The sequence below is a fragment of the Salinicola salarius genome, assembly GCF_002179555.1.
In the GTDB taxonomy this organism is placed as follows: domain Bacteria; phylum Pseudomonadota; class Gammaproteobacteria; order Pseudomonadales; family Halomonadaceae; genus Salinicola; species Salinicola salarius_A.
Map to the genome: position 1 here is coordinate 1 of NZ_NHOU01000013.1, position 98,867 is coordinate 98,867.

Below are 98,867 nucleotides of genomic sequence, written 5' to 3' on the forward strand. Positions count from 1 at the left end.
AGGGTGTGCAGAAACCAGGGGGTCATTACAGGCTGAACCAGCGTGCGTTCGTCCGGCCACAGGTGGGTCTTGCGGTAGCGTAGTGCGATACCGTCTTCGGGCGTGATCAGTACGGTAGTGTTGAACACGGTCTCGCCCTCTCGCTCCAGCAGGCCGATGGCGATCGCCAGATCGCGATCGCGACTGGCCTCGATCAATGCCTCGAGTTCCGGCCCGTCGAGCGTCAGGGCACGATCGAACACATGCTCAGGTTCGGCAAAGCCACTCAGATGCGTTTCGGGAAAGACGATCAGCGCGGTATCGTCGTCGACGGCATGAACGACCTCGAGCGCTCGGGTGAGGTTGTGCTCGATTTCGCCTTCACGGCTGGCGAGTTGTGCCAGGACAAGCTGCATGGAACACTCCGGGAAGTTGTGATTGGAACGGGAGCTGATGGCCTTCAGTATCCCCAATCCCGCGCCACTGCCTATCCCGCAAGCGGGGTAACCCGATTGGGGGATTCGGCTTGGCTTGAAAGAGAAAAAACGATGACCCAACGAGCTCGGCCGGAGACAGGCTCAGCTGAGATGACCTCGCTGGAAAGCCTGGAGTGGCATCGCGCCTTCGGCCAACTGGCGGAGAACGTGGATCGTGCCGGCTTCTGGCTGGCTCTCGTCCGGCGGCTGGCGAGTGAAGTGCACTTCGATACCTGGGTGGCGCTGGTCTTCGACCGCCAGCAGCCGCCCCGTATCCTCGCCGAAAGCGACGAGGACGACGGTGCCGACGACGCGCTGTTTCAGGACTATCAGCGTGGCCTGTATCTGCTCGATCCGTTCTACATCGATGCCTGCGAGCGCGTCCGTTGCGGCCTGTTCACGCTAGCCGAAGTGGCGCCGCAGCACTTCACTCGCACCGAGTACTATCAGCGCTATTTCCAGCGCAACATCGTCGCCGACGAGATCCATTTCAATCAGACGCTGGATGACCGCCGGACATTGTGCCTGTCGCTGGGCTCGACTCGCCCATTTTCCCGGGAGGCGCTGGGCAGTCTCGCCCTGATGCAGCCGTGGCTACTGGCGCTGATGCGGCTTCGCATGCATTTCGAGCCGGAAGAAGATGGTGCTTCCGGGCCACATCCGTGGCATCCGCAACCGGACAAGGAGCTTGACTTCGATTCACGCTACGCCTTGACCGAGCGTGAGCGCGAAGTCAGCCAATTGATGCTGGGTGGCAGCTCGACCAAGGAGATTGCCCGCCGTCTGGCAATCTCGATCGAGACGGTGCGCGCCCACAAGAAGCATCTCTACGACAAGCTGGGTGTCAGCTCGCAATCGGAGTTGTTTTCGCTGTTCTGGCAGGCGCGGCGCTGATTCAGAGCGTGCGGTCGTCGACGCCGAAGCTCGGCGGCACGAACCAGCGTACGTCACGCGGATCCTGTTCGATCAGGTCCTCCACCTGCAGCAGGTGGGCGAAGATCGCCATTCGCATGGGAATGCCGTTGTCGGTCTGGCGGAAGATCGCCAGGCGCGGGTCGCCGTTCAGGTCGGTGCTGAGATCGTTGGCGCCGGGGCGGCTGTCACGCGGCAGCGGGTGCATGACGATGGTGGTCGGCGAGCAGCGGCGGTCGAGGAAACCGCGATCGACGACGAAATCCGAGGTCAGCTCGGCGAAGCTCTCCGACATCTCCGCAGTGAAACGCTCGCGCTGGATCCGAGTAGCGTAGATCACGTCGACATCATCGAAGCTCTCCGCCAGATTGGGGCGCGTTTCGATGCGATGCCCGCGCGAGGCGACCAGATCGATCAGGTGCTGCGGCATTTCCAGCCCCGGCGGCGAGACCAGCGTGATCCGCAGCGGTTCGTAGAGCGACAGCAGCTTGATCAGCGAGTGCACGGTGCGGCCGTATTTCAGATCGCCGGTCAGCAGCAGGTGGGCACCGGCCAGCGGCTTGCCCAATCGCGCGAACTCCTTGGTGATGGTGTAGACGTCCAGCAGCGCCTGGCTCGGGTGCTCGCCGGGGCCGTCGCCGCCGTTGATCACCGGCACCTGGGTCGCTTCGGCGAATTCCGCCACCGAGCCCTGCTCGGGGTGGCGCATGACAATGGCGTCGACGTAACCGCCCATGACGCGGCTGGTGTCGTAGAGCGATTCCCCCTTGGCCATCGAGGAGAAGGTGAAGCCGGTGGTGTCGCAGACGCTGCCGCCGAGCCGGCAGAAGGCGGCGTTGAAGCTGATCCGGGTTCGGGTGCTGGCCTCGAAGAAGAGGTTGCCGAGCACGGCGCCTTCGAGCACGCGGGTCACCTTGCGCCGCTGGGCGATCGGCTCCATGCGCTCGGCAATGCGGATCAGGTGGTCGACGGCGTCACGGGAGAGCGAGTCGACGGAAAGCAGGTGCGAAGGCATCGGGAAACCTCGTTGGCGACAGGTGGCGAAATCGGGCTGGCCGAGCGTAGCGGCCTCGGTCGGGCGCTCGGTCGGGCGCTTGGTCGGGCGATAGTGTAGCGCCGTGCGTCATCGGCTTCACGCGTGGCGGCGATATCGTCCCGGCTGTCGAATATTCCCGTTCGCCGGGCTGGTCAACTGTCCACGGGCGGCTGTCTCCTGCGGCGTCTTCGATACCGTTAATCTGGCTTAAGATCCGGTAGCGGGATTTGAATGAATCCGCCCAGGCTTCCTATGCTTTGGGAGCGCCGTGACAATCCATTGGAGGATACGCCGCGGCGAGAAGAGACGGCGCCATTCAGCCGCCATCGTTCATTCGATTCGATTCAGGAGGGAGCCAGAATGTCAGAATCGCATTTTCCCCCGCAGCATCAGGCGCAGCAGCCGGGCGACGAGCATGACATGCAGCCCGAGCCGGAGTTCATTCGCGACGACTATCGCGGCACCGACAAGCTCAAGGGCAAGGTGGCACTGATTACCGGCGGCGACAGCGGTATCGGCCGCGCCGTGGCGGTGCACTATGCCCGTGAAGGGGCCGATTGCGCCGTGGTCTATCTCGATGAGGATCGCGATGCGGAAGACACCAAGGCGCTGGTCGAAGCCGAAGGTCAGCGCTGCCTGCTGCTCAAGGGCGACGTGGCCGACTCCGCGTTCTGTCGTGAAGCGGTCGAGCGCACGTGTCAGGAGCTGGGCGGTCTCAATATCCTCGTCAATAATGCCGCCGAGCAGCACGACTGGGACGATGTCACCGAGATCACCGACGAACAGCTGCAGCGCACCTTCGCCACCAATATCTTCAGCCACTTCTATTTCGTGCGCGAAGCCCTGCCGCACATGAGCGCCGGTGACACGATCATCGCGACGTCATCGGTCAACGCCTTCAAGGGTAACGCGACGCTGATCGACTATTCTTCCACCAAAGGGGCGATCCAGGGGCTGGTACGTTCGCTGGCGCAGTCGCTGGTGGATCGCGAGATCCGCGTCAATGCGGTGGCGCCGGGTCCGGTCTGGACGCCGTTGATTCCGGCCAGCTTCGATGACGAGAAGGTCGAAAGCTTTGGCGGGCAGGTGCCGATGCAGCGCGCCGGCCAACCCAGCGAGATGGGCCCGGCCTACGTCTACCTGGCCAGCCAGGAATCTTCCTACATGACTGGCCAGACGATTCATCTGAATGGCGGGGTGATCCTGAATACCTGAGGAAACACTGCATAAGTGTCTGTGCAGGCGAATCGGCTTCGTTGCGCGGTGCTGGAGCGCCAGCCCGGTCGAATCCTCACATATATCCCAATATGCTCCGGTTGCTGCGCTCCGTGCGCCTTGCGACGGAATGCCGCCCACTTCATCCTGCTCGACGACTTATTCAGCGTTTCCAGAGGCAAAGTGCCTGCGCTCGACGACTTTTCGGACCAAGCACCTATGCCGGCGGTTCGGTCGGCGTCTTGCCGCCGATCTTGGCGGTGATCTCGCGGGCGGTCTCGGCGACCAGGGCGGCAAGCTCGGGCAGGCGGGAGTCGTCGATCCGGGCCACCGGGCCGGAGACGGAGATCGCGGCCAGCGGCAGGCCGCTTTCGTCGTGGAGCGTGGCGGCAACGCAGTTGAGACCGATGGCATGCTCCTCGCGATCGACGGCGTAGCCTTGGCGGCGAATCTCGACCAGCTGCTCGCGCAGCCTGTCGACATCGGTCAGCGTGTTGGGCGTTTCCCCTTCCAGCGTGCGTCCGGCCACGATCTGCTCGAACTCCTGCGGCGGCATCCACGCCAATAGCGCCTTGCCGACGCCGGAAGCGTGAAGTGGCGCCCGCGAGCCGAGCCGGGTGATCATCCGCATCATCTGTTTGGATTCGCTCTGAGCGAGATAGACCACCATGCCGTCGTCGCGGATGCCGAGATTGGCGGTTTCCCCCGTGGTGGCGGTCAGACGGCGCAGAAACGGGCGCGCGGTGGCGACGAAATCCCGCGCTTCGAGAAAGCTGTTGCCGATGCGGAAGGTCTTGACGTCGATCTTCCACAGGCCGCTTTCGACATCCTGGGTGATGAAGCCCTGCTGGAACAGCGCCTGCAACAGGCGGTGCGTGGTCGAGGGCGCCAGATCGACGTCTTCGGCGATATCGGAAAGTGCCAGCCCGTCCGGGGCTGCGGCCAGCCCTTCCAGAATGGTCAGACCCCGTACCAGCGACTGGCTGTGTCCGCCGCTGCTCTTGGCGCTGCCGGCCGGCCGGCCGACGGAACGGCGTTTGGGCTCCGCCGCGCCGTGTCGTGGCTGATCGGTCGCTGTCGCCCGAATCCGCTCCTGGTCTGTCGCCCGAACCCGCTCCTGGTCTGTCGCCCGAATCCGCTCCTGGTCTGTCACCCGATTCCGCTCCTGGTCAGTCGCCCGATTCCGCTCTTTGTCCGTCACCCGTCGCCGCTCTCGTGTTCGTCCGTGGTCAGGCGCTCAGGATAACCGCTCGCTCTCCCAGTGTCTGTGCGCCAGCGGCTACGACTTTCGGTCGGCTCGCTGCTCCAGGCGCAGCAGCGCGATCCGGTGGATCTGCTCGATGGCGGTGCGACGCTCCTCTTCCGGGGAGTGATTCAGGCGCGTCTCGAACGCATCGAGGATGGCGTGGCGGTCGAGCCCGCGAACGGCGATCACGAACGGGAATTCGAAGCGCTCGCGGTAGGCCTGGTTGAGCTTCTCGAAGCGGGCGAACTCTGCCGGCGTGCACTGGTCCAGGCCGGCGCCGGCCTGCTCCGAGCGGGAGTCGTCGGTCAGCTCGCCGGCGACCGCCGCCTTGCCGGCCAGATCGGGATGGGCGCGGATCAGCGCGAGCTGGGCTTCCGGCGATGCCGCGTCTACCTGCTGGCGCAGCCGCTCGGCCAGCCCGGCTGGGGTGTCCTGCGCCTCGCCGAGACCGGTATCCCAGCTCTGCGCCGCGATCCACGGCGAGTGTTCGTAGATCTCGCCATAACTGACGATGAAGGCGTCGCGATCGAGCTGGCTGGGGCGCGGGGAGAGAAGCATTGTGGTCATGAGGACTCCGGTTGACCTTTGTATACAAACGCACTTGAATGAGGCTAACGCTTTCCGCGCCCGGCAATCCACTGTTTTCGCGCCCGCCGCGCATGCCACCCTATCGAGGTCTTCATGAGCGAAACTCCCCACGGCTATCTGACCACTCACGTGCTGGACACGGCGCTGGGCCGCCCCGCCAGCGAGCTGCGCATCGAACTCTATCGGCTGGAGGGCGGCACGCGCCTGCGTCTGGCCGACGTGAAGACCAATGCGGACGGCCGTTGTGATGCGCCGCTGCTCGAAGGCAACGACTTCACCGCAGGCGTCTACGAACTGCTGTTTCACGCCGGTGACTATTTACGGGCCGGCCACACATCCGGCTTACGTGCCAGCCAAGCCGCCGAGGGGCATTTTCTCGATCGGATTCCACTGCAGTTCACGGTCGATGCACCGAACGAGCATTATCACGTGCCGCTGTTGCTGTCGCCGTATAGTTACTCGACCTACCGGGGCAGCTGATGACAACGACACTGATCCATAACGCCGAACTGATCGCGACGTTCGACGATGCCGAGCGCGAACTGCGCCATGCCAGTATCCGGCTGGAGGACGATCGCATCGCTGCCATCGGTCCGGCGGAAGAACTGACAGAAGAGCGAGCCGGACCGGCCGACGTCGTCATCGATGCTCGCGGCCATGTGATCCTGCCGGGGCTGGTGAATACCCACCATCACTTCTACCAGACCCTGACGCGCAACCTGCCCGCCGGGCAGAACGCCGAGCTGTTCGACTGGCTGGTGACGCACTATCCGATCTGGGCGAGGCTCGATCCGGAGTCGATCCACGCCAGTAGCCAGATCGCGGCCGCCGAGCTGCTGCTCTCCGGCTGCACCACGGCGGCGGATCACACTTACCTCTGGCCCAACGGCGCGAGCATCGACGACCAGATCGCGGCGGTCTCCGAGCTGGGGCTGCGCTTTCACGCCTCGCGCGGTTCGATGTCGGTGGGCGAGTCCCAGGGCGGGCTGCCGCCGGACAGCGTGGTGGAGTCGGAACAGGCGATCCTCGACGATACCCAGCGTGCCATCGAGCGCTATCACGATGCGTCCGAGCGAGCGATGACCCGCATCGTGGTCGCGCCCTGTTCCCCGTTCTCAGTTTCCCGCGAGCTGATGGTCGAGAGCGCCGCGCTGGCCCGCCATTACGGCGTGCATCTGCATACGCACCTGGCCGAGACCCGCGACGAGGAAGCTTTCTGCCGCGAACGCTTCGGCTGCACGCCGGTGGAATACGCCGAGCAGGTCGGCTGGGTCGGCAGCGACGTCTGGTTTGCGCACATGGTGCATCCGCATGCCGACGAGATCACACGGCTCGGTGGCCACTGCTGTGGCGCCGCGCACTGCCCCAGTTCCAACATGCGGCTCGGATCGGGGATCGCCCCGGTGATGGCGATGCATCGGGCCGGCATGCGCGTCGGCCTGGGGGTCGATGGCAGCGCGTCCAACGACGGCTCGCACCTGCTGGCGGAGGCGCGCCAGGCGATGCTGCTGGGACGGCTGCAGGGCGACATGAGCGAGATCACCGCCCGCCGGATGCTGTGGTTCGCCACCCGTGGCGGGGCATCGGTACTGGGGCGGGACGATATCGGCCAGCTCGCGGTGGGCAAGGCCGCCGATCTCATCGGCTTCCGGCTCGATTCGCTGGCGCTGGCCGGCGGCGCGCTCCACGATCCGCTGGCTTCGCTGGTGTTCTGCCAGCCGCCGAACGTCGACCTGTCGATCGTCAACGGCGTGCGGCGCGTCGAAGGGGGCCGGCTGCTCGGTCACGATCTCGACGCCATGGTGGCGAGGCACAACGCCTGCGCCCGGCGGCTGGTCGAGGGTTGAGGAAGGCGGAGGCTGTCATCTCCAAGGGCGGCGTATACAATCGAGCCATGGATCGATGGACGTGGAAAAGTACGCTGGGTGGAGCGAACAACGATGGCAACAACCGCGAACGCAGCGGCAGGGCGGAATGAAGGGCAAGCCGGCAAGCCGGCCAGGCGCAGCCGGGGCGCCGGCAAGGCGGGCAACGGCGCCGAGCGTCACGAAGCGATCTATCAGCAGATTCGCGAGGCGATCGTCGAGCATCGTCTTCGGCCCGGGGCGCGTCTGCGCGAGGACGCGCTGGCGGAGGTGTTCGGTGTCAGCCGCACCGGCATTCGCAAGATTCTCCAGCGACTGGCGCTCGAGTATCTGGTAACGCTGACGCCACGCCGGGGCGCCAGCGTCAGCCGACCCACGATCGAGGAGGCGCGAGACGTCTTCGCCGCTCGCCAGCTGGTCGAATGCCAGCTGATGCCGTGGGTTTCCCGCCGGCTCAAGCCGGCCGACGCCAAGGCGTTGCGCGAGCTGGCGAAGAGCGAACGCCAGGCCTTGCGGGCCGGCGAGCAGAGCCGGGCCATCCAGCTTTCCGCCCAGTTCCACCAGCGCCTGGCCGAACTCTCCGGCAATACGCCGCTGGCCGAGTTCATCGAGCGCCTGTGTTCGCGCTCCTCGCTGATCCTGGCGGTCTATGGATCCTCCGGCCATCTGGGCTGCGAATCCCACGATCACGACGAACTGGTCACGATGCTGGAAGCTGGCAAGGAAGCGCGCGCGGTCGCCTTCATGCAGCGCCACCTCAAGGCGATCGAGGCGTCGCTGTCGATCGAGGAGAGTGGCGACGAGGCGCCGGATCTGGCGCAGATATTCGGCTAGCCGAAGTATATTCGCTCGGTTGCTACTGACTTAGTGGTGTGATCGCTAGAAATCATCATCTTTTTCAATGATTTAAGAAGCGCAAACTATCGTCTTTTGCAAGCGCCTCGCTGCGTTAAGCAATTTCGCGGGCTTGCCTAATTCTTCCTGTAACTGCTTCTTTCTGTGGCTGCTCTCTGCGTTTCTCATTCCTGGCCCATATTTGGCGGATGCTGCTTTCTGCGCCTCTATCCGGCTCAAACCTGTTGAGTGCATGATAGCGCCTCTATACATTGGCTTATCAATTTAGGTCAGGGCACTGCTCCGCCCGTGAGATCCTGCCGCCTCAGACGGGGCGGCAACACCATCGCCCATAGGAAGCGAAAACATGGCCGAGATGGAAGACCGCTGGTTATCCGTAGATGAAATAGGCAAGCACCTGGGTGTTAGCAATGACACGGTATACCGCTGGATAGACAAACACTCCATGCCAGCCCACCGGGTGGGCCGTTTTTGGAAGTTCAAGAAAGATGAGATTGATGAGTGGGTACGCAACGGCGGAGCAAGTGACACCAGTGGCGACAATGGCAAAAAATCATAAGTCGCTAGCCCGGTTCGGGTTTCGTTTCGAGCGGGGAGGAGCACACAGCTCCCGAACCGTGATGCTTGACGAACTGGCAACGCTCCTTGGCTATGTCGACCGCGAAGAAGTCTCGAAAGGCGACTACCTGCGTGCTGTCGAAGAGGACAACTGCCTCGCCAAACGCTCGGGAAAAACCCGGAGGTTGACCTACCGTCACCTGGCGGAACTCTATTCTTTGGATACCGCCCACATCCTGTTTCGCGCCCTCCGGCATTTTTGGAAGCGAGATGAAGCAGGGCGCCCACTGCTGGCCATGCTGTGTGCCTATGCCCGCGACTCCATCTTTCGCTCCACGGCGCCCTTTATCCTGAAATGTCCGGAAGGGACAGTGATCAACAGGGAGTCCCTGGAAGAATTTATCGACAGCCAGGAACCTGGCCGTTTTAGCAAGGCAACCCTGAAATCGACAGCTCAGAACATCAATTCAAGCTGGACCAAGTCAGGCCACTTGACCGGTAGGGTGAAAAAAATTCGCACCCATCCCACACCCACTCCGGGGAGTGTTTCATACGCACTTTTGCTCGGATACTTGACCGGAGCCCGAGGGCAGGGGCTCTTTCGCACCGAATATATAAAGTTGCTCGATTGCCCACGCGACAAAGCCATCGAGCTTGCGGAGGAGGCCTCACGTAAGGGCTGGATAACCTTCAAGCGGGTGGGGGATGTGATCGAGGTGCTTTTCCCGAGCCTTATCAACCAGCAAGAACAGGAGTGGCTGCGTGAGCAGGGTTAGACGGTTAGTACAATCGTACAGCAGGCATATATCCATCCCCTGGCGGGACGATGCGGCTGCCGCACAGCGCGTCATTTTCTGTGTGTATAACGAGAACGAGGAGCGCTGGCTCCGTGCCCGGGTCGATGAGTTTGAAATTGTCACCAAACAGGCCGGTCACGACTGGGCGCTGTTTGATTTGACCAACACCTTTGCAGCTTGGCTCAGTAGCCAGCGCTATGCCAAGAGCTACTTTCAGAAGCCACATTTACTCGCCACTGTGTTGCCCAAGTATCTCGATTACATCGTGAATGAGTTCGAGCGCTTTCTGGACAGCCGCAATATTGGTGAGAACGCCGTGGTGGCAATCCAGGGCGTTGGATCACTTTTCGGCTTCCTGAAGGTGAAGGATGTGGTCGACAAGCTCGCTCCCCAGGTACCCGGGCGGCTGCTGGTGTTCTTTCCTGGAAGCTATGAAAACAACAACTACCGACTGCTGGACGGTTACGACGGGTGGAACTATCTCGCCATGCCCATCACGGCGGATAAGGATTACTGAATAAGAGGTTGTTAATGAAGAATCGTGACATTTATCAGAAGGATCCAACCACCCGGAAGCTGGTCAACGAGGGGGTGGCAAGCGTCAACGACGAGACCACCGGCCATGCCCTGGCGGTTCTTCGCTACGAGCTGGAAACGTTCGTTTGTGATGGTCAGTACGAAAAAGGGATGTCACACATCCTCGAAACCTACCTCAAGAATATCGACCAGGCCCAGCAGCCGGCCGTTTGGGTGAGCGGGTTCTATGGCTCCGGCAAATCCCATCTGGTCAAAATGCTGCGGGCGCTGTGGGTGGATACCGTCTTTGAAGACGGAGCCACGGCCCGGGGAATTGCCCAATTGCCCCAAGGCATCAGCGATCACCTGAGAGAACTTAGCACTCAGGCCAAACGTCATGGTGGCTTGCATGCTGCGTCCGGGACCTTGGGCTCCGGTGCCAGCGGCAGTGTGCGCCTCGCCCTTCTCCGAATTCTGTTTAAATCTGTGGACTTGCCTGAGCAGTACCCGGTTGCCCGCTTCGTCATGTGGCTCAGGCACGAGGGCATCTATGACCAGGTGCGCAATCAGGTGGAAGCCAACGGCTTCGACTGGAATGAAGAGCTGGATAATTTCTACGTAGCTGAGGGTCTGCACGATGCCCTGGTACAGGCCAAGCCAGCCCTGTTTACCTCACCGGCGTCTTGCGTCGAAACCCTGAACAACCTGTATCCGTACGTTCAGGACATCTCCAGTGACGATATGCTCAAGGCCATTCGCCAGGCTTTGACACAAGAGGGCAAATTCCCGCTGACGTTGGTCGTTCTGGACGAAGTTCAACAGTTCATTGGCGAAGACAGTCAACGCTCCATTGCTGTACAGGAGGTTGTTGAGGCCTGCTGCAAGAACTTTGCTGGCAAGCTTCTGTTCATTGGTACCGGTCAGACCGCCGTTACCGGCACCAGTAACCTGAAAAAGCTCGAGGGCCGTTTCACCATCCGCGTTGAGCTCTCGGACGCCGATGTGGATGCCGTGATCCGCCAAGTCATCCTGGCCAAGAAGCCGGAAGCCAAGTCCCCCATTGAGCAGATCATGCAAACCAACCTGGGGGAAATTTCCCGGCACCTGGCGGGCACAACCATTGGCCACCGTCAGGATGACTTGCCCTACTTCCCACAGGATTATCCCATCCTGCCGGTTCGCAGACGTTTCTGGGAAAACACCCTTCGCGTGCTGGATCAAACGGGCACCGACAGCCAGTTGCGCAACCAGCTCAGCATGGTGCACAAGGTCATCCAGACCAACCTGGAGGCCCCTCTGGGCTATGTGGTGCCAGCCGATTACCTGTACTTCGATTCCGCCGACAAACTACTCCAGTCGCGCATTCTGCCCCGCAAGGTTCATGAAAAAACCATGAGCTGGATCAAGGGCTCGGACGACGAACGCCTGATGGCTCGTGCCTGTGGCCTGGTGTTCCTGATCAACAAGCTGGGCGGTCAGAACAACGAAGTCGGCATTCGTGCCACGGTGGATTCCCTGGCGGACTTGCTTGTCGAGGACCTGTCCAGTGGGAGTAGCAGCCTGCGCAGCAAACTTCCGGGATTGCTGGATCGCTGCGAGCTGCTGATGAAAGTCGGCGATGAGTACCGCATCCAGACCGAAGAGAGCGCCGCTTGGACAGACGAATTCCTCAGCCAACGCGCGGCCCTATCCAGCGAGGCGCACCGCATTCATGCCGAACGGGATGACCGTATCCGCCGCACTTTTGGCGAAGCGGCCCGTAAGCTGTCGCTGGTTCAGGGCGATGCAAAAGTCACTCGCGATATCTACCCGGTGTTCGACGCACAGCTGCCAGACGATGCCGGCCAGCGCATTTGCGTCTGGGTTCGTGATGGTTGGAGCGGCGATGAAAACTCCGTGCGTGCCGACGCCCGGCAAGCCGGTAACCAATCGCCCACCGTATTCGTGTTCATCCCCAAGCGCTCTGCCGATGACCTACGTCACCATTTGATCGACTACAAGGCAGCCAGCGCCACCCTGGATAAGCGGGGCGTGCCCAACACCCCGGAGGGCACAGAGGCCCGGGCTGCCATGGAAACCACCAAGCAGACTGCTGAGGGCAAGATCCGGGAATTACTGAACGAAGCCTTCTCCGGAGCCCGTGTTTTCCAGGGGGGCGGTAACGAGATTCTGGGCAACGATCTCCAGGAAATGATCCTGGAAGCCGCCAATAACGCCCTGCAACGGCTTTACCCTCACTTCCATACCGCTGACCATGCCGGCTGGTCCAAGGTTTACGAAAAGGCCCAGAAAGGCGCGCCAGACGCCCTCAAGGCTGTGGGTGATGATGGCGAACCGGCCAAGAACCCGGTGTGCAAAGCCATTCTGGCAGCCATTGCCGGCGGCAAAAAAGGCGCGGATATTCGTACCCACTTTGAGTCTTCCCCCTATGGCTGGTCCCGCGATGCCGTGGACGGAGGCCTCCAGGCCCTGCTGGTGGCTGGCCTTATCCGCGCCCAGGACGAGCGCGGCCAACCTCTTGAACCCTCCAGCCTGGAGCGCAAGAGCATTGGCAAAACCCTGTTCAAGGTAGAGTCCGCCACGGTCACTACCCCCCAGCGTATCCAGATCCGTAAGCTGCTGCAGAAGGTGGGCTTGTCCGCCAAGCAGGGTGAGGAGCTGGCGTATGTGCCTCAGTTCCTGCAGAAGCTTTCCGACCTGGCTGACGAGGCCGGCGGGGAGGCGCCCAAGCCGGAGCGCCCGGACACCAGCTTTCTTGACGATATTCGCCTCACCGCCGGCAACGAGCAATTGGTGGCGCTCTATAACCGACGCGAAGAGCTGGCCTCCAACATCGAGACCTGGGAACACCTCTCGGAGCGCATTCACCAGCGCTGGCCCAACTGGGCGGTATTGAAGCGACTGATGTCCCATGCAGGCGGGCTCGACGATGCCGATGTCTTCCGGGCTCAGGTGGAAACCATTGAACAGCAGCGACAGTTGCTGACCGACCCCGACCCGGTGGCCCCGCTGATTACCAGCCTGACACAGGCGCTCCGGGATGCACTGAATCGACTGGACCAGGATTACCAGAAACGCCACGAGCAAGGCATGGCTCGCCTGGCCGATGACAGCAACTGGCAGCAACTGGAGCCCGAACAGCGAAACCAGCTGTTGGCAGACCAGCGCCTGACCCTGGCCGATCAGCCCAAGGTCGCGGTTCAATCCACCCAAGAGGTGTTGAATACGTTGGATCTGTGCGCTCTGGCCATGTTTGCCGATCGCGTCGCCGCACTTCCCAGCCGCTTTGACAATGTGGCCGTGGCGGCAGCCGAGCTGTGCGAGCCGGAGATCCAGTTTATTCACGTACCCCGCCGCACGCTGAAGTCTGACGCAGACATCGATGCCTGGGCCGAGGAAGTGAAGCAACAACTCAAGGCAGCGCTGCCAGACGGGCCAATTTCCGTCAAATAAAGAGCCAGTTAAATAACGGGAAAAACTGTGATCAAGGCACCTCGACAAATCGTAGCGAGCCGCCCGAGTGCAAGGAGCCGCGCAATGAGCGACGAGACATATCAGCCGGATAGGCGAGGAGCGAATGAGCACGCGACGCCGCAATCGGGTGGCGCAGTAGATTTGACGAGGTGCCGATGAGGACTGCCGCCAACATAGAGTCCCTGCTCCCGGAACTGGAGCACTGCATCGCCGATGATCTGGAAGACCAGGACCTCGACTTCAAGCAGTGGGACACGCAAAGCCGCGACAAAGCGGTGAGAACCGTGGTCCAGATGGCCGTATGCATGGCCAATGGCGGCGGCGGTACCGTGGTGTTTGGGGTAGCCGACCGGTCCCGGGGGCGTGAAAGTGCCATTCTCGGCGTTCCGCCGGAAGTCGACATCAACCTGCTGAAAAAGGCGGTTTATGACCAGACAGACCCGAAAATAACCCCGGTATTCGAAGAGCTGGCCGTACCGGAAGGCACCGGTCGCCTGCTGCTTATGCAGATCTACCCCGGCATGCCGCCCTACACTGACAGCGCTGGCCGGGGCACCATCCGGGTAGGCAAGGATTGCCAACCGCTCACCGGCACCTTGCGCCGCAAAATCGGCGTGGAAACGGGCGAGACCGATTACACCGGCGAAGCCGTCTCCCTTGTGGCCCCCTCTTTTGTGGAAAGCGAGTTGCTATCCGCCACCGCCCTCGAGTCCCTACGCAATCAGGCCCGCAAGGAGCGGGCGCCGGAGGATCTGCTGCGCCTGACCGATGTCGAGCTGCTGTCCACCTTGGGCCTGATCAAACACGGCAAACTGACTCGCGCGGCGCTGTTGCTGGCCGGTACCGAAACCGCCATCCGGGAACACCTCCCCGGCCACAACTGGACCTTCCTGCAAATGATCTCGGATACCGAGTACGGCATCCGGGAGGACCGGGTCAGCGCCTTGCCATTGTCCGTTCAGCGCATTGAAGAACTGCTGGTCCCCTTCAACCCCATCACCACCTATCAGCAGGGCCTGTTCCACTACGAATACCGCACCTGGCCGGAAATCGCCGTGCGCGAGGCGTTGATGAACGCCTTCTGCCATGCGGATCTGCGCATCGCCGGGCCGGTTATGGTCAAGCTTTACCCGAACCGGCTGGAAATCAGCAACAACGGGGGCTTTATTGCCGGCATTACTCCCAACAATATCCTCCATCACCAGCCCGCCGCCCGAAATCCACTGCTGGTGGAGGCGCTGACTCGCTTACGCCTGGTCAACCGCAGCAACCTGGGAATAAACCGCATGTTTTCCGCCTTGCTCATTGAGGGCAAGGAACCGCCGCAGATCCGCGAAATCGGTGAATCCGTGCTGGTGAGCTTCCCCAAGCGGGACCTGAATGCCGCCTTCCGTCTGTTCGTGGCCGAGGAGAGCGAGCATGGCCGCAACCTGGGCGTGGATGAACTGATGCTGCTGCAATACCTGCTCCAGCATCCGGAAATAGACACCAACACCGCAGCCACCCTGTGCCAGCGTGGCGAAGCGGAAATGCGGGAAAAGTTATCCACAATGGAATCGGCTGGTTACATTGAACACGGGGGTACCGGGCGGGGCGCATACTGGTGCATCCAGCCCGAGCTCTACAATCGGTTGGCAGAGGATGGCCAGGGCGAAGCCCGCCGCCGCATTGACTGGGAAGCCGCCAAAACCCGCGTACTCAGTATTCTGATGGAGCGTGCCCGTCGCAATGAGCCGGGCCTGAGCAACAAGGACATCCGGCAAATTACCCGCTTTGACCGCAACCAGGCCCGGCGTCTGATGCAGGAGCTGATGCAGGAGAACGCCAGCCTCCAGAAGGTAGGGGAGCGGCGTTGGGCACGCTATGAATACAGCAATGCGCGTGAGCATTGAAATTCGCATAGAAAAACTTCTATGCGCATACTATGCGTTTAATGGATAAAGTGCGCATATCGGTGCGTACCGATGTGCCAGGAAAAGTGCTTTAACGGCACCAAAGCCGTAGCCGTGGCATCACTTTAAGGATTGGGGAAGTAAAAGAACATGCAGCCACTCGACAAGACACTCAGAAACCAACTGGAACGCGCCGTTAAAAACGCCCGCGACACCGCCGAAACCGGTGCCCGCGCCGCGTTGGACCAGCTGGGTGTGGCAGACCCCACACCGGCCGCGCATCTGAGCGAGACCGACCGCGAGCTGCGCCGCAAGCTACGCGCCCATGGCCGCCAACTGGGCGACGCCCTCAACGGTGGCGGCAACGGAGCCAAAGCCCAGACCATGGACCGCCTGGTGGAGGAGGTCGCCTACGAGCACTGGCACCGCATGCTCTTTGCCCGTTTCCTGGCCGAAAACGACCTGCTGATGTACCCGGACCCGGACGAACCGGTGGCCATCACCCTGGAAGAGTGTGAAGACCTGGCTGCCGATGAAGGCGCCGCCAACGGCTGGGAACTGGCCGCCCGCTATGCGGCCCGTATGCTGCCGCAGATTTTCCGGCTGGACTCCCCGGTCTTCCAGCTCACCCTGCCACCGGAACACCAACAGGCTCTGGAACGCCAGGTCGCGGGCCTGCCGCTGGAGGTGTTTACCGCCTCCGATAGCCTGGGCTGGGTTTACCAGTTCTGGCAGGCCAAGAAGAAGGAACAGGTCAACCAGTCCGAGGTCAAGATCGGTGCCCGGGAGCTCCCCGCCGTCACCCAGCTCTTCACCGAGCCCTACATGGTGAGCTTCCTGCTCGACAACGCCCTCGGTGCCTGGTGGGCGGCCCGGCAGCTCAGTGAAAGCGACCTGAAGCACGCCGAAAGCGAAGACGAACTACGCCACAAGGCAGCCATCCCTGGTGTGCCGCTGGAGTACCTGCGGTTTGTGAAACAGGATGATGGGGCTGATAACACAAGATGGACACCGGCTGCCGGCACTTTCGATGCCTGGCCGGAACAACTGGCCGACCTGAAAACCCTGGACCCCTGCTGCGGCTCCGGCCACTTCCTGGTGGCCGCCTTCCTGATGCTCGTGCCCATGCGAATGGAGCGAGACGCTCTGTCCGCTCGGGACGCCGTGGATGCGGTGTTGCGAGAGAACATTCATGGCCTGGAGCTGGATAAGCGCTGTGTGGAACTGGCCGCTTTCGCGTTGGCCTTGGCCGCCTGGAAATACCCCGGCGCAGAGGGCTACCGGCCATTGCCGGAGCTGAATATAGCCTGCTCTGGATTGTCGATCAGCGCGAAGCAGACAGATTGGTTGGAGCTCGCCGGGGACAACGCTGATCTTCGGATAGCGCTCGAAGAACTTTACAAACAGTTCAAAGATGCACCGGTGCTCGGCAGCTTGATCAATCCCGAAAAGAGCCTGGGGAGAGGGTCGCTGTTTGAATTGAAGTGGGAAGAAGTTGGGCCTTTGCTCAATGAAGCGTTGGCGGGTGAGAAGAATGATGAGCGATTTGAGATGGGAGTGGTGGCAAAAGGAGTCGTAAAAACCGCGACCCTTCTTACTCAATCCTATGATTATATTGTTACAAACGTCCCCTATCTTTCCCAAGGGAAACAATCAAAAACGCTATCGAGTCATTGTGAAAAGGTGCACTACGATGCCCGTCATGACTTGGCCAATGTATTTCTTGAGCGCATACTAGACTTCTCTGGAAAAAAGGGCGTTGCGCAAATAATAATGCCTCAGAATTGGCTTTATCTAAAAAGATATAAAAATCACAGAATAAAGTTACTGCGAAACTACAAATGGAATTTGGTGGCTCGTATTGGTGAAGGTGGTTTCGATAGCGTATCGGCTGCCGGGGCATTTGTTGCTCTTTACACACTTACAAATGCCGAGCCATCCGAATCATCGACTGTTGCATTCATAGACTGTTCAGAACTTGCAGGCCCTGAGCTGAAAGCAACTTCTTTGAAAAACCTTGAGCTTTCCAGGATTTATCAGCTTGGTCAACTAAAAAACCCTGATTCAACAGTTACTTTTGAAGAGCATAGCAAGTTGCCGCTTTTGGCAGAATATTGCACTGCTCTTTCGGGTATTTCTACAGGAGAGTTGAATAGATTTACTCGGAGATTCTGGGAAGTCTCAGGATTTGGTGGCGCTTGGGAACTTTCTCAAACCAGCTCAACTGAAGTTCTGCATTCAACTGGGCTTTCAAACGCAGTTTTATGGGAGAATGGTCTAGGCGAATTACACGAATTGGCTCAAAGCGTTAAACATTTAAATCACGCAGCACAAAATTGGCAAAGAGGTCGCCCTAACTGGGGGAAACCAGGTGTCAGCATAAGCAAGATGCGTGAATTGAAAGCTAGTATATACTCCGGTCGGATTTACGACGAAAACTGTTGCGCCATAATACCTAATGACCCTGGGCTACTGCCAATCTTGTGGGCGTTTTGTAGCAGTCCTCAATACAACATTGAAGTTCGTAAAATCAATCAAAGTATACTTGTTCAAACCAAGTATATGATTAATGTGCCTTTCGATTACGAACATTGGACCAAATTAGCTGAGAAAAATTATCCTAATGGTCTGCCCAAGCCCTACACCGACGACCCCACCCAATGGATCTTCCACGGCCATCCCTGTGGCTCCGTCGTGTGGGATGAAGAACAAAAGTGGACGATGAAAGGCCCGCTCCGTACCGACGACCGCGTCCTACAAGTCGCGGTTGCCCGCCTGCTCGGCTACCGCTGGCCCGCCGAGCTGGATGCCGACATGGAGCTGGCCGAGGAGCAGTGTAAATGGGTTAAGCGCTGCGAGGCATTGCTGCCATTCGCCGATGACGACGGCATCGTCTGTATTCCCCCGGTGCGCGGTGAGGCCTCGGCAGCCGACCGCCTGCTGAACCTGTTGGCCGCTGCATACGGCGAGGCCTGGTCCAACGATGTTCTGGCAGAGCTTCTCAAGAGTGCCGACCACGCCGGTAAGACTCTGGAAACCTGGCTGCGAGACAAGTTCTTCGCGCAACACTGCAAACTCTTCCAGCACCGCCCCTTTATCTGGCACATCTGGGACGGCCTGCCCGACGGCTTCGCCGCCCTGATCAACTACCACAAACTGGACCGCAAGAACCTGGAAACCCTGAACTACACCTACTTGGGCGACTGGATCAGTCGCCAGAAGCAGGACCTGGCCAGCGGCGTCGACGGCGCCGAAGAACGCCTTTCCGCCGCTGAATCCCTGAAAAAGAAATTGGAACAGATCCTCGAAGGCGAAGCCCCCTACGACATCTTCGTCCGCTGGAAGCCCATCGAACAACAGCCCATAGGCTGGGACCCGGACCTCAACGACGGCGTCCGCCTCAACATCCGCCCCTTCATAACCGTAGGCGACGTCAAGAAGAAAGGCGCCGGCATCCTGCGCGACAAACCCAACATCAAATGGACGAAAGACCGTGGCAAGGATGTGGAGTCAGCGCCTTGGTACCACACTTTCAAAGGTGAGCGGATTAATGAACACCATCTGACGTTGGCCGAGAAGAAGTCTGCGAAGGAGGTATCAGAATGAGCGCACAATACAAAGGAATGCGCTGGCTGAAGTGTGATCTCCAGATGCAGACGCCAGCAGATGCTCGTCATTGGCAAGGAGATCGCCTCGAAGCCGGTCAGGAAGCTTCTGCAGCAACGGCATTTGCTGAGGCTTGCTATCACACCGGGCTGGACATCGTTGGGATAACTGACCACAACTTTCTAAGTAAGGAATTTATTCCCCACTTGCAGTCCGCCTTCGAGGAGCTTGAGCGCGAGCATAATCACAGCGTCTCCCTGTTTCCAGGATTTGAATTTGAAGCCGCCGGGGTTGGGCGCGGCGTTCACATACTCTGCTTGTTTGAGCCCGGAGCTGATTTAGTCCAGCTCGATGCCATCCTCACAGAGTGTGGTGTTGCGTACCCGAGAGTTGGAGCAGACGGCCAACTGGCAAAGTCCGACAAGAATCTCAAAGACATATTGCGCATCGTTCAAGAAAAGCATGGTGGCATCGTGATCATGCCTCACGCGATGAGTAATGACGGGATTTTCGATAACGAATCTATTTCAGACTGGCTGCAACAAGACCAATTCACCAATCCTGAACTGCTGGCGATTGAAGCTCCAAAACCTGTTCACCTGATGTCAGTGGGATATCAACGATTGCTGAAGTCAGGGGGGGATTGTCAACCAGGGTGGAGACGTGTACGCCCGATAGCAACTTTGATGTCCTCGGACAATAAGAAGCTAATTGACTGTGACCATGAAGAGGCACCAACACCCAACAGTATTGGTTACCGATATTCCTGGATAAAAATGTCGGCCCCTTCCATAGAATCGCTTCGACAAGCTTTTCTTGATCACCAGTCTCGCATTGTTTTGCCGGAAAATGTGGTGACAGATGTACATCCTGCCGATCGTGTTCGCCAAGCGGTAATTCAGTCTCTCTCAATTAAGAACGTAGCTTTCTTGGGCGATCAAGAGATTCACTTCTCACCAAACATGAACTGTGTGATTGGTGGTCGCGGAAGCGGCAAATCCACCTTGCTTGAATACCTGCGTATTATTTTTGGCAAAGATAAGTCAGAGGACATTGATGCGGACACGAAAAGCCGAATCAAACGGGTTCGGGACACCCTGAACCAACCAGGAGCAGAGCTTGAAGTGTCCTGGGTCAGCGCTGATGGAGTGGAAGACCGTATCGTATGGAAAAATGGGCAACCTGCTGTCCAACGTGACGATATGCATGATCCTGAGACGTTCTTCCAGAACTTGCCTATCCGCTTCTTCAGCCAACAGCAGCTCAACCGCCTCACCGAATCGAAAACAGGGGATGACGGGCAGATACCTCAGGCACAGCGCCTACTGGAACTGGTCGACGGGTTCGCCGCAAACGAGCTTGCTGATCTGGATGATCAGGAAAGAAAGCTGAAGCTTAAAATACAGGCATCGCTTTCCAATCTTCGGCAAGCCAAAGCGTTAGAGAAAGATCTCAAAAAATCCCAGCAGGAATATCAGGAGCTTGATCGCCAGTGGAAAGCACGAAGTGAGATTCAGGCCGATGCAATCAGGCACCAAAAACTAAAGGCGGAAAACCGTTATCTCGACTCGCTTTATGGAGATCAAGGGAGGCAGTTCGCAGATGTTGCCGAGCTCGCGGACGTTGTAGCGAACTCCCATGCTTCGTTTCAGATTGAAGATGCGCCCCATGGTCCTTGGCTTGAGCAGCTTGACGAGAAGGTCAAACAGGCCAAAGAGAGCCTTGCAAAGCATATTCGCCAAGCTGTAGAGCAGTACCAGAAAAATGTTGAATCGTTCAAGGCCGATAACCCTACTTGGAGCGCGATCCAGCAGGATCTTGATCAGGCCGATACCAATTTTAGTCAGGCATGCGCCGCCAAGGGGCTGACCCCTGACGATGTGGGTCACTTAAAGGAAGTTGATCAAGCCAGGGCCAAGAAGCACAGAGAAATTACTGAGCTTCAGGCTGAAATCAAGAGATTGAAGGACGAAGCTGGCGACCCCGAGACGCAGGTCCAGCGATTACACCAAATTTGGCAGGAACAGCTACAAAAACGGGTTGAAGCTGCGAATCGCGCAAATGATCTAGCCGTTCTGACTGAGGAGCAGCGCAAGTTCATAGAAGTGACGGTGCAATATCAGTTTGACCAGGCTAGTTTCTCCGAGCTATGGAATCACTTTGGCCCTAAAGACGGTCGAACCGCCCTGGCCCGCTCATGGAGCGACATAGGGCAGGCACTGATGGATCGATTCAGCCTGATACCAGACTGTGACCGTACTTCTCCCTGGGAACTGTTGAGGAATCTCTACCATGACAATGGCGGAGAGGGCGCTCGGCAACTTTTTCAGAATCAGGCAGACAACCTGAAGCAGCACATCGTAGAAAACATAGAGAGCTGGGACCAGCTTCGGTTATCTCGTGTGAAGGATGTCGTTGATTTAAAACTGTTTCGATCTGATGGCTCAGTTGCCGGGAGCATCTCTGAGGGCTCCCTTTCCGACGGTCAACGCAATACCGCCGCGCTCGCCTTGCTGCTAGCTCAGAATGGCGGCCCCCTTGTGATAGATCAGCCCGAAGATGAACTGGACTCCAACTTCGTGTTCAAGGAACTGATACCGATGCTTCGCAAGGTAAAAGCCGGTCGCCAAATCATACTTGCAACCCACAATGCCAACCTGCCGGTAAATGGTGATGCCGAGTTGGTATATGCGCTCGAAGCCAAGGACGGAAAAGGAGTTATCCGAGCACAGGGCGGGCTTGACGAGGCCAGTGTTACCGCCGCTGTCCTGGATATCATGGAAGGCACAGAGGAGGCTTTCCGGCGTCGGCGTGAAAAATACCATTTTTAGTGAGGCCCTATCATGATTAAACATCTCAAGATGTCCAATGTTGGCCCGGCCTCCAAGATGGAGCTGGAATTTGGCAAGCGTCTTAACCTTCTGACCGGTGACAACGGCTTGGGCAAGAGCTTCTTGCTGGATATTGCCTGGTGGGCTCTGACTCGTAAATGGCCTGCTGAGCTCAATACGAAGCTGACAGCCGGCAAGAAGGCGCTGCCAAACTCTGACGGGGAGGCCGCAATCAGCTTCTCGTTTACGAGTAAGAGCAAGGAGGAAAGCTACGAAAGCAGCTTCCTCAGAAAAGAGCAGTCATGGACCGGCAGGCCGGGGCGGCCTGCTAATCCGGGGCTGGTTCTTTACGCGATGTCGGATGGCAGCTTTGCGGTTTGGGACCCTAACAGAAACTATTGGCTGACCCGCGAGGGCGTTGACGTGCAAGAGCGCGTACCCGCCTATGTATTCAGCCAGAAAGAAGTGTGGGATGGTCTCCAGGATGAGAGTGGTGGATGGTTATGTAATGGCCTGATACGTGACTGGGCCGGATGGCAGAAGGAACGGGGCACGCCGTTTAAGCAACTTAAACAGGTTCTGGAGGTGTTGTCTCCCTCTGCAAAGGAAAAACTGGAGCCCGGAGCACTCACCAGAATTAGCTTGGATGATGTTCGCGATATACCGACTATTCGCATGCCGTATCAGCAGGATGTACCGGTTGTTCATGCGTCATCAGGCATGCGTCGTATAATCGCACTCGCTTATTTTTTGGTTTGGGCATGGGAAGAGCATAAGCAAGCTGCGAAGCAGCTTGGTGAGAAGGCTACACACCAAATTACTTTTCTAATTGATGAAATCGAGTCTCACCTACACCCCAGCTGGCAACGCACCATTGTGCCTGCGTTGCTTTCCGTTATGGAAAAGTTGACCAGGACTGCGGAAGTCCAGTTGATTACCGCGACGCACTCCCCCCTGATTATGGCCTCTGTAGAGCCTTTATACGACGAGAGCCAGGATGCCTGGTTTGATCTCGATTTCGAGCGCAAAAAGGTGATATTGAGACGCCGGGACTTTGAGAAGCATGGCGATGTTGAAACATGGCTGGTAAGTGAGGCTTTTGATTTAAAAAGCAGTCGTCCCCTGGAGTACGAGCACCTTGTGGAGGAGGCGTCGGCACTTCTGGCCAAAAATGAGCCCTCGCGAAAGCAGATTGAGGCCATGAATGACAGGCTGGTTCAGGCGTTAGGCCCCAGAGATGAGTTTCTGTTCCGCTGGCGTGCCATCTGCGACAAAAAGGGGTGGCTTGGATGATTCCTGTAACACTTCAGCCTGAACCTGATGACTTTAATGCAGAGGTGCGGCAGAGAGGTCGTGCTTGGCTGGTAGATCGCGGCATTGCCTTTGACGATCCTCCACCTAAAGCTGCTGATCTACCGAACTATTGGTCACGTTCAAATCAGCAACTGTGGGAGGCATACTCCGGCGTTTGTGCTTACCTTGCTATTTATTTTGAGTGGGGCTCAGGCGCTGCCTCTACGGACCACTTTATCGCTAAGTCAGCAAACGCCGGTGAAGCTTACGAGTGGTCAAATTACAGGCTTTCTTGCCTTGGCCCCAATAGGAACAAAAACAAATATGACGATGTTCTTGATCCAATAGGATTGGCCCCGAACACCTTTGTAATCAACTTTGCTTCAGGGGAAATTTCTCCCAATCCAGCTTTACGCGCCGCACAAGAGGCTGAGGCCAGAAAAACCATACGCAGGTTGAAACTGGACAGCCCCCATAATAATAAAATGCGTGCACAACACTACAGTGAATACGTGGCCGGCGACTGTTCTTTGGGTTTTCTCTCGCGAAAATCTCCTTTCGTGCACGCTGAAATAGTTAGGCAGGGGCTTGTATGAAAGTTCAAGATCGCATTCTGGCAGGCATTCGTGATGCAAGCATCTACAACCCTGATATTCAGGTCGCCCCTGCCTGCATCCTCTGGCCAGACCGTGACCGACAATGGGAAGCGGTTATTCCAGTCCTTCAGGCGGAACTGCCAGAGCTTCTGGTGCTGGGTGACTATGCTCCCGAAAAGCGCACCGGCCCGGCGATCTGGCTGCGCTGCGTGATTGCCGGCTTGGCGGATGAAGTATCCCTGGAAGATGGCAGGATACCCATTCTCTACCTGCCCGGCGTCAGCCGTCAGGATCTGCGGGCGGTGGAAGGTTGCCCGGACTCGCTCAAGCCGCTGGCTGAGTTGCAATACCGTGGCGTGATCTGGTCCCAGGTGAATGCCAAGGACTGGACCATCCTTGCCTACCTGAAGTCGGACCAGGGTGGTCTTGGCCTTGATGTAGCGCAAGACAGCGAAACCCGGCACGCCATGCAACTGGCGCTGTACCGACTGCTCGACGAAGACGTCGACTTGCTCAAGGGCAAACGCCTGGATAAGGACTACTTTAATACCCTGTTAACCGGCGGTGACCCCACCCGGGATCTGCTGTTGTGGCTGGACCAGGGCGATGCATTCCAGGCTGCGAGGGGTGAAAACGAATGGCAGGCTTTTGTGGCGGTATGCACCTCCCAGTTGGCTTTTAATCCGCAGCATGAGGGGGGGCTGGCAGGGTGCGCCAAGCTTGCGGCCCACGAGGGGCCCTGGCAGGCGGTTTGGCAACGTTTCTGCGAGGCGCCCCACCGCTACCCCCATATTCCCGCCCAAATTCGCAAGTGCCAACCGCCGGCCTTTGATCTGTTTGCCGATGAAACCGTGGCCGGTGGCTGGCCTCAGTGGAACCAGGGCCAGGAAGATCACCTGCGCCGTGACTTGCTGACCCTGGCCCAGACTCCTGAGCACCAGGCCCGAGCCAGAATACTGGAGCTCGAACAGATACATGGCGGCAGGCGATCACTGGTATGGGCGGAACTAGGGGAAGCTCCGCTGGCGTATGCACTGGAACACTTGGCCGCCATGGCCAACTATGCAAAATCGTCTCTGACGGCGGGCTCTGTGGATGATCTGATGGACGGCTATGCCAACGCTGGCTGGAAAGTGGATGACGGCGTAATGCGCGCCTTGGCCCAGGTGGAGAGCGCTGCTGACTTTGAGGCTGTTACAACGGCAGTTCGGGCAGTTTACCTTCCCTGGCTGGAAGAGTCCGCCCGCTACCTGCAGAAGATCGTTGATGGTGCCTCCTATCCGGGTGGCGCCTGCACAACAGTGGCCCCCTTTCCGGCCAGTCCCGGGGATTGTGTGCTCTTTGTCGATGGGCTGCGCTTTGATACGGGCAAGCGGTTGGCAGAGATGCTGGAAGCTTCAGGTCTGGATGTGGACGAGGCGCCCACCTGGGCCGCTTTGCCCAGCGTGACCGCCACTGGCAAGGCGGCGGTGACACCGGTCCGGGATAAAATTCGGGGGGACGATGGCAGCGCGGATTTCGAGCCCGCCGTGGCGGCGACCGGTCAGTCCCTCAAAGGCGGCTATCACCTCAAGAAACTGCTGAAGGACACCGGCTGGACGCTGCTGGATCGAACAGAGGACGGCCAGGGGGAAGGTTTCGCCTGGTGTGAGTTTGGCGACATCGACCACGAAGGTCACGACCGTGGCTGGAAGCTGGCCAAACACCTGGAAAGCCTTTTGAATGAAGTGCAGAACCGCATTACCGAGCTGTTGGCGGCGGGCTGGAAGCGAGTACGCGTCGTCACCGATCACGGCTGGCTGCTTCTGCCCGGGGGGCTACCCAAAATTGACCTGCCCAGCGTACTGGCTGAAAGCAAGTGGGGGCGCTGTGCCGCGCTCAAGGCTGGTGCGGAAACCCAGGAGCGACTGTTCCCCTGGTACTGGAACCCCAGTCACTACTTTGCCCTAGCCGATGGCATTAGTTGTTTCAAGAAGGGTGAGGATTACGCTCACGGCGGCCTGAGTCTACAGGAGTGCCTGACACTCCAATTGGTGGTGACGGGTGGCGCCTCCGCACAAGGGGCCATCGAGTTTACCGACCTGGTGTGGAAAGGGTTGCGCTGCACGGTGGCGGTGACGGGCGACTATTCAGGGCTCACATTGGATATCCGTACCCGACCGGGTGAAGCGGCCAGCAGTGTGGTGGTCGGCTCGAAGCCGCTTAAGGCTAATGGTACCGCCTCCGTGGTTGTCGAAGATGAAGATCTAGAAGGGCAGAAAGCGGTGGTTGTTCTGCTCGACGAAAATGGTTCTCTGGTTGCCCAGACGGGCACCGTGATTGGTGGGGCTCTTTCTTAAGAGGCAAATGTGATGGAATTGGACGAAATCGACAGAAAGGCCGCAATGGCCCTGGATGGTTACCTGGTGCGAAAGGACCTGGTACGAACCTTCAGCCGCCAATTCCCGGTGCCCACCTATGTGGTCGAGTTCCTGCTCGGGCGATATTGCGCAAGCACCGACCAGGAGGAGATCAACGAAGGCCTGGAGATCGTGCAGCGGCAGCTCAAGTCCCGCACCGTCAAGGCCGGTGAGGAGGAGCTGTTCAAGGCCCGGGCAAGAGAAAACGGTGAAGTCAAAATCATCGATCTGATTACCGCCCGCCTGGATGCGAAAACGGACTCTTATATTGCTTCCCTCCCCAGCCTCCGCCTGAACGACGTGCGGATCACACCGTCTTTGGTAAACGAGCACGAGCGGATGCTGACCGGCGGTTTCTATGCCGAGGTAACGCTCAATTACGATGCTGCCATTGCCCAGGAAAGTAATGGTCGCCCCTTCGGTGTTGAAGCCCTGCGGGAGATCCAGCTCTCCAAGCGCGACGTTTTGGATACCCTTGCAGAGGCCCGGAAGGAATTTACGACGCAGGAGTGGAAAGAGCTGCTGCTAAGGTCCACGGGGATTGAGGCCAGCGGCCTGTCGGAGCGGCAGCAGGACGCAATTTTGTTGCGTATGGTGCCCTTTGTTGAGCGTAACTATAACTTGGTGGAGCTCGGCCCCAGGGGTACCGGTAAGAGCCATTTGTTCCAGCAGGTGTCACCCTACGCCCACCTGATTTCCGGTGGTAAAGCCACCGTGGCCAAGATGTTCGTAAACAACGCCAGCGGCCAGCGGGGTTTGGTCTGTCAGTACGACGTGGTCTGCTTCGATGAAGTGTCCGGCATTTCCTTCGACCAGAAGGACGGCGTGAACATCATGAAGGGCTACATGGAATCGGGTGAGTTCAGCCGTGGCAAGGAAAACATCCGAGCCGATGGCAGCATCGTACTGGTGGGAAACTTTGACGTCGATGTGGAACATCAGCAGCGGATAGGCCACCTGTTCGGCCCCATGCCCCCGGAAATGAAAGATGATACGGCGTTTATGGACCGTATCCACGCCTTCTTGCCGGGCTGGGACGTGCCGAAAATAAGCAAGGAGCTTTTAACCGACCATTTCGGCCTAGTCAGCGACTTCCTGTCAGAGTGCTGGAGCCAGCTGCGCAATCAGAGCCGGGTAAGCCTGATCCAGAACCGGGTGTTTTTTGGTGGTGCGCTGTCTGGGCGGGATACCAATGCGGTGAACAAAACGGTCAGCGGCCTGCTTAAGCTACTTTATCCCGGTGACGATGAGGTCTCGGACGAGGATATCGAATGGGCCGTTCGCATTGCCATGGAAGCCCGGCGCCGGGTGAAAGAACAGCAGAAGCGGATCGGTGCGGCAGAATTCAGAAACACCCATTTCAGCTATGTCATGGGCGCCGACGGTGTCGAGAAGTTTGTTTCCACCCCGGAGCTTCAGAGCGAGAACAGCATTGGTGACGACCCCTTGGAACCTGGCCAAGTATGGACCATCTCTCCGGGTGGCGGTGAGGAACATCCCGGCCTGTACCGGATCGAGGTGAACGAAGGCCCAGGGTCCGGCGTCAAGGTCCTGAACAAGCCGGTACCGCCCGCGTTCAAGGAAAGCATCGGTTATGCGGAGCAAAACCTGTACGCCCGGTCGGCGCAACTGGTAGGCGACAAGGATCCGCGTCACCACGAGTTTACGGTTCAGTTGCGAGCGTTCGACGCCTCCAAATCAGGCGCCAAGCTTGGCATGGCGTCTCTGGTCGCATTGAGCACGGCGCTACTGAAGAAAAGCGTGCGCGGTGGTTTGATCATTGTGGGGGAGATTAATCTGGGGGGCTCCGTGGAGCCGATCCACAATCCGGTAACGATTGCGGAAATCGCCGTGGAAAAGGGCGCGACTGCACTGCTGATGCCTGTTGCCTGCCGCCGGCAGTTATTTGACCTGTCGGATGACATGGCGACCAAGGTTGATATCCAGTTCTACTCCGACGCGCGGGATGCTCTGCTCAAAGCCGTTGTGGAGTAGGTGCTCGGCTAGGCTTTAGTAAAATCACCGTGGCCGATGATCACTCGCCCCAGTCAGCGAACCGCCCAACGAACGGCTTGGGTCGGGGAAAGGCGAGGTCGCCGTGCTTGCTGGTGCCGAGCCCCAGCGAGACCAGCGATTCCGCCAGTTTCACCGCGGCGCTGACGCCTTCGATGACGGGCATGCCCAGGTCCAGCGTCAGCCGCTCGGTGAGATCCGCCATGCCGCCACAGCCCAGCACGATGGCGCCGATGCCGTCGTCGTCCCTCGCTTGGCGGCACTCCTCCAGCAGCGCCTGATAGGCGTTGCCCGCCGGATTTTCCAGCTCCAGCACCGGCAGGTCGGTGGCACGGACTCGCCGGCAGTGATCGCGGAATCCATACTGGTCGAGCAGGTGCTCGGCAATGATCGCGGTGCGCTGCAATGTCGTGACCACGGAGAATCGCGTACTGATCAGCGTCGCCAGGTGAAAGCCGGCTTCGGCGATGCCGATGACCGGCGCGCGGGTCAGTTCCCGGGCGGCGAGCAGGCCCGGATCGCCGAAACAGGCGATGATGTAGGCGTCCATTCCCATCGCTTCGCCGCGACGGATCTCTTCGAGCACGCCGACGGCGCTGATCGCCTCGTCGAAGTGGCTTTCGATCGACACCGGTCCGCTGTCGGGCTGGCTGACGTGAATCTGCGTGTTCCCGGCGGCCACGCGGCTGGCGCAGGCGCCGATCTTGTCGGTCATGCTGGCGGTGGTGTTGGGATTGATGACGTGAATACGCATGGCTTGCCACCTTGGCGAGAGGGAAAAATCGCGGTACGTTTATTTTGTCCACAAAAATAAACGACTTTGAATACAATATCGACAACGATGGCCGATGAGACGCGATTCGCGTCGATCGGTTCGGCAACCACAAGGGCGCTGCGCATGATCTCCCCAGACTACCCCCGCGATCTGATCGGCTATGGCCGCACGCCACCGCAAGCCAACTGGCCGGGCCGGGCCCGCGTCGCGGTGCAGTTCGTCCTCAACTACGAAGAGGGCGGCGAGAACAGCATCCTCCACGGCGACAGCCACTCCGAACAGTTTCTGTCCGAGATTGCCGGCGCCGAGGCCTACCCCGCTCGCCACCTGAGCATGGAGTCGATCTACGAATACGGCTCGCGGGCCGGCGTGTGGCGCGTGCTGCGCGAGTTCGAGCGGCGCGGTCTGCCGTTGACGATCTTCGGCGTGGCGATGGCGCTGGAACGCAATCCGGAAGTCGCCCAGGCGTTCCGTGAGCTGGGTCATGAAATCGCCTGCCACGGCTATCGCTGGATCCACTACCAGAACGTGCCGGAAGCGGTCGAGCGCGAGCATCTCGAACGCGCCCTGGCCATTTTCCAGTCGCTCTACGGCGAGCTGCCGCTGGGCTGGTACACCGGCCGCGACAGCCCCAATACCCGGCGGCTGCTGCTCGACCAGGGCGGCTTCCTCTACGACAGCGACTACTACGGCGACGACCTGCCGTTCTGGATGCCGGCCGAGGACAGCCAGGGCCAGACGCATCAGCATCTTGTCGTCCCCTACACGCTGGACACCAACGACATGCGCTTTGCCTCGCCGACCGGCTTCGATCACGGCGAGCCGTTCTTCCAGTACCTGCGAGATGCGTTCGACGTGCTCTACGAAGAAGGCGCGGAAACGCCGAAGATGCTGTCGATCGGCCTGCATTGCCGCCTGGTCGGCCGCCCCGGCCGCTTCCGCGCGCTGCAGCGCTTCCTCGATCACCTCGAAGCGCACGACCGGGTGTGGATAACTCGCCGTGTGGATATCGCCCGCCATTGGGCTGCCGAGCATCCGGCCTGAAAAGCAAGGAATCCCTCATGTCACAACGCAGCCACGATGCACCTGAAAGAACCTACTACGCCCCCCACGGCGGCCTGCCGCCGCAGAGCCAGCTGATTCACGGCCGTGCGGTCTTCACCGAGGCCTATGCCGTCATTCCCAAGGGGGTGATGAGCGATATCGTCACCAGTTTCCTGCCGCATTGGGAGAAGACTCGGCTTTGGGTGCTGTCCCGGCCGCTGTCCGGCTTCGCCGAGACGTTTTCGCAGTACATCATGGAAGTCTCGCCCGGTGGCGGCAGCGAGCGGCCGGAGCCGGACAGCGGTGCCGAGGGCGTGCTGTTCGTGGTCGAGGGCGAGATGACGCTGACCGTCGCGGGCGAATCGCACGACATGGCGCCGGGCGGCTACGCCTATCTGCCGCCGGGCTGCGATTGGCAACTTCGCAACACGAGCGATGCGCCGGTGCGTTTCCACTGGATCCGCAAGGCGTACGAATTCGTCGAGGGGCTGGCTGCTCCGGAACCCTTCGTCACCAACGAGCAGCAGATCGCGCCGACGCCGATGCCGGACACCGACGGCCGCTGGGCGACCACGCGCTTCGTCGATCCCGCCGATCTGCGCCACGACATGCACGTGACCATCGTCACCTTCCAGCCGGGCGGCGTTATTCCGTTCGACGAGACCCACGTGATGGAGCACGGCCTCTACGTGCTCGAGGGCCGCGCGGTCTACCACCTCAACCAGGATTGGGTCGAGGTCGAGGCCGGCGACTACATGTGGCTGCGAGCGTTCTGCCCGCAATCCTGCTATGCCGGCGGATCGGAGCCGTTTCGCTATCTGCTATATAAGGACGTCAACCGGCACATGAAGCTCAGCCTCTCCTGACGGGATCGACCTCGCTCAGCCGAAACGGGCGAGCCGATAAGGCTCCAGCGGCGGCAGGTCGTCCCGGTGGGCCGATGTGCCAGAGGCGTCGTGTTCGGCGGGGCCGGCCAGGTTGGCGATCATCTCGGCGGTGATCGCCGATTGCGTCAGCCCCAGATGATGATGTCCGAAGGCCAGCAGCACGCGGCCATTCTCGAGGCGGTCGATGATCGGCAGCGAGTCCGGCAGCGATGGGCGAAAGCCCATCCACGGCGTCGCATCCTCGGCGTCGAGATCGTTCTTGAACAGGCCCCGGCTCAGGCGATGCAACTGCCACGCTCGCCCCATGTTGGGCGGTGCGTCCAGTCCCGCGAACTCCACGGTGCCGGCCAGCCTCAGGCCGGTTTCCATCGGCGTCATGATGAAGCGGCGCTCCAGCGAGGTCACCGCGAAGGGCAGTCGGTCATGCTCACGAGGCAGCATCAGGTGATAGCCGCGCTCGGTATCCAGCGGTACGCGCTTGCCGGTGAGCTGGGCGGTCAACGCTGCCGAGTGGGCACCACAGGCGATGAGCACCTGGCCGGCCTCGCGTTCGCCGGCGTCAGTCGTCACGGCGACGCCTTTCGCGGTCAACCGTGCCGATTGCACGGTTTCCTGCGCGAAACGGACGCCCTCGCGCCGGGCAGCTTCCACCAGGGTCGTGACCACCCGCCACGGGTCCAGCACATGGCCCGTGGCCGGGAAGAACAGCCCGCCCAGCAGCGCGTTCGAGAGCTGCGGCGCCGCGCGTTGGATCGCGTTCCCATCCCACAGTTCGACCGGCACCTGCTGTTCGCGCATGCGCGACTCGAGCGCTTCCAGCTTCGAGTGCGACTCCGGCTTCTCGTAGACCAGCAGCGAGCCATCGGCCTTGAGCAGGTGGCTGCTGTCGACCGATGCCAGCAGGCGTTGCCACGCCGCCAGGCTGCGTTCGTTGAGGGCGCGGATGCCGGCCACGCTCTGGCGGAACGGCGCCGGGCGCAGGTTCAGGACCAGTCGGGTCAGCCACGGCAGCGCGCGGGGCAGATATTTCCAGTCCAGCCGCAGCGGCCCCATCGGGTCCATCAGCATGCCGGGCAGCGACCTCAGGATCGAGGCGTCGGCGATCGGGAAGACCTGCTCGGTGGCGAGATGCCCGGCGTTGCCGTAGGAGGCGCCGCGCCCGGGTTCCTGCTTGTCGAGCACCAGCACGCGCTGGCCCTGACGCGCCAGCGCCAGCGCGCTGGTGACGCCGACGAGACCGGCACCGACGACGATGATATCGGTATCGGGCGAAGCCGAAGGGGATGAGTCCGACATGCGCTACCTCATGACCAGGGCAACAGAGGGAGTGAAGGGCGACAGCGTATCAGCCGCTGCGCAGATTCTTTTCCAGCACCGCCGCGATGCCCTCCGCGGCGTCTTTTATGTGGTTTTCCAGCAACTGGCAGGCCTTGTCGACGTCGCCCAGGCGCGCCAGTTCCAGCAGCTGACGGTGCTCGAGTTCCGCCTTCTCGATCTCGCGGGTATAGAGCAGCTGCATGCGGATATAACGCCCGGACTTGGTGTTCAACTGGCCGATCATGGCCAGCGTCTCGGGCAGCCCGGAAGGGGCGTACAGCGCGTGGTGAAACGCGAAATTGTAGTCGCTCCAGTTGTCGATCTGGCTGCCGGAATCGAGCGCGGCGTCGTACTGGCGCAGGATGCTTTCGGCGTGATCGAGGTCCGCCGCCGTCAGGTTCGGGATCGCGTAGCGCAGCACGTAGGTCTCGAGCAGCACACGCAGATCGAACAGTTCGCGGATCGCCGCCACGGAGAGTTCGGTGGTGAAGGCGCCGCGATGGGCGTGAAATTCCACCAGCCCCTCGGATTCCAGGGTCAGCAGCGCCTCCCGGACGGGAATGCGGCTGACGTCGTAGTCCTTGGCCAGCGCATCCTGTCGCAGCTGGGAGCCGCCCTTGAACTCGCCGCCGAGAATGCGTTCGCGCAGGTCGTCCGCCACGTGCTGGGCTCGGGTCTTGAAAGTCGCCATGGAGTGCCATCGTGTCTGCAGAATGTTGGATATTGTATGCAATCCAGGAGGCGCTCGCCGACTTTTCCCGCCATTTCCCGTCTCGCCGGAACGCGGCATCGGCCTTGACGACGGACGCATGCGCGACCGGCAGGTTTCGCTAGCCGACGTTGCCGAGCTGCGCCGACCACTGCTTGTACCATTCACGGAACAGCGCGTACTGGGTCTCGACATAGCGCCGCTGGGCATCGCTCAGGGCGTCGCTCTCGTTGAAGTGCAGCTCGTAGGCGCTTTCGCCGTTGAGCACCATCAGCTGCTTGTAGTAGAGCACCAGATCCACGCCTTCATCGAAGGAGGATAGCACCGCCAGCGCCGATTCCAGCTCCTGAGCCTGGCGCCGGGCCACGAGATCGCCCTTGGCGGCCTTCTCGCAGAGCGCGACCAGTTGCAGCACCTCTCTCGGCAGCGCGTTGCCGACCCCGGTGATGGCGCCGGTGGCATTGCAGTTGACGAAGCCGTGGAACACCTGGGTGTCGACGCCGACCATCAGGCTGACCTCGTCATCCTGGGAGGTGATGTGCTCGGCCGCGTAGCGCAGATCCTCTGCACCGCCGAACTCCTTGAAGCCGATCAGGTTGGGATGCTCGCGACGCAGCTCGAAGAACAGCTCGGCGCGGGTGGCGAAGCCGTAATAGGGGCTGTTGTAGATCACCGCCGGCAGCTCGGGCGCGGCCTTCAGAATCGCCGAGAAGTGCGCCTTCTGGGCGGCAGGGGCGGTGCCGCGGGAGAGCACGCGGGGGATCACCATCAGCCCTTGCGCGCCGACCCTGGCCGCATGGGCGGCGTGGGAGACCGCTTCCTTCGAGTTGACCGCGCCGGTGCCGACGATGACGGGTACGCCAGCGGCGACCAGTCGCGCCACGCCTTCCTGGCGCTCGGCCTCGCTCAGCAGCGGCCAGTCGCCCATCGAGCCGCAATAGACCACGGCGCGCATGCCGAGATCGACCAGCTCGCGGCCCTTGGCGACCAGCGCGTCGTAATCCGGCGTGCGGTCTGCGGTGCAGGGCGTCATCAGGGCGGGAATGCAGCCGGTGAAGATGGAATCGTTCATGGTTGTCCTCTGAAATCCGTGAATGTCTGTCGGGAATGGCGTTTCGGAAATGGCTTTTCGGGAATGACTGAGCGAACGGCTATGACGCGGTGATGCCCCAGGCAAACGGGTCGTTCTCGTCGATCAGCAGCGTGGCATCGGCGGTCATGTAGGCGTTGCCGGTGATGGAGGGCAGTACGCGATCGCCCTGCCACTCGTAGCGCCCCTCGAAGCGGCTGCCGGTGATGCTGGCCTGCACCCAGGTCTCGCCGGGGGCCAGCTTGCCGTCCGCCGCCAGGCAGGCGAGTTTGGCGCTGGTGCCGGTGCCGCAGGGGGAACGGTCGTAGGCCTTGCCGGGGCAGAGCACGAAATTGCGACTGTCGGCCGGTTTGCCGGTGCTGGTGTCGTCGGCGGCGAACAGCTCGATATGATCGATGTGGCCGCCGTTTTCGCCGGTGATCGCCTGTGCATCCAGCGCCTGACGGATCGCCCAGGTGAAGGCCGTCAGCGCTTCCTCGTTGGCCAGGGTCACCGTCTGGTCATGCTCGCCCACCAGGAAGAACCAGTTGCCGCCCCAGGCGATATCGCCATGCACCACGCCGTAGCCAGGCACCTCGACCGGCACGCGCTGGCGATAGCGATAGGCGGGCACGTTGCGCACTGTCACCGCGCCGTCTTCGTGCAGCGTGGCGCTGACCGGGCCGACGGTGGTATCGATCCGGTGATCGCCGGGCTGAATCATCCCGAGATGATGCAGCGACGCCACCAGGCCGATCGTGCCGTGACCGCACATACCCAGATAACCGGTGTTGTTGAAGAAGATCACGCCGCAGGTCGCGCCCGGCGTGACGGGCTCGCAGTAGAGCGCGCCGACCAGGACATCGTTGCCCCGCGGTTCGAGCAGGCAGGCGCGCCGCCAGTGATCGTGGGAGTCCCGCAGCGCATCGCGCTTCTCGACGAGAGTGTCGCCGGGCAGCGCCGGGAAGCCGGACATGACCAGGCGTGTCGGCTCTCCTCCGGTGTGGGAATCGATGACATGGATGCGCTTCATGCGTATTTCCTCCGATCCGGGCGGCCCCGCAAGACGTTGGAAGGCGTCGCGACGATGAATATCGCGAACATTGTAGATTTTATACAATCTTCACGGTGCGATGGGAAGCGTACTGCACGAGAAACGAGTGATGAAACAAAAAATTGTCGGAGCGATTTTTGACGTCGCGCAGCGGCAATCACAAAAAAGCCGGCGCTGGAGGCGCCGGCAACGGGAGAGAACGCGCGAGGCGTTCAAAGGAGACAGAACGGGCGCCTACGAGGCGATGGCCGCTGCAACCGAGGCGCGTCGCATCGCCATGGCGTAGAAAGTCGCGCCCAGGGCGCCGCCGATGAAGACCGAGAAGTGCCCCAGGTCGCCCAGCGGCAGGAAGTTGATCACGATGCCGATCAACGATGCCGCGACCACGGCCTTCACTGCGGCCGGATTGAAGCCGTTGCGATACCAGTAGGGGCCGTTGGGATCGACGCTGAACAGGGCGTCAACATCGATCTCGCCCCGGCGGATACGGTAGTAGTCCATGATCAGGATGCCGTAGAGCGGGCCGATGGCCGCCGCGAGCAGGTCGACGGTGTAATGGATGATCTCCGGATTGCTGAACAGGTTCCACGGGGTCAGAAAGATCGAGCCGACAGCGGCGATGAAGCCGCCGGTACGGAAGCTGATCTTGCTGGGCGCCATGTTAGAGAAGTCGAACGCCGGCGCGACGAAGTTGGCGACGATATTGATGCCGATGGTGGTGGTGACGAAGGTCGCGGCGCCCAGCACGGCAACGAAAGTATTGTCGAGGCGGGAAACCGTTTCGATCGGATCGTCGATCATCTCGCCGAACACCGGCAGTGTCGCCGAGACCATCATCACTGTGGTCGCCGAGAACACCAGGAAGTTGACCGGCAGGCCCCAGAAGTTGCCTCGTTTGACGTCATCGAAGGTGCGCGCGTAGCGGGTGAAATCGCCGAAGTTGAGCGTCGGCCCGGCAAAGTAGCCGGCGACGATGGCGGCCGCGATCACCATCTGCCACAGCTGCTCGCCGGGGGAAAGCTGGATGTCGCTCAAGGTGAAGCTGATGTTGGCCCAGCCCGCCTGCCACACCAGCCAGGCGGCCAGGGCGAACATCACCAGATAGACCGCCGGGCCGCTCCAGTCGATGAAGCGCCGGATTGAATCCATGCCGCGCCAGAACACGATCGCCTGCAGGCTCCACAGCAGCATGAAGCTGATCCAGCCCAGGTAGGAGAGACCGAGAAAGCTGGGGCCGGCCAGTGATTCCATGCCGGGGAACAGGCGCAGGATCACGATGGTCAGGGCGTTGGAGGCCAGATAGGTCTGGATGCCGTACCACACCACGGCGATCAGGCCGCGAATCATCGCCGGGATGTTCGCCCCCAGCACACCAAACGAGAGCCGGCAGATCACCGGGAACGGCACCGCGGCTTTCTGGCTCGGCTTCGCCATCAGGTTGGCGAAGATCTGTACGATGCAGATACCGATCAACAGCGATATCAGCACCTGCCAGCCGGCCAAACCCAGGGCAAACAGGCTGGCGGCGACCACGTAGCCGCCGACGCTGTGCACGTCGGAAAGCCAGAAGGCGAGAATGTTGTACCAGTTCCAGTTCTGCCTGGTGGGCGCGAGATCGGCGTTGTAGAGCCGGTCGCTGTACTGGTGAGGTGAGTGGTGCGGTTGCTGTGGCATGGCGGATGCCCTCCGCAGGGTGGTTTGTGATTATGGTTCCTGTTTTTGTATACAAGATGCGTGCCATATCCGTCATCACAACGAGAAGAGAGAGTCGCAAACGATATGGGAAGGGGTCGCTTCTGGAAAAGACGCCGGCGCTCAAACTTTTAACCCAAAGACCAGCGCATGGCATGGTTCCGGCCAAACCTTGCGCTGGTTCATGAACCGAGTGCGGCGAGCAAGCTTTCGGACCCAATCGGGCTGGAAACGCACAATCGATGTGCGCTTGGATGGCTGAATGCACCATACGAGTGCAGAAAAGAAAAACGGTTTCGTTTTGTATACGATGGCGCGCTAGATTGAAACGAAGCTAGGTTGGAACGAAGTACCAAGGGGAGAGAGTCATGCTGGAATTGAAGGCCCAGAAGCTGACGCCGGAGGCTTTCGCGCCGTTCGGCGATGTGATCGACGCACGTGTCAGCGAGTCATTCCCGATTAACGGCGGGCGCACGCAGCGCCATCACGATCTGGCTCGGGTGGAGATCCTGGATGCCCCTTCGCGGCCGCTGATCAGCGTGTTCGTCAGCCAGCCGGTCACGCTGCCGCTGGAGCTCGAGCTGCTCGAACGTCATCCGCTGGGCAGCCAGGCGTTCATGCCGCTGCACGAAGAGCGCTTCGTCGTCGTCGTGGCGCCGCCGGGAGACGACATCGACCCGGACGAGATCCGCGCTTTCATCACCGACGGCCGCCAGGGCGTCAACTACCGCGCCGGCACCTGGCACGCGATCCATTCGGTGCTGGAACGGGAAGGCGAGTTCCTCGTCGTCGACCGCGCTGGTGCCGACAATCTCGACGAGCGGCCGATGGCGATCCGGGTGGTGGTCTAGAGCGGATCAGCGGGCGAGAGTCGAGAACGAGGATGCCCCGCTAGTGCGGGGCATCGAAAGCATCATTTGCAGTTGGTTCAGGCGGTCCTGCCGCTGACGGCCTGAGCCGGGTCTTCCTCCATCTCCATGCGCTCGCGTTCGTCATCGATGATCTTGAGCGCCTGCTCCTGCGTCACCTTCGAGGCCGGCGTGACCAGACTGACGACGACGCCCACGATTAGCGCGACCAGCACCGCCGGGATGCTGGGGTTGCCCCAGAACGCCGTCCAGCTGTCCACATTGATCACCGCCAGCGAGGTCGCGGACGCGGCGATCAGCGTGGCGATGGCACCCTGCCAGTTGTAGCGCGGCCAGAAGCGCCCCAGCACGCCACACACGAACATCCCCGCCATCACGGTCGCGATCATGCTGGTGATGTAGCTGATGACGTTGTTGGAGGTCAGCGCGAACAGCAGCGCCAGGCCGATGGTGGCGACCAGCGCCAGCCGCGACAGGCCCACCACCTTGCGGGCCGACGGCGTATGGCCGGTGAACAGCACGTAGACATCGCGCAGCAGGATCGAGACGCCGGCGATGGCATCCGAACTCGCGCTGGACATGGTCGCCGAGAGCCCCGCGACCAGCAGCAGCAGGCCGAGCCACAGCGGCAGGATCTCGGTGGCGAGGAACGGGAAGGCGAAGTTGCTGTTGTCGAGGCTAGGGTTCAGCGCATGGGTCGCCATGCCGATGATCGCGGGGATGATCGAGAAGAACAGGTAGAGCACGCCGGTGATGATGAACGACTTGCGCACCGAGCCGACCGATTTGCCGGAGTAGATTCGCTGGCGGTAGGAGGGCGTTGCCAGCACGCCAACGGCAATGACGGCGGCGAGAGAGATCGCCGGTATCAGGCCAATCTTGTCGACACCCAGGAAACTGGTGGCCGCGACATCCATGTTGGTGCCGAGACCGGAAAAACCGCCAACTTCGACCAGCGCGATGATCGCCATCACGATGAAACCGACGAACAGGATCACGGCCTGCACGGTATCGGTCCAGATCACCGCCATGTAGCCGCCGATCACGCAGTAGATACCGAAGCCCAGCGCGACCAGAATGCGGGCAGTGGTCAGATCGATCCCCGCCATCCATGACAGATAGAGCCCACCGCCGAGAATGTGCGCGCCCAGCCAGCCGATACAGGCGATATAGATCAGCACGGCAACGATGTTGCGCACCCAGCGATTGGCGCCGACGTAGTAGGAAAGTTCCTCGCTCATGGTCATGAAGCGCAAGCGGCGCACCGGGGCGAACCAGAACGCCAGCAGCAGCACGCCGATGGAACCGCCGATGCCGTAGAGCGCACCGGCCCAGCCGTTGGCATAGCCGACCCCGACCGCGCCCATGCTGGAACCGGTGCCGACCATGGTCGCTACCGTCGTGCCGATGGTAAGAAAGATCGGGACGCTACGTCCGCCCAGCAGGAAATCGTCGCCGTTGCTGCGACTGTTGCGGGACACCCACCATCCGAACGCGATCATGACGAGCACGTAGGCGATGAAGGCCCCGAGGAAAACGTGACTGTTCATATTGACCTCTTATAATTGTCGTTCCGGTCGTTGCCGCGACCGGAGCAGTGTTAAACAACCTGGTCCATAGGGTTTTATGCTGCCGGTCGCGCCCTTGCCGGGGCGCGACCACCTTTCTTACAGATGTTTCAAAGCGTCTCGTCAACGCATTCGATCATCTTTCGAGCGATGCGTACGCGCAGGCACGTATCAGGCCCTGTCGGCGCGATAGCACTTGATGTCCACTTCGACTTTGCAGTCCACCACCAGGTCCTGAACGCTGCAGATCCGCGCCGGCGGATGGTCGCCGAACACTTCCTTGAACACCTTGTTGAACGAGCTGAAGTAGCGCGCGTCGGTGAGCACGGCGGTGACGTGGACCACGTCTTCCACACCGTAGCCGGCCTCTTCGGCGATCTTCAGGCAGTTGGCGAACGCCAGTCGCGACTGTTCGATGATGCTGCCCTCGACGACTTCGCCGTCGGTCATCGGTGTCTGGCCGGAGACGAACAGCCAGCCGGCTGCCTCGGTGGCGCGAGCGAAGGGCAGTTTCTGGCCACCGGTGCCGACGCCGCCTTCGACGCCATAACGTTTGATACTCATGGTTGAATCTCCTGGATTGACGGGATGGGGGATAACGGTTTCGGGTTATCGGGTGAATGAAAAATCATGAGGCGGTGCGGGAAGGCTCCGCCGACAGCCGGGTTCGGCGTCGCAGCAAACGTCCGGCTCGGTATTCGCTGGCCTCGCCCTGGCGATAGCTGACCACGCCGTTGACGATGACCCGCTCGATGCCGCTCGCCCTGGCGATCGGCGCGGTGTAGGTCGCGGTGTCCTCGAGGGCGTCGAGATCGAACAACACCAGGTCGGCGAAGGCGCCGACTCGGATCTCGCCGCGGTCGGTCAGGCCGAAGTTGGCGGCGGAAAGCCCGGTCATCTTGCGCACCGCCTCGGTCAACGGCAGCAGTTTCAGATCGCGGCTGTAGTGCGCCAGCACCCGCGGGAACGCGCCCCATAGACGCGGATGCGGATGCGGATCGTTGGGCAGCCCGTCGGAGCCGACCATCGACAGCGGATGCGACAGCACCAGGCGCATGTCCGACTCGCTCATGTTGTGATAGACCGCGCCGGCCGGCTGCAGACGCCGGGCGGCGTCCATCAGCGACAGCTCCCACTGCTCGGCGATCGCTTTCAGCGATTGGCGCGCCATCTCCGGATGCGGGTCGGACCAGGTGATGAAGATGTCGATCTCGTCGGTGACCTGACCCAGATCCAGCGTCGAGGAGCCGGCGGTGTAGGGATAGCAGTCGCAGTGCACGCCGTGGGAAAGCGCGGCGTCGTCGAGCTTCGCCAGTGCCTTGGGCGCGTTGCCCCAGTTGCCGGCGCCGGCGCACTTGAGGTGCGAGATCACCAGCGGCGCCTGGCCATGTCTGGCGGTGGCGAAGGCTTCGTCCATGGCTTCGGGGAGCCCGGCGAACTCGTCGCGCAGATGCGTGGTGTAGACGCCGCCGGCGCGGCCGACCGCCTCGACCAGCGCGTTCATCTCGGCGGTGGGGGCGTGATAGGCGTTGCGGTAGGCTAGCCCGGAGCTCATGCCGACGGCGCCCTCGGTCAGTGCCGTTTCCAGCTGTTCACGCATGGCGGCGATTTCGCCGTCGCTGGCGGCACGGTCGAAGCGATCCATGACCTGGCTGCGCAGGCTGGTATGGCCGATCAGCGCCGCCACGTTGACGCTCGGTCGCGCCTGCTCGATCGCTTCGGCATAGGCGGCGAAGGTGGGGTAGCGGAAATCCTCCGCGCGGCCGAGCAGGTTCATGGGGTCCGGCACCTCGCCGGCCAATTTCACCGGGCTGGCGCTGATACCGCAGTTGCCGACCACCACCGTCGTGACGCCCTGGGAAAGCTTGGGCAGCATCTGGGGGGTGCGGATGACGTTGGTGTCGTCGTGGGTGTGCACGTCGATGAAGCCGGGGGTGAGAATCAGCCCCGTGGCATCGACGGTCTCGCGGGCATCGGCATCACCCAGATCGCCGATGGCGACGATCCGGTCGCCCTCGATCGCCACATCGGCAATGAAAGGCTCGCGTCCGCTGCCGTCGATGACGCTGGCGCGGCGGATCAACAAATCATGGGGCATGGTGGCTCCTGAAAGCGGCTCGTGACGCTCAATCCCCCAGCGGCTGGCGGTTGTCGCCGCCGCGGTGGGCATCGAGAGTGATCTTGAGTCGTCGCAGCTTGTCGCGGGTGCGCGAGCGGTGGCGCAGCGCCAGACCGAGGGCCAGCATGTCGATGGCGGCCATCATGGCGTAGCGCGACGACGACGGAAAATAGATGTAATCGGTCTCGCGGGCGGCCAGCGGCAGCGTGATATCGGCGACCTTGGCCAACGGCGAGCCGACCGCGGTGACGGCCAGCACCCGGGCGCCGTATTGGCGCGCCAGTTCGGCGGCTTCGACGATTTCCGGTGTGTAGCCGGTAACGGAAAGCGCGACCACCACGTCGCTGGGCTCCAGGGTCGAGGCCACCATGCGCGGCAGCAGCGATTGCGGATAGGCGCTGATCGCGTAGCCGAGGCGGACCAGCCGGAACTGCAGCTCCTGCGCCATCACCGTCGACCCGCCGCCGGCCCCGAACACCAGAATCTGGCGGGCGTCGTCGAGCATCGCCACTGCGCCCTCGACGTCCGCCTGCTCCATCAGCGTGCGGTTGAGCGCCAGCGTCTGGGCGGCGGTGTCGTAGATCACCCCGAGGCCATCGTCCTCGCTCGCTTCCTGGATGAAACGGCGGCCGGCAGCCAGCGCGCGGGTCAGGCGCGTCTTGAGGTCGCGCACGTTGCGACAGTCCACCGCGCGGGCGAAGCGGGTCACCGTGGCATCGCTCACCTCGGCGCGCCTGGCGATCTCGCCGATGCTGGCCTCCGCGACGAAGTCGATATCGTCGAAGATCAGATTGGCGACCTTCTTCTCCGCCTCGCGCAGACTCGGCAGGCAGGCGGTGATGTGCGACAAGATGTCGATTTCCTGGCTCACGTTGGGCTCGATAGTCGATAGGCAGTCAGTTCATGTTAGTCACTAACATATTTTTATTTTGTGTGTTAGTAAATACCCCAAAGGTTGAGACAAAGGACTGAGACAAAGGACTGAGAAGACAGACTTGGTGACGACGATCACCACAAGCACAACATTCGCGACAGGAGAAGAACCGATGGCTGACCCGATGACGTCTTTGGCGCCGCCGCAGAAAGGCACGCCGCTTTCGACCCCCGCCAATCTGCTGGCGGACGTGCCGCTGCCGGCGGCAGCGATCTTCGAGGCACCGCTGGCGCACAATCTCGCCTGGATGCAGCGTTTCGCGGACGATCACGGCGCCAAACTCGCGCCCCACGGCAAGACGACGATGGCGCCGGCGCTGTTCAAGCGTCAGATCGAGGCGGGCGCCTGGGGTATCACGCTGGCGACGGCGGTGCAGACGGTGGCGGCGCATGCGCATGGCATCGATCGCGTGCTGATGGTCAATCAACTGGTCGGCCGACCGAACATGACGCTGATCGCGGATGCCATCGAGCGTGGCCTCGAATACTACTGCGTGGTCGATGGTGCCGATAACGTGCGCAATCTGGGGCGCTATTTCGCCGAACGTGGGCTCACGCTCAACGTGCTGATCGAGCTGGGCATCGATGGCGGTCGCTGCGGTTGTCGCGACGCCGAACAGGTCGAGGCGCTGGTGGCGGCGATCGCGGAGCAGCCGGCGCTGGCGCTGGTGGGTATCGAAGGTTACGAGGGGATGATCGCTGGCGGTGACGAGATCGCCGCCGTGCGCGCCTACGGCGAGCGACTGATCGATACCGTCCGGAAGTTGCAAGCCAGTGGCGTGCTCCAGCGCGAGGCGCCGATCGTCACCGCGTCCGGCTCCAAGTGGTTCGATCTGATTGCCGAAGCGTTCGACAAGGCAGAGCTGCGCGAACGCTACACGCCGGTGCTGCGGCCCGGCTGCTACGTGGTTCACGATCACAAGCTCTATGCCGGTGCCATGGACGCCGTGAAATCGCGCCACCCCGGGCTCGAAGGAGAATTGCAGCCGGCGCTGGAGGTGTTCGCCCATGTGCAGTCGTTACCCGAGCCGGGCCTGGCTATCGTCGCGCTGGGCAAGCGCGATATCGGCCACGAACCGGATCTGCCGCTGCCGCTGCGTCTTTATTCATCGGCCACGGAGAACGCGACGCCAACTGATATCAGCGCGTGGCGAACGACGCACATCATGGACCAGCACGTCTTTCTCGAGATTCCCGCAAATGCCGAGATCGCCGTCGGCGATGTCATCGCTTTCGGCACCTCGCATCCCTGCCTGACCTTCGACAAGTGGCGCCGTCTGCTGCTGGTCGACGAACGGCTGGGGGTGAAGGAGATTCTCGAAACCTGCTTCTGATAACGGCGCCGCATCCGCCATTAAAAAAGTGGAAACGGTTTCCATAAATATTGACGCTCGGGCGTTGCTCGCTTAATTTGGCACCCTGTGAGCATCGGTCGCGGCCATTTTTCCGCGCCGTTGGCTGCACGACAGTCATGCGATGGTTCGCGGATCAGGCCCGGCGGTATCCGGGCAGGCGTGCCATTCCCGAGCGCTCTTCCGTCGGGATGAGACCTAACGAATCATTGACGGAAGTTTTTGGCGAGCCATTGGCTCGCCTTTTTTATGCCAGGGGCTTATGACTAGTTTATGCCTGGGGTTGCCGCTGTGAAGGCTGACGCCGGAGGGCAGGTTCGGCATATGCCACCTCTTGGTGACGCCTGAGCGAGCGACGGGGCTCTCCGCCCTGTCGCTCGTCGGCTCGGCGCCGTCGTTCGTTGGAATGGCTGGCTGCCTGGCGGCGCGCTCAATTCTGAACGGAGATGACGGAGCCGCCGTCGACACGGATATTGCTGCCGTTGACGAAAGAGGCGTGCTGCGACACCAGCATGGCGATCACATGGGCGACTTCCTGCGCTTCGCCGCGGCGTTTGGCGACGATGCCGGGGCGCTCGTTCTCGAGAAAACTTGCGATCGCCTCTTCGAAGGAAACGCTCAGTTGATCGGCGCGCTGTGTCATCATGCCGTCGGTCATCGGCGAGGCGATGAAGGCAGGGGCGACGGTATTGCAGAGCACGCCGTGTGCCGCTTCCTTGTAGGAGAGGTTCTTGACGAAGGTGCTCAGCGCCGCCTTGGCGGTATTGTAGACCGCCTCTTCCCAGTAGGGTTGAACGCTGTTTTCCGACGTGATGCAGATGAAACGGCCCCAGCCGCGATCGCGCATGGCGGGAATGGTGGCGCGAGCCACTCGCACGGCAGAGAAGAAGTCGATCTGCCAGGCGTGTTCGTAATCCCCGTCGGTGAGTTCCAGCGGATCGCCCTTGGCGCCGGTGACGCCGGCGGTGTGGATGACGATATCGATCGCGCCGAAGTGCTGCACGCCCTTGGCGACCAGTTCGTCCACTTCCGCTTGCCGCGTCACGTCTGCCGTCAGGCATAGCGGCTCGCCCGGCAAATCGTTAGCGGCGCGCTCGAGCGCTTGCGGGTCGAGATCGGTGAGCACCAGATTGACGCCTTCGGCCGCCAAGGTATGGGCCGTGGTCAGGCCGATACCACTTTGCGCGCCGGCGATTAATGCGGTTTTACCGAGAATGCCCAAATCCATTGCCAAGCCTCCCTGCTTACGATTGGATTGCTCGAGGAATGCAGTATTCGAGCCTCCAGCATGGTCAAGGTCGCGAATTCTTGCCAACCGGCAGCCGTGAGGCTTGGCCTTGCGGGAGCGCCATCGAGGCGTAAAAATGGCGCCCGTCTGTGACCGTGCGAGTCGGAACGCTCGCCAAAAGCGACACATCACGTCTTCACAAGCCGCTGGAAAAGCGGCAACACCTCCATTGCAGGGAACGCCATGACATTTCGCTACCTTCCAACGGCTCTATGTCTGGGTGCCGTCCTGCCCGGCGTGGCGCTGGCACAGTCCGGCTCGGCACAGTCCGGCTCGGCGCCGTCTGCCGCGAGCCCGTCGGCGGCCGCGCAACCGGTGATCGAAGTCACCGCGCCGCGACTTTCCCGCGAGCTGTATGCCACGCCGGCCGCCGTCTCGGTGGTCGAGCGCGAGGAGATTCAGCAGGGCCAGCAACGGGTCCGTCTGGACGAGTCGCTGATCACGGTGCCCGGGCTCTTCCTGCAGAATCGCGACAACTTCGCCCAGGGCGAACGGGTTTCCATTCGCGGGTTTGGCGCGCGGACGCCCTGGGGCGTGCGTGGCATCACCGTGCTGGTCGATGGCATTCCCTACACGTTGCCGGACGGTCAGGCGCAGCTGGATGCGATCGATCTCGACAGCGCCGAGCGCATCGAAGTGATTCGCGGCCCCAGCGCGGTGCAGTACGGCAATGCCGCCGGCGGCGTGATCAGCGTGACCACCGCGGACGGCAGCGACGATCCGGGCAGCCATATCCGTATCGAAGGTGGCAGTGACGGCTATCAGAAGACATCGGTCAGCAATGGCGGCGTCAACGGCCCCTGGTCGCACCACATCAGCGTGTCGGCGCTCAATGTCGACGGCTATCGCGACCATAGTTCGACCGAGAAATACCTGCTCAACGCCAAGCTGCGTCGTGAACTGGGGAGTGATCGCGCGCTCACGGCGATCGTCAATCTGTTGGATAGTCCCTACGCCGAGGATCCGGGTGGGTTGGATGCAGCAACTGTGTCCAGCGACCGTGATGGGACGATAACGGGTAATGATTTCTACTCGCCGACCCGTATCGATGCAGGGCAGGAGGTCGATCAGCAGGTGATTGGCCTGCAGTACGAGGATCTCTCCGCCGGCCCCGGCGAGTTCTACCTCAAGGGCTTCTATCTCAAGCGCGACTACCAGCAGCAGCTGGCCTACGCGGGTGACGACAACTTCGTCGCCTACGATCGCGACTACTACGGTGGCAGCGCCGAGTATCACCAGTCGCTGAGGCTGGGCGAGCTGCCGCTGCGCTACGTGGCCGGCGTGGACGTGGGACGTCAGGTGGATGACCGCTACCGGGAGGCGGTGAATATCGATGGCGATCATCAGGGGCGCACCGCCGACGAAACGCAGAAGGCGACCTCGCTGGGCGCCTTTCTGCAGGGCGATCTCGACCTGACCGAGCGCTGGACACTCTCGCTCGGCACCCGTTACGACCGGGTCGATTTCGATATCGATGATGATTACCGGAGCGACGGCGACGACAGCGGCGACCGTACCTTCGAGCAGTGGAGCGGCAGTGCCGGGCTCAGCTTCCGTTACCTGCCCACGCATCAGGTCTATCTCTCCACGGGCACCTCGTTCGAGACGCCGACCTTTGCCGAGTTCGCCAACCCGGCCGGTGTCGGGGGCTTCAATCCCGGCATCGAACCGCAGAAGGCGTGGAATCGCGAGATCGGCCTGCGCGGCAATTTCGACAACGGCCTCGATTACGACGTGGCGCTGTTCTCGACCCGGGTGCGGGATTCACTGGTCTCCTATCAGATCGATGGTCGCGACTACTATCGCAATGCCGGCAAGAGCCAGCAGGACGGTATCGAGGCGGCGCTGGGCTGGCAGTTCCAGCCCAGCTGGCGCCTGGATAGCGCGCTGACGCTGGCCAAGTACGAATTCGATGACTTCGAGGACGCCGACGGCAACTATGACGGCAACCGGATTCCCGGCCTGCCGGAGAAGACCTGGGTCAATCGCCTGACCTGGCAGGGGCTCGGCCAGAGGTTCGCGACGGTGGAAACCCAGTACATCGGTTCGATGATGGCCGATGATGCCAACGAGGTGAAGATCGACGACGTCTGGCTGGTCAACCTGCGCGGCGGCGATGGCTGGCGCCTGGGCGGCGATACCTGGTTGAAGGGCTATGTCGGCATCCGCAATCTGTTCGACCGCGAGCACTATGCCAACGTGATCATCAACGCGACCAACGCGCGCTATTTCGATCCGGCACCGGGGCGGACGGTCTATGCTGGTATCGGTATCGATTTTTGATTCTGGACCAGATGCCTGGTTCGATCTCTAAAAGAGCGGCGTTCGAGCATCGCCGCCATCAACGATGATTCAAGGAACCGTTATGCGAATTCTCATTGCGTTTGCCGGGGCGCTGGTCCTGTTCTCCCTGATCGGCGGCTGCACGTTCAATCGTTACAACGACGGGCAGCGCGAGGTGAAAGCGGGCGTGCCTCAGGAAGGGCCGACCAGCAATCCGGCGGATGCTTCGCGTGGGCAGAATGGTTCCGGCGAGCTGCCGTAAACACGTAGCGATACGCCTGACCTGACGTAAAAAGCCGCCCAAGGACGGCTTTTCGATCGTCGGCTCATTAAAGCATCTTTTCAGGCCTGGTCGTTCTTCAGGCCTGATAATCGCTCTCGGAGTAGAGCACGCGCAGGCGCAGGGTGTGGTCGACCTGCTTGAGCGCTTCCAGCGCCTGCTTGCCGTAGGCCTTGTCGACGTCGATGACAACATAGCCGACCTTGTCGTTGGTCTGCAGGAACTGGCCGGCGATGTTGATGCCGTTTTCGGACAGCACGCGGTTGATCTCGGAGAGCACGCCGGGCACGTTCTCGTGGATGTGCAGCAGGCGATGCTTGTCCGGATGCGACGGCAGCGCCACCTCGGGGAAGTTGACCGAGGTGATGGTGGTGCCGTTGTCGGAGTAGGTCACCAGCTTCTCGGCGACTTCGATGCCGATGTTCTGCTGCGCTTCCAGCGTGGAACCGCCGATATGCGGGGTCAGAATCACGTTCTCGAGACCGCGCAGCGGCGAGGTGAACTCCTCGTCGGCGCCCTTGGGCTCGACCGGGAAGACATCGATCGCCGCGCCCAGCAGCTTGCCGCTCTTGAGCGCTTCGGCCAGGGCCTCGATATCCACGACCGAACCGCGAGAAGCGTTGATCAGGATGCCGCCCTGCTTCATCAGCGCGATCTGCTCGGCGCCGATCATCCAGCGCGTCGACGGCAGATCCGGCACATGGAGGCTGACCACGTCGGCGCGGGCCAGCAGCTCCTCGAGGCTGCCTACCTGGCGCGCATTCCCCATCGCCAGCTTGGTCACCACGTCGTAGTAGAGCACGTCGAGGCCGAGCGATTCGGCGAGTACGGAGAGCTGGGCGCCGATGCTGCCGTAACCGATGATGCCCAGCGTCTTGCCGCGGGTTTCATGCGAGTTCTTGGCGGATTTCAGCCAGCCGCCCTGGTGCGCGCGAGCGTTCTTCTCGGGGATGCCGCGCAGCAGCATGATCGTTTCGGCCAGCACCAGCTCCGCCACCGAACGGGTATTGGAGTAGGGCGCGTTGAACACCGGGATGGCGCGTTTGAGCGCCGCATCGAGATCGACCTGGTTGGTGCCGATGCAGAAGCAGCCGACGGCAGTCAGCTTTTCCGCCGCGGCGAAGACCCGCTCGTTCAGCTGGGTCCGGGAGCGAATGCCGATGAAGTGCACGTCGCGGATCTTTTCGATCAGATCGTCTTCGGCCAGCGACGTGGAGAGCGTCTCGATATTGGTGTAACCCGCGTTCAGCAGCGTATCCACGGCGGACTGGTGAATGCCCTCGAGCAGGAGGATCTTGATCTTGCTCTTGTCCAGAGACGTCTTGGCCATTGGTGGATCAACCCTTCTTCATCGGCTTGTGGCGACGGTGGCATGAAAGCCGCGTCGCGGTCATGGGGGGAAGACCTGGCGGGACTGGGGCAGAAATCTCCGCCTCAGCGGCGCCAGCGGGCGCACAGCTTAACACAGACACTGCCGGGCGGGATGAAAATGACGCGGCTTCGACATGAACCCCGTGCATTCAAGATCGGCCGCGATAGGCGGCGAGGGCTGGCGGCAAGGCAGCCAATGACGGACGCGAAACGCCCCGCATGGGGGCGTCCGAAATGCCGTTTTGTTTTGTTGGGAGGGGGCGGCTTATTGGAGGGACGGTCGACAGCAGTGAAGCCTGCCGACAGCGCGGCGGTTCAGGGCGTCAGCACGATCTTGCGGCAGTCGTCCTGCTTGTCTTCGAACATGCGGTAGCCGTCGGCAGCCTGATCCAGCGTCATGCGGTGGCTGATGATCGCCTCGGGCTTGAGCTTGCCCTGCTCGATGGCTTCCAGCAGCTTGGGCAGATAGTGATGAACGTGGGTCTGGCCGCCTTTCATGGTCAGGCCCTTGTCGAAGAAATCGCCGATCAGGAAGCCATCGACGGCGCCGGCATAGACGCCCGGGACGCTGATATTGCCGCCGCGGCGCACCGCTGCCAGGCACTGATGGAGAGCGATGTCGCTGCTCTCGACCTCGAAGTTGTCCATCGCCGGCAGTTTGCCGCCGTGCCCCTTGGCCTCGTAGCCCACGGCATCGATCACCGCATCCACGCCTCGGTAGCCGTCGGTCATCTGGATGATCGCTTCAGCCACATCATCGACCTCATCGAAATTGAGCGTTTCGACGCCGTAGGCCTGCTTGGCGAAGTCGAGACGATAGCGCTGATTGTCGACCATGAGGATCCGTTCGGCGCCTTCCATTCGCGCGCACGCTGCCGACAGCAGCCCCACCGGACCGGCACCGAAGATCGCCACGCTCGAGCCGGGCGTGATGCCGGCGTTCAGCACCGCCTGATAGGCGGTCGGCAGGATGTCGGACAGGAACAGCACCTGTTCATCGTCGAGCCCGTCGGCGATGGGGAACGGGCCGGTATTCGCCTGGGGAACGCGCACGTATTCGGCCTGCCCGCCGGGGATGCCGCCGTACATGTGGGAGAACCCGAACAGCGCGGCCGGCGCGGGGATCGATTTCTTGTTGAGGGCGCCGCCCTCGTCGGGATTGGTGGTCTCGCACGCCGCATAGAGCGCGTGCTGGCAGAAGAAGCAACTGCCGCAGGCGATGACGAAGGGCACCACGACGCGATCGCCTTTCTTGACGCGGGTGACCGCCGGGCCGGCTTCTTCGACGATGCCCATGAACTCGTGGCCGAAGATGTCGCCCGGTTCGGTGGCTGGCATCGACCCCCGGTAGAGGTGGAGGTCGGAGCCGCAGATGGCAGTGGCGGTGACCCGCAGGACGATATCGTCGTCCTGCTCGATTTTCGGTTCGGGAACGTTTTCGACGCGCACGTCGTGGCTACCCTGATAGACCAGTGCTTTCATGCAGGTGGCTCCTTGCGATGATTTTGGCTTCCGTGACGACACAACGGCCGCTTGCGCCCACCTGAAGTTAGAAAGCATGCCGGCTCTCTTCCAGCGCATCTCGGATGGTTAACGGCTTTCAATTTGATCTGGGTTAACAATGAAGGCGGAATTCGGCCGGATCAGGAAGTGTGTCCTTTTCAATAACGTCGCGAGGCCGTCGGATTTGCCGCCAAGGGCAGACGACCCCGGGGGGCGGCGGTGTATACTGAGGAGCCATTTCCGAACCGGTGCGGCAGCGTTTCGACGCCCGTGCCTCGAAGAACGCTCTCGGCGCCATTGGGGCGTCCTCGAGCGATGACATGAGAGCCCCATGCCCGACAAGATGGCCGACAAGGACGTTTCACAGGACGTCGACGCCTCCCAGGACGCTGACGTTGCCAAGGATTTTGCCGCGACGCTGGATCAGCTCGAGACATTGGTTGCCCAGCTCGAATCCGGCGAACTGACGCTGGAAGCGTCGTTGACCGCGTTCGAGCGCGGTATCCGTTTGACGCGGGATGCCCAGCACCGCCTCGACAGCGCCGAACTCAAGGTGCAGGCGCTGCTCGAGCAGAGCGACGGCTCGCTGCAGGCGGTTCCGTTCGATGACCCGGAGCCGTTCGACCAGGAGCCGAACCATGAACGTTGAGACGCCTAACGCCGCGGGGCTGATCGACGCCGCGCGGTCGCGCAGCGAGCATGTGCTGGCGGCATGGCTCAATCGTGCGGATGGCGCCAGCGCGTCGCTCGACGATGCCATGCGTTACAGCGTGCTGGGGACCGGCAAGCGTCTGAGACCGGTGCTGGTCTATCTGGCCGGGCGCGCGCTGGGCGCCGATGACGAGGCGCTGGACGCGCCGGCGGCGGCGATCGAGATGATCCACGCCTATTCGCTGGTCCATGACGATCTGCCGGCCATGGACGATGACGACCTGCGCCGCGGCCGGCCGACGGTTCATCGCGCCTTCGACGAGCCGCTGGCGATCCTGGCGGGCGATGCGCTGCAGACGCTCGCCTTCGAGGCACTGGCATCCCGGCCGCATCCGCGTCTGGGCGCCTTGATCACGACGCTCGCACAGGCGGCGGGCCGTGACGGCATGGCCGCGGGGCAGGCGATCGATCTGGGCGCCGTCGGGGCGCCGATGGATCTCGCGGCGCTGCAGGCGATGCATCAGCACAAGACCGGCGCGCTAATTCGGGCCGCGGTCCGCCTGGGCGCGCTGGTGGCGGTCGACGCTTCTGACCCGCGGATCGCCGCACTAGATCATTATGCCGCCGCGATGGGCCTGGCGTTCCAGATTCACGACGATGTTCTCGACATCACCGGCGACACCCAGACGCTGGGCAAGACCTCCGGCGCCGACGCGCGCCGCGACAAACCTACCTATCCCGCCCTACTTGGCGTTGCGCAGGCGCAGCGCCGCGCCCGCGATCTGCTCGACGAGGCGCTCGCCGCTCTCGAGCCGCTGGGCGAGGCCGGCCAGCCGCTGGCGGCGCTGGCTCGTTTCATGATCGATCGCGATCACTGACCGGTAACGACATGTCTATGAAGCTGTTCGACGAGATTCCTACTCAGCGCCCCCTGACGCCGTTGCTCAATACGCTCGAGTCGCCGGCGGGGTTGCGCCACCTGTCACTGTCCCAGCAGCGGCAGGTCGCGGATGAGCTGCGCGCCTACCTGCTCTATAGCGTGGGCTGCAGCGGCGGCCATTTCGGTGCCGGGCTCGGCGTGGTCGAGTTGACCGTAGCGCTCCACCGCGCCCTGAATACCCCCCACGACCGCCTGCTGTGGGACGTCGGCCACCAGGCCTATCCGCACAAGATTCTCACCGGCCGGCGCGAAGCGCTGTCGAGCATCCGGCAGTACGGCGGTCTTGCCGCGTTCCCGCGGCGCGAGGAATCGCCTTACGACACCTTCGGCGTCGGCCATTCGAGCACCTCGATTTCGGCGGCGCTGGGCATGGCGCTGAGCGCCCGGACCAAGGGCGAGCAGCGCCGTGTCTGCGCGGTGATCGGCGATGGCGCGCTGACCGCCGGCATGGCCTTCGAGGCACTGGCCCATGCGGGGCACGTCAATGCCAACCTGCTGGTCGTGCTCAACGACAACGAGATGTCGATCTCGGAAAACGTCGGCGGTATGGCGAGTTACCTGACGCGGATTCTCACCAGCAAGCCATATACCGCCATGCGCGAGAACGGCAAGCGTGTGCTGTCGCACCTGCCGGGCGCGCTGGAGTTCGCGCGGCGCACCGAAGAGCACGTCAAGGGCATGATCAGCCCGGCGACGCTGTTCGAGGAGATGGGCTTCAACTATCTCGGGCCGATCGACGGCCATGACCTGGCCGCACTGAATCAGGCGCTGGAGGCCGTGCGCGATCTCGATGGGCCGCAGTTCCTCCATGTCCGTACCCGCAAGGGGCGCGGCTTTCGGCCGGCGGAAGCCGACCCGATCGGCTTCCACGCCATCACCAAACTGGAAAAGACGCCACGCGATTCATCGTGCCCGAAGCCGCACGACGCCGAGCGGGCACCGCCTGAGGTGCCGAAGCTCGAACCGAAGCCTAAGCCGCGCACCGAAGACATTCAGCGCCCAAAGCCGCGCAAATATTGCAACGTGTTCGGCGACTGGCTGTGCGACATGGCCGCAGCGGATTCGCGGCTGATCGGCATCACACCGGCCATGCGCGAGGGCTCCGATCTGATCCGCTTCTCGCAGGTCTATCCCGAGCGTTACTACGATGTGGCGATTGCCGAGCAGCACGCAGTAACGCTGGCGGCGGGAATGGCCTGCGAGGCGATGAAGCCGGTGGTGGCGATCTACTCGACGTTCCTGCAGCGCGGCTACGACCAGTTGATCCACGACGTTGCCGTGCAGCATCTCGATGTCACCTTCGCCATCGATCGCGCCGGCCTCGTCGGCGAGGACGGCCCGACGCATCACGGGGCGATGGATCTTTCGTATCTGCGTTGCGTACCGGACATGATCATTCTGGCTCCGGCGGACGAGGCGGAATGCCGGGCGATGCTCTCCACCGCCTATCACCACGATGGCCCGGCGGCGGTGCGCTATCCGCGCGGCACCGGCCCGGGCAGCGAGATCCCGGCGGATCTCGAGGCGCGAGTGCCGATCGGCAAGGCCGAGCGGCGTCGTGAAGCGACGGCGGAACAGGGCAAGGCGCGTATTGCGCTGCTGGCATTCGGCAGCCTCAATACGCCGGCGGCCGAGGTCGCCGAGCGGCTCGACGCGACGCACCTCAACATGCGTTCGGTGAAGCCGCTGGACCGCGAGGCGATTCTGGCGGCGGCCAGGGACCACGATCTGTTGGTCACGCTCGAGGAGAATGTCGTGGCCGGTGGCGCCGGCAGTGGCGTCATCGAACTGCTGGCGGCCGAGGGCGTGCAGGTGCCGGTGCTCAATCTGGGCATTCCCGACATTTTCGTCGAACACGGCAAGCCGGCCGAACTACTGCGCGATTGCGGGCTGGATGCCGATGGCATCGAAGCGGCCATCCGTCGTCGCCTGAACATCAACAACGACTGATAGGATCTTCATGTCAATTGCCATTCTGATCGGCGCCGTCATCGGCTATCTCTTCGGCAAGTTGCCGGGCCTTCTGATCGGCGCCGCCATCGGCTGGTGGGTCAGCCGAAAGCTGCGCAGCACGCTGCTGGGGCGCGTGGTCAATATCCAGCACCAGTTCCTGGAGTCGACCTTCGCGGTGATGGGCTGCGTGTGCAAGGTCGACGGCCACATCACCCAGGACGAGATCCGCACGGCGGAGATGCTGTTCGATCGTCTCAACCTGAGCGGGGAGATGCGCGAACGCGCCAAGGCTGCCTTCAATCGCGGCAAGTCGCCGGAGTTCGATCTCGATGCCGAGGTCGAGACGATCCGCCGCGTCACTGGCGGCCAGCGTGCGCTGCTGCAGGTATTTCTGCAGGTGCAGCTGGCAGCGATCGCCGCCGACGGCCAGATGCATCCCGCCGAACACGACATGCTGCTGCGCGTGGCGCGCGGCCTGGGCTTCTCCGAAGCCGAGATCCAGCAGATCGAAGCGATGCTGCGCGGCGGTGCCCATCAGGGGGCGGGCGGTGCGACCAGCGGCCAGTCGCTGGAGGATGCCTATCGGGTGCTCGGTGTGTCCGAGGATGTCTCCGATGCCGAGCTCAAGCGCGCCTATCGCAGGCTGATGAGCGAAAACCACCCCGACAAGCTGGCCGGCAAGGGGTTGCCGGAGAGCATGCGCGAGATGGCCAAGGAGCGTACCAGCGAGATCAGCAATGCCTACGATCTGATCAAGAAAACGCGGGAACAGCGCGGGGGCTGAAGCCGTCTTGCGCGGGCAGCGATCGCTATTGTCTCTCATCGATTAACACGCTTAGATAGAGGTTCGCCCGTCGAGACAGCCGCAACAAGGATGTGACTGCATGCCAGCGAAGGCCGATCTCTACCGCACTGCCGCCCGGATGCTGGGCACGATCGACAAGAGTGGTTGGGTGCTTCGCTATCGCTACGGCGACCGGCGTCTGCTCGAGGACGTCGTGCTGCCCGCCCTGAACCGCGATCCCGGCGTCGAAACCCTGCTGCTGGTCGGCTGCGCCTGGTATACCCGGCACTATCCCCAACTGCTGCCGCGCAAACGCGTCACGACCATGGAAATCGACCCGGCCAAGGCAGCCTTCGGCGGCGATTCGCACATCGTGGCCAACATGACCGATATTACCGAGCGCCTGCCTCCGGAGAGCCTGGATGGCGTGATCTGCAACGGCGTGCTGGGCTGGGGCCTGGACGAGCCCGATGCGGTGGAAGCCGCCTTCGCCGGCGCGGTTGTCTGTCTGAAGCCCGGCGGTCTCTTTCTGTTGGGCTGGAACGACATACCGCCGCGCAATCACTGTCCGCCGGAGTCCATCTCCGCACTCGGCAGGCTCGAAGCCGCCAACATTCCCGGCCTGGAGATACACTCGCTGGTCGCCCTCGAACGCAACCAGCACTGCTATCAGGCGTATCGCAAGCCGGAAAAAGGCTGATCAATATGGTGCATCGAGCGCCAATTGTGCTTTATTGGTGTGCATCGATTCCCGAGCAAGCTGTTAAGGCCAATCGAAGAGAAACTTAAATTATTGATAAGGAGTTGTTTTTTTTTGAATGGCAGGTTTTTTGAATAGGTTGGAGGGATAGAAACGATTGGGGTATCGGCAGCGCGTCTGCCAAACAACTTGGTCTTCAATGGATAGCTAGGGTTCCGACTGCATCATCACTACCCCCGATGTAGTGTCTGGTCCGAGAGCTGTCGACCTGCGCCAACTGGTTCCAAAAGCCAGCGGCGAAGGTTACACGGCGGGATAAAAGCCCGGGAGGATAAGGTGCGATACGTACCGATGCCCCCGACCGCTCCGCCAAATCATTGGAGGCTTAACATGCGCCCAAGCCGAATTCTGACCGCTGTTCTCTCCGCCACGCTGCTGGCGACCACAGCTCCCGCGTTTGCTCAGTCCCGCGACCATTTCAGCGTCTGCTGGTCGATCTATGCCGGGTGGATGCCTTGGTCCTATGCTGACGCGTCAGGCATTCTCGACAAGTGGGCCGACAAGTACGGTATCGATATCGACTTGGTGCAGGTCAACGACTACATCGAATCCATCAACCAGTACACGTCGGGCAACGTAGATGGTTGCGCCATGACCAACATGGATGCGCTGACCCTGCCAGCGGCTAGCGGTGTCGATTCCACCGCCCTGATCGTCAACGACTACTCCGACGGTAACGACGGTATCGTGCTGAAAGGCAGCGATAACCTTGCGGACATCAAGGGCCGTCAGGTCAACCTCGTTCAGTTCAGCGTTTCCCACTACTTCCTGGCCCGGGCGCTAGAGACCGTCGGCTTGACCGAGCGGGACGTCGAGACAGTCAACACCTCGGATGCCGACATGGTCGCGATCTATCCGGACGACCAGACTCAGGCCATCGTGACCTGGAATCCCCAGCTCAGCGCAATTGCCGATATGGACGACGCCAACGTGGTGTTCACCTCGCACCAGTTGCCTGCCGAAATTCTCGACATGATGGTGGTCAACACCGACACCCTGGCCGACAACCCCGACTTCGGGCGTGCCTTGGTCGGTGCCTGGTACGAGGTCATGGATAAGGTTGCTGCCGGTGACGAAGACGCGCTCGGTCAGATGGCTGAAGCCGCAGGAACCGATCTCCGAGGGTACAAGAATCAGTTGGCCGCAACCCATCTCTATACCGATCCAGCCGAGGCGGCCAGCCTGATGCAAGGCCAAGGGCTTCTGACCACCATGCAGCGCGTGGCGGAATTCAGCTACCAGCACGGCCTGCTGGGCGAGATGGCGCCGAACGCTAGCTTCATCGGCATCGAGACGCCGCAGGGTGTCTATGGAGACGAAAGCAATATCCGGCTGCGCTTCGACCCGACCTACACCCAGGACTACATCGCTTCACAACCGTAACTCACCGTCAGGCCGCCGGGCCCGCTCGCAGAGGCGAGCCCGGGGCGCACGCCCAACTCACGACGGAGAATGCATGAAGCGACTCATCAACTACACCCCCTCTCGCGGAAGCCGCTGGCTGATCGGTCTGGTACCTTTCGGGATCATCGCGCTGGCTTACCTGGTGCTGTCCAATGCGAGACTGGCGGGAAATCCCAACGATCGCCTGCTGCCGTCGCCGGCGACGATGGTCGAGACTTTCACCCAACTGGCGACGCAGGCCAGCGTGCGCACCGGGACCATCCCGCTATGGGACGACACCTTTGCCAGCCTCGAGCGGCTTGGCCTTGGTATCGCCATCAGCGCACTGATCGGTCTGGTCGTGGGCGTGCTGAACGGCGGTCTACCGCTGATGCGGGCCAAGTTGTCGCCATTGGTCACGGTCGTCTCGCTGATCCCACCCATGGCGATCCTGCCGGTGCTGTTTATCGCCTTCGGCACCGGAGAGATGGCCAAGGTGGCGCTGATCGTCATCGGCGTGGCGCCGTTTCTGGTTCGCGATCTCCAGAGCCATGCGATGCGCCTGCCGGATGAGCAGCTGATCAAGGCGCAGACGCTCGGCGCCAGCTCCTGGCAGGTTTTGCTGCGGGTGCTGTTGCCGCAACTGATGCCGCGGCTCATGGCCTCGACTCGGCTGGCGCTCGGCAGTGCTTGGCTGTTCCTGATTGCCGCCGAGGCGATCGCGGCGCAGGAAGGTCTCGGCTACCGCATATTCCTCGTGCGTCGCTATCTGGCGATGGACGTGATTCTGCCCTACGTGGTCTGGATCACGCTGCTGGCCTTCGTGATCGATCGGGTGCTGGCGCTGACCTCGCAGCGACTCTTCCCCTGGTTCCATGCCGAAGAAGGGGGCAAGTCATGAGCCTGCTCGAAGCAAGGCATCTGGAGAAGCGCTACGGCGATCAGATCGTGCTGGAACGCATCGGTTTTCGTGTCGAGACCGGGGAGTTCGTGACCCTGGTCGGCGCTTCCGGCTGTGGCAAGACGACCTTCCTCAAGCTACTGCTGGGCACCGAGCGGATCTCGCGTGGCGCGCTGACGCTTGACGACCGTCCGCTGCCGGACGAGCCGGGGCCGGATCGCGGCGTGGTGTTCCAGAGATACTCGGTCTTCCCGCACCTGACCGTGCTCTGTAACGTGATGATGGCCGAGGAACTGGCCGGTTCGCGCTGGCTCGGCAAGCTGTTCGGCGCCGCGCGTCGCCGGGCCGTCGAGACCGCCAGGGCGCGTCTCGAGGAGGTCGGTCTCGCCCACGCCCTGCACAAGTATCCCCACGAACTTTCCGGCGGCATGCAGCAGCGTCTCGCCATCGCGCAGGCGCTGATGATGAGGCCGAGGATTCTGCTGCTCGACGAGCCCTTCGGCGCGCTCGATCCCGGCATTCGCCAGGACATGCACGCACTGATCACCCGGCTGTGGCGGGAGCAGCAGCTGACCATCTTCATGATTACCCACGACGTCAAGGAAGCCTTCGCCCTCGGCACGCGGCTGTGGGTGTTCGACAAGATCCGCCACGATCCGCAGGCCCCCGAGGCCTATGGCGCCACCATCACCTACGACCTGGCCATCGGCGAGAACCGCCGCCCACCGGAAGACCTTGGCAGGACCGTCGACGCGATGAACGAAGGATGGACACAGACATTTCAGGAGACGCCGATATGACAAACTCGCTGAGCGCGCGGGACGACGCGCCCGACGCCTATACCACTCACCTCCCCGGCGGCCAGCACTGGTCGCTGCGCCTGCGCCGCGGTACCACGCTGTCGCTGACCGCGCGTGAGGCCGACACCAACGTCGGGCTGCTCTGCTACAACCCGGAGAATCTGCTCGAACGGTTGAACCTGCCGGATACCCTCAAGTGTCAGCACACCTTCAAGCTGACTCGGGGGAACTGCCTCTACTCCGACATGGGGCGAGTCTTCGCCTCGATCGTCGAGGACGATCTCGGCTGGCACGACAGCGTCGGCGGCAACCTCAACCGGGCGCACATGATCACCAAAGGCTGGCAGCCGGTGAGTTTCCAGCAGGCGCTCAACGACAGGACCCAGACTGGCCACGACAGCTTCCTGGTCGAGCTGGCCAAGTACGGATTGGGGCGACGCGACATGGCCGCCAACCTCAATCTCTTCAGCAAGGTAGAGAGCGACGAGGCGGGGCGCCTGCGCTACGTGCCTGGCCACTGTCAGCCGGGGCAGCGTGTGATGCTGCGTTTCGACATGGACACGCTGGTGCTGCTGCACACCTGCCCTCATCCGCTGGATCCGAGCGCGTGCTATCCGCACCGCGGCGTCGATATTGCCCTCGGCACTGCCCCGGCGCCGGATGAGGAGGATATCTGCTGGCGCGCCTGCCCGGAAAACGCCCGCGGCTTCGCCAACAACCGTCTTTATCACCTCGGCCTGCAGGGAGCCTGACATGCGTCTGACTGAGACCACGAGTACGACCACGACGATCACGCCGCTGCTGGAAAGCCCCTTGCGCGTGGAGAATGCCGCCATCCGTCATCTCATCGAGGCTGGCGACCACTACATCGGCATTGTCCGCGCCGGCCAGACGCTGCGGCTGGTCGATGTCGAGGGCAACGAGGCGGCGGACACGCTGTTCTTCAATGCCCACGATACGGCGGAGCGCTACAGCGCCATGGATACCGTACGCGAGCAGGGCCAAGTCTATCTCGGCACAGGCTCCCGGCTGCTCTCCGGCGAGGGCAACCTGATGCTGACGATCACCGCCGACACCTGCGGTCGCCACGATACCTTGGGTGGTGCCTGCGCCAGCGAGAGCAACACTGTGCGCTACGATCTCGAGAAACGCCACATGCACTCCTGCCGAGACAACTGGATGCAGGCCATTGCCAACTATCCAGAATTCGGCCTGACCAAGCGTGACATCACTCACAACATTAACTTCTTCATGAATGTTCCGGTGACGCCGGAAGGGGGGCTGTCGTTTGCCGACGGGCTTTCCGGACCGGGCAAGTACGTGGAAATGGAAGCTGCCATGGACGTAGTGGTGCTGATTTCCAACTGCCCACAGCTCAACAACCCTTGCAGCGGCTTTAATCCGACGCCGCTGGAAGTGCTGGTTTGGGACTGAATCTCATCTCTGGTGTTTTTTCAGATAACGTCCAGGTGACGCGAGGACGACCTCGCGAACATCTAAAGTAGGCGGGACGACCCGCCCCCGGTCGAGCAGATCCTCATGTTCAACAAGGTCTTGATCGCCAATCGCGGCGCCATCGCCGCGCGCATCCAGCGCACTCTTAAACGTTTAGGTATCGGCTCGGTGGTGGTATACGCCGAGGCCGACCGCGACGCCCCCTACGTCTTCGCTGCCGATGAAGCCTGGTCGCTGGGCGAAGGCGCCGCCGCTGCTACCTATCTTGACATCGACAAGCTGATCGCCATCGCCAGACAGAGTGGCGCCGAGGCGGTGCACCCCGGCTACGGCTTTCTCTCCGAGAACACGAAGTTCATTCAGGCCTGCGAGGAGGCCGGGCTGGTCTTCCTCGGCCCGACACCCGAACAGATCCGCGACTTCGGCTTGAAGCACGAGGCGCGCGCCCTGGCCGAGCGAGCCGGCGTGCCCTTGGTGCCGGGCTCCGGCCTGCTCGACAGCGTCGAGGACGCTGTCAGGGAGGCTGCGCGCATCGGCTATCCGGTGATGCTCAAGTCCACTGCTGGCGGTGGCGGCATCGGCATGCAGGTCTGTAACGACGAAGCCGCTTTGCAGCGCGCCTTCGACTCGGTGCGCGGGCTCGGCGAGCGCAACTTCGGTGACGCCGGCGTGTTTCTCGAAGCCTACATCGCCCGCGCCCGTCACCTCGAGGTGCAACTGTTCGGTGACGGCCGAGGCAAGGTCGTGGCGCTCGGCGAGCGCGACTGCTCCACCCAGCGCCGCCACCAGAAGGTGGTCGAGGAGTGCCCGGCGCCCAACCTGCCCGAGAGCGTGCGCCAGGAGTTGCACGCCACCGCCGTGCGCCTGGGCAAAGCCGTCGATTACCGCAATGCCGGCACCGTGGAGTTCATCTACGATGCCGAGCGCGAAGCCTTCTACTTCCTCGAGGTCAACACCCGCCTGCAGGTGGAACACGGCGTCACCGAAGAAGTCTGGAGCGTGGACATCGTCGAGTGGATGATCCGCCTCGGCGCGGGTGAACTGCCCGACCTCGACGAGCTGACCCAAAATCTCGCCCCGAAAGGCCACGCCATCCAGGCGCGTCTCTACGCCGAGGACCCCAGCCATGACTTCCGCCCCAGCGCCGGGCTGCTCACCGAGGTGGCCTTCCCCGAAGCGCCCGGCCTGCGCGTCGACCACGCCATCGAGGCGGGCCTGGAAGTCTCGGCGCTGTTCGACCCCATGCTGGCCAAGGTGATCGTTCACGCCGACGACCGCGACACGGCCATCGAACGTCTGGCCGCAGTGCTCGAGAAGTCCAGCGTCTACGGCTTCGAGACCAACCGCACCTGGCTGTCGCATGTGCTGCGCGATGCACGCTTCCGCGACGCCGACATGCATACCCGCTGGCTGGCCGATCTCGCCTGGGCGCCGCCGGCCATCGAGGTGCTCAGCGCCGGCACCCTGACCACCATCCAAGATCATCCCGGCCGCCAGGGGCACTGGGACGTGGGCGTGCCACCCTCCGGGCCGTTCGACGACTGGTCGTTCCGCCTTGGCAACCGCCTGCTCGACAACCCGGCTGATGCCGCCGGACTCGAGATCACCCTTACTGGCCCCACGCTGCGTTTCCACCGCACCACCCAGATCGTGCTCGCCGGCAGCCAACTGCCCGCCGAGGTCGACGGTAAGCCCGTGGCTTTCTGGCAGGTGCTGGACATTCCCGCCGGCGCCACGCTGACGCTGGGCAAGGCCAGTGCCGGGGCGCGCGCCTACCTGCTGGTACGCGGCGGCATCGACTGCCCGCACTATCTCGGCTCCAGAGCCACCTTCACCCTCGGTCAGTTCGGCGGCCACGGCGGGCGCGCCCTGCGCACCGGCGACATGCTCTCGCTGCCCGAACTCGACGCCACCGCATCACGCGCCCTGCCCGAGGCGCTCAGGCCCGAGCTCGGCGGCGAGGACGGCCACGTCTGGCAGGTCGCCGTGCTCTACGGCCCGCATGGCGCACCGGACTTCTTCACCGGGGACGACATCGACATTTTCTTCGCTCACGAGTGGGAGGTGCACTACAACTCGAGCCGCACCGGCGTGCGCCTGATCGGCCCGCGCCCCGAGTGGGCCCGCGCCGACGGTGGCGAGGCCGGCCTGCACCCGTCGAACATCCACGACAACGCCTACGCCTTCGGCACCATCGACTTTACCGGCGACATGCCGGTGATTCTCGGCCCCGACGGCCCCTCGCTGGGCGGCTTCGTCTGCCCAGCCACGGTGGTACGCGCCGAGCGCTGGAAGCTCGGTCAGCTCACGGCCGGCGATCGTATCCGCTTCGTGCCGGTGGATCTGACCACCGCCCGGCACCTGGAAGCGCGCCAGCAGGCCCAGCTCGCGTCGCTGAGCGAGCAGCCGGCCGTGGCTCTCGAAGAGAATTGCGGCAGCCCGGTGCTGCGCGACGTACCGGCCGAGACCGCCGGCGAGCGCATCGTCTACCGCCGCGCCGGCGACGACTTCCTGCTGGTCGAGTTCGGCGCCATGGAGCTGGATATCGCGCTGCGCTTCCGTGCGCATGCCTGGATGCTGTGGCTGCAGAACAACACCCTGCCTGGCCTGCGCGAGCTGACGCCGGGCATTCGCTCACTGCAGATCCACTACGAGCCCGACGAGCTCGCCCTCGACGAGCTGCTCGCCCATCTGGTGCGGGCCGAGCATGAGCTGCGCGACGTGGAATCGCTCGAGGTCGAGGCGCGCACCGTGCATCTGCCGCTCTCCTGGGACGACCCGGCCTGTCAGGAGGCCATCGACAAGTATCAGCGCAGCGTGCGCCCGGACGCGCCGTGGTGCCCGAGCAATCTGGAGTTCATCCGCCGCATCAACGGACTCGACGCCATCGAGCAGGTGCGCGACATCGTCTTCAACGCCCGTTACCTGGTGATGGGCCTGGGCGACGTCTACCTCGGCGCGCCGGTGGCCACGCCGCTCGATCCCACCCAGCGCCTGGTCACCACCAAGTACAACCCGGCGCGTACCTGGACCGCCGAGAACTCGGTGGGTATCGGCGGCGCCTACCTGTGCGTCTACGGCATGGAGGGCCCCGGAGGCTACCAGTTCGTCGGCCGTACCCTGCAGATGTGGAACCGCTACCGCCAGACCGAATACTTCGACAACCCCTGGCTGCTGCGCTTCTTCGACCAGTTGCGCTTCTTCGAGGTCAGCCATGACGAGCTGATGCGGATCCGTCGCGACTTCCCCCACGGACGCTACCCGCTCGAGGTCGAGACCACGCGCTTCAAGCTTGCCGACTACCAGGCCGACATCGACGCCCACGCCGAACGGATCGCCGAATTCCGCGAGCGTCGCGAGGCCGCCTTCCAGCAGGAGATGGCCGACTGGCGGGCCAACGGTCAGTTCACCTTCGAGGATCAGGCCCCCGAAGCCGCCGAGGCTACGGAATTGGGTAGCGACGAACTGGGCATCGACAGCCCGGTGACCGGCAGCCTGTGGAAGCTGACGGTCGCCGAGGGCGACAGCGTCGAGGCCGGCCAGGTCGTGGCGCTGGTCGAGTCGATGAAGATGGAAGTCGAGATTCTCGCCCACGAAGCCGGCCGCGTGGCCCGCCTGCCGATGGCCGAGGGTGCCGCCGTGGCACCCGGCCAGCCAATCGTCATTCTTGAATCATCCAAGGAGTCAGCATGAGCGCCATCGGCATGACCATTACTTCCCTTTTGGCGCGCTATCGTGCCAATGAGCTGACCCCGCGCGGGCTGATCGACACGCTGCTGGCGAACGCCGACGCGCGCGGCAAGGATGCCGCCTGGATCACCCGGCTCTCCCGCGAGCAGCTCGAGCCCTATCTCGAACGTCTCGACTCTGCCGACCCGCAGAGCCTGCCGCTCTACGGCATCCCGTTCGCGATCAAGGACAACATCGATCTCGCCGGTGTGCCGACCACGGCGGGCAGTCCCGTCTATGCCTATACGCCCAATGAGTCCGCCTTCGTGGTGCGCCAGCTGATCGAGGCCGGGGCCATCCCCATGGGCAAGACCAATCTCGACCAGTTCGCCACCGGGCTGGTCGGCGAACGTGCGCTGGACGTCTATGGCGTGCCCGGCAATGCCTTCGATGCCGAGCGCATTCCCGGCGGCTCCAGCAGCGGCTCGGCGGTGACCGCCGCCCAGGGCCAGGTCAGCTTCGCGCTGGGTACCGACACCGCCGGCTCCGGGCGCGTGCCGGCGTGCTTCAACAATCTGTTCGGCGTCAAGCCGACGCTGGGCCTGCTGAGCACCGCGGGCGTGATACCGGCCTGTGCCACCCTGGACACTATCAGCCTCTTCACCTTGAGCGCCGACGATGCCGCTGCCGTGCTCGACGTCGCCGGCAGGCACGATCCGGAGTGCGCCTGGTCGCGGCGTCACGATTTCGCCGTGGCCGGCCAGACCTACGGCGAGATGCCGAAGCGCTTTCGCTTCGGCGTGCCCCCCGAGTCGCAGTGGCATACCGACGAGGCCTACAGCGCCGGCATGCGCCAGGCCATTGCCCAACTCGAGGCACTGGGTGGCGTCAGGTTCGAACTCGACTGCACACCGCTGTTGGCCGCGGCACGCCTGCTCTACGAGGGCCCGTGGGTCGCCGAGCGCTACCACGCCGTGCGCGAGCTGATCGAAAGCCAGCCCGACGTCCTGCACCCGGCCACCCGCCAGGTCATCGAAGGCGGCGGCGCCCCCAAGGCGGTGGACGCCTTCGACGCCCGCTACAAGCTGGCCGAATTCAAGCGCCAGGCCGATGCCCTGCTCGCCCAGGTCGACGTGATGCTCGCCCCGACTACGGTGGAACATCCCACCAAGGCCGAGGTGGCCGCGGAACCCATTGTCGTCAACTCGCGACTGGGCACCTGGACCAATTTCATGAACCTGCTCGACTACAGCGCCCTGGCCGTGCCCACCGGCTTCACCGATACCGGCCTGCCGTTCGGTGTCACGCTGTTCGGCCCCGCTTTCGACGATCTGTCGCTGTTGAGTCTCGGCCGGGCGCTGGAGCGCCGGCTCGCTCTGCCGCTGGGCGCCACCGGCATCGCCCGCCCCCAGCTGCCGGCGCTGCCCCCGGCAAAGGACGGCACGCTGGAACTGGTGGTATGCGGCGCACACCTTGCCGGGCTGCCTCTCAACCACCAGCTCACCAGCCGCGGCGGCGTGCGTGTCGCCAGCACCCGCAGCAGCCCGAACTACCGCCTCTATGCCCTGGCCGGTGGCCCGCCGGCGCGTCCGGCGATGGTGCGAGACGACGTCAACGGCGCGGCCATCGAGGTGGAAGTGTGGCGTCTGCCCATCGACACCGTCGGCAGCTTCCTGGCCGGCATTCCCGCTCCGCTGGGGCTGGGCCAGGTGGAACTGGAAGACGGCGAGTGGAAGTGCGGGTTCATCTGCGCCGCCGGCGCGCTGGAGCGCGACGGCAAGGCCGAGGACGTGACCCATTTCGGCGGTTGGCGGGGCTGGGCCACCAGTCGGCATTGAAGAGTTTCGGGAGAGCGATTATGAGCACGAAAGCACAGCGTCAGCCCGGCGACTTCCAGTCCCTGCCGGTCATCGACATCGGCGGACTGTTCAGCGCCGAGGCGGCGGAGCGTAAGGCCGTCGCCGAACGGCTCGGCGACGCCGCCCGCAACGTCGGCTTCTTCCATATCGTCGGCCACGGCATCGGCGAGGAACTTCGCCTGAGGCTGCTTAGCCAGGCCCGACGCTTCTTCGAACAGCCGCATGAAGACAAGATGCAGCACTACATCGGGCTGTCCGCCGGACATGGCACCACACGCCATCGCGGCTACGTCCCCCAGGGCGAAGAGATGCCAGAGAAGGGCAAGCGCGACCTCAAGGAGGCGTTCGATCTCGCCTTCGAGCTGCCCGCCGACGATCCCGATGTACTGGCCGGCACACCGATGATGGGACCCAACGTGTGGCCCGAGCTGCCTGGATTCCGCGAGCAGGTCTACGCCTATTACCAGGCCACTTATGAAGTAGGCTGCGCCTTGATGCGCGGCTTCGCCCTCGCCCTGGGGCTGCCTGAGGAGCACTTCCTCGAGGACGTGACCAAGCCACCCAGCCAGCTTCGACTGATCCACTACCCCTTCGATCCCGACGCCCGTGACGCCCAAGGCATCGGCGCGCACACCGACTACGAGTGCTTCACGCTGCTTTTGCCCACAGCGCCAGGGCTAGAGGTCATGAACGGCCGCGGCGAGTGGATCGACGTGCCCTACCGCGACGATGCACTGGTCATCAACATCGGCGACATGCTGGAGGTCTGGACCAACGGCGAATTCGTGGCCACCTCGCACCGGGTACGCAAGGTGAAGGAGGAGCGCTATTCGTTCCCGCTGTTCTTCGCCTGCGATTACGCCACCACGGTGACACCGTTGCCGCAACTGGTCGAGCGCGACGGACAGGCGCGTTACGAGCCGCTCAAGGCCGGCGACCATCTCTACGCCCAGACCATCCACACCTTCGCTTACCTGCAGCAACGGCTCGAACGCGGCGAGATTCGCCTGCCGGAAGGGGCTCGCGATACCGCTACGCTGGGCCAGCACGCCCGACACAAGGGGACGGAGCGGGCATGAGCACACCACAAGATGGCATGCCGCCCGTCTATCACGGGGTATGGCAACGCACGCTCTATGCCGGTGCAGGAGACGAAGGTCGCCATATCGAGGATCGCACGACCCGAGTGATCTGGCTGCAGACCGCCCATTGGCACGCCGATCTGCGCGTGCCAGCGGACCGACCCGATTTCGTCGGGGTCATGTCACTGGAAGAGTGCAACCGCGAACAACTCGTCTGGCTTGCCAGCCAGACAGCGTTTGTCGGGTTGACCCGGATCGAGGGGCACTTCTGCACCTGGCATCGTCTGCTCGACCTCCGCCCCGGGCTGGAGAAGGATATCGGCGAGATGATCTGGCTGGACGACGGCACGCTGGAGGAGCGCCACCCCCAAGGGCACTATATCGAGCACTGGGAACAACAGCCGGCAGGCAGCGGCGACGAACAGGTACGCCTGGGGCCGGACGGCCTGCCACGCTGGCTGCAATTCGGCGATCACGCCATGTCCATCATGCCGCGCCCCGCCATGCCGGAGACGCACGACCTGCTTGCCACGCCGGGGTCGCTCAAGACATCCGCACTGCGCCTGCGCACCGGGTTGGAGATCAGCTACGCCCAGCGTACAGGCGACGGGTGGAAGATCGTGCTATCAACGCATCCTTGGCGAGAAGAGCAAATCCTTCCGTTCTCAAACGTCAAGTCTGACTGAAATACCACAGGCCCGTGAATGTCAGGCCCGAGCCTTTTATCGGTGCCACCCCTTAGTCAAGATCGATAGCGGATGGAGCACAACCATGCGACTGGCTGATATCGACCTCCGTTTGCTGGACGTTTTCATCGCCGTGGTTGAGTGCCAGGGTATTGCCAACGCCCAGACCCTGCTGAATCGCGATGCATCTACCATCAGCCGCCAACTACGGCAACTGGAAGAACGGCTAGGGTTGCGTCTATGCGAGCGGGGGCGCAGTGGCTTTACGCTCACTTCCGACGGTGGGCAGGTCTATCGACACACGCTCGAACTGAGTCGGGCCTTGCGCCATTTCGAGGACGGTGCCGAAAGTTTGAAAGGCCATTTGTCGGGGCAGGTGCGCCTGGCAATGATCGACAACTTGGTCTTCGACCCGAACTGCCCGCTGCGACATGTCTTGGCCCGTTATGGCGCGCGTGATGAAAACGGTGTGCACCTCCATCTAGAAGTCATGGCCCCGGCGCAGATCGAACGCGCCCTGCTCGATCATCGTGTTGACCTCGGCATCGGCATCTTTCCCACGCACCTGGAAGAGTTGCACTACGAATCGCTGTACCGGGAGAATGATTGGCTGGTGTGTTCCCCTTATCATCCGTTGGCATCGGCCGAAACGCTTCAGGACGTCAAATGCATCCTGGCGACCAGTGCCAAGGTGGCCCGACAGTTCCTGAATGCCCAGGATACAAGCATACTGGGCGACGACCCCCGACACGTTACCGCCTGGGTCTCCAACGTTGAAGCCGCCGCCCTGCTGGTGCTGGCCGGCACGCATGTCGGCTTCCTGCCGACGCATTATGTCCGCTACTGGATCGAACGAGGCCAAATGGTGGCGGTGCGTCCGGATCATTTCCGTCGCAGCTCCCCGATCGAAGCAGCTTTCAGAACCACACGCGATACCCACCGCCCGGCCGTGGCCGCCTTCCGCGAGGACCTTTTCGGCACGCTGCTACTGCACGGCAAACCTGCAGCAAAATTCAGGTAAACCTGCAGACACGTTCATTTTCGTAGCGGTTTTGCTGGGCAACACTGCAAGGCATCATCGAACCGACCCCACCGGAGGTGCCTATGCACATCGCCAAACGCCTGACTACAGCCATTGCTTTGACCTTGGGAGTAGCCGCCGCCGCCCACGCTGAAGAAACACCTTCTTTCCAGATCGCTTGGACTATCTATGCCGGGAGCATGCCCCTCGGCTACGCCGAACAGGTGGGTATTCTCGATAAGTGGGCCGACCGTTACGGCGTCGACATCCAGGCGGTACAGCTCAACGATTACATCGAAGCCCAGAACCAGTATACCGCTGGGCAATTCGACGGCGTAATCGCCATCGCCCTCGACGCCCTGACTATCCCTGCTGCCATCGGTGTCGACTCCACCGTGGTCATGCCGCTGAGTGCCTCTGCTGGTAGCGACGGCATCGTCATGAAGGGAAAGGACAAGAGTGTCGAGGACCTGAAAGGGGCTCGCATCAACCTGATGGAATTCTCCGGCTCCCATTACTTGCTGGTGCGCGCCCTGGATCAGCATGGCATGAGCGAGCGGGACCTGTCGCTGGTCAACACCTCGGACGCCGACATCATTACTGCATTCCAAAGCTCGGACAGCGATGCCGTGGCGACCTGGAAACCGCAGCTTAGCGTCATTCTGGAGCAGAACCCGGACTCCACCGTAATCTTCGACAGCGCAGACATTCCCAACGAGATCACCGACGTATTGCTGGTGCATACAGATACTCTTGAAGAGCATCCCGAGCTGGGCTACGCGCTTGCCGGTGCCTGGTATGAGGTGATGTCGCGCCTTCAGGCGGACTATCCCGACCGCACCGAGGTGATGGCCTTTATGGCCGACGCCGTCGGTACCGATCCAGCGGGTTTCCAGAAGCAGATCGACACGATCCACTTCTTTACCCCGGAAGAAGCGACACAGCTGGTTACTAGCCAGGACTTTGCCGACACGCTGGAAAGCATTACCCACTTCGCTTGGGACAAGGGACTCCTCGGCCAGGGCGCCACCGGACCCGACGCGGTCGGTGTGCAATTTGGAGAGGCTCATGTGCTGGGCAACGAACAAAACGTCAACCTGCGCTTTCCGACCTCCTACATGGAACGGTACACGCAATGAACTGGTCAGCGCTTACAAACTCTCGCCCTTACCGCTGGCCACTCAGCGGTAGCTGGTCGGCTCGGGACACAGCCCTATTGGTCATCGACATGCAGAACGACTTTCTCGATCCACAGGGCTACTTCGGTCAGATGGGATATTCACTGGAACACACTCGGGCCGCGATCGAGCCACTCCGGCAACTATTGTCGGCCGCACGCCGGCAGGACATGCTGGTAATCCACACCCGGGAATCTCACCGCCCGGACCTGAGCGACCTTCACGCCACCAAACGGGCCAGAGCCAAGACCATGGGGACGCCCATCGGCGAGCCAGGGCCTATGGGACGTTTTCTGGTTAGGGGCGAAGCGGGTTGCGAAACCATCCCCGAACTTATGCCCATACCGCCGGAAGTAACCATCGACAAGTCTGGCAACGGCGCCTTCCATGCCACCGACCTCGATCAGATACTACGAGCTAAAGGAATCCGCCATCTTCTGCTGACTGGCGTTACCACTGATGTCTGTGTCCATTCGACGCTTCGTGAAGCCAACGATCGCGGCTATGACTGTCTAGTGCTGGAGGATTGCTGTGGTGCAGGTGACCCGGCGCTGCATCGGGCTGCGCTGGCCATGATGATGAATGAAGGCGGCATTTTCGGCGCCGTATCGGACCAGGCCAGCCTCAGACAAGTCTGGCAGGACGCTGAGCCGTTTATTACTACAGGTGAGACGCTATGAGAATCGCCGAACGCTGGTTTGCCATGGAGCGCATCGATCACCGCATCACGCGACTGTGGGAGCCCCACGTGGCGCGGCTCGAACAGTGCAACATGTGGCATGTCCGAGGCCGGGACGCCGATCTGCTGATCGACGCCGGCATGGGCATTGGACAGCTCAAACCGGCCATGGCCGAGTTGCTGGACAAGCCGCTGATCGTCGTGGCAACCCATACCCACATGGATCACGTCGGCAGCCTGCATGAGTTCGACACTAGGCTCGTGCATCCGCTAGAGGCGGAACAGATGCGAACCCCGGAGGCCTTTCCAGTGCTATGCAGCACGCACTGGCCCGATGGCATGCGCGCTGCCATTGAACGCCAAGGTTACGATGTGCCGGATCTTTTGATTGATGCCTATCCTCATGCCGGATTCGACCCCTTGGCGTTTCGTACCCAAGGCGCCGAGCCGACACGCCTCATCGACGAAGGCGATGTGCTGGATCTCGGTGACACCGCCTTCGAAGTGATTCATATACCAGGGCATTCTCCTGGCAGTATCGGACTCTGGGAGCCTGCTACCGGCACGCTGTTCTCGGGGGACGCCATCTACGACGGTCCCCTGCTTGATGCTATCGCCGGGGCCGATCCCACCCGATACATTGAGACGATGCAGCGCCTGCGCCGCCTGCCGGTCAACATCGTCCACGGAGGACACGATCCGAGTTTCGGCCGCCAGCGCCTCATCGAACTGGTAGATCAATACTTGGCGTCACGCACCTGAATGCCGTTCCGCTGGCCGCATCTCGCCACGGCACCTACGCTGACAGCTCCTCTATCACCGCTCGATCAGGAGTCTATCCATGCATCCGATCGTCCATACGATCGTCGTCGGGATCATCAGCTATCTGGTCCTGATCGCCATCATCCGGCTCTCCGGCAAGCGCACGCTGTCGAAGTGGAACGCCTTCGATTTCGTGGTCACCATCGCGCTGGGGTCGACGCTGTCGACGGCGCTGGTCTCGACCCAGGTCTCGCTGGCGCAGAGCATCACGGCGTTTCTGGTCATCGTCGCGCTGCAGTTCGTGATCACGTTTTCCTCGGTGCGCTCCCGCGCGATCAAGAACCTGATCAAGTCGCAGCCGACGCTATTGCTCTTTCAGGGCCAGTTCCGGCAGGAGGCGATGGCGCAGGAGCGGGTCGTGGAGGCCGAGGTGCGTGCGGCGATCCGCGAGAACGGTATCGCCGATGTCGAGCGCGTGCATGCCGTGGTGCTGGAAACCGACGGCACCTTCAGCGTCATTCCCGACGCCGGCGGCAGCGATTCGGCGCTGCAGGGCGTCGCGGGGCTGTCGCCGCATCGGGCGTGAAGACGCCCAGCGCATCTGTCAGCGCGTCTCGTCCGCCGTGGGCTGTGCGGGTTCCGCTTCCAGGAAGCCGCCCGATTGGCGTCGCCATAGTCGGGCATAGAGGCCGTTCTGACGAATCAGCTCGGCGTGGCTGCCTTGTTCGACGATGCGACCCTGCTCCATGACCACCAGACGATCCATGGCAGCGATGGTGGAGAGGCGGTGGGCGATGGCGATCACCGTCTTGCCCTGCATCAGCTGGTCGAGGTTCTCCTGGATCGCGGCCTCGACATCGGAATCCAGCGCCGAGGTGGCCTCGTCGAGAATCAGGATCGGCGCGTCCTTGAGCATGACGCGGGCGATGGCCAGGCGCTGGCGCTGGCCGCCGGAGAGCTTGACGCCGCGCTCGCCGACATGGGCGTCGAAGCCCTGCCGGCCATGAATGTCCCGCAGCGACTCGATGAATTCCGAAACGTGAGCCTGCTTCGCCGCCTGCCACGCCATCTCGTCGGTGGCGTCGGGCCGGCCGTAGAGCAGGTTGTCGCGTACCGAGCGATGCAGTAGCGAGGTATCCTGCGTCACCATGCCGATCTTCGCGCGCAGGCTTTCCTGGGTGACGTCGGCGATGTTCTGCCCGTCGATGCGGATCGCGCCGCCTTCCAGCTCGAAAAAGCGCAGCAGCAGGTTGACCAGGGTCGACTTGCCCGCGCCCGAAGGGCCGATCAGCCCGATCTTCTCGCCGGGGCGAATGTGGAGCGAAAGGTCGTCGATGACGCCGCTGCCCTTGCCGTAGTGAAAGCGGATATGGTCGAACACGATCTCGCCGCGATCGATGGCGAGCGGCTTCGCCTCGGGCTCGTCCTCGATCTGGCGGGGCAGGGAGAGTGTCGCCATGCCATCCTGCACCGTGCCGATGTTTTCGAACAGTGCGGAGACTTCCCACATGATCCACTGCGACATCCCCCACAGCCGCATGACTAGCCCCAACGCCACGGCGACCGCCCCCACGCTGACGGCTTCTGTCAGCCACAGGTGAATCGATAGCCAGCCGATGCTGAACAGCAGCAGCGCGTTGAGCAGGTAGAGCAGTCCATAGAGGCCGGTGACCAGTCGCATCTGGCGATGCACGGTAACCAGGAAGCCATCCATGCTCTCCTTGGCGAAAGTCGCTTCGCGGCTGGCATGGGAGAACAGCTTGACCGTCTGGATGTTGCTGTAGCTGTCGACGATACGGCCGGTCATGCGCGAGCGCGCGTCGGCCTGGGATTTCGATACCCGGCCCATGAGCGGCACGAAGATGCGCAGCAGAACGAGATAACCGGCCAGCCACGCCACCAGGGGAAGCGCCAGGCGCCAGTCGGCGTTGCCCACCAGCAGCAGCGTGCCGAGAAAATAGACACTGACGTAGTTGAGGACGTCGAACAGCTTGATCACGCACTCTCGCACGGCAAGCGCCGTCTGCATCACCTTGGTGGCGATGCGACCGGCGAATTCGTCCTGATAGAAGCCCATCGATTGCCGCAACAGGTAGCGATGCGCCAGCCAGCGGATGCGCATGGGGAAGTTGGCCATCAGGGTCTGCTGCTGGAATAGCGAATGCAGCCATACCATGCCGGGTAGCAGGAGCAGCACGACGAACGCCATGCCGGCCAGTTTCCAGCCCTGCTCGGCGAGAAACGTCTCGCGATCCTGGGCCGCCAGCCAGTCGACGATGTTGCCGAGAAACCCGAACATCCATACTTCGATGCCGGCGATCAGCGCCATCAGCACCGTCGCCGCCATCAGGTACGGCCAGGCACCGCGAGTGTAATGCAGGCAGAAGGCGATCAGCGTGTCCGGTGGACGTTGCGGTTCCTGCGGCGGGAAAGGGTCGAGACGGTTTTCGAACCAGCGAAACATGGCAATCCTTGAAGGTAAGCGCGACGGGCTGACGTGTTTCCACTGCGGGGCACTTGCCAGCCGCTAACGATCATAGCCGCCTCGGGCGCTTTGGCAATCCGCGTGTCGAAATCGGCCGTCGCGGGCGTCAGGCCTGAAAGGGCAGCACGGCGGTGTAGACGGCAAAGAAGTGGCAGACGCTGCCGCCGATCACGAACAGATGCCAGATGGCGTGATGGAAGGGAATCGCGCGAACGGCGTAGAAGATCACGCCCACGGTGTAGGTGATGCCGCCGGCGACCAGCAGCGCGATACCGGTGTCGGGCAGATGGTCCGCCATATCGCCGGAGGCGATCAGGATCAGCCAGCCCATGATCAGATAGATGAACACCCGCAGCACGCTGAACCGATGCGGCCAGATCAGGCGCAGGGCAATGCCGCCGAGGGCGAGGCTCCAGACGACGGCGAACAGCGCCCAGCCCATCGGGCCGCGCAGGTTGACCAGCAGAAAGGGCGTATAGGTGCCGGCGATCAGCAGGTAGATGGCGCAGTGGTCGAAAGCCTGGAACACGCGCTTCAGACGCTGGCGGCGGAAACCGTGATAGAGCGTCGAGGCGGTGTAGAGCAGCAGCAGGCAACTGCCATAGAGCGAAACGCTGACGATCTTCCACGGATCGACATGGGCGGCGATGCTGGCCAGCACGATGAGCACGATCATGCCGGCGAGGCTCAAGGCGGCGCCGATACCGTGGCTGATGCTGTGCAGCCACTCCTCGAGTCTCGAGAACTCTGCACCGGATTCATCGGCGCTGGGCCGGCTGCCCGAGGGAGCCGATCGTTGGGTCGGGTAATCCGGTTGAACGTCTGACATGATATTCGAACCCCCTCGACGATCAGGGCGTGCAGGATGCAAGGCGCTGTCCGATTGGACAGGCCGTTGCGGCCCGGGTTCAGTCTATAAGCTCATCATGACGCCGAGTTGACGCCGAGTTGACGCCGAGAAAAGCCCGCGAGCGCAGGGTGCGAGAAGATTCAGGCGTCGCGTTCGATGTCGACGTCGCTGGCCGGGGTGAAATCGTCCAGATTCATCATGTGATTGAGCTTGCCGACCTTGGTGGTCAGGTAGTGCTCGTTGAACGGATTGCGACCGGTGGTGATCGGCAGGCGCTCGTGGATCGTCACGCCATCCTGGCTCAGGGCCTCGACCTTGCGCGGGTTGTTGGTCATCAACCGCAGCGACTGGATGCCGAGATGCTCGAGCATGGGCACGCAGATATCGTAGCGGCGCTGGTCGGCGCCGAACCCGAGCCGTTCGTTGGCCTCGACGGTATCGGCGCCGTCATCCTGAAGCGCGTAGGCGCGGATCTTGTTGAGCAGGCCGATCCCCCGGCCTTCCTGGCGCAGATAGAGCAGCGCGCCGCGCCCTTCGTCGGCGATCCGCTTGAGGGCTTCCTGCAGCTGGTAGCCGCAGTCGCAGCGCATCGAGAACAGGGCATCGCCGGTCAGGCACTCCGAGTGCACCCGGGCGAGAACCGGCTCAGGCGTGGTGATGTCGCCGAGCGTCAGCACGACGTGTTCCTTGCCGGTGGACTCTTCCTGGAAGCCGTGCAGCATGAACGTCGCCCAGGGAGTCGGCAGTTGCGATGCGGCGATGAAGCGGATCGTCACGATGACCTCGCGATGTGGAAAGGCGCTCGGAGGCCCGGAAGTCAAAAAGCGTGGCCAAGGGCGCCGATAATTAAAGGGGCGGCATTATAACAGGCTTGCCGGTCGATCCGTTACAAGGCTGCAAATCGTGCCGATAGCTGACATCAATTTTGACATCCGAAGGTTTTACTGCATGTTCGGGCGATCCGTTACAATGCGGAGGCTCTTGCTTAAACCCCCTCGACTATGAAGGCTGCCATGACACTTTCCCAGGATACCCAGCCGCAGACGCTGCACAACGATCGCCTGCTGCGGGCGCTGGCTCGTCAACCGGTGGACCGCACGCCGGTCTGGATGATGCGTCAGGCCGGCCGCTACCTGCCGGAATACCGCCAGACCCGGGCCCAGGCCGGCAGTTTCATGGATCTGTGTCGCAACGCCGATCTGGCCTGCGAGGTGACGCTGCAGCCGCTCGAACGCTACCCGCTGGATGCGGCGATCCTGTTTTCGGACATCCTGACCATTCCGGATGCCATGGGGCTCGGGCTCTACTTCGAGACCGGCGAAGGTCCCAAGTTCCGCAAGACGGTACGCTCCGCCGCGGACGTCGCCACGCTGACCGCGCCGAATGCGGAGCGGGATCTCGACTACGTCATGAACGCCGTCGGCACGATTCGCCGCGAGCTCAATGGCCGCGTGCCGTTGATCGGCTTCTCCGGCAGCCCGTGGACGCTGGCGACCTATATGGTCGAAGGCGGCTCGAGCAAGGATTTCCGCCATCTCAAGGCGATGCTCTACGGCGATCCGCAAACCCTGCATGCGCTGCTGGGTATTCTCGCAACCGCCGTCACCGACTACCTCAACGCCCAGATTCGCGCCGGCGCCCAGGTCGTGCAGATTTTCGATACCTGGGGCGGGGCGCTATCGACGCCGGCCTATCGTGAGTTCTCCCTGGCCTACATGCAGCGCATCGTGGATGGCCTGATTCGCGAGCATGATGGCCGTCGCGTGCCGGTGATCCTGTTCACCAAGAACGGCGGGCAGTGGCTCGAGTCGATCGCCGACAGCGGCTGCGACGCGGTGGGCCTGGACTGGACCACGGAGCTGAGCGATGCCCGGCGCCGTGTCGGCGAGCGGGTCGCGCTGCAGGGCAACCTCGATCCCAACGTGCTGTTCGCGCCGCCGCAGCGGATTCGCGAAGAAGTGGCGCGCATCCTCGAGAGCTTCGGGCCTGGCGAAGGCCACGTGTTCAACCTGGGACACGGCATCAGCCAGTTCACCGACCCGGGCCATGTCACCGCTTTCATGGACGCCTTGCATGAACTCAGCCCCGCTTACCACCGATGAGCTTGTCAGCAGCGAGACCGGAGACGGCCTGCTGCTGTTCGATGCCGACTGCCCGTTCTGCCGGCGTTCGGTGCGCTGGCTGCTGGCGCACGAGCGGCCCGAGAGCCGGCTGCGCATTGCCGGGCTGAAAAGCCCGGTGTCCCGCCGGCTGGGCGAGCACTTTCAGATCGACTTTTCGGGCACCGACAGCATCTGGTACATCGCCGATGGCGAACTCAGCCGCAATAGCGATGCCGCCTGGCGCCTCGCGACTCGACTGCAGGGAGAGTGGCAGCGTATCAGTGCGCTGCGCCGGGTGCCGCGAGCGTTGCGTGAACGCACCTATCGATTCATCGGCGATCACCGCCATCGATTGGCCTTCCTCGGCGCCGACCGTCTCGAGAGCCATGAGCGCTGGCTGACATCGCTGACGCCGGCACTCTGTCGGCGCTGCGGCTTGCCGCCCAATCTCGCCGATGAAAGTTGAGCCTCGACCTCGGTGCAGTGAATGCCCCGGCAGGCGAGACAGCGAACCAGGAGAGAGCCCATGCCCATGAGCCTATGGCAAAAAGGGTGCGCGCTGGTCACGTTGATCTGGGCGGCGGGGATCGCCTGGGGCAGCTTGAGCCCGGCTACCGACCTGCCGCAGCATCTGCCGTGGGACAAGTTCAATCACTTCGTCGCCTACGCTGGCCTGGCAGCAGGTCTGCGTCTCACGGGTTGCCGGTGGTCGGTCGCCTGTGGCGTGACAGTCGCCTTCAGTATCGGCATCGAATATCTGCAGGTCCGGGTGCCGGGGCGTCACGGCGGCGACTGGGGCGATATTCTCGCGAATGCACTAGGCGCTGGCGCGGGCCTGCTATTGCTGGCTCTGGTTCAACGCGGGAAGTCGAAGCGGCGCCGTCGTCTGTCTGGACAATAGCCGGTCTGGACGAAAGCCGTTCTGGACAATGGCCGGAAAGATCGATAACCCATCTCCAATGTATGCCACGTTGACTCGCGCTTCGACTCAGGCACCTTTTTGGTGCGTCTGTGTTTTTTGAGCACTGTTTTGAAACAATTTATTGCCGCCGGGATGTCGATGCCGGGCGTCATGACGGGGCATCCGCCTCGAAAAGACATTCAAAATAGACTTTTAAGCACAATAAGACAGATGTGGAATGGACTTTGCTACTGTCGTACGAGCATGCTCGGCATGCACTTATACGATAACGCTAGGGAGTTGATTTCATTATGCGCCACAAGAACAAAAGCTTGTCCCTGCTCTCCATCGCCGCTCTGGGAACATTGGCCGTGACGCAAGTTCAGGCCGCCACGCTGGATGACGTCAAGAGCAATGGTACTCTCCGCTGCGGTGTCAACGCGGGCCTGACCGGGTTTTCTGCACCGGATCAGGACGGGCACTGGACCGGCATCGATGCCGATTTCTGCCGGGCGATGGCCGCTGCCACACTGGGCAAATCCGAATCGGTCGCGTTTACCCCGCTGACGGCCAAAGAGCGTTTCACGGCGCTGCAGTCCGGTGAGGTGGACGTGCTATCACGCAACACCACCTGGACAGCCATGCGGGACAACGCCCTGGGGCTGAACTTCACCGGCGTGACGTTCTACGACGGCCAGGCTTTCATGGTCTCGAAGGATCTCGGTGTGAGTAGCCTCAAGGAGCTCAATGGTGCAACGATCTGCATCCAGTCGGGCACGACTCACGAGCTCAACATCGCCGACTACTTCCCGGCCAACAATCTCGACTATCAACTGGTGACGTTCGACACGCCCGACCAGACCGCCCAGGGCTTCGATAGCGGCCGCTGCGACGTGCTGACTTCCGACTCCTCGCAACTGGCGGCGCTGCGCCTGCAGCTCAAGGATCCGGACAGCGTCACCATTCTGCCCGAGCGTATTTCCAAGGAGCCGCTGGGTCCGGTCGTGCGCCAAGGGGACGATCAGTGGTTCGACATCGCCAAATGGACGCTGTTCGCCATGCTCAACGCCGAAGAACTGGGCGTGACCAGTGACAATGTCGATGAGATGCGCGACAACCCGCCGAATCCCGGCGTGGCACGTCTGCTGGGCAAGGATGGCAAGTACGGCGAGCAACTGGGGCTGGACAATGCCTGGGCTTACAACATCGTCAAGCAGGTCGGCAACTACGGTGAAATCTACGCACGCAACGTCGGCGCTGACTCTCCGCTGAAGATCGACCGCGGCATCAACGCGCTGTGGAACGATGGCGGCATTCAGTACGCCCCGCCGGTTCGCTAAGCGTCAAATCGTCCTCTCGACACCGCGCCCTTTCGGTCTGAGCGCCGGGGCGCGGTGCCTCTCAACGCTCGAGTAGAGACAGCTCATGCTGCGTCCATCCACGACCCTCCCGCGACGGGGGCGGGGCCCTTTGTGGCGAAATCCCGCCGTTCGTGCCTTGATTATCCAGGCCGTGCTGTTTCTGGCCCTGGCGATTTTTATCGGCTATCTGGTTCACAATACGCTGCTCAACCTCGAAGCCCGCGGTATCCACACCGGCTTCGGATTTCTGGACGGGCGCGCCGGCTTCTCGATTCCGCAGACGCTGATCGACTACACCAGCGATAGCACCTACGGCAAAACGTTCGTCATCGGGCTGCTCAATACGCTACTGGTATCGGCACTGGGGATCGTGGCGGCAACGATCATCGGTTTCCTGGTCGGTATCGCACGCCTGTCGCCCAATTGGCTGCTGGCGCGCCTGGCGACCATCTACGTCGAGGCTTTCCGCAATATCCCGCTGCTGGTTCAGATCCTGTTCTGGTATTACGCCGTGCTGCGGGCACTGCCATCGCCGCGACAGAGCCTGTCGCTGTTCGATGCCTTCTTCTTCAACGTGCGTGGCATGGTGATGCCCGACCCTCAGCCGCTGGACGGGTTCTCTGCCACGCCGTGGGCGTTGCTGGTCGCCATCGTCGCCGCGATCGTGTTCGGGCTGCTCGCCAAGCGGCGTCAGGCGCGCACTGGGCAAGCGCTGCCCGTCTACTGGATCGGTGCGGCCATCATCATCGGTTTGCCGCTGATCGTATTCCTGGCCACCGGATCGCCGCTCGAGTGGGCGCTGCCGGAAATGGCCGGCTTCAACTTCCGTGGTGGCATCAATATTCTGCCGGAGCTGCTGGCGCTGTGGCTGGCACTGTCGATCTACACGGCGGCGTTCATCGCCGAGATCGTGCGCTCGGGCATTCTGTCGGTCTCTCATGGCCAGACCGAAGCGGCGCGCTCGCTGAGCCTGCCGGAGGCCATCACCCTGCGCAAGATCGTCATTCCGCAGGCGATGCGCGTCATCGTTCCGCAGATGACCAGCCAGTATCTCAACCTGATCAAGAACTCGTCTCTGGCCACGGCCATCGGCTACCCGGATCTGGTGGCCGTCTTTGCCGGCACTACGCTCAACCAGACCGGACAGGCGATCGAGATCATCGCCATGACCATGGCGGTCTATCTGGTCATCAGCCTGACGGTGTCGTTTTTGATGAACCTCTACAATGCGCGCACGCTGCTGAAGGAGCGTTGAGATGACTGACTCTACCTTCCGCACCGAAATGATCGAGGCGCGCGAGGCGCCGGACCAGAGCCGGGGCGTGATCGGCTGGTTCCGTGCCAATCTGTTCAACGGGCCGATCAACAGCATCATCTCGATCGTGGTCATATTGCTACTGGCGCGATTGGTCTGGCCGTTCCTCGAATGGGCGGTGATCGACGCCGACTGGATCGGTACCACGCGTGATGCCTGTACCGGCGAGGGGGCTTGCTGGGTGTTCATCTCGGCGCGCTTCGAATCCATCGTCTATGGCTTCTATCCAGAAGCGGCGCGCTGGCGGGTCGATATCGTCTTTGCGCTGCTGGCGATCCTGGTCGCGTGGCTGGCGATCCCGAAAATGCCACGCAAGAAGTGGGTCGCGCTGTTCACGTTGATCGGCTTTCCGATCATCGCCTTCGTCCTGCTGGTAGGCGGCATGTTCGGTCTCCAGCACGTGCCTACTCGCGCCTGGGGCGGGCTGATGCTGACGCTGACGATCGCGGTCGTAGGCATAGTGGGATCGCTACCGCTGGGTATCATCCTGGCGCTGGGGCGGCGCTCGAAGATGCCTTTCGTCAAGGGCGTCTGCGTGATCTTCATCGAGTTCTGGCGTGGCGTGCCTTTGATCACGGTGCTGTTCATGGCTTCGGTCATGCTGCCGCTGTTCGTGCCGGGTAACATCGATTTCGACAAGCTGGTGCGAGCCTTGATCGGCATCATGTTCTTCTGGAGTGCCTACATGGCGGAGGTGATTCGCAGTGGGCTGCAGGCGATCGGCAAGGGGCAGAACGAGGCCGGGCAGGCGCTGGGATTGGGCTACTGGCAGCGAACGGGACTCATCATCCTGCCGCAGGCGCTCAAGATGGTCATCCCGGGCATCGTCAACACCTTCATTGCCCTGTTCAAGGACACCTCCCTGGTATTGATCATCGGCCTGTTCGACATGCTGGCGATCATCCGCGCGGGGCTGACCGACTCGAACTGGCTCGGCTTCTCCACCGAGGGCTACGTGTTCGCGGCGGCGGTCTACTGGGTCTTCTGTTTCAGCATGTCCCGCTACAGCCAGTACATCGAGCGTCGTCTGAATACCGGACATAAACGATGAGAGCGATGAACGTCTCCGCATTCATGCCCTCACACAACAAGATCGTGATCAGGAAATCATTGCCATGAGCGAAGTGACAGCGTCTCCGACAACCGAGCCCGGCAGCGACCGACCGATGATCGAGATCGATCATCTCAACAAGTGGTATGGCAACTTCCATGTGCTGCGCGACATCAACCTGACCGTGACCAAGGGCGAACGCATCGTCATCTGCGGGCCTTCCGGTTCCGGCAAGTCGACGATGATCCGTTGCATCAATCACCTGGAAGAGCACCAGCAGGGCTCGATCGTGGTCAACGGGGTGCCGATGACCAACGACGTCAAGCGGATCGAGCAGATTCGCCGCAATGTCGGCATGGTCTTCCAGCACTTCAACCTGTTCCCGCATATCACCGTGTTGGAGAACTGCTGTCTGTCCCAGATCTGGGTGCAGAAGAAGCCACGGGCCGAGGCGGAGAAGACCGCGATGGAGTATCTCGAGCGGGTGCAGATCGCCGATCAGGCGCAGAAATACCCCGGCCAGCTATCCGGCGGCCAGCAGCAGCGCGTGGCGATCGCCCGCGCGCTCTGCATGCGCCCCGAGGTGATGCTGTTCGACGAGCCGACGTCGGCGCTCGACCCGGAGATGATCAAGGAAGTGCTCGACGTCATGATCGAGCTGGCCCATGAAGGCATGACCATGCTCTGCGTGACCCACGAGATGGGCTTCGCCAAGACCGTGGCCGACCGAGTGATCTTCATGGACCAGGGCCAGATCATCGAGGAAGCGCCGCCCACCGAGTTCTTCAACAATCCGCGCTCGGAACGTACCCAATTGTTCCTCAGCCAGATCCTGGGTCATTGAGGGAGGTCATCGAGATGGGTATCGAAAAGCTCTTCGTCGACGGCGCGCCGCAGCCGATCGCACCGTTCTCCCACGCCTGCAAGGTCGGCAACCTGGTCTTCATCACCGGTCAGATGCCGACCGTGCCGGAAACCAACGAAATGCTGCTGGGCACGTTCACGGAGCAGACGCATCGGGTGATGCAGAATCTGGCTATCGTGCTGGATGCCGTGGGCAGCGGCTTCGAGCACGTGGTCCAGAGCCGAGTCTTCATCACCAACATGGGGCACTTCGAGGAAGTGAATGGCGTCTACGCGAGTTACTTCGATGACCCGCTGCCGACGCGTACCTGCGTCGGCGTCACGGGGCTGGCCGGTGGTGCCGATGTCGAAGTGGATATGATCGCGTGGATCCCGCCCGCATAACGATCGGTCGAGTCCCGACGATGTCGACGGCGCCCCGCTTTCCACGGGGCGTCGTCGTTTCGGCGTGGTCATCAAGGTTGAGCAATGCAGGTTGAGCGATGGAGAAATCTCTACCAAGCTGGGATCACGATCCACGGAACAGGAGAATCGATCATGGAAAAGACTTATGTCGTGGCCGCCGATGCGTCACGCGCCCGTATCTTCGCCCGCGAAGCGAGAGTACTGCACGAAGTGCATACGCTGACGCATCCCGAGGGGCGTTTGCATGCCGGCGATCTGCGAACCGGTGGTCAAGGCGAGGCGTTCTCCGGCCCTGGCGCCAGCCAGCGTCATACCGGCAATGACCAGGCGACTTCGGAGAAGGAAGCCGAGTTCTTCGCCAAGGAAGTTGCAACCTATCTGCGCGACGCCCGGACCCAGGGCAAGGCGGACGAGATCATCTTGATTGCCGAGCCCAGGTTTCTCGGCCATCTGCGCGATAAGCTCGACAAGACGACGATGAAGTGCGTGACCCAGACGATCGACAAGGATCTCTCGAAAGCCAGCGAAGAGGAGATTGCCCAGAGGCTGGGCTGGTCATGAGGCGTTCTTTCGTGGCCTGCCGCCGATTCAGGGAATCGGCGGCAAGTCGATCTGATCGCTGCGCTGAATACCGGCGGTCATCTCCCGACACAGCCGCAGGAATTCCCGCATGCCGGTCGTCAGGTACTTCTGACGATGCCAGATGAACGCGAACCGGCGCGTCAGGTCCAGCTCGGGCGTCGCGATCGGCACCAGGCTTCCCCGGCGGAAGGCGTCTCTCAGCGCCAGGCGCGATACGCAGCCGATTCCCAGACCCGATTCCACGGCGCGTTTTATTCCTTCGGTATGCTCCAGTTCCAGCAGAATATTGAAACGTCCGCGCCGATGCCGCATGGCGTGTTCCAGCGTGCGGCGCGTGCCGGAGCCCACCTCGCGCATGATCCAGGCTTCGCGCAGCAGCCTTTCGACATCGGCGGTGCCTTCGCTGGCCAGCGGATGCCGAGGCGAGCAGAACACGGTCAGGTCGTCCTCGATCCAGGGTTGGATGACGATATCGTCATGCTGGCAGTCGCCCTCGATCAGACCGAGATCCAGCTCATGCAAGGCGATGCGTTCGACGATGGAGGCGGTATTGCGAACCTGCAGCCTGACCCGGCTTTCCGGATAGCGCTGCATGAAGTCGCTGATCAGCAGCGTCGCCAGATAGTTGCCGATCGTCAGCGTGGCGCCTACCTCCAGCGAGCCGATGCCGCTCTGGCCCTGCAGCAGCTCTTCGATCTCTTCTCCCCGATCCAGCAAGGCGACCGCCTTGGGCAGTAGCTGAAAACCCAGCGCGTTCAGCTTGAGGCGCTTGCCGAGGCGATCCAGCAACTGGCAGTCGAACTGACGCTCCAGCTCCGCCAGTGCCGTGCTTGTCGCCGATTGCGACATCGACAATACCCGAGCGGCCCGGGAAACGCTCTGGTGCTGGGCGATCGCCACGAAAACCTCGAGTTGACGCAGGGTATAGCGCATGGGGAGCGTCCGTTATCGATTTTATGGATATAGGTTATCCAAATAACCCACTTAACAGAATACCGGCCTTTTCTTATACTTAATCTATCTATTCTGAAACCAGTTTATTCTTTTTCGTTATTACTGTCCGTGTTAAGAGATTAAGGAGCGGGTCATGAGCAAGTTTGCCTTGGAAGAGGTGCTGAGCGTTCATCACTGGAACGATACGCTGTTCAGCTTCCGGACGACGCGCGAGCGTAGCCTGCGGTTCAAGAATGGTCAGTTCGTCATGATCGGCCTGGAAGTCGACAGCAAGCCGCTGGTGCGTGCCTACTCTGTTGCCAGCCCCAACTACGAAGATCATCTCGAGTTCTTTAGCATCAAGGTGCAGGACGGCCCGTTGACGTCGCGTCTGCAGCATCTCAAGGTCGGCGATCAGATCATGGTCAGCCGCAAGCCCACCGGCACGCTGGTCTGCGACGATCTGCTGCCGGGGCGCAACCTGTATATGCTCTCCACGGGTACGGGCCTTGCCCCTTTCATGAGCCTGATCCAGGATCCCGAAGTCTACGAACGCTTCGAGAAGGTCGTGTTGATCCATGGCGTGCGGACCGTCAGCGAGCTGGCCTATGCCGATTTCATCTCCAAGGAGCTGCCGGCGCATGAATACCTGGGTGACGAGATCCGTGAGAAGCTGGTCTACTACCCGACGGTGACTCGCGAAGAGTTCCACACCACGGGGCGTCTGACCGACCATATCCGCAGCGGCAAGCTGTTCGAGGATACCGGATTGCCGCCGCTGGATCCGAAGCAGGATCGGGCCATGATCTGCGGCAGCCCGGCGATGCTCGAGGAAACCAGCGGGCTGCTCGACGAACTGGGTTTCGCCATCTCGCCGCGCATGGGCGAGCCGGGGGATTACGTCATCGAGCGCGCCTTTGTTGAAAAATAAGGTCGAGAAGTGATCCGACTCGCCGAGCGGGTGATGACGTAAGCTTGAAGCGGAAATAAAAACCGCCTCCACGGCAGGACCGTGGAGGCGGTTTTTTTCGGGCTGATTTCGAGGCAAGTTTGAGTTTGAAAAGTCGGCGAGCGAATGGTCAGACAAGGCAAAAATCAGCGCAAAAGCGGAGTTTACGAGATGTAAATGAGCATTTTAAGCTGATTTTTAACGCCGTATGACCGAGCGCAGCCAGTTTTCAGACCGCGTCCTTGCCGGTCTCGCCCGTCCGAATCCGGATCACCTGCTCCAGCGGAGAGACGAAGATCTTGCCATCGCCGATCTTGCCGGTGTTGGCCACCTTGGTGATGGCGTCGATCACCTGGTCGCTCATGTTGTCGTCGACGGCGACTTCGAGCTTGATCTTGGGGAGAAAATCGACCACGTACTCGGCACCACGGTAGAGCTCGGTGTGACCTTTCTGACGCCCGAAACCCTTGACCTCGGTCACGGTAACGCCTTGTACGCCGATCTCGGATAGAGACTCACGCACGTCGTCCAGCTTGAACGGTTTGATAATGGCGGTAACCAGTTTCATGGAAGTTCTCCTCGCGTGCGATAGGCGGATGATGTGCGCTCAAGTCTTTGAGTAGCCGTTATGAATACTCGACGATTGCTAGTTTAAGCATACACCGCCAATCGCGGGAATTAAAAAAGGCCCCCCGAAGGGGGCCAGGGGAGCACGCCAGCTCACTCGGTGTATCGGCTCACTTCTTGCCGACGTTGAATTCAGGATAGGCTTCCATACCGCATTCCGCGATGTCGACGCCTTCGTATTCTTCCTCTTCGGAGACCCGGATGCCCATGACCGCCTTGATGATGCCCCAAACGATCAGGCTGGCGATGAAGGTCCAGGCGAAGATGGTCACGATACCCAGCAGCTGTGCACCGAAGGTGGCGTCACCGTTGGAGAGGGGAACGGCGATCAAGCCCCAGATGCCAACCACACCGTGGACGGAGATCGCACCGACCGGGTCGTCGACCTTGACCTTGTCGAGGGTCACGATGGCGATGACCACGAGCAGGCCGCCCACTGCGCCGATCAGCGTGGCGCCGAAAGCGGTCGGGGCCAGCGGCTCGGCAGTGATGGCGACCAGGCCGGCCAGGGCACCGTTCAATGCCATGGTCAGGTCCGCCTTGCGGAACCAGAGCTTGGCCAGGATGATCGCGGCGATGACACCACCGGCTGCGGCTGCATTGGTATTGACGAAGACCTGAGCGACGGCGTTGGCTTCATCGACATTGGAAACCATCAGCTCGGAGCCACCGTTGAAGCCGAACCAGCCCAGCCACAGAATGAAGGTACCCAGCGTGGCCAGCGGCAGGTTGGCGCCCGGGATGGCGTAGATCGCGCCGTTCTTGCCGTACTTGCCCTTGCGTGCGCCCAGCAGCAGAACCCCGGCCAGAGCGGCAGTCGCGCCACACAGGTGGACGACGCCGGAACCGGCGAAATCCTGGAAACCGGCTGCGTCGAGGAAACCGCCGCCCCACTTCCAGTAGCCCTGGATGGGGTAGATGAAGCCGGTCATGACGACGGCAAAGAGCATGAACGCCCACAGCTTCATGCGCTCGGCAACGGCACCGGAAACGATCGACATGGCCGTAGCGACGAAGACGACCTGGAAGAAGAAATCGGAACGCGCAGAGTAGTAGACATCGCCACCGCTGGACATCACATCGTCGACGCTGTTTTCTGCACCGATCAGGAAGCCGAGGTTCGGGAAGAAACCGCCGCTCTCGCTGGAGTACATGATGTGGTAGCCGACCAGCAGATACATGGTGCAGGCAATGGCGTAGAGGACAACGTTCTTGGTCAGGATTTCGGTGGTGTTCTTGGCGCGTACCAGACCCGCCTCGAGCATGGCGAAACCGGCCGCCATCCACATCACCAGAGCACCCGTCACCAGAAAGTAGAAGGTGTCGAGCGCATAGGAAAGTTGAACTACTTGATCATTCATTCTTTTGTCTCCTCGTTCCGCGCCGTCAAACGGCGTCGGCCCCGCGTTCCCCGGTGCGAATCCGGATCACATCTTCGAGTGGCGTGACGAACAACTTGCCGTCGCCGATCTTGCCGCTGTTGGCGGCATTGCGGATCGAATCCAGCACACCATCGACACGATCGTCTTCGACAGCGACTTCGACCTTCACCTTCGGCAGGAAGTCGACGACATACTCCGCGCCGCGGTACAGCTCGGTATGGCCTTTCTGACGACCAAACCCTTTCACTTCTGTGACGGTGATGCCCTGCACGCCGTTGTCGGCCAGTGCTTCACGCACATCGTCGAGCTTGAAGGGTTTAATGATGGCGGTGATGAGTTTCATCCCTTATCTCTCCCGTAGTCGGCTTGCGCCTTCAGGTTACAGGCAGGACACATGCCACTCGCACCAGGTTGTTTCAAAATCAATGACTTGAGTAAGGGTTCGGCGAGGCGACGTGTCGATTCGTCACTAGCGTTCCGGGCAAATGCACCAAAGAAATGCATTCGGGTTTTGCGTCTGCACCTTTTATGCGCAAGCGAGATGGCGCGACTTTGCGTATGCTGAATGGCCAGCCATCGAGGCTATCTCAAGGCTCTATCTCGAGGCACTATCATCAAGGTCCGGGTTATCAACGCACCAGGCAGCAAGGAGAGAACGTCATGTCGGCACAGGATCGATTCGAACGCTTGACCAGACAACTGGGTGACAGGTTGCATGGCGCGTCTCAGGCGCCGGGGGATATTCAGCGTAACGTGCAGGGCGTGTTGCGCGGGGCGCTGGAGCGCATGGAAATCGTCTCCCGGGAAGATTTCGACATCATGATGGAAGTCCTGCAGCGCACGCGGGAGCGCGTCGAGGCGCTGGAGGAGCAGGTCGCCGCGCTGGAAAACACGCTCCAGAGCGAGCAGGCGTCCCAGCCCAAGATCGAGCCCCATGCGCCGCCCGCCGATGACGTGGATGGCAGCGCGGATGGCACGAAGCCCTGATCGCGGTCGAGTCCCGGTCGGGGATTTGCCTTTGGGGGCGGACCCGCTGAAATCTATATTGCGGAATAGCCGCTTCCTTTAGTTACAAACAGTTGCGATAGCGGGTAACAGAATGTAGTTGTATAGGCTGAAGGGCATGCCGCTCTGGCATGCTATTGGCCTGCGGCGACAGCCCAGGTGCCGACCTGGGAGACGACATGACCCTTGCCATCGTGCGCGCTCGCGCCAGCCTCGGGCTCGAGGCCCCGGAAGTCCTGATCGAAGTGCATCTCAGTAACGGCCTGCCGGGGCTGACGCTGGTCGGGCTGCCGGAGACGGCGGTCAAGGAGAGTCGCGAGCGGGTTCGCAGTGCGCTCATCAATGCCGGGTTCGAATTCCCCTCCCGCCGTATCACGCTCAACCTGGCGCCTGCGGACTTGCCCAAGGATGGCGGGCGTTTCGACCTGCCCATTGCACTTGGCATCCTGATGGCATCGGGCCAGGTCCCTGTCGAAGCGGCCGAGAAACTCGAAGTCGTCGGCGAACTGGCGCTGGACGGGGCGCTACGTCCCGTTACCGGTGTTCTGCCCACGGCGCTGGCAGCGCGCCGGGCGAGCCGCGGCCTTATCGTTCCGCACGCCAATGCCGACGAAGCCGCGCTGGCCGATGGCGTCGAAGTCTTTGCGGCAGGGCATCTCCTCGACGTGGTCAGTCACCTGCTGGGTCGCGAGAAACTCACCCCGCACCAATTTGGCGCGCCAGTTCGCGCTCGCGTGGCGCAGCCCGACATGGCGGACGTCAAAGGCCAGCATCAGGCGCGCCGCGCGCTGGAAGTCGCGGCGGCGGGTGGCCACAACCTGCTGCTGGCGGGGCCTCCAGGCACCGGCAAGACCATGCTGGCGAGCCGCCTGGCCGGCATCCTGCCGCCACTGACCCAGGACGAATCGCTCGAGGTCGCGGCCGTGCGCTCGGTCTGCGGTCTGCCGATCATGGAGCGCTGGGGGCAGCGGCCGTTTCGCAACCCGCACCACACCTCGAGCAGTGTCGCACTGGTGGGCGGGGGTTCACGGCCGCGGCCCGGCGAAATATCGCTGGCGCACCAGGGCGTGTTGTTCCTGGACGAACTGCCGGAGTTCGACCGCCATGTGCTGGAGGTCCTGCGGGAGCCGATGGAATCCGCCCAGATCCTGATCTCGCGCGCTAATCACCAGCGCCGCTTTCCGGCCCGATTCCAGCTCGTTGCCGCGATGAACCCGTGCCCCTGCGGCCATCTCGGGGATCCGCGTCAGCGCTGCCACTGCAGCCCGGCGCAGATCCAGCGCTACCAGTCGCGGCTATCCGGGCCGCTGCTGGATCGCATCGATCTGCAGGTCGAAGTGCCGGCGCTACCCGCGACGCAGCTCACCGACCAGACGCCCGGCGAGTCTTCCGCCAGCGTGATGGAGCGGGTGCTTGCCGCCCGCGAGCGCCAGCAGGCGCGAGGATCACTCAATGCCCATCTGCCGGGCCCCGAGCTGGAAGCGGCATGCGCGCTATCCTCGGATGAACGTCAGTGGTTCGCCAGCGTGCTGGACCGCCTCAACCTCTCGGCTCGGGCCTACCATCGCGTGCTGCGCGTGGCCTTGACCCTGGCCGACCTCGGCGGTGAAGCGCGAGTCGGCAAGGCGCAACTGATGGAGGCGATCGGCTATCGCCAGCTGGATCGCATGTTGAAGGCCAACGACCCCACGCGCGCCTGATCCGGGCTGCTCAAATCCCGTCTGGCAGCGCCGAGGCCAGCGTCTCGAGTCTTCCTGGCACCAGCGCGTCATCGAGCGCGCTGATACGCAGCACGTGACCCAATGCCGGGTGTGCCGGCCGATGAATCAGCGTGCCCTCCGTCAGTAGCCGCTGGTGAACCCTCTTGGCCTGTTCGGCATCGTTCAGTCGCAGCGCGACGAAATTGGTCGTGCTGGGCAGCACTTCGGCGCTGCAGTCGCGCAGCCACTGGCTCAGCGCCTCGCGCCGGTTCACGACCGCCGCCACGTGCTCGCGAGTTTCGTCGGGATGCATCAGCACGGTCTCCGCGGCCGCCAGCGCCAGCGACGACACGGCGTAGTGAATCCTCACCTTCGACAGCATGGCGTGGGTTTCCGGCGTGGCGATGGCATAACCGACGCGCAGGCCGGCGAGCCCATGAGCCTTGGAGAAGGTACGGAGCCGGATCACGCCGGGCCATACCGCGCTGGCGGCCGGCGACCACGCATCGTCGCGGAAGTCATGGTAGGCCTCGTCCAGCACCAGCGTGCAGTCGTCGGGAAGACTCTCGCGCAGCGCCAGCACGTCGGCGTCGCTGTGGAGGTGGCCGCTTGGGTTGTCCGGGTTGGCGAGATAGACGACGCGGGCGTTCTCGCGGTTGGCCGCGGCCGCCAGCGCGCCGAGATCCGGCGCCAGATATTTTGGGCCGGCGGCATACTCGACTTCCACCTGACGGCAGCCCTGCCCGCGCACGAAGTAGCTCCAGGTCGGGTAGGTACCCGCGCTGGTGATGACCGTGTCGCCCGGTTCGCACAGGGCGCGCAGCGTCAGCGCCATCAGACTGTCCGCGCCTGCGTCCACCAGCAGGGCATCTTCCGGCAGCGTCAGGCTTTCGGCCAGCAGCCGGCGAACCTGCCACGCTTCGGCGTCGCCGTAGGTGCGGGCGAGATCGGCGAACTCGCTGCCGAATCGCGCCGTCAGTGCGCGGTGGGGCATGTCGAGCCCCTCATTGGAGCCGATGCGGTGGGGGAGTGAATGACCTAGGCGGCGTTCCAGCGCCTGCAGCCCGGGGAACGGGTTGTGGGGGCCGTCCTGGTCGACGAGGTGACGAGCAAAGCGTGACATGGGCATCTCGGTGATGACGTTGGCGATGTGAATGGCGGTCGTGGTTGAGAGTAACAGTTGGCGATGGCGGACAAGGATAGCGGGTGATTGCCGGCGAGGCTCACGGTGCCGGCATGGGTTCGGTCTCCGGCAGCGCATCGAGATCCACCGCACCGCTGGCTTGCCACTGCCAGTGGGAGCGCTCGTCTCCCGGCCGGGAAAGGTCGAACTGCAGCCGATAGGGTTGCAGGACGCGGTCGCTCAAGCGCAGTGGCGGTGCCTCGGCGCTCAGACGAGCCTGCAGCAGCCACTGTTCGCTGCTGCTCCGCGACATCGAGGCGGGCATCCAGTCCAGGACATGGGGGGAATTTTCCTGGCTCAGCAGCCCGCGTGCCAACGCTTCATTGAGCGCGTCGGGCGTGATCGGCAAGGTGGCGTCGACCTCCGCCGGCTGCAGCAGGATCGTGACGGCAGCAGGGTCGGCGGGCGCCCAGGGCGGAGCCTCGAGCAATCCGTGCGCCGCGTTGTCCGCCAGCCCCTGCAGCGCTTCGCGAGCGTCCGGCGGGCCCGGAGCCAGTCCCGCGCAGCCGCCTAATATGACGGGAAGCATGACCAGCAGCGCGCCGAGCAGGAGCGTGTCGAACAGTGATTTCATGGCACCGGCTTGGTCAGGGGAGCGGGTGGGTGCGTCGCGGCGAAGCGCGTCAGGAAGTCGTCGAGCGCCGCGAACAGGACGCGGCGAATCGGCTCCGCCTCGTTGACCAGGTGATGTCGAGCCTCAGGGTGGCGCACCACCTGGGCCTGCGGAAACTTCCTGCGCAGTGCCTTCAGGTTCCAGCTCCAGTCGACGGTCAGATCCTGTTCCCCCTGCAGAATCAGCACGGGCAGCCCGCTGGGCGGGCGCTTGAGCAGTGTCGGCATCCAGCGGCGCATGGCGGTGACCCAGGTCAAGGCCAGATGATCGTCCTGTAGCGGGTCGTGAAGACGCAGGAAATCGGCGAAATCGAGGTTGGTGGTGTTGGCGCGATACTTGCGGGGAATGGTATCCACGAAGGGGCTGGCGATACGGTGGAGCCAGCGCGACTGGTTCCAGCCCCAGGGGCGGACCAGCGGCGCCAGCAGTACCAGGCCTTGCCAGGGCGCCTGTTCGCCGCGAGCCAGCGCATCGGTGGCCACGATCGAGGCGCCGGTGCTCTGTCCGATCGCCAGCCACGGCCCCGGGGCGAGAGACAAATCCGCTATCTGCCGTTCGATGTGGTTGAAGCACTTCACGTAATCGGTAAAGTCATCGATGGTCGCTCGGGCGCCGCTGGAGAGCCCGTGTCCGGGCAGATCCCACATCACGACCTGCCAGTTCTGTGCCAGCAGGCGCTCGAGCAGATGGCCATAAAGACCGAGATGATCGAAGTAACCGTGAACCACGAAGATCGTTCCGCGAGGCGCGGGCGGGGCCCATACCTGGGTCCACAGTTCGAAGGTTCGGCCTCCCTCTCCCTCGGCCTGCAGAAAACCGGCATGGAGCCGGATATCGTCATCGGCTTGCAGTAGTGCCGCCAGCCGGTAGTGGTCGAGATAGCTCGCCAGCGGCGAATCGGCGGGCGCTTCGATATGGCGGACGGTGCCAACGGCCTTCAGTGGCGAAAAGTCGAGCATGCGTGTGTCTCCTGGTCCTTCTATGCTACTCGCCGTGTGCTGTCTAGACCATGACAGGCCCTAGGCGGGCTGGTGGGTAACGATGGTGGTAACGAAGGTCGAAGGAGACAACGCCCGCCGGGCTGATTATGATGTCGAACGGTTATGGAAATATTTTCCACAAACGCTTTTTCGGGATCGATGGCATTGCAAGTAGATAGCCGTGGCCCGAGCGACCGCCGATCTGGAGGCTGACATGACATCCGATACGACAAAACGTACCACTCATCACCGGCTACAGGTAGCCGCCGAGCTCGAACGCTTCATCATCGACGAAGTCCTGCCGGGCACCGGCGTCGAGGCCGAGGCGTTCTGGGCCGGCTTCGATGCGCTGGTTCACGATCTGGCCCCCCGCAACCGGGAACTGCTGGCCGAGCGCGATCGCCTCCAGGCCAGGCTCGATGAATGGCACCGGGCCAATCCGGGCGAGATCAAGGACATGTCGGCCTACCGCGCCTTCCTGAAGGAGATCGGTTATCTGGTCGAGGCGCCGGCCAACGTGCAGGCCACCACGACCAACGTCGATGCCGAGATCGCGCGCCAGGCCGGGCCGCAGCTGGTGGTGCCGGTCAATAACGCGCGTTATGCGCTCAACGCGGCCAATGCGCGTTGGGGCAGCCTCTACGATGCGCTCTACGGCACCGACGTGATCAGCGAGGCCGATGGCGCCGAGAAGGGCAGTGACTACAACCCCAAGCGGGGCGCCAAAGTGATCGGCTACGCGCGCAACGTGCTCGATATGGCGGCACCGCTGGCTACCGGGTCGCATCGGGAAGCGGTTGGCTATGCCGTTCGCGACAACCGGCTGTCGGTCACGCTCGAAGGCGGGCGCGACACCGGCCTGAAGAATCCCGGCCAGTTCGTCGGCTTCCGCGGCGACGCGGCATCGCCCGAGGCGATCCTGCTCTCCAACCATGGCCTGCATCTCGAGATCCAGTTCGATGCCGAGCATCCGATCGGCAAGACGGATCCGGCGCACGTGAAGGATCTGCTGGTCGAGGCGGCGGTCACCACGATCATGGATTGCGAGGACTCCGTCGCCGCCGTCGACGCCGAAGACAAGACGTTGGTCTATCGCAACTGGCTCGGCCTGATGAAGGGCGATCTCGAGGAGCGCTTCGAGAAAGGCGGCAAGACCGTGACCCGGCGTCTCAATCCGGATCGCGACTATACCCTGCCGGATGGTGGCTCGCTGACGCTGCCGGGCCGCTCGCTGATGTTCGTGCGCAACGTCGGCCACCTGATGACCACGCCGGCCATTCTCGATGGCGAGGGCAGCGAGATTCCCGAGGGCATTCTGGATGCGGTGATGACCTCGCTGATCGGCCTGCATGATCTGAAGCAGGAGCGTGGCAACTCGCGTGCCGGATCGCTCTATATCGTCAAGCCCAAGATGCACGGCCCCAAGGAAGTCGCCTTTGCCGACGAGCTTTTCGGGCGTGTCGAGCAACTGCTCGGGCTGCCTGCGAACACGTTGAAGATGGGCATCATGGACGAGGAGCGCCGCACCTCCGTCAACCTCAAGGCCTGCATCGACGCGGCCTCCTCGCGGGTCGCCTTCATCAATACCGGCTTCCTCGATCGTACCGGCGACGAGATGCATACCGCCATGAACGCGGGACCGATGCTGCGCAAGGGCGACATGAAAGGCAGCAAGTGGATCGCCGCCTATGAGCGCAGCAACGTACAAATCGGGCTGGCCTGCGGGCTGCGCGGAAGGGCCCAGATCGGCAAAGGCATGTGGGCAATGCCGGATCTGATGGCGGCGATGCTCGAGCAGAAAGTGGGGCATCCGAAGGCCGGCGCCAACACTGCCTGGGTGCCGTCACCGACGGCGGCGGCGCTGCATGCGCTGCATTATCACCAGATCGATGTGGACGCCATTCAGCGCGACCTGGAAGATCAGGGCGAAACCGACCTGCTCGACGACCTGCTGACCGTGCCGGTCGATCCCAAGGCCGCCTGGAGCGCCGAAGAGATCCAGCAGGAACTCGACAACAACTGCCAGGGCATTCTCGGCTACGTGGTGCGTTGGGTCGAACATGGCGTCGGCTGTTCCAAGGTGCCGGATATCCACGATGTCGGGCTGATGGAAGACCGTGCCACGCTGCGTATCTCCAGCCAGCACATCGCCAACTGGCTGCACCACGGCATCGTGGATGAAGCGCAGGTGCGCGAGACGCTGGAGCGCATGGCCAAGGTCGTGGACGAACAGAATGCCGGCGACCCCGGCTATACGCCGATGACTTCGCACTTGACGGACTCCACCGCCTTCCAGGCCGCCTCGGATTTGATCTTCAAGGGACGCGAGCAGCCCTCCGGCTACACCGAGCCGTTGCTGCACCACTGGCGCGCGGTGCACAAGGCGAAGCACTAAGCGATGGTCATGTGTGTCGCCTGTCCGGATGGCAGGCGACACCCAGGCACTCCCCACTTCCCGCTTCCCGCTTCCCACCTCCCCGTGACTCGCCACATGGTATCGAGCGTCCGTGATGGCGTATTTATTAAGCGTCGTTTCAGTTTCATGGCGTATAACCTGCCGTGTTCCTGAACCGGGAGAGGCTTATGCCATGCTACCCCAAGGTCTCGACGGTACTGCGCTGCCGTTCAGCCGCGGTACGTTGCGCGCGGCCGAGCCATTTGCCTTCTTTTATGGATCATGGAGACAAGAACAAGAAACCAGGAGGAGGAAACGCCAATGGCCATGACGGATTCACGTGAACGCTACGGCGCGATTAGCCGCTTGCTGCACTGGGCAACCGCTCTGCTGGTCACGCTGCAACTCACCAGTGTCTACATGAGTCGCTGGCAACCGGGCAATTGGCTGAGCCAATACGTGCAGCCATGGCACATGACGATTGGCGTGACGGTGTTGGCGCTTGTCGTGGTACGCCTGCTCTGGCTTTGCCGCCAAATGCGCCACCGGCCGCCGCATCAGAGCAAAGCGGCACTGCTGGGGCATGTCTTCCTCTATGTGGTCCTGCTCATGGTACCGTTGAGCGGTTTGCTGCAAGGCTACGGCGTGCAACTTTTCGGTCATCTGGTGACCAAGGGGCTCGACACCCCGCTGGCGGAAGCGGCTCAGGCGCTCCATGGCCTGTTTGCCTATGTGCTGACGGCACTGGTGATGGGACACGTGTTCATGGTGCTGTTTCACCATCTGATCCGTCGAGACGGCACGCTAAAGCGCATGGTGGGGAAAGCGAACACCTGAGGGAAGCCGGCTGCCGTGGCCTGGCGGGCATGACTCGCCAGGCCAGGTCGGTTATGGTTCCAGCGTCATGAATGGTGCATGTTCTTGATCGCTGAACGAGTAGATATCGTAAGGTGCGCTTTGTTCGCCGGGCATGCCCGGTGTCCCCGTCGGCATTCCCGCCAATCCGATGCCGTCCACCTCGGGCCGTTCTTCGAACAGTGCCTTTACGGCCTCCATCGGCACGTGGCCCTCGATCCAGTACCCCCCCATTGCAATAGTGTGGCATGAGCCCAGGCCATGGGGGATGCCCGCTTGTTGCTTGATTTTACCCAGCTCGGCGTCATGCACGTTGGTGACGTTGACGCCCTGTTCTTCCAGATGGCGCACGTAGCCATCACAGCAACCACACTGTGGATCCTTGTAAATTGTCGCTTCATCGGGCAGGGCTGCCTGGGCCGCTGAGGTGCCCAGCAACAACACGCCCGAGATCCATAACGAGAGCGAAGTTCCTTTCATGGTGTTTTCCTGATTGGGTGGCGTTGACAACCACTAAGAGCGGTGGAATAGATATTTGGTAAGCGAGGCAATGCTCAACCCGACGAGTAATAAAAGTGTGAGGGGCATGAGCCAGCCTAGCCACCCCATGGAACCCATTAATGCGAAGCAGTCGGCATTCATAGGGGCCTCTTGATGGTAGTGTGATGTTGAATAGCCTTTTCAAGCTTACAACCTATGGTTTGCCTTCATGTCAAGCGTGCCATGCCGTCCGCCAGGAAAATACCCATGGATCGGTCAACTGGCGGGGGAAGACGCAAGGCCGACCAGACATGACTCATCAAAGGGTTCAGGCTCGTTTCAGGCTGGTATCTTATAAATGCCCAGTCAGTAGTTTGATACTTGCACGCGATGAGGTACCGAGTATGAAGAAGACATCCCTGACATTGACGCTTGCCATCATGAGCGGCATGACCGTAACAGCCTGGGCCGAAGGCGAGCACGAGGGCGGCCACGGGGCGAACGGCAATGCCGAAGTGGAACGTACGATCAGCGTTGAAGCTGGCGATATGTGGTTCGATCCCGAGGAAATGAACATTGCCCCGGGCGAGACCGTCAAGTTCGAGATCACCAATACCGGTAGCATCGAGCATGAGTTCGTGATCGGTGACGAATCCGCCCAGGAAGCCCACCGCGAAATGATGCAAGAGATGGGCAGCCACGGCGACGGTGGTCACGGCGGTCACGGCGGTCATGACATGGCGGAAGGCGAGCACGGCGGACGGATGCCGTCGGTTACCATCGGCGCGGGGGAAACCAGAACACTGGTGTGGACGGCACCCACCGGTGTCGAGCACCTCGAATATGCCTGCAACATTCCAGGGCATTACGAATCCGGCATGTATGGCGATATCAACCTGTGACGTAGCGCGATGAAACTGTTGCTGTTGGAAGACGATGACCTGCTGGCGGAAAGCCTGGCGGAGAGTCTGAAAGACAACGGTTACCTGGTCGATGTGGCCGCCTCTGTCCAGGCGGCTGCGTCTTTCATGGCCACCGAAGAATACGTGCTCGCCATCGTGGACCTGGGCCTGCCCGATGGCTCGGGACTGGATCTGCTGGTGCAATGGCGCAAGCAAAAGCGCACCATGCCGATTCTGATACTCACTGCGCGCGATACCTGGGAAGACAAAGTGGTCGGCCTGGAGGCCGGGGCCGATGACTATCTCACCAAACCCTTCCACGAAGCCGAACTGATGGCGCGCCTGAAGGCCCTGTTGCGCCGGCGGTCCGGGCAAGTCTCCCAAGTCGTCACGCTGAATGGCGTGTCGCTGGATGAAGCGGGCCAGCGAGTCTGCAGTGCAGGCGCGGCATGGCGCTCGTTGACCGCCACCGAGTATCGGCTGCTGCGCTACCTGATGCATCACCCAGACCGCATACACTCCAAGGAACGCTTGCTGGAGCAACTCTACGCCCTGGAGCAAGACGCCGCCGCCCCCAACCTGGTCGAGGTTTACGTGGCACGCCTGCGTCGCTACCTGGGCAAGTCGGTCATCCAGACTCGCCGCGGCCAAGGTTATATCTTTGTTTCACGTTGACCGACGCAGCTTGCGGGTGCGTCTGCTGACCTGGCTAGGGGGCGTCGCGTTGCTCGTGGTCGGCCTGACGTGGCTGTTGCACGGCGTGTTTCTGGAAAGCCTGGCCAAGGACTTCCTGGGCGAGCGTCTGAAACGCGAAGCGGCGTACGCGATCACGCAAAGGCGGGTGAGCGCGTGCGGTTGCGGGTGATTAACGGCTCGGCGATGTCCTACTTCGACGTTCGCATCCCTGGCCTCAAAATGACCGTGGTGGCCGCCGACGGCCAGCCGGTTCAACCTGTGCCCGTGGATGAATTCCTTATTGGCGTTGCCGAGACTTACGACGTTCTGGTGTCACCCGAAGACGATCAGGCGTATACGATTTTCGCCGAATCCATGGACCGTAGCGGCTACGCCCGCGCCACGTTGGCCCCACGCGAAGGTATGCAGGCGAAGATCCCTGAGCGCCGCCAGATTGCCGACCGCGGCATGGAGGCTATGAGCGTCCACATGGACGGTATGGATCATTCCAACATGTCCGCGAGTGGGATGGAGGGCATGGACCACGGCAATATGGAGGGCATGGACCACGGCGATATGAAGGGCATGGATCACTCAGGCATGTCTGATAGTGAAATGCAGGGCATGGAGAGTGAACAGGCCAAAATCCGGGAGAACGGCATGCTGGCTGCTGGTGAAGCACAGCCGGGGTCGCGCTTTGGCCAGCCCGGCATTGGCATTGATCCCGATGAGCGCCGCGTGCTGGTTTACCGCGACCTGAAATCTTTCACGCCCTGGCCCGACCGCCGCGAACCCGGCCGTGAGCTGGAGCTTCACCTCACCGGCAACATGGAGCGCTACATGTGGTCGTTCGACGGCAAGAAGTTCAGCGAAGTCTCAGGCCCCATTCACTTCGAAAAGAATGAGCGCCTACGCCTGATCCTGATTAATGACACCATGATGGAGCACCCCGTTCACCTGCATGGCATGTGGATGGAGCTGGAAAACGGTCAAGGCGAGCTGATTCCACGCAAGCACACCCTGAACGTGAAGCCTGGCGAGCGGGTTTCGGCGCTGATCACGGCGGATGCCGAAGGCAGTTGGGCCTTCCATTGTCATCTGCTTTACCACATGGATGCCGGCATGTTCCGCGTTGTTCAGGTTTCTTGAGGAGGCTTTCATGCAGACCAAGCATTTCCTGACCGCTGCCAGCGCGGCGTTCATGGTGGTCACCACGGCAACGGCCAACGCCGATGACGGCTACGACGCTCCAGAGAGTTGGCCCTCGCCCATGCAGGAACACAACATGGGCATGGCGCTGTTCGACAGGCTTGAATACAGCATGCCTGATAAAGGCCTGGATACCGTTGTATGGGATTTTCAAGGCTGGTACGGCGGTGACGTCAACCGTGTGTACATCAAGTCGGAAGGCGAAAACGTCTACGCTTTGTCTGAAAAATGATGTCTTGC

Annotated in this window: 88 protein-coding genes and 1 riboswitch; of the genes, 60 read left to right on the plus strand and 28 right to left on the minus strand. The window is 62.1% G+C overall.

Translation table 11 applies throughout. From position 1 onward, the window contains the following. On the minus strand, positions 1 to 395 hold a 395-nt coding region (locus CCD76_RS11175), incomplete at its 3' end, for a nitrilase-related carbon-nitrogen hydrolase (protein WP_306298801.1). A 132-nt stretch (positions 396 to 527) separates the two neighbouring features. On the opposite strand from CCD76_RS11175, the gene CCD76_RS11180 reads away from it, so the two are divergent. Next, positions 528 to 1,349 (plus strand): response regulator transcription factor, encoded by an 822-nt coding sequence (locus tag CCD76_RS11180; RefSeq protein ID WP_218777020.1) that lies wholly within the window; start codon positions 528 to 530, stop codon positions 1,347 to 1,349. A 1-nt stretch (position 1,350) separates the two neighbouring features. Here CCD76_RS11180 and pyrB read toward each other — a convergent pair whose 3' ends face one another. Then, positions 1,351 to 2,382 (minus strand): aspartate carbamoyltransferase, encoded by a 1,032-nt coding sequence (gene pyrB / locus CCD76_RS11185; RefSeq protein WP_087719594.1) that lies wholly within the window; start codon positions 2,380 to 2,382, stop codon positions 1,351 to 1,353. A 381-nt stretch (positions 2,383 to 2,763) separates the two neighbouring features. Between pyrB and CCD76_RS11190 the strand changes: the two genes are divergently transcribed. Next, positions 2,764 to 3,618 carry an SDR family oxidoreductase gene (locus CCD76_RS11190; protein ID WP_087719595.1) on the plus strand — a complete coding sequence of 285 codons (855 nt, stop codon included), beginning with the start codon at positions 2,764 to 2,766 and terminating at the stop codon, positions 3,616 to 3,618. 217 nt (positions 3,619 to 3,835) lie between these two features. On the opposite strand, the gene CCD76_RS11195 is transcribed toward CCD76_RS11190, so the two are convergent. Together CCD76_RS11195 and uraD are read right to left on the minus strand one after the other, a co-directional pair. Then, positions 3,836 to 4,705 carry an IclR family transcriptional regulator gene (locus CCD76_RS11195; protein ID WP_087719669.1) on the minus strand — a complete coding sequence of 290 codons (870 nt, stop codon included), beginning with the start codon at positions 4,703 to 4,705 and terminating at the stop codon, positions 3,836 to 3,838. Positions 4,706 to 4,897: 192 nt separating this feature from the next. After that, positions 4,898 to 5,431, minus strand: coding sequence for a 2-oxo-4-hydroxy-4-carboxy-5-ureidoimidazoline decarboxylase (uraD, locus tag CCD76_RS11200; RefSeq protein WP_087719596.1), 534 nt, complete (start codon positions 5,429 to 5,431; stop codon positions 4,898 to 4,900). Positions 5,432 to 5,545: 114 nt separating this feature from the next. On the opposite strand from uraD, the gene uraH reads away from it, so the two are divergent. From uraH to brxL, 14 genes are all read left to right on the plus strand, one after another. Beyond that, positions 5,546 to 5,932, plus strand: coding sequence for a hydroxyisourate hydrolase (gene uraH / locus CCD76_RS11205; protein ID WP_087719597.1), 387 nt, complete (start codon positions 5,546 to 5,548; stop codon positions 5,930 to 5,932). Further along, positions 5,932 to 7,299 carry an 8-oxoguanine deaminase gene (locus CCD76_RS11210; protein WP_179208905.1) on the plus strand — a complete coding sequence of 456 codons (1,368 nt, stop codon included), beginning with the start codon at positions 5,932 to 5,934 and terminating at the stop codon, positions 7,297 to 7,299. Before uraH ends, CCD76_RS11210 begins: the two co-directional genes overlap by 1 nt. Before the next feature lie 93 nt (positions 7,300 to 7,392). Then, entirely contained in the window at positions 7,393 to 8,151 is a 759-nt protein-coding gene (locus CCD76_RS11215; protein WP_087719599.1) for a GntR family transcriptional regulator, read from the plus strand. A gap of 367 nt (positions 8,152 to 8,518) precedes the next feature. After that, entirely contained in the window at positions 8,519 to 8,731 is a 213-nt protein-coding gene (locus tag CCD76_RS11220) for a helix-turn-helix domain-containing protein (RefSeq protein WP_063140232.1), read from the plus strand. A 61-nt stretch (positions 8,732 to 8,792) separates the two neighbouring features. After that, positions 8,793 to 9,506 carry a hypothetical protein gene (locus CCD76_RS11225; RefSeq protein ID WP_218777021.1) on the plus strand — a complete coding sequence of 238 codons (714 nt, stop codon included), beginning with the start codon at positions 8,793 to 8,795 and terminating at the stop codon, positions 9,504 to 9,506. Next, the gene (locus CCD76_RS11230) at positions 9,493 to 10,044 is read left to right on the plus strand and encodes a BREX protein BrxB domain-containing protein (RefSeq protein WP_087719601.1); all 552 of its coding nucleotides are present in this window, start codon (positions 9,493 to 9,495) and stop codon (positions 10,042 to 10,044) included. The genes CCD76_RS11225 and CCD76_RS11230 overlap by 14 nt, the downstream gene beginning before the upstream one ends. Before the next feature lie 14 nt (positions 10,045 to 10,058). Further along, entirely contained in the window at positions 10,059 to 13,496 is a 3,438-nt protein-coding gene (gene brxC / locus CCD76_RS11235; RefSeq protein ID WP_087719602.1) for a BREX system P-loop protein BrxC, read from the plus strand. Between the two features lie 176 nt (positions 13,497 to 13,672). Then, on the plus strand, positions 13,673 to 15,409 hold the full coding sequence (locus CCD76_RS11240; protein WP_087719603.1) for an RNA-binding domain-containing protein: 1,737 nt from the start codon (positions 13,673 to 13,675) through the stop codon (positions 15,407 to 15,409). Between the two features lie 150 nt (positions 15,410 to 15,559). Then, complete coding sequence (locus CCD76_RS11245; protein ID WP_087719604.1) at positions 15,560 to 19,015, plus strand: Eco57I restriction-modification methylase domain-containing protein; 3,456 nt, start codon at positions 15,560 to 15,562, stop codon at positions 19,013 to 19,015. Then, positions 19,012 to 21,846 carry a TrlF family AAA-like ATPase gene (locus CCD76_RS11250; protein ID WP_087719605.1) on the plus strand — a complete coding sequence of 945 codons (2,835 nt, stop codon included), beginning with the start codon at positions 19,012 to 19,014 and terminating at the stop codon, positions 21,844 to 21,846. The genes CCD76_RS11245 and CCD76_RS11250 overlap by 4 nt, the downstream gene beginning before the upstream one ends. 12 nt (positions 21,847 to 21,858) lie before the next feature. Beyond that, positions 21,859 to 23,139, plus strand: a complete 1,281-nt coding sequence (locus CCD76_RS11255; RefSeq protein ID WP_087719606.1) for an AAA family ATPase — start codon at positions 21,859 to 21,861, stop codon at positions 23,137 to 23,139. Beyond that, positions 23,136 to 23,735 (plus strand): hypothetical protein, encoded by a 600-nt coding sequence (locus tag CCD76_RS11260; protein WP_087719607.1) that lies wholly within the window; start codon positions 23,136 to 23,138, stop codon positions 23,733 to 23,735. The genes CCD76_RS11255 and CCD76_RS11260 overlap by 4 nt, the downstream gene beginning before the upstream one ends. Next, complete coding sequence (gene pglZ, locus CCD76_RS11265) at positions 23,732 to 26,074, plus strand: BREX-1 system phosphatase PglZ type B (protein WP_087719608.1); 2,343 nt, start codon at positions 23,732 to 23,734, stop codon at positions 26,072 to 26,074. The genes CCD76_RS11260 and pglZ overlap by 4 nt, the downstream gene beginning before the upstream one ends. A gap of 12 nt (positions 26,075 to 26,086) precedes the next feature. Continuing rightward, on the plus strand, positions 26,087 to 28,129 hold the full coding sequence (brxL, locus tag CCD76_RS11270; protein ID WP_087719609.1) for a BREX system Lon protease-like protein BrxL: 2,043 nt from the start codon (positions 26,087 to 26,089) through the stop codon (positions 28,127 to 28,129). Positions 28,130 to 28,169: 40 nt separating this feature from the next. Here the strand turns inward: brxL and CCD76_RS11275 are convergent, their stop codons facing one another. After that, a complete protein-coding gene (locus CCD76_RS11275; protein WP_087719610.1) occupies positions 28,170 to 28,901 on the minus strand; it encodes an aspartate/glutamate racemase family protein in 732 nt (243 codons plus the stop codon). Positions 28,902 to 29,045: 144 nt separating this feature from the next. Here CCD76_RS11275 and puuE point away from each other — a divergent pair, with 144 nt between their 5' ends. Continuing rightward, entirely contained in the window at positions 29,046 to 29,966 is a 921-nt protein-coding gene (gene puuE, locus CCD76_RS11280) for an allantoinase PuuE (protein ID WP_087719670.1), read from the plus strand. Positions 29,967 to 29,983: 17 nt separating this feature from the next. Then, complete coding sequence (locus tag CCD76_RS11285) at positions 29,984 to 30,832, plus strand: bifunctional allantoicase/(S)-ureidoglycine aminohydrolase (RefSeq protein WP_087719611.1); 849 nt, start codon at positions 29,984 to 29,986, stop codon at positions 30,830 to 30,832. 15 nt (positions 30,833 to 30,847) lie between these two features. Here the strand turns inward: CCD76_RS11285 and CCD76_RS11290 are convergent, their stop codons facing one another. The 5 genes from CCD76_RS11290 to CCD76_RS11310 all read right to left on the minus strand — a co-directional run bounded on the left by CCD76_RS11290 (position 30,848) and on the right by CCD76_RS11310 (position 36,676). Then, positions 30,848 to 32,149, minus strand: coding sequence for an NAD(P)/FAD-dependent oxidoreductase (locus CCD76_RS11290; RefSeq protein ID WP_087719612.1), 1,302 nt, complete (start codon positions 32,147 to 32,149; stop codon positions 30,848 to 30,850). A gap of 49 nt (positions 32,150 to 32,198) precedes the next feature. Next, positions 32,199 to 32,861, minus strand: coding sequence for a GntR family transcriptional regulator (locus CCD76_RS11295; RefSeq protein ID WP_087719613.1), 663 nt, complete (start codon positions 32,859 to 32,861; stop codon positions 32,199 to 32,201). A 139-nt stretch (positions 32,862 to 33,000) separates the two neighbouring features. Then, positions 33,001 to 33,951 (minus strand): dihydrodipicolinate synthase family protein, encoded by a 951-nt coding sequence (locus CCD76_RS11300; RefSeq protein ID WP_087719614.1) that lies wholly within the window; start codon positions 33,949 to 33,951, stop codon positions 33,001 to 33,003. Between the two features lie 79 nt (positions 33,952 to 34,030). Then, positions 34,031 to 34,981 (minus strand): 4-hydroxyproline epimerase, encoded by a 951-nt coding sequence (locus CCD76_RS11305; protein ID WP_087719615.1) that lies wholly within the window; start codon positions 34,979 to 34,981, stop codon positions 34,031 to 34,033. Positions 34,982 to 35,236: 255 nt separating this feature from the next. Further along, positions 35,237 to 36,676, minus strand: coding sequence for an NCS1 family nucleobase:cation symporter-1 (locus tag CCD76_RS11310; RefSeq protein ID WP_087719616.1), 1,440 nt, complete (start codon positions 36,674 to 36,676; stop codon positions 35,237 to 35,239). 386 nt (positions 36,677 to 37,062) lie between these two features. Between CCD76_RS11310 and CCD76_RS11315 the strand changes: the two genes are divergently transcribed. Continuing rightward, positions 37,063 to 37,545 (plus strand): ureidoglycolate lyase, encoded by a 483-nt coding sequence (locus CCD76_RS11315; RefSeq protein ID WP_087719617.1) that lies wholly within the window; start codon positions 37,063 to 37,065, stop codon positions 37,543 to 37,545. Positions 37,546 to 37,622: 77 nt separating this feature from the next. Here CCD76_RS11315 and CCD76_RS11320 read toward each other — a convergent pair whose 3' ends face one another. The 4 genes from CCD76_RS11320 to CCD76_RS11335 form a co-directional block, all read right to left on the minus strand. Beyond that, complete coding sequence (locus CCD76_RS11320) at positions 37,623 to 39,113, minus strand: sodium:solute symporter family protein (RefSeq protein ID WP_087719618.1); 1,491 nt, start codon at positions 39,111 to 39,113, stop codon at positions 37,623 to 37,625. Positions 39,114 to 39,302: 189 nt separating this feature from the next. Further along, a complete protein-coding gene (locus tag CCD76_RS11325; RefSeq protein ID WP_071231068.1) occupies positions 39,303 to 39,695 on the minus strand; it encodes a RidA family protein in 393 nt (130 codons plus the stop codon). A 64-nt stretch (positions 39,696 to 39,759) separates the two neighbouring features. After that, the gene (locus CCD76_RS11330) at positions 39,760 to 41,229 is read right to left on the minus strand and encodes an N-acyl-D-amino-acid deacylase family protein (RefSeq protein ID WP_087719619.1); all 1,470 of its coding nucleotides are present in this window, start codon (positions 41,227 to 41,229) and stop codon (positions 39,760 to 39,762) included. A 28-nt stretch (positions 41,230 to 41,257) separates the two neighbouring features. After that, positions 41,258 to 42,121 (minus strand): MurR/RpiR family transcriptional regulator, encoded by an 864-nt coding sequence (locus CCD76_RS11335; protein ID WP_087719620.1) that lies wholly within the window; start codon positions 42,119 to 42,121, stop codon positions 41,258 to 41,260. Positions 42,122 to 42,296: 175 nt separating this feature from the next. Between CCD76_RS11335 and CCD76_RS11340 the strand changes: the two genes are divergently transcribed. Then, positions 42,297 to 43,517 (plus strand): amino acid deaminase, encoded by a 1,221-nt coding sequence (locus CCD76_RS11340; RefSeq protein ID WP_087719621.1) that lies wholly within the window; start codon positions 42,297 to 42,299, stop codon positions 43,515 to 43,517. Positions 43,518 to 43,965: 448 nt separating this feature from the next. Here the strand turns inward: CCD76_RS11340 and CCD76_RS11345 are convergent, their stop codons facing one another. Then, a complete protein-coding gene (locus CCD76_RS11345; protein WP_087719622.1) occupies positions 43,966 to 44,763 on the minus strand; it encodes an SDR family NAD(P)-dependent oxidoreductase in 798 nt (265 codons plus the stop codon). A 243-nt stretch (positions 44,764 to 45,006) separates the two neighbouring features. Here CCD76_RS11345 and CCD76_RS11350 point away from each other — a divergent pair, with 243 nt between their 5' ends. Then, positions 45,007 to 47,106, plus strand: coding sequence for a TonB-dependent receptor family protein (locus CCD76_RS11350; protein ID WP_087719623.1), 2,100 nt, complete (start codon positions 45,007 to 45,009; stop codon positions 47,104 to 47,106). A gap of 82 nt (positions 47,107 to 47,188) precedes the next feature. Further along, a complete protein-coding gene (locus CCD76_RS11355) occupies positions 47,189 to 47,368 on the plus strand; it encodes a hypothetical protein (protein WP_087719624.1) in 180 nt (59 codons plus the stop codon). Positions 47,369 to 47,465: 97 nt separating this feature from the next. Here the strand turns inward: CCD76_RS11355 and serA are convergent, their stop codons facing one another. Further along, on the minus strand, positions 47,466 to 48,716 hold the full coding sequence (serA, locus tag CCD76_RS11360) for a phosphoglycerate dehydrogenase (RefSeq protein ID WP_087719625.1): 1,251 nt from the start codon (positions 48,714 to 48,716) through the stop codon (positions 47,466 to 47,468). A gap of 356 nt (positions 48,717 to 49,072) precedes the next feature. Then, positions 49,073 to 50,239, minus strand: a complete 1,167-nt coding sequence (locus CCD76_RS11365; RefSeq protein WP_087719626.1) for a zinc-dependent alcohol dehydrogenase — start codon at positions 50,237 to 50,239, stop codon at positions 49,073 to 49,075. 364 nt (positions 50,240 to 50,603) lie between these two features. Here CCD76_RS11365 and CCD76_RS11370 point away from each other — a divergent pair, with 364 nt between their 5' ends. The 19 genes from CCD76_RS11370 to CCD76_RS11460 all read left to right on the plus strand — a co-directional run bounded on the left by CCD76_RS11370 (position 50,604) and on the right by CCD76_RS11460 (position 71,409). After that, entirely contained in the window at positions 50,604 to 50,909 is a 306-nt protein-coding gene (locus tag CCD76_RS11370; RefSeq protein ID WP_087719671.1) for an exodeoxyribonuclease VII small subunit, read from the plus strand. Next, positions 50,899 to 51,789 (plus strand): farnesyl diphosphate synthase, encoded by an 891-nt coding sequence (locus tag CCD76_RS11375; RefSeq protein WP_087719627.1) that lies wholly within the window; start codon positions 50,899 to 50,901, stop codon positions 51,787 to 51,789. Before CCD76_RS11370 ends, CCD76_RS11375 begins: the two co-directional genes overlap by 11 nt. 17 nt (positions 51,790 to 51,806) lie before the next feature. Continuing rightward, entirely contained in the window at positions 51,807 to 53,801 is a 1,995-nt protein-coding gene (locus CCD76_RS11380; protein WP_179208908.1) for a 1-deoxy-D-xylulose-5-phosphate synthase, read from the plus strand. 10 nt (positions 53,802 to 53,811) lie between these two features. Beyond that, positions 53,812 to 54,588 (plus strand): co-chaperone DjlA, encoded by a 777-nt coding sequence (gene djlA, locus CCD76_RS11385; RefSeq protein ID WP_087719629.1) that lies wholly within the window; start codon positions 53,812 to 53,814, stop codon positions 54,586 to 54,588. Positions 54,589 to 54,688: 100 nt separating this feature from the next. Next, on the plus strand, positions 54,689 to 55,288 hold the full coding sequence (locus CCD76_RS11390; RefSeq protein ID WP_087719630.1) for a class I SAM-dependent methyltransferase: 600 nt from the start codon (positions 54,689 to 54,691) through the stop codon (positions 55,286 to 55,288). A gap of 196 nt (positions 55,289 to 55,484) precedes the next feature. Beyond that, a riboswitch (guanidine-I (ykkC/yxkD leader) is annotated at positions 55,485 to 55,620 on the plus strand. Positions 55,621 to 55,678: 58 nt separating this feature from the next. Next, complete coding sequence (locus tag CCD76_RS11395; protein ID WP_087719631.1) at positions 55,679 to 56,731, plus strand: putative urea ABC transporter substrate-binding protein; 1,053 nt, start codon at positions 55,679 to 55,681, stop codon at positions 56,729 to 56,731. A 73-nt stretch (positions 56,732 to 56,804) separates the two neighbouring features. Beyond that, complete coding sequence (locus CCD76_RS11400) at positions 56,805 to 57,632, plus strand: ABC transporter permease (RefSeq protein ID WP_087719632.1); 828 nt, start codon at positions 56,805 to 56,807, stop codon at positions 57,630 to 57,632. Next, entirely contained in the window at positions 57,629 to 58,432 is an 804-nt protein-coding gene (locus CCD76_RS11405; protein ID WP_087719633.1) for an ABC transporter ATP-binding protein, read from the plus strand. The genes CCD76_RS11400 and CCD76_RS11405 overlap by 4 nt, the downstream gene beginning before the upstream one ends. Next, positions 58,429 to 59,184, plus strand: a complete 756-nt coding sequence (locus tag CCD76_RS11410) for an urea amidolyase associated protein UAAP1 (RefSeq protein ID WP_087719634.1) — start codon at positions 58,429 to 58,431, stop codon at positions 59,182 to 59,184. The genes CCD76_RS11405 and CCD76_RS11410 overlap by 4 nt, the downstream gene beginning before the upstream one ends. 1 nt (position 59,185) lies before the next feature. Continuing rightward, positions 59,186 to 59,866 (plus strand): urea amidolyase associated protein UAAP2, encoded by a 681-nt coding sequence (locus CCD76_RS11415; protein WP_087719635.1) that lies wholly within the window; start codon positions 59,186 to 59,188, stop codon positions 59,864 to 59,866. Positions 59,867 to 59,971: 105 nt separating this feature from the next. Further along, positions 59,972 to 63,580, plus strand: a complete 3,609-nt coding sequence (gene uca / locus CCD76_RS11420; protein WP_087719636.1) for an urea carboxylase — start codon at positions 59,972 to 59,974, stop codon at positions 63,578 to 63,580. Then, a complete protein-coding gene (gene atzF, locus CCD76_RS11425) occupies positions 63,577 to 65,394 on the plus strand; it encodes an allophanate hydrolase (RefSeq protein WP_087719637.1) in 1,818 nt (605 codons plus the stop codon). Before uca ends, atzF begins: the two co-directional genes overlap by 4 nt. A 20-nt stretch (positions 65,395 to 65,414) precedes the next feature. Continuing rightward, positions 65,415 to 66,494, plus strand: a complete 1,080-nt coding sequence (locus tag CCD76_RS11430) for an isopenicillin N synthase family dioxygenase (protein ID WP_087719638.1) — start codon at positions 65,415 to 65,417, stop codon at positions 66,492 to 66,494. Beyond that, complete coding sequence (locus tag CCD76_RS11435; protein ID WP_087719639.1) at positions 66,491 to 67,183, plus strand: hypothetical protein; 693 nt, start codon at positions 66,491 to 66,493, stop codon at positions 67,181 to 67,183. The genes CCD76_RS11430 and CCD76_RS11435 overlap by 4 nt, the downstream gene beginning before the upstream one ends. Before the next feature lie 85 nt (positions 67,184 to 67,268). Next, positions 67,269 to 68,204, plus strand: coding sequence for a LysR family transcriptional regulator (locus CCD76_RS11440; protein ID WP_087719640.1), 936 nt, complete (start codon positions 67,269 to 67,271; stop codon positions 68,202 to 68,204). 83 nt (positions 68,205 to 68,287) lie between these two features. Further along, positions 68,288 to 69,343 carry a putative urea ABC transporter substrate-binding protein gene (locus tag CCD76_RS11445; RefSeq protein WP_087719641.1) on the plus strand — a complete coding sequence of 352 codons (1,056 nt, stop codon included), beginning with the start codon at positions 68,288 to 68,290 and terminating at the stop codon, positions 69,341 to 69,343. Continuing rightward, positions 69,340 to 70,062 carry a cysteine hydrolase family protein gene (locus tag CCD76_RS11450; RefSeq protein ID WP_087719642.1) on the plus strand — a complete coding sequence of 241 codons (723 nt, stop codon included), beginning with the start codon at positions 69,340 to 69,342 and terminating at the stop codon, positions 70,060 to 70,062. Before CCD76_RS11445 ends, CCD76_RS11450 begins: the two co-directional genes overlap by 4 nt. Continuing rightward, complete coding sequence (locus tag CCD76_RS11455; protein ID WP_087719643.1) at positions 70,059 to 70,823, plus strand: MBL fold metallo-hydrolase; 765 nt, start codon at positions 70,059 to 70,061, stop codon at positions 70,821 to 70,823. The genes CCD76_RS11450 and CCD76_RS11455 overlap by 4 nt, the downstream gene beginning before the upstream one ends. A 79-nt stretch (positions 70,824 to 70,902) precedes the next feature. Continuing rightward, positions 70,903 to 71,409 (plus strand): DUF421 domain-containing protein, encoded by a 507-nt coding sequence (locus tag CCD76_RS11460; RefSeq protein ID WP_087719644.1) that lies wholly within the window; start codon positions 70,903 to 70,905, stop codon positions 71,407 to 71,409. 18 nt (positions 71,410 to 71,427) lie between these two features. Here CCD76_RS11460 and CCD76_RS11465 read toward each other — a convergent pair whose 3' ends face one another. The 3 genes from CCD76_RS11465 to ribA all read right to left on the minus strand — a co-directional run bounded on the left by CCD76_RS11465 (position 71,428) and on the right by ribA (position 74,934). Continuing rightward, entirely contained in the window at positions 71,428 to 73,287 is a 1,860-nt protein-coding gene (locus tag CCD76_RS11465; RefSeq protein ID WP_087719645.1) for an ABC transporter ATP-binding protein, read from the minus strand. A gap of 127 nt (positions 73,288 to 73,414) precedes the next feature. After that, positions 73,415 to 74,137, minus strand: coding sequence for a PAQR family membrane homeostasis protein TrhA (gene trhA, locus CCD76_RS11470; protein WP_087719646.1), 723 nt, complete (start codon positions 74,135 to 74,137; stop codon positions 73,415 to 73,417). Between the two features lie 161 nt (positions 74,138 to 74,298). Beyond that, positions 74,299 to 74,934, minus strand: coding sequence for a GTP cyclohydrolase II (gene ribA, locus CCD76_RS11475; protein ID WP_087719647.1), 636 nt, complete (start codon positions 74,932 to 74,934; stop codon positions 74,299 to 74,301). A 237-nt stretch (positions 74,935 to 75,171) separates the two neighbouring features. Between ribA and hemE the strand changes: the two genes are divergently transcribed. The 9 genes from hemE (at position 75,172) to CCD76_RS11520 (ending at position 82,718) form a co-directional block, all read left to right on the plus strand. Beyond that, positions 75,172 to 76,260 (plus strand): uroporphyrinogen decarboxylase, encoded by a 1,089-nt coding sequence (gene hemE / locus CCD76_RS11480; RefSeq protein ID WP_087719648.1) that lies wholly within the window; start codon positions 75,172 to 75,174, stop codon positions 76,258 to 76,260. Then, a complete protein-coding gene (locus CCD76_RS11485; protein WP_179208906.1) occupies positions 76,232 to 76,726 on the plus strand; it encodes a thiol-disulfide oxidoreductase DCC family protein in 495 nt (164 codons plus the stop codon). Before hemE ends, CCD76_RS11485 begins: the two co-directional genes overlap by 29 nt. Before the next feature lie 66 nt (positions 76,727 to 76,792). Continuing rightward, entirely contained in the window at positions 76,793 to 77,161 is a 369-nt protein-coding gene (locus CCD76_RS11490; RefSeq protein ID WP_256961282.1) for a VanZ family protein, read from the plus strand. A 311-nt stretch (positions 77,162 to 77,472) separates the two neighbouring features. Beyond that, entirely contained in the window at positions 77,473 to 78,501 is a 1,029-nt protein-coding gene (locus CCD76_RS11495; RefSeq protein WP_087719650.1) for an amino acid ABC transporter substrate-binding protein, read from the plus strand. Between the two features lie 85 nt (positions 78,502 to 78,586). Beyond that, positions 78,587 to 79,777, plus strand: a complete 1,191-nt coding sequence (locus tag CCD76_RS11500) for an amino acid ABC transporter permease (protein WP_087719651.1) — start codon at positions 78,587 to 78,589, stop codon at positions 79,775 to 79,777. A 1-nt stretch (position 79,778) separates the two neighbouring features. Then, positions 79,779 to 80,888 carry an amino acid ABC transporter permease gene (locus CCD76_RS11505; RefSeq protein ID WP_087719652.1) on the plus strand — a complete coding sequence of 370 codons (1,110 nt, stop codon included), beginning with the start codon at positions 79,779 to 79,781 and terminating at the stop codon, positions 80,886 to 80,888. 115 nt (positions 80,889 to 81,003) lie between these two features. Then, positions 81,004 to 81,732, plus strand: a complete 729-nt coding sequence (locus tag CCD76_RS11510; RefSeq protein WP_087719673.1) for an amino acid ABC transporter ATP-binding protein — start codon at positions 81,004 to 81,006, stop codon at positions 81,730 to 81,732. Positions 81,733 to 81,746: 14 nt separating this feature from the next. Beyond that, positions 81,747 to 82,136 (plus strand): RidA family protein, encoded by a 390-nt coding sequence (locus CCD76_RS11515; protein WP_256961283.1) that lies wholly within the window; start codon positions 81,747 to 81,749, stop codon positions 82,134 to 82,136. Positions 82,137 to 82,289: 153 nt separating this feature from the next. Then, positions 82,290 to 82,718 (plus strand): baeRF12 domain-containing protein, encoded by a 429-nt coding sequence (locus tag CCD76_RS11520; protein ID WP_087719653.1) that lies wholly within the window; start codon positions 82,290 to 82,292, stop codon positions 82,716 to 82,718. 27 nt (positions 82,719 to 82,745) lie between these two features. Here CCD76_RS11520 and CCD76_RS11525 read toward each other — a convergent pair whose 3' ends face one another. Next, positions 82,746 to 83,672, minus strand: a complete 927-nt coding sequence (locus tag CCD76_RS11525; RefSeq protein ID WP_087719654.1) for a LysR family transcriptional regulator — start codon at positions 83,670 to 83,672, stop codon at positions 82,746 to 82,748. A gap of 154 nt (positions 83,673 to 83,826) precedes the next feature. On the opposite strand from CCD76_RS11525, the gene CCD76_RS11530 reads away from it, so the two are divergent. Beyond that, positions 83,827 to 84,603 (plus strand): ferredoxin--NADP reductase, encoded by a 777-nt coding sequence (locus CCD76_RS11530; RefSeq protein WP_087719655.1) that lies wholly within the window; start codon positions 83,827 to 83,829, stop codon positions 84,601 to 84,603. 247 nt (positions 84,604 to 84,850) lie between these two features. Here the strand turns inward: CCD76_RS11530 and glnK are convergent, their stop codons facing one another. The 3 genes from glnK to CCD76_RS11545 all read right to left on the minus strand — a co-directional run bounded on the left by glnK (position 84,851) and on the right by CCD76_RS11545 (position 86,973). Then, positions 84,851 to 85,189 carry a P-II family nitrogen regulator gene (gene glnK / locus CCD76_RS11535; RefSeq protein ID WP_087719656.1) on the minus strand — a complete coding sequence of 113 codons (339 nt, stop codon included), beginning with the start codon at positions 85,187 to 85,189 and terminating at the stop codon, positions 84,851 to 84,853. Positions 85,190 to 85,358: 169 nt separating this feature from the next. Beyond that, positions 85,359 to 86,609: an ammonium transporter gene (locus CCD76_RS11540; RefSeq protein WP_087719657.1), complete on the minus strand. Its 1,251-nt coding sequence runs from the start codon at positions 86,607 to 86,609 to the stop codon at positions 85,359 to 85,361. Between the two features lie 25 nt (positions 86,610 to 86,634). Further along, entirely contained in the window at positions 86,635 to 86,973 is a 339-nt protein-coding gene (locus CCD76_RS11545) for a P-II family nitrogen regulator (RefSeq protein WP_071231037.1), read from the minus strand. 317 nt (positions 86,974 to 87,290) lie between these two features. On the opposite strand from CCD76_RS11545, the gene CCD76_RS11550 reads away from it, so the two are divergent. Both CCD76_RS11550 and CCD76_RS11555 read left to right on the plus strand, forming a co-directional pair. Further along, entirely contained in the window at positions 87,291 to 87,617 is a 327-nt protein-coding gene (locus CCD76_RS11550; RefSeq protein ID WP_087719658.1) for an accessory factor UbiK family protein, read from the plus strand. A gap of 197 nt (positions 87,618 to 87,814) precedes the next feature. Continuing rightward, the gene (locus CCD76_RS11555; RefSeq protein WP_087719659.1) at positions 87,815 to 89,335 is read left to right on the plus strand and encodes a YifB family Mg chelatase-like AAA ATPase; all 1,521 of its coding nucleotides are present in this window, start codon (positions 87,815 to 87,817) and stop codon (positions 89,333 to 89,335) included. A 10-nt stretch (positions 89,336 to 89,345) separates the two neighbouring features. On the opposite strand, the gene CCD76_RS11560 is transcribed toward CCD76_RS11555, so the two are convergent. The 3 genes from CCD76_RS11560 to CCD76_RS11570 all read right to left on the minus strand — a co-directional run bounded on the left by CCD76_RS11560 (position 89,346) and on the right by CCD76_RS11570 (position 92,090). After that, on the minus strand, positions 89,346 to 90,458 hold the full coding sequence (locus CCD76_RS11560) for an aminotransferase class I/II-fold pyridoxal phosphate-dependent enzyme (protein ID WP_087719660.1): 1,113 nt from the start codon (positions 90,456 to 90,458) through the stop codon (positions 89,346 to 89,348). 100 nt (positions 90,459 to 90,558) lie between these two features. Further along, positions 90,559 to 91,092: a hypothetical protein gene (locus tag CCD76_RS11565; RefSeq protein ID WP_087719661.1), complete on the minus strand. Its 534-nt coding sequence runs from the start codon at positions 91,090 to 91,092 to the stop codon at positions 90,559 to 90,561. Further along, positions 91,089 to 92,090, minus strand: a complete 1,002-nt coding sequence (locus CCD76_RS11570) for an alpha/beta hydrolase (RefSeq protein ID WP_087719662.1) — start codon at positions 92,088 to 92,090, stop codon at positions 91,089 to 91,091. The genes CCD76_RS11565 and CCD76_RS11570 overlap by 4 nt, the downstream gene beginning before the upstream one ends. A 235-nt stretch (positions 92,091 to 92,325) precedes the next feature. Between CCD76_RS11570 and CCD76_RS11575 the strand changes: the two genes are divergently transcribed. Beyond that, positions 92,326 to 94,506, plus strand: a complete 2,181-nt coding sequence (locus CCD76_RS11575) for a malate synthase G (RefSeq protein WP_087719663.1) — start codon at positions 92,326 to 92,328, stop codon at positions 94,504 to 94,506. Between the two features lie 327 nt (positions 94,507 to 94,833). Then, entirely contained in the window at positions 94,834 to 95,343 is a 510-nt protein-coding gene (locus CCD76_RS11580) for a cytochrome b (RefSeq protein WP_179208907.1), read from the plus strand. A 51-nt stretch (positions 95,344 to 95,394) separates the two neighbouring features. Here CCD76_RS11580 and CCD76_RS11585 read toward each other — a convergent pair whose 3' ends face one another. Beyond that, complete coding sequence (locus tag CCD76_RS11585) at positions 95,395 to 95,841, minus strand: DUF411 domain-containing protein (protein WP_087719665.1); 447 nt, start codon at positions 95,839 to 95,841, stop codon at positions 95,395 to 95,397. Positions 95,842 to 96,245: 404 nt separating this feature from the next. Between CCD76_RS11585 and CCD76_RS11590 the strand changes: the two genes are divergently transcribed. Genes CCD76_RS11590 through CCD76_RS11610 form a run of 5 tightly spaced genes read left to right on the plus strand, consistent with a single transcriptional unit; the run spans position 96,246 to position 98,859 of the window. Then, complete coding sequence (locus tag CCD76_RS11590) at positions 96,246 to 96,743, plus strand: cupredoxin domain-containing protein (RefSeq protein WP_087719666.1); 498 nt, start codon at positions 96,246 to 96,248, stop codon at positions 96,741 to 96,743. 9 nt (positions 96,744 to 96,752) lie between these two features. Continuing rightward, positions 96,753 to 97,418: a response regulator transcription factor gene (locus CCD76_RS11595; RefSeq protein WP_087719667.1), complete on the plus strand. Its 666-nt coding sequence runs from the start codon at positions 96,753 to 96,755 to the stop codon at positions 97,416 to 97,418. Further along, positions 97,405 to 97,608: a hypothetical protein gene (locus tag CCD76_RS11600; protein WP_087719668.1), complete on the plus strand. Its 204-nt coding sequence runs from the start codon at positions 97,405 to 97,407 to the stop codon at positions 97,606 to 97,608. Before CCD76_RS11595 ends, CCD76_RS11600 begins: the two co-directional genes overlap by 14 nt. Next, positions 97,593 to 98,567 carry a multicopper oxidase domain-containing protein gene (locus tag CCD76_RS11605; protein WP_256961284.1) on the plus strand — a complete coding sequence of 325 codons (975 nt, stop codon included), beginning with the start codon at positions 97,593 to 97,595 and terminating at the stop codon, positions 98,565 to 98,567. Before CCD76_RS11600 ends, CCD76_RS11605 begins: the two co-directional genes overlap by 16 nt. A gap of 10 nt (positions 98,568 to 98,577) precedes the next feature. After that, positions 98,578 to 98,859: a copper resistance protein B gene (locus CCD76_RS11610; RefSeq protein ID WP_143543278.1), complete on the plus strand. Its 282-nt coding sequence runs from the start codon at positions 98,578 to 98,580 to the stop codon at positions 98,857 to 98,859. Positions 98,860 to 98,867 lie beyond the last annotated feature (8 nt).

Excerpts from the sequence above, each read along its gene's own strand:
- CCD76_RS11180 (WP_218777020.1), top strand. The coding sequence starts at position 528 with ATGACCCAACGAGCTCGGCCGGAGACAGGCTCAGCTGAGATGACCTCG.
- pyrB (WP_087719594.1), bottom strand. The coding sequence starts at position 2,382 with ATGCCTTCGCACCTGCTTTCCGTCGACTCGCTCTCCCGTGACGCCGTC.
- CCD76_RS11190 (WP_087719595.1), top strand. The coding sequence starts at position 2,764 with ATGTCAGAATCGCATTTTCCCCCGCAGCATCAGGCGCAGCAGCCGGGC.
- uraD (WP_087719596.1), bottom strand. The coding sequence starts at position 5,431 with ATGACCACAATGCTTCTCTCCCCGCGCCCCAGCCAGCTCGATCGCGAC.
- uraH (WP_087719597.1), top strand. The coding sequence starts at position 5,546 with ATGAGCGAAACTCCCCACGGCTATCTGACCACTCACGTGCTGGACACG.
- CCD76_RS11210 (WP_179208905.1), top strand. The coding sequence starts at position 5,932 with ATGACAACGACACTGATCCATAACGCCGAACTGATCGCGACGTTCGAC.
- CCD76_RS11215 (WP_087719599.1), top strand. The coding sequence starts at position 7,393 with ATGGCAACAACCGCGAACGCAGCGGCAGGGCGGAATGAAGGGCAAGCC.
- CCD76_RS11220 (WP_063140232.1), top strand. The coding sequence starts at position 8,519 with ATGGCCGAGATGGAAGACCGCTGGTTATCCGTAGATGAAATAGGCAAG.
- CCD76_RS11225 (WP_218777021.1), top strand. The coding sequence starts at position 8,793 with ATGCTTGACGAACTGGCAACGCTCCTTGGCTATGTCGACCGCGAAGAA.
- brxC (WP_087719602.1), top strand. The coding sequence starts at position 10,059 with ATGAAGAATCGTGACATTTATCAGAAGGATCCAACCACCCGGAAGCTG.
- CCD76_RS11240 (WP_087719603.1), top strand. The coding sequence starts at position 13,673 with ATGAGGACTGCCGCCAACATAGAGTCCCTGCTCCCGGAACTGGAGCAC.
- CCD76_RS11245 (WP_087719604.1), top strand. The coding sequence starts at position 15,560 with ATGCAGCCACTCGACAAGACACTCAGAAACCAACTGGAACGCGCCGTT.
- CCD76_RS11250 (WP_087719605.1), top strand. The coding sequence starts at position 19,012 with ATGAGCGCACAATACAAAGGAATGCGCTGGCTGAAGTGTGATCTCCAG.
- CCD76_RS11255 (WP_087719606.1), top strand. The coding sequence starts at position 21,859 with ATGATTAAACATCTCAAGATGTCCAATGTTGGCCCGGCCTCCAAGATG.
- CCD76_RS11260 (WP_087719607.1), top strand. The coding sequence starts at position 23,136 with ATGATTCCTGTAACACTTCAGCCTGAACCTGATGACTTTAATGCAGAG.
- pglZ (WP_087719608.1), top strand. The coding sequence starts at position 23,732 with ATGAAAGTTCAAGATCGCATTCTGGCAGGCATTCGTGATGCAAGCATC.
- brxL (WP_087719609.1), top strand. The coding sequence starts at position 26,087 with ATGGAATTGGACGAAATCGACAGAAAGGCCGCAATGGCCCTGGATGGT.
- CCD76_RS11275 (WP_087719610.1), bottom strand. The coding sequence starts at position 28,901 with ATGCGTATTCACGTCATCAATCCCAACACCACCGCCAGCATGACCGAC.
- puuE (WP_087719670.1), top strand. The coding sequence starts at position 29,046 with ATGATCTCCCCAGACTACCCCCGCGATCTGATCGGCTATGGCCGCACG.
- CCD76_RS11285 (WP_087719611.1), top strand. The coding sequence starts at position 29,984 with ATGTCACAACGCAGCCACGATGCACCTGAAAGAACCTACTACGCCCCC.
- CCD76_RS11290 (WP_087719612.1), bottom strand. The coding sequence starts at position 32,149 with ATGTCGGACTCATCCCCTTCGGCTTCGCCCGATACCGATATCATCGTC.
- CCD76_RS11295 (WP_087719613.1), bottom strand. The coding sequence starts at position 32,861 with ATGGCGACTTTCAAGACCCGAGCCCAGCACGTGGCGGACGACCTGCGC.
- CCD76_RS11300 (WP_087719614.1), bottom strand. The coding sequence starts at position 33,951 with ATGAACGATTCCATCTTCACCGGCTGCATTCCCGCCCTGATGACGCCC.
- CCD76_RS11305 (WP_087719615.1), bottom strand. The coding sequence starts at position 34,981 with ATGAAGCGCATCCATGTCATCGATTCCCACACCGGAGGAGAGCCGACA.
- CCD76_RS11310 (WP_087719616.1), bottom strand. The coding sequence starts at position 36,676 with ATGCCACAGCAACCGCACCACTCACCTCACCAGTACAGCGACCGGCTC.
- CCD76_RS11315 (WP_087719617.1), top strand. The coding sequence starts at position 37,063 with ATGCTGGAATTGAAGGCCCAGAAGCTGACGCCGGAGGCTTTCGCGCCG.
- CCD76_RS11320 (WP_087719618.1), bottom strand. The coding sequence starts at position 39,113 with ATGAACAGTCACGTTTTCCTCGGGGCCTTCATCGCCTACGTGCTCGTC.
- CCD76_RS11325 (WP_071231068.1), bottom strand. The coding sequence starts at position 39,695 with ATGAGTATCAAACGTTATGGCGTCGAAGGCGGCGTCGGCACCGGTGGC.
- CCD76_RS11330 (WP_087719619.1), bottom strand. The coding sequence starts at position 41,229 with ATGCCCCATGATTTGTTGATCCGCCGCGCCAGCGTCATCGACGGCAGC.
- CCD76_RS11340 (WP_087719621.1), top strand. The coding sequence starts at position 42,297 with ATGGCTGACCCGATGACGTCTTTGGCGCCGCCGCAGAAAGGCACGCCG.
- CCD76_RS11345 (WP_087719622.1), bottom strand. The coding sequence starts at position 44,763 with ATGGATTTGGGCATTCTCGGTAAAACCGCATTAATCGCCGGCGCGCAA.
- CCD76_RS11350 (WP_087719623.1), top strand. The coding sequence starts at position 45,007 with ATGACATTTCGCTACCTTCCAACGGCTCTATGTCTGGGTGCCGTCCTG.
- CCD76_RS11355 (WP_087719624.1), top strand. The coding sequence starts at position 47,189 with ATGCGAATTCTCATTGCGTTTGCCGGGGCGCTGGTCCTGTTCTCCCTG.
- serA (WP_087719625.1), bottom strand. The coding sequence starts at position 48,716 with ATGGCCAAGACGTCTCTGGACAAGAGCAAGATCAAGATCCTCCTGCTC.
- CCD76_RS11365 (WP_087719626.1), bottom strand. The coding sequence starts at position 50,239 with ATGAAAGCACTGGTCTATCAGGGTAGCCACGACGTGCGCGTCGAAAAC.
- CCD76_RS11370 (WP_087719671.1), top strand. The coding sequence starts at position 50,604 with ATGGCCGACAAGGACGTTTCACAGGACGTCGACGCCTCCCAGGACGCT.
- CCD76_RS11375 (WP_087719627.1), top strand. The coding sequence starts at position 50,899 with ATGAACGTTGAGACGCCTAACGCCGCGGGGCTGATCGACGCCGCGCGG.
- CCD76_RS11380 (WP_179208908.1), top strand. The coding sequence starts at position 51,807 with ATGAAGCTGTTCGACGAGATTCCTACTCAGCGCCCCCTGACGCCGTTG.
- djlA (WP_087719629.1), top strand. The coding sequence starts at position 53,812 with ATGTCAATTGCCATTCTGATCGGCGCCGTCATCGGCTATCTCTTCGGC.
- CCD76_RS11390 (WP_087719630.1), top strand. The coding sequence starts at position 54,689 with ATGCCAGCGAAGGCCGATCTCTACCGCACTGCCGCCCGGATGCTGGGC.
- CCD76_RS11395 (WP_087719631.1), top strand. The coding sequence starts at position 55,679 with ATGCGCCCAAGCCGAATTCTGACCGCTGTTCTCTCCGCCACGCTGCTG.
- CCD76_RS11400 (WP_087719632.1), top strand. The coding sequence starts at position 56,805 with ATGAAGCGACTCATCAACTACACCCCCTCTCGCGGAAGCCGCTGGCTG.
- CCD76_RS11405 (WP_087719633.1), top strand. The coding sequence starts at position 57,629 with ATGAGCCTGCTCGAAGCAAGGCATCTGGAGAAGCGCTACGGCGATCAG.
- CCD76_RS11410 (WP_087719634.1), top strand. The coding sequence starts at position 58,429 with ATGACAAACTCGCTGAGCGCGCGGGACGACGCGCCCGACGCCTATACC.
- CCD76_RS11415 (WP_087719635.1), top strand. The coding sequence starts at position 59,186 with ATGCGTCTGACTGAGACCACGAGTACGACCACGACGATCACGCCGCTG.
- uca (WP_087719636.1), top strand. The coding sequence starts at position 59,972 with ATGTTCAACAAGGTCTTGATCGCCAATCGCGGCGCCATCGCCGCGCGC.
- atzF (WP_087719637.1), top strand. The coding sequence starts at position 63,577 with ATGAGCGCCATCGGCATGACCATTACTTCCCTTTTGGCGCGCTATCGT.
- CCD76_RS11430 (WP_087719638.1), top strand. The coding sequence starts at position 65,415 with ATGAGCACGAAAGCACAGCGTCAGCCCGGCGACTTCCAGTCCCTGCCG.
- CCD76_RS11435 (WP_087719639.1), top strand. The coding sequence starts at position 66,491 with ATGAGCACACCACAAGATGGCATGCCGCCCGTCTATCACGGGGTATGG.
- CCD76_RS11440 (WP_087719640.1), top strand. The coding sequence starts at position 67,269 with ATGCGACTGGCTGATATCGACCTCCGTTTGCTGGACGTTTTCATCGCC.
- CCD76_RS11445 (WP_087719641.1), top strand. The coding sequence starts at position 68,288 with ATGCACATCGCCAAACGCCTGACTACAGCCATTGCTTTGACCTTGGGA.
- CCD76_RS11450 (WP_087719642.1), top strand. The coding sequence starts at position 69,340 with ATGAACTGGTCAGCGCTTACAAACTCTCGCCCTTACCGCTGGCCACTC.
- CCD76_RS11455 (WP_087719643.1), top strand. The coding sequence starts at position 70,059 with ATGAGAATCGCCGAACGCTGGTTTGCCATGGAGCGCATCGATCACCGC.
- CCD76_RS11460 (WP_087719644.1), top strand. The coding sequence starts at position 70,903 with ATGCATCCGATCGTCCATACGATCGTCGTCGGGATCATCAGCTATCTG.
- CCD76_RS11465 (WP_087719645.1), bottom strand. The coding sequence starts at position 73,287 with ATGTTTCGCTGGTTCGAAAACCGTCTCGACCCTTTCCCGCCGCAGGAA.
- trhA (WP_087719646.1), bottom strand. The coding sequence starts at position 74,137 with ATGTCAGACGTTCAACCGGATTACCCGACCCAACGATCGGCTCCCTCG.
- hemE (WP_087719648.1), top strand. The coding sequence starts at position 75,172 with ATGACACTTTCCCAGGATACCCAGCCGCAGACGCTGCACAACGATCGC.
- CCD76_RS11485 (WP_179208906.1), top strand. The coding sequence starts at position 76,232 with ATGAACTCAGCCCCGCTTACCACCGATGAGCTTGTCAGCAGCGAGACC.
- CCD76_RS11490 (WP_256961282.1), top strand. The coding sequence starts at position 76,793 with ATGAGCCTATGGCAAAAAGGGTGCGCGCTGGTCACGTTGATCTGGGCG.
- CCD76_RS11495 (WP_087719650.1), top strand. The coding sequence starts at position 77,473 with ATGCGCCACAAGAACAAAAGCTTGTCCCTGCTCTCCATCGCCGCTCTG.
- CCD76_RS11500 (WP_087719651.1), top strand. The coding sequence starts at position 78,587 with ATGCTGCGTCCATCCACGACCCTCCCGCGACGGGGGCGGGGCCCTTTG.
- CCD76_RS11505 (WP_087719652.1), top strand. The coding sequence starts at position 79,779 with ATGACTGACTCTACCTTCCGCACCGAAATGATCGAGGCGCGCGAGGCG.
- CCD76_RS11510 (WP_087719673.1), top strand. The coding sequence starts at position 81,004 with ATGATCGAGATCGATCATCTCAACAAGTGGTATGGCAACTTCCATGTG.
- CCD76_RS11515 (WP_256961283.1), top strand. The coding sequence starts at position 81,747 with ATGGGTATCGAAAAGCTCTTCGTCGACGGCGCGCCGCAGCCGATCGCA.
- CCD76_RS11520 (WP_087719653.1), top strand. The coding sequence starts at position 82,290 with ATGGAAAAGACTTATGTCGTGGCCGCCGATGCGTCACGCGCCCGTATC.
- CCD76_RS11525 (WP_087719654.1), bottom strand. The coding sequence starts at position 83,672 with ATGCGCTATACCCTGCGTCAACTCGAGGTTTTCGTGGCGATCGCCCAG.
- CCD76_RS11530 (WP_087719655.1), top strand. The coding sequence starts at position 83,827 with ATGAGCAAGTTTGCCTTGGAAGAGGTGCTGAGCGTTCATCACTGGAAC.
- glnK (WP_087719656.1), bottom strand. The coding sequence starts at position 85,189 with ATGAAACTGGTTACCGCCATTATCAAACCGTTCAAGCTGGACGACGTG.
- CCD76_RS11540 (WP_087719657.1), bottom strand. The coding sequence starts at position 86,609 with ATGAATGATCAAGTAGTTCAACTTTCCTATGCGCTCGACACCTTCTAC.
- CCD76_RS11545 (WP_071231037.1), bottom strand. The coding sequence starts at position 86,973 with ATGAAACTCATCACCGCCATCATTAAACCCTTCAAGCTCGACGATGTG.
- CCD76_RS11550 (WP_087719658.1), top strand. The coding sequence starts at position 87,291 with ATGTCGGCACAGGATCGATTCGAACGCTTGACCAGACAACTGGGTGAC.
- CCD76_RS11555 (WP_087719659.1), top strand. The coding sequence starts at position 87,815 with ATGACCCTTGCCATCGTGCGCGCTCGCGCCAGCCTCGGGCTCGAGGCC.
- CCD76_RS11560 (WP_087719660.1), bottom strand. The coding sequence starts at position 90,458 with ATGTCACGCTTTGCTCGTCACCTCGTCGACCAGGACGGCCCCCACAAC.
- CCD76_RS11565 (WP_087719661.1), bottom strand. The coding sequence starts at position 91,092 with ATGAAATCACTGTTCGACACGCTCCTGCTCGGCGCGCTGCTGGTCATG.
- CCD76_RS11570 (WP_087719662.1), bottom strand. The coding sequence starts at position 92,090 with ATGCTCGACTTTTCGCCACTGAAGGCCGTTGGCACCGTCCGCCATATC.
- CCD76_RS11575 (WP_087719663.1), top strand. The coding sequence starts at position 92,326 with ATGACATCCGATACGACAAAACGTACCACTCATCACCGGCTACAGGTA.
- CCD76_RS11580 (WP_179208907.1), top strand. The coding sequence starts at position 94,834 with ATGACGGATTCACGTGAACGCTACGGCGCGATTAGCCGCTTGCTGCAC.
- CCD76_RS11585 (WP_087719665.1), bottom strand. The coding sequence starts at position 95,841 with ATGAAAGGAACTTCGCTCTCGTTATGGATCTCGGGCGTGTTGTTGCTG.
- CCD76_RS11590 (WP_087719666.1), top strand. The coding sequence starts at position 96,246 with ATGAAGAAGACATCCCTGACATTGACGCTTGCCATCATGAGCGGCATG.
- CCD76_RS11595 (WP_087719667.1), top strand. The coding sequence starts at position 96,753 with ATGAAACTGTTGCTGTTGGAAGACGATGACCTGCTGGCGGAAAGCCTG.
- CCD76_RS11610 (WP_143543278.1), top strand. The coding sequence starts at position 98,578 with ATGCAGACCAAGCATTTCCTGACCGCTGCCAGCGCGGCGTTCATGGTG.